This window comes from Arthrobacter sp. P1_B11, from assembly GCF_056406715.1.
On record NZ_JBFTZQ010000005.1, the window covers coordinates 57,672 to 172,215 of the forward strand.

General features: G+C 65.6%; 108 protein-coding genes and 3 pseudogenes (1 of these 111 running past the window's edge). 80 read left to right on the forward strand and 31 right to left on the reverse strand.

Features of this window, described 5'->3' with window-relative positions; all coding sequences use genetic code 11:
* Positions 1–161: 161 nt before the first annotated feature.
* Positions 162–338, forward strand: coding sequence for a CsbD family protein (locus AC1D14_RS05750; RefSeq protein WP_230118053.1), 177 nt, complete (start codon positions 162–164; stop codon positions 336–338).
* Here the strand turns inward: AC1D14_RS05750 and AC1D14_RS05755 are convergent.
* Positions 325–831 carry a metallophosphoesterase family protein gene (locus AC1D14_RS05755; RefSeq protein ID WP_230118052.1) on the reverse strand — a complete coding sequence of 169 codons (507 nt, stop codon included), beginning with the start codon at positions 829–831 and terminating at the stop codon, positions 325–327. The genes AC1D14_RS05750 and AC1D14_RS05755 overlap by 14 nt on opposite strands.
* Positions 832–845: 14 nt before the next feature.
* Between AC1D14_RS05755 and AC1D14_RS05760 the strand changes: the two genes are divergently transcribed.
* The 4 genes from AC1D14_RS05760 (at position 846) to AC1D14_RS05775 (ending at position 2,579) form a co-directional block, all read left to right on the forward strand.
* Entirely contained in the window at positions 846–1,388 is a 543-nt protein-coding gene (locus tag AC1D14_RS05760) for an NUDIX domain-containing protein (protein WP_476968192.1), read from the forward strand.
* Between the two features lie 11 nt (positions 1,389–1,399).
* Positions 1,400–1,753 (forward strand): TraR/DksA family transcriptional regulator, encoded by a 354-nt coding sequence (locus AC1D14_RS05765; protein WP_230118050.1) that lies wholly within the window; start codon positions 1,400–1,402, stop codon positions 1,751–1,753.
* An 84-nt stretch (positions 1,754–1,837) separates the two neighbouring features.
* Positions 1,838–2,026: a DUF1918 domain-containing protein gene (locus AC1D14_RS05770; protein ID WP_230118049.1), complete on the forward strand. Its 189-nt coding sequence runs from the start codon at positions 1,838–1,840 to the stop codon at positions 2,024–2,026.
* A gap of 46 nt (positions 2,027–2,072) precedes the next feature.
* Complete coding sequence (locus tag AC1D14_RS05775) at positions 2,073–2,579, forward strand: hypothetical protein (protein ID WP_230118048.1); 507 nt, start codon at positions 2,073–2,075, stop codon at positions 2,577–2,579.
* On the opposite strand, the gene AC1D14_RS05780 is transcribed toward AC1D14_RS05775, so the two are convergent.
* A complete protein-coding gene (locus AC1D14_RS05780; protein WP_230118047.1) occupies positions 2,550–3,254 on the reverse strand; it encodes an endonuclease/exonuclease/phosphatase family protein in 705 nt (234 codons plus the stop codon). The genes AC1D14_RS05775 and AC1D14_RS05780 overlap by 30 nt on opposite strands.
* A gap of 292 nt (positions 3,255–3,546) precedes the next feature.
* On the opposite strand from AC1D14_RS05780, the gene AC1D14_RS05785 reads away from it, so the two are divergent.
* On the forward strand, positions 3,547–4,350 hold the full coding sequence (locus AC1D14_RS05785; protein WP_230118046.1) for a thioesterase family protein: 804 nt from the start codon (positions 3,547–3,549) through the stop codon (positions 4,348–4,350).
* Positions 4,351–4,378: 28 nt separating this feature from the next.
* Here AC1D14_RS05785 and AC1D14_RS05790 read toward each other — a convergent pair whose 3' ends face one another.
* Positions 4,379–4,762, reverse strand: a complete 384-nt coding sequence (locus AC1D14_RS05790) for a DUF2177 family protein (RefSeq protein ID WP_476881379.1) — start codon at positions 4,760–4,762, stop codon at positions 4,379–4,381.
* 16 nt (positions 4,763–4,778) lie between these two features.
* Here AC1D14_RS05790 and AC1D14_RS05795 point away from each other — a divergent pair, with 16 nt between their 5' ends.
* Both AC1D14_RS05795 and AC1D14_RS05800 read left to right on the forward strand, forming a co-directional pair.
* On the forward strand, positions 4,779–5,528 hold the full coding sequence (locus AC1D14_RS05795) for a lipoate--protein ligase family protein (RefSeq protein WP_476881378.1): 750 nt from the start codon (positions 4,779–4,781) through the stop codon (positions 5,526–5,528).
* Positions 5,529–5,609: 81 nt separating this feature from the next.
* Complete coding sequence (locus AC1D14_RS05800; RefSeq protein ID WP_476881377.1) at positions 5,610–6,665, forward strand: LysM peptidoglycan-binding domain-containing protein; 1,056 nt, start codon at positions 5,610–5,612, stop codon at positions 6,663–6,665.
* 10 nt (positions 6,666–6,675) lie between these two features.
* On the opposite strand, the gene AC1D14_RS05805 is transcribed toward AC1D14_RS05800, so the two are convergent.
* Positions 6,676–7,296: a LysE/ArgO family amino acid transporter gene (locus AC1D14_RS05805; RefSeq protein WP_476881376.1), complete on the reverse strand. Its 621-nt coding sequence runs from the start codon at positions 7,294–7,296 to the stop codon at positions 6,676–6,678.
* 72 nt (positions 7,297–7,368) lie between these two features.
* On the opposite strand from AC1D14_RS05805, the gene AC1D14_RS05810 reads away from it, so the two are divergent.
* Entirely contained in the window at positions 7,369–8,250 is an 882-nt protein-coding gene (locus AC1D14_RS05810; RefSeq protein WP_230118041.1) for a LysR family transcriptional regulator ArgP, read from the forward strand.
* A 46-nt stretch (positions 8,251–8,296) separates the two neighbouring features.
* Here the strand turns inward: AC1D14_RS05810 and AC1D14_RS05815 are convergent, their stop codons facing one another.
* Positions 8,297–8,554 carry a mycoredoxin gene (locus AC1D14_RS05815; protein ID WP_078028863.1) on the reverse strand — a complete coding sequence of 86 codons (258 nt, stop codon included), beginning with the start codon at positions 8,552–8,554 and terminating at the stop codon, positions 8,297–8,299.
* Between the two features lie 106 nt (positions 8,555–8,660).
* Between AC1D14_RS05815 and AC1D14_RS05820 the strand changes: the two genes are divergently transcribed.
* Entirely contained in the window at positions 8,661–9,410 is a 750-nt protein-coding gene (locus AC1D14_RS05820) for an SOS response-associated peptidase (protein WP_290369730.1), read from the forward strand.
* A 24-nt stretch (positions 9,411–9,434) separates the two neighbouring features.
* Here the strand turns inward: AC1D14_RS05820 and AC1D14_RS05825 are convergent, their stop codons facing one another.
* Entirely contained in the window at positions 9,435–9,869 is a 435-nt protein-coding gene (locus AC1D14_RS05825; RefSeq protein WP_476968193.1) for a VOC family protein, read from the reverse strand.
* Between the two features lie 14 nt (positions 9,870–9,883).
* On the opposite strand from AC1D14_RS05825, the gene AC1D14_RS05830 reads away from it, so the two are divergent.
* Positions 9,884–10,210, forward strand: a complete 327-nt coding sequence (locus AC1D14_RS05830; RefSeq protein ID WP_476881374.1) for a chorismate mutase — start codon at positions 9,884–9,886, stop codon at positions 10,208–10,210.
* Between the two features lie 15 nt (positions 10,211–10,225).
* On the opposite strand, the gene AC1D14_RS05835 is transcribed toward AC1D14_RS05830, so the two are convergent.
* Positions 10,226–10,612 (reverse strand): hypothetical protein, encoded by a 387-nt coding sequence (locus AC1D14_RS05835; RefSeq protein WP_230118038.1) that lies wholly within the window; start codon positions 10,610–10,612, stop codon positions 10,226–10,228.
* Positions 10,613–10,755: 143 nt separating this feature from the next.
* Between AC1D14_RS05835 and AC1D14_RS05840 the strand changes: the two genes are divergently transcribed.
* The 6 genes and pseudogenes from AC1D14_RS05840 to pdxS form a co-directional block, all read left to right on the forward strand.
* Positions 10,756–11,100 carry a DUF6504 family protein gene (locus AC1D14_RS05840; protein WP_230118037.1) on the forward strand — a complete coding sequence of 115 codons (345 nt, stop codon included), beginning with the start codon at positions 10,756–10,758 and terminating at the stop codon, positions 11,098–11,100.
* Entirely contained in the window at positions 11,097–14,654 is a 3,558-nt protein-coding gene (locus AC1D14_RS05845; protein WP_476881373.1) for a DNA polymerase III subunit alpha, read from the forward strand. The genes AC1D14_RS05840 and AC1D14_RS05845 overlap by 4 nt, the downstream gene beginning before the upstream one ends.
* A 175-nt stretch (positions 14,655–14,829) precedes the next feature.
* On the forward strand, positions 14,830–16,794 hold the full coding sequence (gene thrS / locus AC1D14_RS05850; RefSeq protein ID WP_476881420.1) for a threonine--tRNA ligase: 1,965 nt from the start codon (positions 14,830–14,832) through the stop codon (positions 16,792–16,794).
* A gap of 21 nt (positions 16,795–16,815) precedes the next feature.
* Entirely contained in the window at positions 16,816–17,403 is a 588-nt protein-coding gene (locus AC1D14_RS05855; RefSeq protein WP_230118034.1) for an HIT family protein, read from the forward strand.
* Complete coding sequence (gene pgsA / locus AC1D14_RS05860; protein ID WP_476881372.1) at positions 17,393–18,013, forward strand: phosphatidylinositol phosphate synthase; 621 nt, start codon at positions 17,393–17,395, stop codon at positions 18,011–18,013. The genes AC1D14_RS05855 and pgsA overlap by 11 nt, the downstream gene beginning before the upstream one ends.
* A 139-nt stretch (positions 18,014–18,152) precedes the next feature.
* Positions 18,153–18,950 (forward strand): annotated as a pseudogene (pdxS, locus tag AC1D14_RS05865) (pyridoxal 5'-phosphate synthase lyase subunit PdxS); the annotation flags it as partial.
* A gap of 75 nt (positions 18,951–19,025) precedes the next feature.
* Here the strand turns inward: pdxS and AC1D14_RS05870 are convergent.
* On the reverse strand, positions 19,026–21,038 hold the full coding sequence (locus AC1D14_RS05870) for a M3 family metallopeptidase (protein ID WP_476968194.1): 2,013 nt from the start codon (positions 21,036–21,038) through the stop codon (positions 19,026–19,028).
* 94 nt (positions 21,039–21,132) lie between these two features.
* Between AC1D14_RS05870 and AC1D14_RS05875 the strand changes: the two genes are divergently transcribed.
* A complete protein-coding gene (locus AC1D14_RS05875) occupies positions 21,133–22,401 on the forward strand; it encodes a CapA family protein (protein WP_476881371.1) in 1,269 nt (422 codons plus the stop codon).
* A gap of 22 nt (positions 22,402–22,423) precedes the next feature.
* Here AC1D14_RS05875 and AC1D14_RS05880 read toward each other — a convergent pair whose 3' ends face one another.
* Both AC1D14_RS05880 and AC1D14_RS05885 read right to left on the reverse strand, forming a co-directional pair.
* A complete protein-coding gene (locus AC1D14_RS05880; protein ID WP_290369729.1) occupies positions 22,424–23,194 on the reverse strand; it encodes a type 1 glutamine amidotransferase in 771 nt (256 codons plus the stop codon).
* Entirely contained in the window at positions 23,191–24,483 is a 1,293-nt protein-coding gene (locus AC1D14_RS05885; RefSeq protein WP_230118030.1) for a Mur ligase family protein, read from the reverse strand. The genes AC1D14_RS05880 and AC1D14_RS05885 overlap by 4 nt, the downstream gene beginning before the upstream one ends.
* A 91-nt stretch (positions 24,484–24,574) precedes the next feature.
* Here AC1D14_RS05885 and pdxT point away from each other — a divergent pair, with 91 nt between their 5' ends.
* The 9 genes from pdxT to AC1D14_RS05930 all read left to right on the forward strand — a co-directional run bounded on the left by pdxT (position 24,575) and on the right by AC1D14_RS05930 (position 34,491).
* Entirely contained in the window at positions 24,575–25,297 is a 723-nt protein-coding gene (pdxT, locus tag AC1D14_RS05890) for a pyridoxal 5'-phosphate synthase glutaminase subunit PdxT (protein ID WP_230118029.1), read from the forward strand.
* 3 nt (positions 25,298–25,300) lie between these two features.
* Positions 25,301–26,056 carry a YebC/PmpR family DNA-binding transcriptional regulator gene (locus AC1D14_RS05895; protein WP_230118028.1) on the forward strand — a complete coding sequence of 252 codons (756 nt, stop codon included), beginning with the start codon at positions 25,301–25,303 and terminating at the stop codon, positions 26,054–26,056.
* Positions 26,053–26,631 (forward strand): crossover junction endodeoxyribonuclease RuvC, encoded by a 579-nt coding sequence (gene ruvC / locus AC1D14_RS05900; protein WP_230118027.1) that lies wholly within the window; start codon positions 26,053–26,055, stop codon positions 26,629–26,631. Before AC1D14_RS05895 ends, ruvC begins: the two co-directional genes overlap by 4 nt.
* Before the next feature lie 81 nt (positions 26,632–26,712).
* A complete protein-coding gene (gene ruvA / locus AC1D14_RS05905; RefSeq protein WP_230118026.1) occupies positions 26,713–27,357 on the forward strand; it encodes a Holliday junction branch migration protein RuvA in 645 nt (214 codons plus the stop codon).
* The gene (gene ruvB, locus AC1D14_RS05910; protein WP_230118025.1) at positions 27,350–28,438 is read left to right on the forward strand and encodes a Holliday junction branch migration DNA helicase RuvB; all 1,089 of its coding nucleotides are present in this window, start codon (positions 27,350–27,352) and stop codon (positions 28,436–28,438) included. Before ruvA ends, ruvB begins: the two co-directional genes overlap by 8 nt.
* Before the next feature lie 245 nt (positions 28,439–28,683).
* Positions 28,684–29,067, forward strand: coding sequence for a preprotein translocase subunit YajC (gene yajC, locus AC1D14_RS05915; protein WP_230118081.1), 384 nt, complete (start codon positions 28,684–28,686; stop codon positions 29,065–29,067).
* Positions 29,068–29,178: 111 nt separating this feature from the next.
* Positions 29,179–30,936, forward strand: a complete 1,758-nt coding sequence (gene secD, locus AC1D14_RS05920; protein ID WP_230118024.1) for a protein translocase subunit SecD — start codon at positions 29,179–29,181, stop codon at positions 30,934–30,936.
* Positions 30,936–31,949: a protein translocase subunit SecF gene (secF, locus tag AC1D14_RS05925; protein WP_230118023.1), complete on the forward strand. Its 1,014-nt coding sequence runs from the start codon at positions 30,936–30,938 to the stop codon at positions 31,947–31,949. The genes secD and secF overlap by 1 nt, the downstream gene beginning before the upstream one ends.
* A gap of 148 nt (positions 31,950–32,097) precedes the next feature.
* Positions 32,098–34,491 (forward strand): RelA/SpoT family protein, encoded by a 2,394-nt coding sequence (locus AC1D14_RS05930; protein WP_230118022.1) that lies wholly within the window; start codon positions 32,098–32,100, stop codon positions 34,489–34,491.
* On the opposite strand, the gene AC1D14_RS05935 is transcribed toward AC1D14_RS05930, so the two are convergent.
* The 3 genes from AC1D14_RS05935 to AC1D14_RS05945 all read right to left on the reverse strand — a co-directional run bounded on the left by AC1D14_RS05935 (position 34,372) and on the right by AC1D14_RS05945 (position 37,696).
* Positions 34,372–35,088: a hypothetical protein gene (locus tag AC1D14_RS05935; protein WP_476968195.1), complete on the reverse strand. Its 717-nt coding sequence runs from the start codon at positions 35,086–35,088 to the stop codon at positions 34,372–34,374. The genes AC1D14_RS05930 and AC1D14_RS05935 overlap by 120 nt on opposite strands.
* An 87-nt stretch (positions 35,089–35,175) precedes the next feature.
* Complete coding sequence (locus AC1D14_RS05940; protein ID WP_230118020.1) at positions 35,176–36,825, reverse strand: DUF349 domain-containing protein; 1,650 nt, start codon at positions 36,823–36,825, stop codon at positions 35,176–35,178.
* Positions 36,826–36,895: 70 nt separating this feature from the next.
* Positions 36,896–37,696 (reverse strand): peptidylprolyl isomerase, encoded by an 801-nt coding sequence (locus AC1D14_RS05945; RefSeq protein WP_230118019.1) that lies wholly within the window; start codon positions 37,694–37,696, stop codon positions 36,896–36,898.
* Between the two features lie 258 nt (positions 37,697–37,954).
* On the opposite strand from AC1D14_RS05945, the gene hisS reads away from it, so the two are divergent.
* Positions 37,955–39,307, forward strand: a complete 1,353-nt coding sequence (hisS, locus tag AC1D14_RS05950; protein WP_230118018.1) for a histidine--tRNA ligase — start codon at positions 37,955–37,957, stop codon at positions 39,305–39,307.
* 20 nt (positions 39,308–39,327) lie between these two features.
* Here the strand turns inward: hisS and AC1D14_RS05955 are convergent.
* Positions 39,328–40,584 (reverse strand): annotated as a pseudogene (locus tag AC1D14_RS05955) (APC family permease); the annotation flags it as partial.
* Between the two features lie 100 nt (positions 40,585–40,684).
* Here AC1D14_RS05955 and aspS point away from each other — a divergent pair.
* From aspS to AC1D14_RS05980, 5 genes are all read left to right on the forward strand, one after another.
* Positions 40,685–42,478, forward strand: a complete 1,794-nt coding sequence (gene aspS, locus AC1D14_RS05960) for an aspartate--tRNA ligase (RefSeq protein WP_476968196.1) — start codon at positions 40,685–40,687, stop codon at positions 42,476–42,478.
* Between the two features lie 542 nt (positions 42,479–43,020).
* On the forward strand, positions 43,021–43,791 hold the full coding sequence (locus tag AC1D14_RS05965) for an IclR family transcriptional regulator (RefSeq protein ID WP_230118015.1): 771 nt from the start codon (positions 43,021–43,023) through the stop codon (positions 43,789–43,791).
* Positions 43,792–44,012: 221 nt separating this feature from the next.
* Complete coding sequence (locus AC1D14_RS05970; RefSeq protein WP_230118014.1) at positions 44,013–45,272, forward strand: cytochrome P450; 1,260 nt, start codon at positions 44,013–44,015, stop codon at positions 45,270–45,272.
* Positions 45,265–46,554, forward strand: coding sequence for an NAD(P)/FAD-dependent oxidoreductase (locus AC1D14_RS05975; protein WP_230118013.1), 1,290 nt, complete (start codon positions 45,265–45,267; stop codon positions 46,552–46,554). Before AC1D14_RS05970 ends, AC1D14_RS05975 begins: the two co-directional genes overlap by 8 nt.
* A 9-nt stretch (positions 46,555–46,563) precedes the next feature.
* Positions 46,564–46,887: a 2Fe-2S iron-sulfur cluster-binding protein gene (locus tag AC1D14_RS05980; RefSeq protein ID WP_230118012.1), complete on the forward strand. Its 324-nt coding sequence runs from the start codon at positions 46,564–46,566 to the stop codon at positions 46,885–46,887.
* A gap of 25 nt (positions 46,888–46,912) precedes the next feature.
* On the opposite strand, the gene AC1D14_RS05985 is transcribed toward AC1D14_RS05980, so the two are convergent.
* Positions 46,913–47,587 carry an acVLRF1 family peptidyl-tRNA hydrolase gene (locus AC1D14_RS05985; protein ID WP_230118011.1) on the reverse strand — a complete coding sequence of 225 codons (675 nt, stop codon included), beginning with the start codon at positions 47,585–47,587 and terminating at the stop codon, positions 46,913–46,915.
* Positions 47,588–47,649: 62 nt separating this feature from the next.
* Here AC1D14_RS05985 and AC1D14_RS05990 point away from each other — a divergent pair, with 62 nt between their 5' ends.
* The 14 genes and pseudogenes from AC1D14_RS05990 (at position 47,650) to nusB (ending at position 61,361) form a co-directional block, all read left to right on the forward strand.
* Positions 47,650–49,152 carry a replication-associated recombination protein A gene (locus AC1D14_RS05990; RefSeq protein WP_230118010.1) on the forward strand — a complete coding sequence of 501 codons (1,503 nt, stop codon included), beginning with the start codon at positions 47,650–47,652 and terminating at the stop codon, positions 49,150–49,152.
* A gap of 171 nt (positions 49,153–49,323) precedes the next feature.
* Positions 49,324–49,950, forward strand: a complete 627-nt coding sequence (gene rpsD, locus AC1D14_RS05995) for a 30S ribosomal protein S4 (RefSeq protein ID WP_230118009.1) — start codon at positions 49,324–49,326, stop codon at positions 49,948–49,950.
* A gap of 144 nt (positions 49,951–50,094) precedes the next feature.
* Positions 50,095–50,469 carry a DUF948 domain-containing protein gene (locus tag AC1D14_RS06000; RefSeq protein WP_230118008.1) on the forward strand — a complete coding sequence of 125 codons (375 nt, stop codon included), beginning with the start codon at positions 50,095–50,097 and terminating at the stop codon, positions 50,467–50,469.
* A gap of 18 nt (positions 50,470–50,487) precedes the next feature.
* On the forward strand, positions 50,488–50,718 hold the full coding sequence (locus tag AC1D14_RS06005) for a DUF6167 family protein (RefSeq protein ID WP_230118007.1): 231 nt from the start codon (positions 50,488–50,490) through the stop codon (positions 50,716–50,718).
* A gap of 115 nt (positions 50,719–50,833) precedes the next feature.
* On the forward strand, positions 50,834–53,512 hold the full coding sequence (alaS, locus tag AC1D14_RS06010; RefSeq protein ID WP_230118006.1) for an alanine--tRNA ligase: 2,679 nt from the start codon (positions 50,834–50,836) through the stop codon (positions 53,510–53,512).
* A 7-nt stretch (positions 53,513–53,519) separates the two neighbouring features.
* Positions 53,520–54,119, forward strand: a complete 600-nt coding sequence (gene ruvX / locus AC1D14_RS06015; RefSeq protein WP_230118005.1) for a Holliday junction resolvase RuvX — start codon at positions 53,520–53,522, stop codon at positions 54,117–54,119.
* The gene (gene mltG, locus AC1D14_RS06020) at positions 54,116–55,876 is read left to right on the forward strand and encodes an endolytic transglycosylase MltG (protein WP_230118004.1); all 1,761 of its coding nucleotides are present in this window, start codon (positions 54,116–54,118) and stop codon (positions 55,874–55,876) included. The genes ruvX and mltG overlap by 4 nt, the downstream gene beginning before the upstream one ends.
* The gene (locus AC1D14_RS06025) at positions 55,873–56,733 is read left to right on the forward strand and encodes a shikimate dehydrogenase (RefSeq protein WP_230118003.1); all 861 of its coding nucleotides are present in this window, start codon (positions 55,873–55,875) and stop codon (positions 56,731–56,733) included. The genes mltG and AC1D14_RS06025 overlap by 4 nt, the downstream gene beginning before the upstream one ends.
* Positions 56,734–56,759: 26 nt before the next feature.
* Positions 56,760–57,959 (forward strand): chorismate synthase, encoded by a 1,200-nt coding sequence (aroC, locus tag AC1D14_RS06030; RefSeq protein WP_230118002.1) that lies wholly within the window; start codon positions 56,760–56,762, stop codon positions 57,957–57,959.
* Positions 57,960–58,018: 59 nt separating this feature from the next.
* Positions 58,019–58,513, forward strand: a pseudogene (locus AC1D14_RS06035) (shikimate kinase); the annotation flags it as partial.
* A gap of 110 nt (positions 58,514–58,623) precedes the next feature.
* Positions 58,624–59,712 (forward strand): 3-dehydroquinate synthase, encoded by a 1,089-nt coding sequence (gene aroB / locus AC1D14_RS06040; RefSeq protein ID WP_476875510.1) that lies wholly within the window; start codon positions 58,624–58,626, stop codon positions 59,710–59,712.
* Entirely contained in the window at positions 59,712–60,230 is a 519-nt protein-coding gene (locus AC1D14_RS06045; RefSeq protein WP_230118000.1) for a tetratricopeptide repeat protein, read from the forward strand. Before aroB ends, AC1D14_RS06045 begins: the two co-directional genes overlap by 1 nt.
* Before the next feature lie 157 nt (positions 60,231–60,387).
* A complete protein-coding gene (gene efp / locus AC1D14_RS06050; protein ID WP_230117999.1) occupies positions 60,388–60,951 on the forward strand; it encodes an elongation factor P in 564 nt (187 codons plus the stop codon).
* Entirely contained in the window at positions 60,951–61,361 is a 411-nt protein-coding gene (gene nusB / locus AC1D14_RS06055; RefSeq protein ID WP_056635239.1) for a transcription antitermination factor NusB, read from the forward strand. Before efp ends, nusB begins: the two co-directional genes overlap by 1 nt.
* A 96-nt stretch (positions 61,362–61,457) precedes the next feature.
* Here nusB and AC1D14_RS06060 read toward each other — a convergent pair whose 3' ends face one another.
* Positions 61,458–62,726, reverse strand: coding sequence for a PrsW family intramembrane metalloprotease (locus tag AC1D14_RS06060; protein WP_230117998.1), 1,269 nt, complete (start codon positions 62,724–62,726; stop codon positions 61,458–61,460).
* A gap of 168 nt (positions 62,727–62,894) precedes the next feature.
* Between AC1D14_RS06060 and pyrR the strand changes: the two genes are divergently transcribed.
* From pyrR to AC1D14_RS06125, 13 genes are all read left to right on the forward strand, one after another.
* On the forward strand, positions 62,895–63,479 hold the full coding sequence (pyrR, locus tag AC1D14_RS06065) for a bifunctional pyr operon transcriptional regulator/uracil phosphoribosyltransferase PyrR (protein ID WP_230117997.1): 585 nt from the start codon (positions 62,895–62,897) through the stop codon (positions 63,477–63,479).
* Complete coding sequence (locus AC1D14_RS06070) at positions 63,476–64,471, forward strand: aspartate carbamoyltransferase catalytic subunit (RefSeq protein WP_476875509.1); 996 nt, start codon at positions 63,476–63,478, stop codon at positions 64,469–64,471. The genes pyrR and AC1D14_RS06070 overlap by 4 nt, the downstream gene beginning before the upstream one ends.
* Positions 64,471–65,874, forward strand: a complete 1,404-nt coding sequence (locus AC1D14_RS06075) for a dihydroorotase (RefSeq protein ID WP_230119687.1) — start codon at positions 64,471–64,473, stop codon at positions 65,872–65,874. Before AC1D14_RS06070 ends, AC1D14_RS06075 begins: the two co-directional genes overlap by 1 nt.
* Positions 65,874–66,395: a PH-like domain-containing protein gene (locus AC1D14_RS06080; RefSeq protein WP_230119686.1), complete on the forward strand. Its 522-nt coding sequence runs from the start codon at positions 65,874–65,876 to the stop codon at positions 66,393–66,395. The genes AC1D14_RS06075 and AC1D14_RS06080 overlap by 1 nt, the downstream gene beginning before the upstream one ends.
* Positions 66,376–67,695: a glutamine-hydrolyzing carbamoyl-phosphate synthase small subunit gene (gene carA, locus AC1D14_RS06085; protein ID WP_230119685.1), complete on the forward strand. Its 1,320-nt coding sequence runs from the start codon at positions 66,376–66,378 to the stop codon at positions 67,693–67,695. Before AC1D14_RS06080 ends, carA begins: the two co-directional genes overlap by 20 nt.
* Positions 67,695–71,009 (forward strand): carbamoyl-phosphate synthase large subunit, encoded by a 3,315-nt coding sequence (gene carB / locus AC1D14_RS06090; protein WP_230119684.1) that lies wholly within the window; start codon positions 67,695–67,697, stop codon positions 71,007–71,009. The genes carA and carB overlap by 1 nt, the downstream gene beginning before the upstream one ends.
* Complete coding sequence (gene pyrF / locus AC1D14_RS06095; protein WP_230119683.1) at positions 71,002–71,868, forward strand: orotidine-5'-phosphate decarboxylase; 867 nt, start codon at positions 71,002–71,004, stop codon at positions 71,866–71,868. The genes carB and pyrF overlap by 8 nt, the downstream gene beginning before the upstream one ends.
* A 92-nt stretch (positions 71,869–71,960) precedes the next feature.
* Positions 71,961–72,278 (forward strand): integration host factor, actinobacterial type, encoded by a 318-nt coding sequence (gene mihF / locus AC1D14_RS06100; protein ID WP_230119682.1) that lies wholly within the window; start codon positions 71,961–71,963, stop codon positions 72,276–72,278.
* Positions 72,279–72,322: 44 nt separating this feature from the next.
* Positions 72,323–72,895 carry a guanylate kinase gene (gmk, locus tag AC1D14_RS06105; RefSeq protein WP_230119681.1) on the forward strand — a complete coding sequence of 191 codons (573 nt, stop codon included), beginning with the start codon at positions 72,323–72,325 and terminating at the stop codon, positions 72,893–72,895.
* Positions 72,896–72,934: 39 nt separating this feature from the next.
* On the forward strand, positions 72,935–73,195 hold the full coding sequence (gene rpoZ, locus AC1D14_RS06110; RefSeq protein ID WP_090581074.1) for a DNA-directed RNA polymerase subunit omega: 261 nt from the start codon (positions 72,935–72,937) through the stop codon (positions 73,193–73,195).
* 41 nt (positions 73,196–73,236) lie between these two features.
* Positions 73,237–74,499, forward strand: coding sequence for a bifunctional phosphopantothenoylcysteine decarboxylase/phosphopantothenate--cysteine ligase CoaBC (gene coaBC / locus AC1D14_RS06115; protein ID WP_230119680.1), 1,263 nt, complete (start codon positions 73,237–73,239; stop codon positions 74,497–74,499).
* A 76-nt stretch (positions 74,500–74,575) separates the two neighbouring features.
* Entirely contained in the window at positions 74,576–75,811 is a 1,236-nt protein-coding gene (metK, locus tag AC1D14_RS06120) for a methionine adenosyltransferase (RefSeq protein WP_230119679.1), read from the forward strand.
* 114 nt (positions 75,812–75,925) lie between these two features.
* Positions 75,926–78,073, forward strand: a complete 2,148-nt coding sequence (locus tag AC1D14_RS06125) for a primosomal protein N' (protein ID WP_476881419.1) — start codon at positions 75,926–75,928, stop codon at positions 78,071–78,073.
* On the opposite strand, the gene AC1D14_RS06130 is transcribed toward AC1D14_RS06125, so the two are convergent.
* Genes AC1D14_RS06130 through AC1D14_RS06140 form a run of 3 tightly spaced genes read right to left on the reverse strand, consistent with a single transcriptional unit; the run spans position 78,070 to position 80,965 of the window.
* Positions 78,070–79,155, reverse strand: a complete 1,086-nt coding sequence (locus tag AC1D14_RS06130; RefSeq protein WP_230119678.1) for a glycosyltransferase family 4 protein — start codon at positions 79,153–79,155, stop codon at positions 78,070–78,072. The two genes, AC1D14_RS06125 and AC1D14_RS06130, sit on opposite strands and share 4 nt — an antisense overlap.
* Positions 79,152–80,081: an alpha/beta fold hydrolase gene (locus AC1D14_RS06135; RefSeq protein WP_230119677.1), complete on the reverse strand. Its 930-nt coding sequence runs from the start codon at positions 80,079–80,081 to the stop codon at positions 79,152–79,154. Before AC1D14_RS06135 ends, AC1D14_RS06130 begins: the two co-directional genes overlap by 4 nt.
* 14 nt (positions 80,082–80,095) lie before the next feature.
* The gene (locus tag AC1D14_RS06140; protein WP_230119676.1) at positions 80,096–80,965 is read right to left on the reverse strand and encodes an aldo/keto reductase; all 870 of its coding nucleotides are present in this window, start codon (positions 80,963–80,965) and stop codon (positions 80,096–80,098) included.
* A gap of 132 nt (positions 80,966–81,097) precedes the next feature.
* Between AC1D14_RS06140 and AC1D14_RS06145 the strand changes: the two genes are divergently transcribed.
* A complete protein-coding gene (locus AC1D14_RS06145; RefSeq protein ID WP_230119675.1) occupies positions 81,098–81,622 on the forward strand; it encodes a DUF6176 family protein in 525 nt (174 codons plus the stop codon).
* Here AC1D14_RS06145 and AC1D14_RS06150 read toward each other — a convergent pair.
* On the reverse strand, positions 81,584–82,546 hold the full coding sequence (locus tag AC1D14_RS06150; protein WP_230119674.1) for a sugar-binding transcriptional regulator: 963 nt from the start codon (positions 82,544–82,546) through the stop codon (positions 81,584–81,586). The two genes, AC1D14_RS06145 and AC1D14_RS06150, sit on opposite strands and share 39 nt — an antisense overlap.
* Positions 82,547–82,683: 137 nt before the next feature.
* Here AC1D14_RS06150 and AC1D14_RS06155 point away from each other — a divergent pair, with 137 nt between their 5' ends.
* The 5 genes from AC1D14_RS06155 (at position 82,684) to AC1D14_RS06175 (ending at position 90,974) form a co-directional block, all read left to right on the forward strand.
* Complete coding sequence (locus AC1D14_RS06155) at positions 82,684–84,474, forward strand: glycerol-3-phosphate dehydrogenase/oxidase (protein ID WP_476875505.1); 1,791 nt, start codon at positions 82,684–82,686, stop codon at positions 84,472–84,474.
* Between the two features lie 154 nt (positions 84,475–84,628).
* Positions 84,629–85,375 carry an MIP/aquaporin family protein gene (locus tag AC1D14_RS06160; RefSeq protein ID WP_230119673.1) on the forward strand — a complete coding sequence of 249 codons (747 nt, stop codon included), beginning with the start codon at positions 84,629–84,631 and terminating at the stop codon, positions 85,373–85,375.
* A gap of 62 nt (positions 85,376–85,437) precedes the next feature.
* Positions 85,438–86,952: a glycerol kinase GlpK gene (gene glpK / locus AC1D14_RS06165; RefSeq protein ID WP_230119672.1), complete on the forward strand. Its 1,515-nt coding sequence runs from the start codon at positions 85,438–85,440 to the stop codon at positions 86,950–86,952.
* 333 nt (positions 86,953–87,285) lie between these two features.
* Entirely contained in the window at positions 87,286–89,811 is a 2,526-nt protein-coding gene (gene leuS, locus AC1D14_RS06170) for a leucine--tRNA ligase (RefSeq protein WP_230119688.1), read from the forward strand.
* A 56-nt stretch (positions 89,812–89,867) separates the two neighbouring features.
* Positions 89,868–90,974, forward strand: coding sequence for a DegV family protein (locus AC1D14_RS06175; protein WP_230119671.1), 1,107 nt, complete (start codon positions 89,868–89,870; stop codon positions 90,972–90,974).
* 24 nt (positions 90,975–90,998) lie between these two features.
* Here the strand turns inward: AC1D14_RS06175 and AC1D14_RS06180 are convergent, their stop codons facing one another.
* Positions 90,999–91,484, reverse strand: coding sequence for a hypothetical protein (locus tag AC1D14_RS06180; protein ID WP_230119670.1), 486 nt, complete (start codon positions 91,482–91,484; stop codon positions 90,999–91,001).
* A 205-nt stretch (positions 91,485–91,689) separates the two neighbouring features.
* Between AC1D14_RS06180 and AC1D14_RS06185 the strand changes: the two genes are divergently transcribed.
* The 3 genes from AC1D14_RS06185 to holA all read left to right on the forward strand — a co-directional run bounded on the left by AC1D14_RS06185 (position 91,690) and on the right by holA (position 95,706).
* Complete coding sequence (locus AC1D14_RS06185; RefSeq protein WP_230119669.1) at positions 91,690–92,721, forward strand: ComEA family DNA-binding protein; 1,032 nt, start codon at positions 91,690–91,692, stop codon at positions 92,719–92,721.
* A gap of 157 nt (positions 92,722–92,878) precedes the next feature.
* Positions 92,879–94,756: a ComEC/Rec2 family competence protein gene (locus AC1D14_RS06190; RefSeq protein WP_230119668.1), complete on the forward strand. Its 1,878-nt coding sequence runs from the start codon at positions 92,879–92,881 to the stop codon at positions 94,754–94,756.
* Entirely contained in the window at positions 94,690–95,706 is a 1,017-nt protein-coding gene (holA, locus tag AC1D14_RS06195) for a DNA polymerase III subunit delta (RefSeq protein ID WP_230119667.1), read from the forward strand. Before AC1D14_RS06190 ends, holA begins: the two co-directional genes overlap by 67 nt.
* Positions 95,707–95,818: 112 nt before the next feature.
* On the opposite strand, the gene rpsT is transcribed toward holA, so the two are convergent.
* Positions 95,819–96,079: a 30S ribosomal protein S20 gene (rpsT, locus tag AC1D14_RS06200; protein ID WP_230119666.1), complete on the reverse strand. Its 261-nt coding sequence runs from the start codon at positions 96,077–96,079 to the stop codon at positions 95,819–95,821.
* Between the two features lie 201 nt (positions 96,080–96,280).
* On the reverse strand, positions 96,281–96,844 hold the full coding sequence (locus AC1D14_RS06205) for a type II toxin-antitoxin system PemK/MazF family toxin (RefSeq protein ID WP_230119665.1): 564 nt from the start codon (positions 96,842–96,844) through the stop codon (positions 96,281–96,283).
* A 180-nt stretch (positions 96,845–97,024) separates the two neighbouring features.
* Between AC1D14_RS06205 and lepA the strand changes: the two genes are divergently transcribed.
* Both lepA and hemW read left to right on the forward strand, forming a co-directional pair.
* A complete protein-coding gene (gene lepA, locus AC1D14_RS06210; RefSeq protein WP_230119664.1) occupies positions 97,025–98,878 on the forward strand; it encodes a translation elongation factor 4 in 1,854 nt (617 codons plus the stop codon).
* A gap of 36 nt (positions 98,879–98,914) precedes the next feature.
* The gene (gene hemW, locus AC1D14_RS06215; RefSeq protein ID WP_476875502.1) at positions 98,915–100,144 is read left to right on the forward strand and encodes a radical SAM family heme chaperone HemW; all 1,230 of its coding nucleotides are present in this window, start codon (positions 98,915–98,917) and stop codon (positions 100,142–100,144) included.
* A 96-nt stretch (positions 100,145–100,240) separates the two neighbouring features.
* On the opposite strand, the gene AC1D14_RS06220 is transcribed toward hemW, so the two are convergent.
* The gene (locus AC1D14_RS06220) at positions 100,241–100,660 is read right to left on the reverse strand and encodes a DUF4870 domain-containing protein (protein ID WP_230119662.1); all 420 of its coding nucleotides are present in this window, start codon (positions 100,658–100,660) and stop codon (positions 100,241–100,243) included.
* Positions 100,661–100,837: 177 nt separating this feature from the next.
* A complete protein-coding gene (locus AC1D14_RS06225) occupies positions 100,838–101,347 on the reverse strand; it encodes a mycothiol transferase (protein ID WP_230119661.1) in 510 nt (169 codons plus the stop codon).
* Between the two features lie 211 nt (positions 101,348–101,558).
* Here AC1D14_RS06225 and AC1D14_RS06230 point away from each other — a divergent pair, with 211 nt between their 5' ends.
* The gene (locus AC1D14_RS06230; protein ID WP_230119660.1) at positions 101,559–102,056 is read left to right on the forward strand and encodes a DUF2975 domain-containing protein; all 498 of its coding nucleotides are present in this window, start codon (positions 101,559–101,561) and stop codon (positions 102,054–102,056) included.
* Positions 102,056–102,331: a helix-turn-helix domain-containing protein gene (locus AC1D14_RS06235; protein ID WP_230119659.1), complete on the forward strand. Its 276-nt coding sequence runs from the start codon at positions 102,056–102,058 to the stop codon at positions 102,329–102,331. The genes AC1D14_RS06230 and AC1D14_RS06235 overlap by 1 nt, the downstream gene beginning before the upstream one ends.
* A gap of 202 nt (positions 102,332–102,533) precedes the next feature.
* Here AC1D14_RS06235 and AC1D14_RS06240 read toward each other — a convergent pair whose 3' ends face one another.
* The 4 genes from AC1D14_RS06240 to AC1D14_RS06255 form a co-directional block, all read right to left on the reverse strand.
* Complete coding sequence (locus AC1D14_RS06240) at positions 102,534–102,935, reverse strand: VOC family protein (RefSeq protein ID WP_230119658.1); 402 nt, start codon at positions 102,933–102,935, stop codon at positions 102,534–102,536.
* 10 nt (positions 102,936–102,945) lie between these two features.
* Positions 102,946–103,383: a helix-turn-helix transcriptional regulator gene (locus AC1D14_RS06245; protein ID WP_230119657.1), complete on the reverse strand. Its 438-nt coding sequence runs from the start codon at positions 103,381–103,383 to the stop codon at positions 102,946–102,948.
* A gap of 335 nt (positions 103,384–103,718) precedes the next feature.
* Positions 103,719–104,180: a hypothetical protein gene (locus tag AC1D14_RS06250; protein ID WP_476968197.1), complete on the reverse strand. Its 462-nt coding sequence runs from the start codon at positions 104,178–104,180 to the stop codon at positions 103,719–103,721.
* Positions 104,181–104,322: 142 nt separating this feature from the next.
* Complete coding sequence (locus AC1D14_RS06255) at positions 104,323–105,147, reverse strand: SDR family NAD(P)-dependent oxidoreductase (RefSeq protein ID WP_230119655.1); 825 nt, start codon at positions 105,145–105,147, stop codon at positions 104,323–104,325.
* 137 nt (positions 105,148–105,284) lie between these two features.
* Here AC1D14_RS06255 and AC1D14_RS06260 point away from each other — a divergent pair, with 137 nt between their 5' ends.
* Positions 105,285–106,229, forward strand: coding sequence for an alpha/beta fold hydrolase (locus AC1D14_RS06260; protein ID WP_230119654.1), 945 nt, complete (start codon positions 105,285–105,287; stop codon positions 106,227–106,229).
* A 53-nt stretch (positions 106,230–106,282) separates the two neighbouring features.
* Here AC1D14_RS06260 and AC1D14_RS06265 read toward each other — a convergent pair whose 3' ends face one another.
* The gene (locus AC1D14_RS06265) at positions 106,283–107,137 is read right to left on the reverse strand and encodes a DUF3097 domain-containing protein (protein WP_230119653.1); all 855 of its coding nucleotides are present in this window, start codon (positions 107,135–107,137) and stop codon (positions 106,283–106,285) included.
* A 212-nt stretch (positions 107,138–107,349) separates the two neighbouring features.
* Here AC1D14_RS06265 and hrcA point away from each other — a divergent pair, with 212 nt between their 5' ends.
* The 3 genes from hrcA to AC1D14_RS06280 are packed head-to-tail and all read left to right on the forward strand — an operon-like array spanning position 107,350 to position 110,322.
* The gene (gene hrcA / locus AC1D14_RS06270) at positions 107,350–108,363 is read left to right on the forward strand and encodes a heat-inducible transcriptional repressor HrcA (RefSeq protein WP_476875495.1); all 1,014 of its coding nucleotides are present in this window, start codon (positions 107,350–107,352) and stop codon (positions 108,361–108,363) included.
* Between the two features lie 58 nt (positions 108,364–108,421).
* A complete protein-coding gene (gene dnaJ, locus AC1D14_RS06275; protein WP_230119651.1) occupies positions 108,422–109,549 on the forward strand; it encodes a molecular chaperone DnaJ in 1,128 nt (375 codons plus the stop codon).
* A 2-nt stretch (positions 109,550–109,551) separates the two neighbouring features.
* Positions 109,552–110,322 (forward strand): 16S rRNA (uracil(1498)-N(3))-methyltransferase, encoded by a 771-nt coding sequence (locus AC1D14_RS06280; protein ID WP_230119650.1) that lies wholly within the window; start codon positions 109,552–109,554, stop codon positions 110,320–110,322.
* Between the two features lie 54 nt (positions 110,323–110,376).
* On the opposite strand, the gene AC1D14_RS06285 is transcribed toward AC1D14_RS06280, so the two are convergent.
* On the reverse strand, positions 110,377–111,291 hold the full coding sequence (locus tag AC1D14_RS06285) for a GerMN domain-containing protein (protein WP_230119649.1): 915 nt from the start codon (positions 111,289–111,291) through the stop codon (positions 110,377–110,379).
* Positions 111,292–111,678: 387 nt separating this feature from the next.
* Here AC1D14_RS06285 and AC1D14_RS06290 point away from each other — a divergent pair, with 387 nt between their 5' ends.
* The 3 genes in view from AC1D14_RS06290 to AC1D14_RS06300 are tightly spaced (each overlapping or abutting the next) and all read left to right on the forward strand, a layout consistent with a single transcriptional unit that may run on beyond the window.
* Positions 111,679–112,767 (forward strand): PhoH family protein, encoded by a 1,089-nt coding sequence (locus AC1D14_RS06290; RefSeq protein WP_230119648.1) that lies wholly within the window; start codon positions 111,679–111,681, stop codon positions 112,765–112,767.
* Complete coding sequence (ybeY, locus tag AC1D14_RS06295) at positions 112,764–113,237, forward strand: rRNA maturation RNase YbeY (RefSeq protein ID WP_230119647.1); 474 nt, start codon at positions 112,764–112,766, stop codon at positions 113,235–113,237. Before AC1D14_RS06290 ends, ybeY begins: the two co-directional genes overlap by 4 nt.
* Positions 113,234–114,544, forward strand: partial view of a hemolysin family protein gene (locus AC1D14_RS06300; RefSeq protein WP_230119646.1) — the 5' portion only. 33 nt of this gene lie beyond the right edge of the window; 1,311 of the gene's 1,344 nt are visible here — the first part of the coding sequence; it begins with the start codon at positions 113,234–113,236; the stop codon falls past the right edge of the window. The genes ybeY and AC1D14_RS06300 overlap by 4 nt, the downstream gene beginning before the upstream one ends.

A 114,544-nucleotide genomic window follows, 5' to 3' on the forward strand; every position in this document is an offset into this window, starting at 1 on the left:
GCTTCAGACCCGATCTGGTGGTCCGTCCCGCACCCCCCAAATGGGGGGGCAGCCCATGTTCTGCAGCCATCCGCCCGACTCCTTCTCCGGTCGGGTCGCCGGTCCTACACTGGAAACACGAGCCGGTCCGCAGCCAGCGGGGGCACGACGGAAGGACAGTCATGGGTCTGGGCGACAAGATTGATAACGCAGCAGAAAAGCTTGGCGGCAAGGCCAAAGAAGGCGCTGGCAAGGCCAGAGACGATGAAGGCCTCGAAGCGGAAGGCAAGGCCGACCAGGCCAAAGCCGACATCAAGCAGGCTGGCGAAAAGGTCAAGGACGCCTTCAAGCACGACTGACCTCGACCAGTTCCACGTCCAGCAGGCGGCCGTCGCCGACGGCGGCCGTCATGTACGTGCACACGGGCTGGCGCCGGCGGTCGGTGGGTGAGCCGGGGTTGAGCAGGCGCAGGCCACAGCCCGACGTCGTGTCCCAGGGAATGTGCGAGTGGCCGAAGACCACGACGTCTGCGTCCGGGAAGAGCGCTTCGCAGCGATCTTCCCGCCCTTTCGCCGGCCCGGTCTCGTGGATCATGCTGAAGCGCACGCCGTCCAACGTGACGCTGGCCGTCTCGGGCAGCCGCTGCCGCACGTCGCCGCCGTCGTTGTTGCCCCATACACCGATCAGCCTGCGGCTGCGCCGCTCGAACTCGTCCAGTAGTTCCGCCGTCACCCAGTCCCCGGCGTGGAACACCACGTCCGCTTCGGCGACGGCGGCCCACACCTGTTCAGGCAGCGTCCTGGCCCGCTTGGGGACGTGGGTGTCGGAAACAAGAAGCAGCCGCAGGCTCATCAAAGCATCTTCCCATGGGGCACACTGGAACGATGGAGAATATGGTTTCGCCGCCGCCCGGAGATCCCCGCCGCCCGTTCGGCCCGCGTGATCCCGGCGACGCCTGGGTGGAAGGGGAGCGCGGGCGATTCTGGGGCCGGTTCGGTTCAGCAGGGCTCCTGGCCCATGATGCGGAGAAGGGCATCCTGCTGCAGCACCGCGCCACGTGGAGCGACCACGGCGGTACGTGGGGCCTTCCCGGCGGCGCGCTCCATCAGGGAGAGGACCCTGTCACCGGTGCACTCCGGGAAGCCTTCGAAGAGGCCGCTGTCCCGGAGGAGAACGTCAGGGTCCTGTTCACCTCTGTGTTCGACGTCGGCTACTGGTCCTACACGACTGTCGCGGTCGTCGTCCTGGAGCCGTTCGAAGCCGCCATCACCGACCCCGAAAGCATTGAACTGAAGTGGATCCCCGTCGACGATGTGGCCGGGCTCAACCTTCACCCCGCCTTCGCTGCGTCTTGGCCAGCACTCAGCGAGAAACTGCTCGAGCACGAACGGCCGGTGCTTCATGACTGACCCGCTGCTGCATGATTGATGTCGAGCGGTTCCGGATGCTTCTTGAAGCGGAACGAGCCCGCAAACTCGCCCTGCTGCCCGCGCTCCGCGCCGACATTGCCTCGGCCAACGCCGCCCGCCAGAACTCCAATGTCGACGACGAGCACGATCCTGAAGGCGCCACTATCGCCTTCGAACTGTCCCAGGCCTCGGCACTGCTGGACCAAAGCAGGTCCGGCCTGACACAGGTCGAGGCCGCCCTGGAGCGGATCTCCGCAGGCACTTACGGTTCATGCTCCATCTGCGGGGAGCAAATCGGGGAGGGGCGGCTTGAGGCGCGGCCGTGGACGCCATTTTGCATCCGTCACGCGCGGGGCAAAGCCTGACGAAACACGGCCCGTCATCCTGTCCTGACGGCCTGTTCCGAAGATGGGGCCAGCACCGTACGCTAGGGCTGGGAGGTGATTGCCATGGAGGCAACCCAGGGAGACCGCATCATCATACACGGTAGGACGGTTGAATCGTCGGACCGGCATGGTGAGATTCTGGAAGTCCGCGGGCCCAACGGAACCCCGCCGTACCACGTCCGCTTTGACGACGGCCACGAGACGATTATGTATCCCGGCGGCGACTTCACTGTCGAGCACCGCCCCACATAGTCCCCTCCAGTGAGCGCATCCACGAGGCGGCCCGACAGGATCCTGATTGTCATTCTTTTCATCATCGCCGGCCTCGAACGGGTCGGGCCCTTTCGGGAACCCGGAGTACGAGACCGAGGATGTGTTTGATCTCGTCAAGGTCAACGGAAGATGGCTCGTGCAAACCGCCCCGTGGCGACTCGCCATCTGTCTGGTCTGGGCCGCTGTGTGGGGGTGGCAACGGTGGATGTGGCTGCATCCTGCCAAAGGGCCCGGCCGGCTCGCAGAGGTGCCCACCGTGGCGGGCTCGGTGTTCGGACTGCTGATCGGCGCCGGCGGGGCGGTCAGCGCTTTGGGGGCGCTGCTCGATTCCGGCCTTCAGGGATTCACTGGCACTCATTCGATCGGGGCGCCATGGTGGGCCGAGGGCGAGTATGTGCTGGTGGTCGTTGGCCGGAATGCCCTGATCGACGTCATTCCGCTGGCGGGCGATTCCCTGAAGGGAATGCCCCTGAAAGGAATGCCCCTGCCAGGAACTGCCGGGTCAGGAAACGGGCTGCTGTTTGATCGGTGAGCGGTCCTGACCGTATTCCGCGGTGACCAGGATAGGCAGGTGGTCGGACTTGCCGCGGGGCAGCGTCTCAACGCTTTCAATGTCCAGCCCCAGGGACGTCGCGAAGTCGAAGTGGCCTTTGAAGACCTTGTAGCGCGTATAGGTCCTGCGGTTACTGAGCGACAGGGCGTAACCCGAGTCCTTCATGTTGGCGTGCAGACTCTTGGTGAAGAAGGGGTAGTTGAAGTCCCCGACCATCAGCGTCATGAGCCCGCTGCCCATGCTCAGCAGCTCCGCGTGCGCGGCATGGATCTGCTTGCGGCGGAGCGAATTCGAGGCGGTCAGCGGCGCCGCGTGGAAGGAGCCGATGACCAATTCGTGGTCCGTCTCGTTGTCCACCATTCGGGTGCCGATCAGACGCTCGTGGGCGGGCGCCATCACACGGTCGTGCATGGACTTCTTCAGGGCAAAGGTCTTGGTTTCCAGCGCCGTGAACCGTTCGGTGCGGTAGTAGATTGCCAAGCCGAGCCGGTTGCCCTTGGTGAAGTCGGCCAAGTGCAGGGGGCCGAGGGTGTCGGGCAGGTCGGCTGAATCGCACTCCTGCAGGCAAAGGGCATCGACCCCGAAGTTGCGGGCCAGATTGACCAGCTCGCCGCTCGCCTTGTGCTTGCGGAGGTTGTAGCTAATTACTCGCATCAGTGGAACACCTCTTCTGAGGGCTGCTAGAAGGACCAGTCTCCGAGTCTACCCAGAACATCATATGGAGAACGGGAGCTTTAAGCGCGCGCGTCCGGCGGCGCCGCGACCAGGCGGGACCAGCACCCAGCCGCGGCCGTCGTCGGTGTCGTTGTCCGATGTGGAGCCGTCCCCGCCCCCGAGTGTCCGGAGGATCCGGTGCCCCCGAAGCAGGGGGCCTGGGACATCTGCCCGGGGCGCGAAGCGATAGGGTGATTCGGGATGATCAATCAGAGCTTCGAAGGGGTCGACGTTGACTGCTGCACTGCCGGAACTCGCCGAGGGCGACTTCTATTACAAGGACTTGGGTGGGGGACGCTTCTGCTCAACCATCCATGCCCAGGGGGCCTGGAACGTGCACGAACAGCACATGGCGCCGGCCTCGGGATTGCTCGCCGACCGGCTGGAACGGCACGAGCCGCGCGCTGACATGCGCATGGCGCGCATCAGCTACGAGATCCTGGGCCTGATTCCCGGCGGCGGCTTCGACATCGTCACCACAACGCTCCGCCCCGGCCGGACCATCGAACTCCTGCAGGCAGAATTGGTGTCGGCCGGACGGGTGGCCATCCGGGCCACCGCGTGGCGGATGGTCACTTCCGATACCGCCGCCGTCGCCGCCTTCGAGGACACGGCTATCCCGTCCCCTGGCGACTGCAAGCCATACGACGGCGCCAGCGTCTGGCCCGGCGGGTACATCCGGTCGCTCGAGATGAGGGTAGCGGACGGTCACCGGCCAGGCTCGGGCAAGGTCTGGTTGCGCACCGACCACTCGCTGACGAACGCGGCGGACAGCACTGACATGGCACGGCTGATGGGCCTCGTGGACACGGCTAACGGCATTGCCGCCAGGGTGCCCCCTGGTAAGGACAGCTATGCGTTCCCCAACCTGGACCTGCAGATCCACATGTACCGCCGGCCGGAGGGCGAATGGCTGGGTCTGGACAACGCCGTGTCTTTTGGCACCGACGGGATCGGGCTCACGTCCACGGTGCTGCATGACCTGGCCGGGCCGTTCGGCCGCGCAGAGCAGATCCTGACGCTGCGGAAGAGCTAGGAGCCGCCGCCGGATCCGGTGAACCGGCCTAGTGGAACACCAGCCAGCCGGCCAGCGTGGCGAGCGCGGTCAGCACGGCGCCCCAGGCCAGGTCAACGAGAATCAGCTGGATAGGCCACTTTTTGAGCGTCGCGGCGTTCGTCAGGTCATACGTCGCGTATGCGAACGCACCCAGCGCCGCCCCATAGCCGACGGCGGCCAGCCAGCCGCCGCCGTCGAGCGCTGGCCGCAGCGCGAAAAAGACGATCCCGGCGATGTAAATCAGGTAGAAAGCGACGGCGTACCCTAGATTGGGCCGATCGGCCAGCAGGTCGCCGATGTGGCTGCGGTAGAACGGGTTCATGAGCTTGAGCCATACGGCGTCGATCACGGCGAACGCACTTGCTACGACCAGAAATTGCACTATGACCATAAGGGAGCTTAGCAATATGCAGCAGGCTGGGGCCGGACCGCGGGCGCTGACCGTCGTTCGCCAGCACCACTCGCTGGGGGCAGCCAGGGACCTTGACTTCGGGATCGAGCTGCTGGGCCTGGCCAAGGCGGGCCGGATCGGGCCCACGCTCAGGCTCTACCGCCCCGCGCCGACGGTGGCCTTCGGGCAGCGCGACACCCATCTCGCCGGCTTCGGAGCCGCCGCGCAGGCGTGCCGCGAGCAGGGCTTCGAGCCGCTGATCCGCAAAGCCGGCGGACGGGCCGCCGCGTACCACGAGGGCACCCTGATCGTTGACCATGTGGAACCCCACACTGATGCGATCGCCGGAGCCAAGGGCAGGTTCGCGTTCTTCGGCGAGATGCTGGCGCAGGCGCTCCGCAGCACCGGTGTGGATGCTGCCGTAGGCGAGATTCCGGGGGAGTACTGCCCGGGCGAATTCAGCGTCCACGGCACCGATCCGGAGGTTCCCTCGCATCAGGTCAAGCTCGTAGGAACCGCGCAGCGCGTCGTGTCCGGCGGGTGGCTGTTCAGCTCGGTCATCGTGGTGGAGAATTCGGCGCCGATCCGCAGCGTCCTTACAGCGAGCTATGCCGCCCTTGGTCTGGACTGGGATCCGGCGACGGCAGGCGCGGCGGACGACCTCGTGCCGCACCTGGACGTTCAGGCCATCGAGGACGCCGTGATCAGCACTTATGGCGGCTACGCAGCCCTCGCGCACGCGGACTTCAGCAGCCTGCAGGGTTAACGGCAGCCAGCCGGTGTATCGCCTATGCTCGATGGCGTGCTTTACGCGGGTTTCCCGCGTTGCCGGATTGGGGGGACTGAAATGGTTGAAACAGGGAAAAGAAGCTCAGATGTACCGGCCAAAAGGCTGGCGCTCGCCGTCGTGCTTGCCGTCGTGCTTGCCGGCGGACTGACGGGGTGCGGCGCTCAGGCGGTGCGGGCGACGGACCCGGCGACGCCTGAGACGCAGGCGTCCGCGGCTGTCGTGAAGTCGGGTGCTCCCACTCCGAGGTCACTGAAGGGGCCCAAAGTGGCCGATTCGTTCGGAAACGTCGATTTCTACACGACGGCGGCGGGTGACACCCACGCGGCCCTGGCTGCCGCGTTTGGGATCTCGGAGGCCAAGATCGCCGCTTTTAACGGGCTCACTCCCGGGGCGCCGCTGGTACCCGGAACGAAACTGCGGCTGATTCCTCCTGCCGGCCCGATGGCCGCAGCCACCGGTACCGCGAGTGTCGATGCCGCCGGCATCCCCAGGACGTACATCGTGTCGGCCGACGACACGCTGGACGGCATCACGTACCGCTTCGGCATCACTGAGGAACAGCTGGCGGAGGCAAACAAGGTCCCGTTCGTCCACGAGCAGGGGAACGTATACTTCCTTCACCCGGGTCAGCAGATCGAGCTGCAGAAGAAGCCGGTGGACAGCCGATCCGGCACCGGAAAGACCGTCAACAACTCATTCGGCCGGGCCGACTTCTACACCACTGTGGACGGGGACTCCCTTGACAGCCTCGGCTACCGGTTCCGCTCCACCACCCGGCAGCTGCTGCTGTACAACCCCGGATTGAAGGCAGACCGGCCGATCCCCGCCGGAACCCGGGTGAGGCTAATGCCGGGAGACTTGAAGATCGAGGGCGCGCAGGGCACCGCTACTGCCAGCGCCGACGGCGTGCCTGTCACCTACACGATGGCGGCCGGGGACGTCGAGCGCCAGGTCGCGTTCCGCTTCAATCTGCGCCTCGATGAACTCGAATCCGCCAATCGGCCGCTGACGCCGGGAACGCGGACCTGGATTGAATTCACTGACCTGCCGTCCGGCGAGCTTAAACCCGGCCAGACCATCAGCCTCACCCTGGACCAGCCCATCACTAAGTGAGCGGGCAACCCTACGGAACGGCCAGGAACGCGGCCAGGATCACCATCAGGACGGCGATGGCGCCGTCGAGAACCCGCCAGGCTCCGGGGCGGGCAAAAACCGGGGCCAGGAACTTCGCACTGAAGCCCAGGAGGCTGAACCAGAGCGTGCTTCCCGCGATCGCTCCCCAGGCAAACGGCCAGCGGCCATCGGGGCCCCGGTCGGAAGCCAGGGAGCCCAGGAGCACCACGGTGTCCAGATACACGTGCGGGTTCAACCATGTCAGGGCGACGGCGGTACTCACCGTTGCTGCCAGCGTGCTGCGTGCGGATGGGGCGGCGGCCGTCATGGCGCCAGGCTTCAGGGCGCGCCTGGCCGCGAAAAAAGCATAGGCGAGAAGAAAGGCGGCTCCGGCCCAGCGGACAACGGCCAGTGCCAGCGGTGCGGCCTGGATCAGCGCGCCCACGCCGGCCACGCCCGCAGCAATCAGGACCGCGTCGCTTGCGATGCAGACAGCCACGATGGGGACCATGTGCTCGCGGCGCAGTCCCTGGCGCAGGACGAAGGCGTTTTGCGCGCCAATGGCGACGATGAGGGACAGGCCGGCTCCAAAGCCGGTGGCAAGGGCAGCGAGAGTGTCAGGGATTTCCACCTGCCTGACTCTAGGTGCCACGGAATCATGAGTACAGCTAAACTTTCTTAACTCTATTAAGGAAAATTCAGGATGGATGCGACAACCGAACAGCTCAGAACGCTCGCGGCGGTGATCGACCACGGCACCTTCGACCGTGCCGCCGCGGCGCTGCATGTGACGTCGTCTGCCGTCAGCCAGAGGATCAAGGCACTGGAGCAGCAGACCGGACGCGTCCTGCTGCTCCGCACCAAGCCGGTCCGGCCCACGAAGTCCGGAAGCGTTGTGGTTCGGCTGGCCCGCCAGGTGGCTCTCCTCGAAAGTGAGGCCATGGATGAACTGGGGCTGGAGGGTGCCGGGGCGCGCCCGCGCATTCCGCTGGTCATCAACGCCGATTCGCTGGCTACGTGGGTTCTCCCGGCCCTGGCGCGAGTTGAACGGGCAAGTTTTGAGATCACCATCGACGATCAGGACCACTCCATCGACCGCCTCCGCGAAGGAACCTCGATGGCGGCCATCACTTCCAATCCGGAGCCGGTGCAGGGATGCACTGCCCGCCCGCTGGGCGTCATGCGCTACCGCCCTGTGGCCAGCGTCCCGTTTGCGGAACAGTGGCTGCCCGAGGGGTTTACCGACGAGGCCCTGTCCTCGGCGCCGGTGGTGGTTTTCGACCGCAAGGATGCCCTCCAGGACCGCTACCTTGAGCGCAGGCTGGGCTCAGGTGCCAAGTTCCCGCCCCGCCACTTCGTCCCCGCGTCCTCGGACTTCGTGCACGCGATTGAACTCGGGCTCGGCTGGGGCATGCTGCCCGACCTTCAGGCCATGCCACTTCTTGACGCCGGCACCCTCACCGTGTTGGATGCAAACGGGTATCTGGACGTACCGCTCTACTGGCAGCAGTGGTCCATCGAATCAACCACGCTCACCCGGATCGCCACGTCACTCGCAAAAGAGGCGGCCGCGCAACTGCGCTGACCGCCTCCCTCCCGTGCGCCAGGTTGAACCTGTGCGGCTGTTGACCTTATGCCGCGAGACGGCTCTTGACCTCGGCGGCCGACGGGTTCGTGGCGGCGGTGCCGTCCGGGAAAAGGACGGTGGGAACCGTGCGGTTGCCGCCGTTGATCTGCTCGACGAGTTCGGCCGTGCCGTCGACTTCTTCGATGTTGATCTCGGTATAGCCGATTCCCTGGGCATCGAGCTGCTTCTTGAGCCTGTTGCAGTAGCCGCACCAGGTGGTGGAAAACATGGTGATGGTGCCGTCTTCGGGAGTGAAGTCCACGGAGCTCTCCTCGTGTTTAGGTTTTATGCCGGTCAGTTTCGTTCCCGTCAACCGTAACCCGTGCGTCGGTATTCCCCCGCTTGTATTGCGATGGCATGCTGGTGCCATGTGTGGACGCTACGTGATGGCCAGGGCCGTCGGGGACCTGCTGGCAGAATTCGACGCCGAACTCGAAAATGAAATAGCCATCCCGCCATCCTGGAACGTTGCCCCCACGGACGATGCCCCCATCGTCCTGGAACGCCTGATCGATGGCGGCACCACCCGCCAGCTGCACATCGCCCGCTGGGGCCTCGTGCCGTCCTGGGCGAAGGACCCGCGCATCGGGCCGAAGATGATCAACGCCCGGAGTGAAACCGTGCTGGAAAAGCCGGCGTTCCGCAAGGCCGTGCAGTCGCGGCGCTGCGCTGTGCCGGCGGACGGCTACTACGAATGGAAGCAGGGCGAGGGCCGCAGCAAGCAGCCCTACTACGTCCACCCCACCGAGGGCACCGGCATTGTCTTTGCCGGGCTGTACGAGTGGTGGAAGGATCCGTCCACGCCGCCGGGCGACCCGGCACGGTGGATGCTTTCGATGTCCATCATGACGGCGGATTCCCCGCCGGAGGGCGCTGAAGCCACGGTGTTCGGTGAACTCACGGCGCTCCACGACCGTGTCCCGCTGCCCATGAGCAGGGAAACGATGGCCGCCTGGCTCGACCCGCAGGTTGATGATGCCGCCGGGCTGGTGGACCTGGTCCGCTCCGGGGTGAAGGATGTCGCGTCCGGCTGGCGCGTGGATTCGGTGGGGAAAGCCGTGGGCAACGTCCGCAATAATTCGCCGGAACTCATCGAGCCAGTGGAGGCCCTCTTCTGACGCCGCATACTCCGCCGGCAGCCATCAGACGGTGACACGTCCGCCGTCGTCAACTGTCCAGGTGGGGTTGAAAGCAATCTCCCACCGGAAGCCGTCCGGATCGGCGACGTACCCCGTGTAGCCGCCCCACGGCTGGGTCTTGGGGCTGGCCACCACAGTGGCTCCGGCGGCTTGCGCCTGTGCCACCACCTGGTCGACTTCGTCTGCGCTTGCCACGTTGTGGCTGAGCGTAATGCAGGGGACGGCGGCCGGGGCGTCGACGGCCGGGGCGTCGACGGCCGCCTCGGCCTGCATCTGCCCGGCGTCCCAGAGCGAGAGAATGAGGCCGTGGTTGACCTGGATGAACACCACCTCTGGAAACTCGCGGTGGACGGGCCAGCCAAGGCCGTCCACATAGAAGCGGCGGGAGGCGGCGACGCTTCGCACTCCCAGTGAAATAAAATCGACTCGGGGCTGCATGGTTCGATACTGTCATGGACATGCTCACAAATCACGGAGACGATAAGAACGCCAAGGCTGACAGGGAACAGCTCGCAGCTGTCCGGATCGCCGTGGACGAGGTTGATGACCAGATCGTCACGCTGATTGCGCGCCGCGAACGACTGATCAGGATCGCGGGAACGCTCAAGGGCGACGACGCGGAAGTCCGGGCCCCCGGACGGGTGGAGCGCGTGATCGAACATGTCCGTGCCGCGGCCGAGAAAAAGGAAATTGACCCGGATATCGTGGAAAGCACCTACCGGGCCATGATCTCGAAGTTCATCGAGCTTGAGCTGCAAATCCACAAGGACAACAGCTAGAACTTTGCGAAGCGCCTAGAGCGCTTCGTCCACCGGCACTCCTGACTGGAATTCCCGGCCGTCGGCCTCGCTGAAGGCCGACATGAGGTGGCCTTTGCCCAGCCCGAGCACAGTGCTCATGGGGAAACTGCCGGTAATGGTGCTGCCGGAATGTTCGACGCTGTTGACGTCGAAGTTCTCCTCCGTGCCGTCATGGCTGAACGAGTAAATCGACACCGCCTCGCCGTTCATGAACTCAATTCCAAGCCTCCGTTGATGTGAGTAATCCGGAGTTGCAGCCACGAGCCCCACTACGAAGGCGCCCGATCCTGGAATGTTGCCGTCAATATCGAATTTGGCCACCAGGGTGGTGTCTTTGGCGGCGATGCTTACGTGCTTCAGGAGTGCGTCATTGGAACTCATGGCTCCATCCTGCCCCCTGAGCCGCCGTCCGTCCACACCTCATCTAGGTTTTGTCGGAGCCCCGGCGTAGACTGGTGTTATTCGAATACATATTCTAATAACCCTTATTTACCGCACATTCAGTTTGGCTTCCGGAGGCACCTATGGGCATGTTCAGCGAGTCCGTAGACGTCGTTTGTGGGGCGGAAGGCCAGCCGGTGGAGCTTCAATGGGGCGGCAGGACGTACACGGTAGGCGCTGAACCGGTGCGTTGGTATGAACGCCGCCAATGGTGGGCTGAGGAGCAGCGGGCCCCGCTGGGCAGCGGCCCGGGGCTCGTGGATCACGAGATCTGGCGCGTCCAGGTGGTCTCTGCGAAAACGCCTGCCAAAGCCACTCAGACACCGCCGGCTGATGAGCACCTGACACTTGATCTGGTAAGGCATACCGGCAGCGGACGGTGGAGGCTTCTCCGGATCCACGATGCACTCCGGCATAAAACAGCATGAGCTTCACCCACCTGCACGTTTCCACCGCCTTCAGCGCCCATTACGGGGTTTCGTGGCCTGATGACCTTGCCCAGTCGGCAGCAGCCGAAGGGGCAACAGCCCTTGCCTGCACTGACAGGGACGGACTGTACGGCACCATCAAGCACCTCAAGGCGTGCATGGGTGCCGGACTCGACCCCGTCGTCGGGGTGGACCTCGCCGTTTTCGACGACGACGGCGACCTCCGCACCCAGCTTGCCGGCCGCGTCGTGGTGCTTGCGCACGGCAATAACAACGGAGCAGGATACAAGGCGCTCTGCCGGCTGATTTCGGATGCGCACGCCCGCACCACTGGTAAAGCGGGGGGAGTCGTCCCAGTTGCCGTAACCCGGGCGGAACTGGCATCAAGGATCCTTGACCCGGAAACCCTGAAGCCGGTCCTCACCGTGCTGATTGGTCCGGATTCCGACGTCGGACGTGCCATGGGAGGACGGCGGTACCTCCGGCCGCGCACCCTGTTCAAGGGCTGGCTGGACACGATGCCAGCCGGAAGCCTCGCTGCCGAAGTTGTTTCCCATCTCAGCACCCCCGGCGAGCCGCTGAGTACTGCCCACGCAGTACGGATGCTCAGACTTGCCGAGGAGCACAGTGTTCCGGCTGTACTCACCAATGCTGTCCGCTATTGTGCCGAGGACGGGGCAGCTACGGCCGACGTTCTTGACTCCGCCCGGACTTTGAAGTCGCTGCCGGAACTTTCCGCCGCCCCTCTCCTGCAGCCAAACGGACAGGGCTGGCTGAAATCGCCGGCGCAGATGCTGCAGCTGGGTCGGGAAATTATTCACGCCGCCGGGTATGGGGCAGCGGATCTTCAAGTGCTGCTCGCTCAAACGGAGGCGCTCGCCGACCGCTGCAGGATAGATCCCGTTTCAGACATGGGCTGGAAGCAGCCGGTGGTTCCGGAAGCGTCAGTGATCGGCATAGAGGGTGATCCCCTCGCGGAGCTGGCGCTGAGGTGTGAGGCAGGTGTGGCACGCAGGTTCCCCGGGATTTCCGGCAAAGCGGAGGCTGCGATGCGCGCCCGCCTGGGTCATGAGCTGAAGATCATCTCCAATTTGGGCTTTGCCTCATATTTTCTGACCGTGGCTGAAGTGTCGCGGATGATCATTGATATGGGGGTGAGGGCCGCTGCCAGGGGGTCGGGAGCGTCCAGTCTGGTCAATTACCTGATCGATGTCAGCCAGGTGGATCCGCTGCAGCATGACCTCATCTTCGAACGCTTTCTGTCAGGAGACAGGTCCACCCTGCCGGACATCGACATCGACGTCGAAAGCGCCGAGAGGCACAATGTTTACCGGAAGATCTTTGACCGCTTCGGCGCTCAACGCGTCACCCTTATGAGCATGCAGAACGGGTACCGTGCGCGGGGTGCCGTCCGCGATGCCGGGATGGCCTTGGGAATGGATGATGGCGATGTCGGGGAGATCGCCAAGCAGCTGTGGCGCTTCTCTGCCCGGAAGTTCAGGGAAGCGCTTGAGGAAAAACCTGAGCTTCGTGAATTTGCTGGCCGGGTGGAGCAGCGGGACTTTTCCGGAAACCAGCAGCTGGACCTGCTCGTGGACCTGACCGAACGTCTGGACAGGCTTCCCCGTCACATCTCCATGCACCCCTGCGGGGTAATCCTTGGCGATGCGGGCCTGATGGACCGGACCCCTGTGCAGCCCAGCGGACTGGGGCTTCCAATGAGCCAGTTCGATAAGCACGACATGGACCCCATGGGCATGCTCAAACTGGATGTGCTGGGAGTCCGGATGCAAAGCGCCATGGCTTTCGCCGTCCGGGAGATCATCCGGATCCATCCTTCAAAGGGTGAAGTGGTGGCTGCCGGCGCCCATCCCGTGGGACCTGACGGCAACGGGCCCGACTACATCAGTGAGGACGGCCGCATTGAGCTCAACGCTGTGCCGCTGGATGATGAGCCCACATACGAACTAATCCGGAGCACCCATACTCTTGGCTGTTTCCAGATCGAATCGCCGGGCCAACGCGAACTCGTGGGTAAATTGGCCCCCCGGGAATTCAACGATCTCATCATCGATATCTCGCTGTTCCGTCCCGGGCCCATGAAATCGGACATGGTGCGGCCTTTTTTGGAACACCGGCATGGGTTCGCGCCGGAGGTCTACCCGCATCCGGACCTGAAACCTGTGCTGCAGGAAACCCACGGGGTGACCGTATTCCACGAGCAGATCCTCAAGACATTTGACGTCATGACGGGCTGCGGGCTTGCCAGGGCCGACGAATTCCGCCGCGCCCTCGGCAACGGGGAGCTTGAGCCGAAGGTTGAGGAGTTCTTCCGCCGGAAAGCGCGGGAAAACCATTACACCCCGGAAGTGGTGGACAAGGTTTGGGGAACCCTCAAGGCCTTCGGCAGCTTCGGGTTCTGCAAGGCCCACGGTGCGGCCTTTGCCGTGCCCACCTACCAGTCAGCCTGGCTGAAAGCCCATCATCCTGAGGCGTTCCTTGCCGGTCTCTGGGAGCACGACCCCGGCATGTACCCCAAGCGCCTGCTTGTCGCCGAGGCCCGCCGTCTGGGGATTCCAATTCTTCCGCTGGACATCAACCGCAGCCTGGCTGAGTACCGTGTGGAGCGGATCGAAGAGGGGCCGGACCGCGGGAAACTTGGCATCCGGCTGAGCCTGAACGGTATCTTCGGCCTCTCAGGAGCGGAGCTGAAACGAATCGTTGCCGGGCAGCCCTATGACTCCCTGGCTGATCTCAGGGCACGGTCAAGGCTGAGTAAACCGAGTATCAAGAGACTGGCACAGCTGGGTGCCTTCGATTCGCTGCACCGTGAATCCGGCGGTGCCGCCAACCGGGCTGACCTTGTCCAGCATCTTCAGAACCTGCAGAACCGGCAGCCCAGGAAAGGAATCGACGTTATTGATGGCCAACTGGCCCTGCCCCTTGGAGACGTTGAACTGAGGAATATCAAGGCTGAACTCCCACCTCCCACCATGATCGAAAACGTCAGGGCTGAGTTGGACCTGATGGCTGTTGATGTCAGCGAGCACCTGATGTCGAGCCACCGGCCTCTTCTGGACAGGCTGGGCGTCACCACCGCGGACAAACTCCTCGGGTTGAGGAACGGCACGGAGGTTCTGGTGGCCGGGGTAAGGATCGCCACCCAGACCCCGCCGATGCGCGGGGGCCGGCGGGTGGTGTTCATCAGTATCGATGACGGCACAGGGTGTGTGGACTCTGTGTTCTTCCACGAGGCCCAGGAGCAGGCGGGATCTCTGCTTTTCGGAACCCGGCTTCTGCTGGTCCGCGGAACAACACGCAGAACCGGCCCGCGGGGGATCAGCCTCAGTGCCAGCATGGCTTGGGATCTCAGCCGGATTGACACCCTGCCCTTCCCTGAGAATGCGCCCTTTCCTGGGGAGAAATCCCACCACCTGCATAAGCCGGACAGCGGGGAGCCTCATCCCGGCACCGTCATTCCGGACGAATTCCGGCTCCCCGGGCCACTCAGCGGAATCAGCAGGAACCTTGCCATCACCGGGCTGGGCAGCTGACCTGCCCGGTCCCGCCCCTTCCGTGCGCCGCTTTGGCTGGCCTCTGTCCTTGCAGATACCATGGACGAGGCTGGCTGTGGTCCCCGTATGCCACAAGCTACGAAGCCTTAACTTTGAATAGGAGACACCCGTGTCAGATGCCCAGCAGATCACCCTCATCGTCGATGGCGAAGAGATGAAGGTGACTACCGGGACCACCGGCGCGGAACTCTTCTTTGAGCGCCGTGACGTCGTTGTAGCCCGCGTTGATGGCGAGCTGAGGGACCTGGACCAGCCGCTTCCCGAAGGTGCCGAGATTGAAGGCGTCACCATCGATTCCCCGGACGGCCTCAACGTGCTGCGCCACTCCACCGCCCACGTCATGGCCCAGGCCGTGCAGCAGCTGCGTCCCGACGCCAAGCTCGGAATCGGCCCTTACATCACCGACGGTTTCTACTTCGACTTCGACGTCGCCGAGCCGTTCACCCCGGAAGACCTGAAGACTCTGGAAAAGATGATGCTCAAGATCGTCAACCAAAACCAGAAGTTCGTCCGGCGCGTCGTGTCCGAAGATGAAGCACGCGAAGCCATGAAGGATGAGCCCTACAAGCTCGAGCTGCTGGGCAAGAAAAACAACGCCGCCGAAGCCGGAGAGGGCGTCAATGTTGAGGTCGGCGCCGGCGATATCACCATTTACGACAACGTGGACCGCAAGAGCGGCGACAGCGTCTGGTGCGATCTGTGCCGCGGCCCGCATCTGCCCAACACCAAGCTGATCTCCAACGCCTTTGCCCTGACCCGTTCGTCGGCCGCCTATTGGCTGGGCAACCAGAACAACCAGCAGCTCCAGCGCATCTACGGCACCGCCTGGCCCACCAAGGACGCCCTCAAGGCCTACCAGGAGCGCATCGCCGAGGCCGAGCGCCGCGACCACCGCAAGCTTGGCGCCGAACTGGACCTGTTCTCTTTCCCCGATGAGTTGGGTTCCGGCCTGCCGGTCTTCCACCCCAAGGGAGGAATTATCCGCAAGGCCATGGAGGACTACTCCCGCCAGCGCCACGTGGACGCCGGCTACGACTTCGTGTACACCCCGCATATCACCAAGGGGCACCTTTACGAGGTCTCAGGCCACCTCGACTGGTACAAGGAAGGCATGTTCCCCGCGATGCACATCGATGCGGAACTGAACGAGGACGGCACCGTGCGCAAGCCCGGCCAGGACTACTACCTCAAGCCGATGAACTGCCCCATGCACAACCTCATCTTCCGTTCCCGCGGACGGTCCTACCGCGAACTGCCGCTGCGCCTCTTCGAATTCGGTTCTGTCTACCGCTACGAGAAGTCCGGCGTGGTCCACGGCCTGACCCGCGTGCGGGGCATGACACAGGATGACGCCCACATCTACTGCACCCGTGAGCAGATGAAGGACGAGCTCACCACCACGCTGAACTTTGTCCTCGGTCTGCTCAAGGACTATGGCCTGGACGACTTCTACCTGGAACTCTCCACCAAGAACGAAGACAAGTTCGTCGGCGAGGACGCCGCGTGGGAAGAGGCCACCCGCACCCTGGCTGAAGTCGCCGAAGCCTCGGGCCTGGACCTGGTTCCGGACCCGGGCGGAGCCGCGTTCTACGGTCCCAAGATTTCCGTTCAGGCGAAGGACGCGCTTGGCCGAACCTGGCAGATGTCCACCATCCAGCTGGACTTCAACCTTCCGGAACGCTTCGAGCTTGAGTTCCAGGCCGCCGACGGCACCCGGCAGCGCCCAGTCATGATCCACCGTGCCCTCTTCGGCTCGGTGGAGCGATTCATGGGTGTACTCACCGAGCACTACGCGGGAGCCTTCCCGGCCTGGCTTGCACCGGTCCAGGTGGTGGGCATTCCCGTCGCCGAGACCTTCAACGACTACATGTTCGACGTCGTGGACCAGCTGAAAGCCGCCGGCATCCGAGCCGAGGTCGATATCTCCTCCGACCGCTTCCCCAAGAAGATCCGTACAGCCAGCAAGGACAAGATCCCGTTTGTCCTGATCGCCGGCGGCGAGGACGCCGACGCAGGCGCTGTGTCCTTCCGTTTCCGTGATGGCAGCCAGGACAACGGCGTGCCGGTGGCCGAGGCTGTCCAGCGGATCGTGGACGCCGTCCGCAACCGGACCAGCTAGCCCGCGGCGGAAAGGCACACAGTGCAGGAGAACACAGGCGCAGGCTATCCGGGCGACGCCGAGGTGACGGACGACTTTGGCCTCGCCGGCGTTCCGGATGCCTTCCAGCGCCTGTGGACTCCGCACCGCATGGCGTACATCAAGGGTGGCCAGCACCAGTTCAAGAACCAGGACGACTGCCCCTTTTGTGTGGCCCCGGCACGCACCGATGAGGAATCCCTGATCGTGTACCGCGGCCGCACCAGCTACGTGGTGCTGAACCTCTTCCCGTACAACCCGGGCCACCTGCTGGTCTGCCCCTTCCGCCACGTTCCGGATTACACGGACCTGACCGTTGAGGAGACCGCCGAATTCGCCGACCTCACCCAGACCGCCATGCGCGTGCTGCGGAAGGTGGCGAACCCCGGCGGCTTCAACCTGGGCATGAACCAGGGGGTAGTGGGCGGCGCAGGCATCGCCGGGCACCTGCACCAGCACATCGTTCCGCGCTGGGGCGGGGACGGGAACTTCTTCCCGATCATTGCCCAGACCAAGGCCATCACCCAGACGCTCGATGAAGTCCGCCAGCAGGTTGCCGAGGCCTGGCCAGGGGAGACGCATGCTGAATAGGCATGCCCGCGGTTTCTTCACCGCGCTGTTCTCCCCGCTTGCCCGCTGGCTGCTCAAAATTGGCGTTTCGCCGGACGCCATCACCATCGTGGGAACGGCCGGTGTGGTGGTGGGCGCTCTAGTGTTTTACCCGCTGGGGCAGCTCTGGTGGGGGACGATCTTCATCACGGCCTTCATCTTCTCCGATGTCATCGACGGCATCATGGCGCGGCTGCAGGACCGGGGTGGCCCTTGGGGGAATTTCCTCGACTCGACGCTGGACCGCGTGGCCGACGGGGCGCTCTTTGCCGGCCTCACCATATGGTTTTTCACCGGCGGCGGGGAGACGGCGATAGCCGTGGCCGCCGTCGTCTGCCTTGTCCTGGGCATGGTGGTGTCCTACGTCAGGGCCAAGGCGGAATCTCTCGGGTTCCAGGCGAACGTGGGCATCGCCGAACGAGCCGAGCGGCTGGTCTCCGTGCTTGTCGTCACCGGATTCACCGGCCTGGGGCTGCCGAGCATCGTGCTGTTCGTGACCCTCGTTCTGCTGGGCGTGGCGAGCCTCGCCACGGTGGTCCAACGTGTGCTGGCAGTCCGGCGCCAGGCCTGCGAAGACACCCGGCCATCCTGATTAAGCCGGGCTGCCGCGGTGGGACTAGTATTAGGACTGCCTGGTCAATGGATCCGGTAATCCGGTGTGTGCGAATTACGGCATTGCCGTGCCACCTGCACTCCCGGCGAAGGTCATCTATCTACCCATAGGGGTTTTTGTGTCTACACCTGATGTAAGCAGCGAAGCCGGCTCGTCCGCCAACAGCGTCACGGGCAGCAACCGCGTCAAGCGCGGCATGGCAGAGATGCTCAAGGGCGGCGTCATCATGGACGTCGTCAACGTCGAACAGGCCCGCATCGCCGAAGACGCCGGTGCCGTTGCTGTCATGGCGCTTGAGCGCGTTCCGGCCGACATCCGCGCCCAGGGCGGCGTGTCCCGCATGTCCGATCCGGACATGATCGACAAGATCATCGACGCCGTCTCCGTCCCGGTCATGGCCAAGGCCCGCATCGGCCACTTCGTCGAGGCGCAGATCCTGCAGTCGCTCGGCGTGGACTACATCGACGAGTCCGAGGTCCTGACCCCGGCCGATTACACCAACCACATCGACAAGTGGAACTTCACCGTTCCCTTCGTCTGCGGCGCCACCAACCTCGGTGAGGCCCTGCGCCGCATCAACGAGGGCGCGGCCATGATCCGCTCCAAGGGCGAGGCCGGCACCGGAGATGTCTCCAACGCCACCACGCACATGCGCCAGATCCGCGCCGAGATCCTCAAGCTCGCCGCCCTCCCCGAGGACGAGCTGTACGTCGCGGCCAAGGAACTGCAGGCCCCGTACGAACTGGTCAAGGAAATCGCCACCACCGGCAAGCTCCCCGTGGTGCTGTTCACCGCTGGCGGCATTGCCACCCCGGCTGACGCCGCCATGATGATGCAGCTCGGCGCCGACGGCGTGTTCGTCGGATCCGGCATCTTCAAGTCCGGCAACCCCGCCCAGCGTGCGGCCGCCGTCGTACTGCTTTGCCCGTCGATTGCTCCGTAACTGCCCTTTAGAGCGTCGAAAAGGGCAGTTGCGGAGCAATCGATGTTCTTATTCCAGGCCGCGGCGCTTCAGGAGCGGCTCCAGGGCAGCGTCGCGGCCGCGGAGCGTGCGGAAGGACGCCAGCGGGTCCCTGCTGTTCCCGCGGGACAGGAGATCATTGCGGAAACGCTCGCCGTTGGCACGGGTGAGGCCACCATTTTCACTGAACCAGTCCACCGTTTCGGCGTCGAGCACCTCACTCCAGATGTACGAGTAGTAGCCGGCCGCGTAGCCGTCCCCAGCGAAGATGTGCTGGAAGTAGCCGGTCCGGTACCGGGGCGGAATGAGGGCGTGCGCGACTCCGGCTGCGGCCAGGGCCTTCGCCTCGAACTCCTGCGCGTCCTGCGGAACGCTGCCGGGATCCAGCACGTGCCAGGCCAGATCAAGCAGGGCGGCGCCGAGGTATTCCGTGGTGGCAAAGCCCTCGCCCCACAGCCGGGACTCATTCAGCCTGTCGATAATGTTCTGGGGAAGTGGATCTCCGGTGGCGTGATGGCGGGCGTAATTGGCCAGGACCTCGGGCCACATGATCCACATTTCGTTCACCTGGGACGGGTATTCCACGAAGTCACGGGGCACGTTGGTCCCTGAGAATCGCGGATAGGTGACACGGGAGAACAGCCCGTGCAGGGCGTGCCCGAATTCGTGGAAGGTGGTGCGGACTTCATCCAGCGTCAGCAGCGTGGGTTCCCCGGCAGGCGGTTTGGAGATGTTCAGGTTATTGATCACCACAGGTTTGGCGCCAAGGAGATCAGACTGCTCAACCAGTGAATTCATCCAGGCTCCGCCGCGCTTGGATTCCCTCGTGTAATAGTCGCCCAGGAAGAGTCCCAGTTCGGTGCCGTCCTCGTTGCGCACCTCCCAGACGCGGACGTCCGGGTGGTAGCTGGCGAGGTCTTTGCGTTCCTGGAAGGAGATGCCGTAAAGCGACGTCGCGGCAAAAAATACGCCGTCCACCAGGACCCGGTCCAGTTCGAAGTAGGGCCGGATGGCTTGCTCGTCCACGGAGTAGCGTTCCAGGCGCACCTTGGCGGAGTAATACGACCAGTCCCAGGCCTCCAGCGGGTGCCCGGCGCTCTCGGCCAGGGCGGCGGCTTCGGCGTCAGCGTTCCGGACGGCCGGCGGGGCCAGCCGGTTGAGCATGGTCCGCACCGCCTCGAAGTCCGGCGCGGTCTGCCGGTCCACCACGAGTTCGGCGTAGTTGGCGAAACCCAAAAGCTCAGCCTTCTCGGCACGCAGCTGCACCATGGACTTTACGAGGTCGAGGACGTCAAGGCTGCCTCCGCTGCTTCCCCGGGCTACGGAGGCCTCGTGCAGGCGGCGGCGGACCTCGCGGTTCTCCAGAGCTGCCAGGGCGGGCTGGTTGCTCGGCTGGATGAGGGTCAGGAGGAATTTGCCCTCGTGGCCCGCCACGCGGGCTGCTTCGGCGGCGCTGGCGACCTCATCCGCCGGCAGGCCGGCCAGGTCCCCGGCATCGTCCAGAAGCAGGGCTGCCGACTTCATCCCTTCCTTGACGCGCTGCCCGAATTCCGTGCCCAGCCGGGAAAGTTCCGCATTCAGTGACTTGAGCTTCTCCTGGCCGGCGTCGTCCAGCTGGATCCCGGACTGGCGGAATTCCTTGAGGTATTCCTCCACGAGCCGCGCCGACTCCGCGTCGAGGCCCTCCGTATCGATGTCGGCGAAGCGCTCATAGAGTCCGCGGTTGAGGTAGACGGCATCCTGGTGGGCGGCAAAGCGGGGAGAGAGCTCGGTTTCGAGGTCGCGGATGGCGTCCGAGGCGTCTGCCGATACCAGTGTGAAGAAGGACGCGGCAGCACGCTGGAGCAGGCCTCCCGACCGTTCCATGGCCACGGCGGTGTTTTCAAAGGTGGCCGGCGCGGCGTTGTCCACAATGGCCTGGATCTCAGCCAGGTGTTCGGCCAGACCGGCATCGACAGCTTCGGCGTAGTGGGCGTCTGTTATGTCCGCAAACGGCGGCAGCCCGAACGGCAGTTCACTCGGGCTCAGCAGTGGATTAGTCATGAAGCAACACTTTCATGCAGGAGACGCGTTCTCAATGGTGTCCACCGTGTTTTGAGTGCAGGTTCCGTCAGGGGCCCGCCGTAGGATTGCGGCCATGGGGAAAACAGGGAGCGTACTCTTCCGCCGGACGGCCCGTGCTGCCGCCGCGGCAGCACTTGTTGCATCACTGGCGTCCTGCGGCGTGATTGCCGGACAAGGCAGGCCTCAGGACACCAGGCAGGCCAGCCCCCCGGACACCGCCAGCGCGGCGCCGGGCAGTTCGGCCGCGTCCGCCGCCGCCCCTACGCCCAAACCGACCCCGACGCCGGGCGCCGGCCCGGCGTGCACCGCGATCCGCTGTACGTCCGTCCTGGTCACCGGCGACATGCTGGTCCATGCCCAGTTGTGGGAGCAGGCACGGCAGGACGCACTGGCAGCCGGCGCCAAGGGTCTTGACTTCGGTCCGCTGCTGGAGGGGCAGCGGCGGTATATCGACAAGAGCGATCTCGCCATCTGCCACCAGGAAACGCCTGTGGCGCTTCCGCAGGGACCGTTCTCCGCCTATCCCTCCTTCAACGTGCCGCCACAGATCATCGCCGCGTCTAAGGCGGTGGGCTACCGCGCGTGCACCACGGCCAGCAACCATACGATTGACCAGGGCACGGAGGGACTCGTGCGGACGCTGGACGTCCTCGACGCGTCGGGGCTCGAGCACACGGGGTCGTACCGGACGGCCGTGGAGTCCCAGGGCGTCCTCATCCTGCAGACGCCGGCCGCAAAGGTTGCCGTCATTGAGGCCGCCTATGGCCTGAACGGTCAGATCCCGGAGCAGGCCTGGCAGGTGGACATGCTCGACGCCCCGGCCATGATCGCGAAGGCGAAGAAGGCCAGAAAACTCGGCGCCGATATTGTGCTGGGCGTCATGCACGCTGGTGACGAGTATGCCAGCGCACCGAATGCGCAGCAGCAGGAGGTGGCGCACGCCCTGGTGGACAGCGGCCAGTTCACCATGGTCTACGGCCACCACACGCACTCGGTGTTGCCCATTGAGAAATACAAGGGCACCTGGATTGTATACGGCCTGGGCAACGGAGTGACGGAACTTTCGCCCACCTACGTGGTCAACAACGAGGGGCTGCTCGTGCGCGCCCAGTTCAGCCAGGACGCCACGGGAAAATGGACAGCCTCTGACCTGGGCTGGGCGCCGTCCGTCATTGTCAATGCTCCCTACCGCTGGTGTTCAGTGGCTTCGGACGCGCCGCAGGGCGTCTGTGCCAGCCCGGCGGCGGACGCCGAGACGCGGCAGCGGACCAAATCGGTGGTGGAGTCGATGGGTGCCGCCGCGGCGGGGGCCCACGAACTGCTCATCAGCAAGGGGCGCTGACCCGCTTGGACGGGCGCCCCGCCTAACGCGGACGGCGGATTGCGTGCTCGCGGGCAAGAACCGCATAGCGGTCATCCGGTCCGCCGGGCGTGAAGCTCCCATACTTGCGTTCGACGGCGGTCCGGATCAGGTAGTCAGCGATGGCCGGGTTCTTGGGGAGCAGCGATCCGTGAAGGTAGCTCGCCACGATGTTGCGGTAGCGGGCGCCCTCCTGCCCGTCTTTGCTGTTGTTGCCGGTTCCCTTGGGTACGGTGCCAAGCGGCGCCACGCCCGGGCCGAGAGTGGTCTGGCCGCTGTGGTTCTCATAGCCGAGAACCTCGCCGAACTCCGTCGTTGTGACCTTGACATTGCCGATCAGCCGTTCATCCGTGCCGTGCGTTTCCACGTCAAGGACACCGATGCCGGGAATGACCGACCCGGAACGTGTCTTGAAGAAGCGCCCGAACAGCTGGTACGTCCCGCAGATCAGCAGCATGGGCGTGTCGTCCTCCGCGAGGCCCCTGAGGGTTTCCGCGCGCGACTGCAGGTCGTCTTGAATGACCAACTGCCCGCTGTCCTGCCCGCCGCCGCCGACAATGAGGTCCACATCGTCAGGGAATTCGTCCCCCACGTTGTACTCAAGCAGTTCCGGAGTGTAGCCGTGCCATTTCAGCCGCTGTTGCAGGACCAGGGCATTGCCCCAGTCGCCGTAGATGTTCATGTCGCGGGGATACAGCTGCAGGACCCGGATGGTGCCTTTGCTGGCGTCCGCGGACGGGGTTGTCGGGGGAGCGTGTCCCGAATCGGCGGTCAAGAGACTACCTCCACTGTGGTGATTTTGGACAGTTCGCGGCGGATGGCGAGCATGGCAGTGTAGGTGCAGAAGACGCGCTTCGGCTTGCCTTGGGCGTTCCGGATGAAGTCGGCCAGCGCGGGGGCGATGTCCGTCTGCACTGCTCTGATGCTGACCTCGTCATACTGCAGCCGCAGTGCCATGTCGTAAGCGCGGGAGCCAGTCAGCTGGTCCACACCGTCCTCCCGCAGCGACTCAAAATCCACGTCCCACAGCCACGACATATCGCGGCCGTCCGCGTAGTTGTCGTTGATCGCGATCATGGTGGCGTAGCCGCCCGCCGGGAAGGACTGGAGGCCCAGCCGGAAACCGCTCGGGTTCTTGACCAGCACGAGGTCCAAGGGGAGGCCGTCCACGACGAGGCTCTCACCGCGGCCGAAGGCCGGCGCCACCTGGGACAGGGCCGTCAGCAGTGCGGCGTGGTCCGGCGCCGCCGAGCCCCCGCCGCAGATGCTGCGTGCCAGGGTCAGGGCCGCGGCCGCGTTGAAGATGTTGTAAACACCGCGGAGCTTCATCCCGGTGGTGACCGTGGCGCCGTCGTACTCAAAATCGGCGTTGTCCGCCCCCACCCGTCGAAGGACGACGTCGGCAGGTGGCTTTTGCGGCAGGGCCGCCGGTGCGGGGCTGCCGGGACCGGCGCGGAGTTCGTCGTCGTTGGGGAAGGTGCTGAGGAGGGAGTCGTCCAGTCCGAAGTAACGGACCTCGGGGCCGTCCAGGGTCGCGGCGATCCTGGCTACACGCGGATCCTCACGGTTCAGGACCACAGTCCCCGTGGTCTTGGAGGCGATGTGCTGAAGCAGTTGGGCGGTCTTATCGATTTCCCCGAAGCGGTCCAGCTGGTCGCGCAGCACGTTCAGCAGGAGGCTGAACCGCGGCGGAACCCGGTTGACGAAGTGCACGGCGTGGGCCTCGTCGAGCTCAAGCACGGCGATGTCCGCCTCGAGGCGGCCGCGCCAGTCCACCTCGCCCAGCAGTGCGGCGGCCACGCCTCTGGTGAAGTTGCTGCCGGTGCGGTTGGTGAAGACCCTCAGCCCCTGGCTTTCCAGCAGCTCCACCACCATTTTGGTGGTTGTTGTCTTGCCGTTGGTTCCGCTCACCACCGCCACGCCATGAGGGAGCGTGGACAGTGTCCGCTGCATGAAGCCTGGATCGATTTTTTCGACCACAAGCCCGGGAAGAGCGGAGCCTCCGCCCCTGAGCCGGGAAACCCGGCGGACGAGCTTGCCGAGCGGAACGCTGAAGGAAAACATGCTCTGTAATATATCCCAGCAGCGGCATGCAATGAGGCCAGGCAGGGCGGGCGGGGGCGTCGCCCGGCATCCGGGACACTATGATATTTGGATGACCAATCCCCTTTCTGCCGCGGTTCCCCGCGTTCCCCCGGGTGCCGGTTCTGGCTTGCGCATCGGCGTCCTGGCGCTCCAGGGCGATTTCCGCGAGCACCTTCGTGCCGTCGAAGCGGCCGGTGCCACCGGCGTCGGAGTCCGCCGGCCCGCGGAGCTTGACGGACTGGACGGGCTCATTATTCCCGGCGGCGAATCCACCGCCATCGACAAGCTTGCGCGGGCCTTCGAACTCGCCGAACCGCTCCGCAAGCACATTGCGGATGGCCTTCCGGTCTACGGGTCCTGTGCCGGAATGATCCTGCTCGCCGATGACATTGCCGACCCCGCCACCGATCTCGCCGGAAATCCCCAGCAGACCTTCGGCGGACTCGACATCACTGTGCGGCGCAACGCGTTCGGCCGCCAGCGCGAATCGTTCGAGACCGATCTGGATTTCAAGGGCCTGGACTTCAGCGCCACCGAAAATGGCGTGGCGCCCGTGCACGCAGTGTTCATCCGGGGACCGTGGGTGGAGCGCGTAGGACCCGGCGTCGACGTGCTGGCCCAGGTGGAGCCGGCGGATCCTGCCCACGCCTCTCACACAGCCGATCTGCAAGGGACAGCTAGAATTGTTGCAGTGCGTTCCGGCCATCTGCTGGCCACCTCCTTCCACCCGGAAGTGACGGGGGAGAAGCGCGTACATGAACTTTTTATCCGCATGATCAGAGGAGAAGCGTAAAGCATGTCAGGCCACTCCAAATGGGCAACGACCAAGCACAAGAAGGCCATCCTTGATAGCCGCCGGGCAAAGTCGTTCGCCAAGCTGATCAAGAACATCGAAGTCGCGGCACGCATGGGCGGCCCGGACCTGGCCGGCAACCCCAGCCTGGAACTGGCAGTAACGAAGGCGAAGAAGACCTCGGTCCCCGCCGACAATATCGACCGTGCCATCAAGCGCGGCGCAGGCCTCACCGGCGAAGTCGTGGACTACACGGAGATCATGTACGAGTGCCGAGGCCCGCAGGGTTCTGCGCTGCTGATCGAATGCCTCACGGACAACAAGAACCGTGCCGCGTCCGAGGTCCGGCTCGCCATTTCCCGCAACGGCGGCACCATCGCCGATCCCGGTTCTGTCAGTTACCTCTTTTCCCGCAAGGGCGTGGTGACCCTGCCCAAGAACGGCCTCGGCGAGGACGACGTTCTGATGGCCGTGCTGGACGCCGGTGCCGAGGAAGTCAAGGACAACGGTGAGACCTTTGAGATCCACTCGGAGCCGACAGACCTGCAGGCCATCCGTGACGCCCTCAAGGAAGCCGGCATCGAATACGACACCGATGAGGCAGAATTCGTTCCGTCCATGGAGGTGCCCCTCGACCTGGATGCGGCCAAGAAGTTCATGAAGCTGGTTGACGCCCTGGAAGAGCTTGACGACGTCCAGAACGTTTACAGCAACGCCGACCTCAGCGACGAAGTGCAGGCCGCACTGGAAGCCGAGTGACCCTTCGCGTCCTCGGCGTCGATCCGGGCCTCACACGGTGCGGCATCGGGGTGGTGGACGTCGAAAAGAACCGCCGCGCCACCATGGTGGCGGTGGGCGTGGTGGGGACGTCCCCAGAGGAGACGCTGGACCAGCGCCTCCTTGTCATCGCCCTCGCCATCGATGACTGGCTCGACCGGTACGAACCCCACGTGCTGGCGGTGGAGCGGGTCTTCTCCCAGCTCAACGTCAGCACGGTCATGGGCGTGGCCCAGGCCTCCGGCGTCGTGATTGCCGCGGCCGCCCGGAGGGGCATCCCGGTGGCGCTCCACACGCCGTCGGAAGTCAAAGCGGCGGTGACGGGCAGCGGAACGTCTAATAAGGATGCCGTCACCAAACTGGTGACCAAGATTCTGCGGCTGGACTCCCCGCCGCGTCCCGCCGACGCCGCCGATGCGCTTGCCCTCGCCATCACGCATGCGTGGCGGGCCGGCAGCGGGGCCACGGTTGCCACCACCGGCCCGGGCAGCCAGTCGCTGACTCCGGCCCAGCGCGCCTGGGCCGAGGCGGAGGCCAAGGCGCGCCGTGCGCGCTGATTGTCCGGGGCCCTTGCTAGGGTATTCGTAGATATGTTCGGATAGTCGGTCTTGGGCCGGCGGTAGTTCAGGAGCTCGGCCTTGATAAGTTTTCTCCGCGGAACCGTAGCGCACGTTGGCCTGTCCACCGCCGTGATCGATCTCAACGGCGCCGGCATGAGTGTCCACGCCACGCCGCAGACCCTCAGCAGGCTCCGCACGGGCGAGGAAGGGAAGCTCTTCACATCCCTGATCGTGCGGGAGGATTCCCTGACCCTGTTCGGCTTCGCCAGCGACGACGAACGCGAGGTCTTCGACGTCCTGCTCAGCGTCAGCGGCGTGGGTCCGCGCCTTGCCCTGGCGGTCCTTGCCGTCCATGACCCGGAAGCGATCCGGGTGGCTGCACACACCGGTGACAGCAAGACATTCACCAAGGTTCCAGGCATCGGCCCGAAGGTTGCCGGCCGCATCGTGCTGGAACTGGCCGGAAAGCTCGTGCCCCACGGCACGGCGCCGAGTTCGGCCCCGTCGCCGTCCGGCGAGTCGGTCTGGAAGCCGCAGGTGGTCGCTGCCATGACCAGCCTCGGCTGGTCCGAAAAGGACGCCACTGGCAGCATCGACAAGGCGCTGGCCGATGCACCTGACCTGGCAGACCAGGGCAACGTGGCCGAGATCCTGCGGACCACCCTGCGCTGGCTTGGCCAGGACGGCGCCCGCGCCGGCAACAGGGTAGGCAGCCGTGGCTGAACCGTCCCTCGTGGCCGGGGGAGAGGAACCCGAGGAAAGAGTTATCGAGGCCGCCCTGCGGCCCAAGAACCTGCACGACTTCGTGGGCCAGCACCGGGTCCGCAAGCAGCTCTCCCTCGTGCTGCAGGCGTCCCGCATGCGGGGCCGCAGCGCCGACCACGTGCTTTTCTCCGGTCCGCCGGGTCTGGGCAAAACCACCCTGGCCATGATTGTCGCCGCGGAAATGAATGCCCCTCTGCGGATCAGCAGCGGCCCCGCCATCCAGCACGCCGGCGACCTTGCTGCCATCCTTTCTTCCCTCTCCGAGGGCGAGGTCCTCTTCCTGGATGAAATCCACCGGATGTCCCGGCCTGCGGAGGAAATGCTCTACATGGCCATGGAGGACTTCCGCGTAGACATTGTGGTGGGCAAGGGGGCCGGTGCGACGGCCATCCCGCTGGAGCTGCCGGCCTTCACCCTGGTCGGTGCCACCACCCGCGCCGGGCTGCTGCCGGGGCCGCTGCGCGACAGGTTCGGGTTCACGGGGCACCTGGAGTTCTATTCCGTCGAAGAGCTCGAGCTCGTGCTGCGCAGATCGGCCGGACTCCTCGACCTCAAGGTGAACTCCGCGGGCTTCAGCGAAATCGCGGGCAGATCACGGGGTACTCCGCGCATAGCCAACCGGCTGCTGCGCCGTGTCAGGGACTGGGCACTCGTCCACGGGATCGAACAGATTGACGCCCGGTCGGCGTCCGCCGCCCTGGACATGTACGAGGTGGACAAACGCGGGCTGGACCGCCTGGACCGGGCGGTCCTGGAGGCGCTCATCACCAAGTTCGGCGGCGGGCCCGTCGGCCTGTCGACTCTGGCCATCGCCGTGGGGGAAGAACCGGAGACTGTCGAGACTGTGGCGGAACCGTATCTGGTCCGCGAGGGACTGCTGGGGCGCACGCCCCGGGGCCGTATTGCCATGGCCCCGGCTTGGACCCATCTGGGCTTCGCCGTTCCCGCCGGCGTGTTCGGGCAGGAGACCCTGGACCTGTTCGACGACGGTGCGGCTGATGAACAAACAGCGTCCGAACGGGTTTCCAGCACGCAATAGCAGCGTCCTTCCAGCTTTCCCTCTAGACTGGAATGACGCTCGGCACGTCCGTGTCTTTGTTTTCGTGTCTTGTTTACGTGGTTGGCCCCAACAGGCCGCCGCTGCCGGCCATTGAGTTGGCCCGAGAACGCGGTGCGGGACGGACGCTGCCGTCAACCAGCTATGCAAGTACAGAACGGAACTACCCTGTGTTCGGACATATTTCTGCCCAGACCCAGCCGCAGGCAGGCGGCGGCATCGACATCATGACCATCCTGCTGTTCGTCATGCTCGGCCTCTTCATCTTCATGATGTTCCGCCGCAACAAGAAGACACAGCAGCAGCAGGCCACGCTCCAGTCGCAGTTTGCGCCGGGCATCGAGGTCATGACGAGTTTCGGCCTCTACGGCCGCATCGTGTCGATCGACGACGAAAACAACAAGGTTCTTCTCGAACTGTCACCGGGCAACGTGGCCACTGTCCACCGCCAGTCCGTCACCAAGATCGTCGAGCCCGCTGCCGAGACGCAGGCAGTTCCCGACGACGCGTCGTCCCTCACCGCCGATGATGACGGAAGCGCTGCGGCCGTCAACGAAACCCCGGACGAGACCCTGAAGCGCCTCAACGATGAGGGTAAAAAGGACATTTAGTCCGCCGCCGCGTTCTGTCCCGCTAAGTACCAAATCTACGGCTGCGGGCGGCCGCCGGAGCGTGTCTGACCCGCACCGTCGGCTCCTCCGTAATTAATAGAAAGATCGACAATGGCACGAACTGGCCGCAAGAAACCATCCCTCCGGGTGCTGGTCTGGCTTGGCGTAATCCTGGCTGTCCTGACGGCCGTCCTTGCGGGCGGCACCATGGCCGGAAAGGCAAGCTGGGCACCCAAGCTCGCGCTAGACCTTGAAGGCGGTACCCAGATGATCCTGGCGCCCAAGGTCGAGGGCGGTTCAGACATCAACGAGGAGCAGCTCAACCAGGCCGTGGCGATCATCCGTCAGCGCGTGGACGGCTCGGGCGTGGCGGAAGCTGAAATCAGCACCCAGTCCGGCCGCAACGTGGTGGTCAGCCTCCCGGGAACCCCTTCCGCAGAGACCCGTGCCCTGATTCAGGCTTCCGCGGACATGAACTTCCGCCCCGTTCTGGTAACGGGCCCCGGCGCGGCGGTTCCCGCAGCGCAGCGCACCCCGGCGGCAAAACTGCCAAAGCCCACAGCGAAGCCGCAGAACGGCAGTGACTCCAACTGGATTACGGCCGACGTCCAGAAGCAGTTCGAGGCACTCGACTGTGCCAAGCCGGAGCAGGACAAGCAGCAGCGCTCCGATCCCGCCAAGCCGCTGGTGACCTGCGAGCCTGCCACCGATCAGACCCCCGCGATCAAATACATCCTGGGCCCCGTGGAGGTCAAGGGCGTGGAGATCCAGGGGTCCACTTTCCAGCTCCAGCAGGGCGCGCAGGGTGCCGTCACCAATGAGTGGGCCGTTAATATCCAGTTCAACGGCGAGGGCACGGCCAAGTTCAAGAAGGTCACCGAGCGCCTGAACCAGTTCTATGTGACGGCCGGCGGGGAAACCGGCTCGGACCCGAAATCGCAGTTCGCCATCGTCCTGGACGACCAGGTCATCTCCGCGCCGCGGTCGCAGGCGGTCATCACCGACGGCCGTCCGCAGATTACCGGCGGATTCACCGAGAAGTCAGCCAAGGCGCTGTCCGACCAGCTGCGCTTCGGTGCCCTGCCGATCAGCTTCGACATCCAGAGCGAGCAGCAGATCTCGGCGACTCTCGGCGGCGAGCAGCTACGCATGGGTCTGCTGGCCGGCCTGATCGGGCTCCTGCTCGTGGTCGTCTACTCCCTGTTCCAGTACCGCGCCCTCGGATTTGTCACCATCGCCTCCCTTGTGGTGGCAGGTGCCCTGACATACCTGGCCATTGCCATCCTCGGCTGGACCGAAAACTACCGGCTGTCCCTCGCCGGTGTGGCCGGCATCATCGTGTCCATCGGCCAGACCGCGGACTCGTTCATTGTCTACTTCGAGCGCATCCGCGATGAGCTGCGTGAAGGCCGCGGCCTCGTTTCCGCCGTGGAAAACGGCTGGAAGCGGGCCAAGCGCACAGTCCTTGCCTCCAAGGCTGTCAACCTCCTGGCGGCGCTCGTGCTGTACTTCGTGGCCGTGGGCAACGTCCGGGGCTTTGCGTTCACCCTTGGCCTGACAGCCATCGCTGACCTCATCGTCGTGTTCATGTTCACGCACCCGACGCTGCAGCAGCTGGCTCGCACGCGGTTCTTCGGCGAAGGCCACAAGTTCTCCGGCCTTGACCCTGAGCGTCTCGGCGCGGTTCCGCTGTACCGGGGCGCCGGCAGGATCCGGACGCCGGACGACAAGCCGTCTGTGGTACGGGCTAAGAACACGGGCGCAGCCGCTGAGGCGGAACGCCGGATGACCATCGCTGAACGCCGCCGCGCTGAGCAGCAGGACCAGCTTGCGGGTTCCTCCAAGGGCCCGGCCAAGGAAGGCAAGTAATGTCCAGTTTCGCCAAATTCGGTAATGAGCTCTACACGGGCAAGCGTTCCTACAACTTTGTCGGTTCCAAGAAGATCTGGTTCCTGATTGCCGCCGCCGCCGTTGCACTGTCCATTCTGATCCCGGTCGCCAAGGGCGGGTTCAACCTGGGTATTGAATTCCGCGGCGGCTCGGAATTCACCGTGTCCAACGTCAAGACCACTGATGCGACGCTGGGCGAAAAAGCGGTGCACGATGTTGTGGCGGGAAGCGTCCCCAGGGTGGCGAACGTCGCCGGCAACACGATGCGGATCCAGACGGACAAGCTCACCGACGATGAAACCATCAAGATCAAGCAGGGCTTGACCTCGGCGTACGGCGTCACGGACAACGAGGTGACGTCCACGTTCGTGGGTCCCACATGGGGTGCTGACGTCACAAAGCAGGCCCTGATTGGCCTCGTGGTGTTCGTGGCCCTCGCCACCATCCTGATGGCCCTGTACTTCAGGACCTGGAAGATGTCGCTCTCGGCAATCTCGGGCATGCTCGTGACCATGTTCATCACGGCCGGCGTCTATGCCCTGAGTGACTTCGAGGTCACACCCTCGGCAATCATCGGCTTCTTGACGGTGCTCAGCTACTCGCTCTACGACACTGTGGTGGTGTTCGACAAGATCCGCGAGAACACGGCGGACCTCGAGTCTTCCACCCGACGGACGTTTGCCGAAGAGGTTAACCTGGCGGTCAACCAGACCCTGGTGCGGTCCATCAACACCATGATGGTGGCCATCCTGCCCGTGGGTGCGATCCTGTTCATCGGTGCCGGACTGCTCGGTGCCGGAACTCTCCGTGACCTGTCGCTGGCACTGTTCGTCGGGATCCTCATCGGCACGGCCGCAACGATCTTCATCGCCGCGCCGATGTATGCCTTGCTGCGCCAGAAAGAACCTTTGCTCGTCAAGCAGGCCCAACGGGTGGAGCACCGGCGCGCAGACAGTGCCGCCAAGGTCACCGCCGAGCCAGCCAAGGCGTAGCAGCGATAGCTGAAGGCCGGATGCCGYCATGATGACGGCGTCCGGCCTTTTTGCGTCGGGTCCCGGCCCTGGGAAGCGTCCCGGTTATTGAGGAGGCCCGCGGCGGGAATAGACTGGAATAATTAAATGGGTCGTGAGGGGTGCTTCATTGGAAGAACGTTCGACGTCGGCGCCAGAGGCTGCCGGGGATAACGGTCCGGGCCAGGGCCCGCCGACTGGTCTGGTGGCTGCCGGACGTCCCGGTCCGGGTGTTCCGGTGGACAACTCGGGCGTGCGCCCCACATTTCCTGGCCGCCGTGAACGTACCCGGTCCCGGCTCGCGAGGCTGACTGGCCGGAGCACTGCGACGTATTCGCCCATCCTGGAGCCCCTGCTCCGGACAGTCCGGGCGAACAACCCCAAAGAGGACTTTGACCTCATCCAGCGCGCCTTCGTGGTCGCGGAGCAGAGCCACCGGGGACAGAAGCGCAAGAGCGGCGATCCCTACATCACGCACCCGGTAGCCGTGGCCACCATCCTCGCGGAACTCGGGCTCAGCGGCACCACGCTGGCGGCTGCACTGCTCCACGACACCGTGGAAGACACGCCTTACACCCTCGCCGACCTGAAGGCAGACTTCGGCCCAGAAGTGGCCATGCTGGTGGACGGCGTGACCAAGCTGGACAAGGTCAGCTTCGGCGAGGCCGCGCAGTCGGAGACGGTCCGCAAGATGGTCGTGGCGATGGCCAAGGACATCCGGGTCCTCATGATCAAGCTTGCGGACAGGCTGCACAACGCGCGGACGTGGCGCTTCGTCTCCGCGGAATCCTCGGCGCGCAAGGCCCGCGAAACACTGGAAATCTTCGCGCCGCTGGCGCATCGCCTCGGCATGAACACCATCAAGTGGGAACTCGAGGACCTATCCTTCGCCGCGCTGTACCCCAAGGTGTACGAGGAAATCGTGCGCATGGTGGGTGACCGGACGCCTGAGCGCGAGAAGAGCCTCAGCGTCATTCGGAACCAGATTGCCGACGATCTTCGCACGGCCAAGATCAAGGCGACCATTACCGGCCGGCCCAAACACTACTACTCGATTTACCAAAAGATGATTGTCCGCGACAAGGACTTCGACGACATCAACGACCTCATGGGTGTCCGCGTGCTGGTGGACTCCGTCCGGGACTGCTACGCGGCGCTGGGGACCCTGCATTCGCGGTGGAACCCGCTGCCCGGGCGGTTCAAGGACTACATCGCCATGCCCAAGTTCAACATGTACCAGTCGCTGCACACGACAGTGATCGGCCCGGGCGGCAAGCCTGTCGAGATTCAGATCCGCACGCACGAGATGCACCGGCGCGCCGAGTACGGTGTGGCGGCGCACTGGAAGTACAAGGACCAGCCGAACCGCACCGCCACCGGGCCAGGGAGTCCCCGCGACGGCGACATGGGCTGGCTCCGTTCACTGGTGGACTGGCAGCAGGAAACGTCCGACCCCGGTGAATTCCTGGATTCGCTCCGCTTCGAAATCAACGCCCGGGAAGTCTTCGTGTTCACGCCCAAGGGCGAGGTCATGGCGCTCCCGGCAGGATCCACGCCCGTGGACTTTGCCTATGCGGTGCACACCGAGGTGGGCCACCGGACCATCGGGGCCAGAGTCAACGGAAAACTGGTGCCGCTCAACAGCGAGCTCAACCACGGCGACTGGGTGGAGATCTTCACCTCGAAGGCCGAAGGGGCGGGGCCCAGCCAGGACTGGCAGCATTTCGTCAAAAGCGCCCGCGCACGGAACAAGATCCGCCAGTGGTTCAGCAAGGAGCGTCGCGAGGAGGCCATTGACCGCGGCAAGGAACTGCTGACACGCGCCATGCGGAAGCAAAACCTGCCGCTGCAGCGCCTCATGACCCATGATGCCCTCGCGGCTGTGGCCGAGGATTTCAAATATGTGGACATCTCCGGGCTGTACGCGGGCGTGGGAGACGGGCACACCTCGGCGCAGTCCGTCATGGAAAAGCTCATCGAGAGCCTCGGCGGGAACGAAACCCCGGACGACGACCTCACCGAGGTCAGCATTCCCACGCAGGTCAGCAAGGCCCGCTTCTCGGACTCCGGTGTGGTGGTTCGCGGTGTGGGGGACGTGTGGGTCAAGCTGGCCCGCTGTTGCACCCCCGTGCCGCCGGACCCCATCCTCGGGTTCGTCACTCGCGGTTCGGGTGTTTCCGTGCACCGGACGGACTGTACCAACATCTCCGACCTCAAGGACCAGCCCGACAGGATTGTGGACGTTGACTGGGCTCCGACCCAGTCGAGCGTTTTCCTCGTGGAAATCCAGGTGGAGGCGCTAGACCGGAAGTCGCTCCTGTCCGACGTCACCCGCATTCTGTCCGAGAATCACGTGAACATCCTCGCCGCGAGCGTCCACACGTCAACCGACCGTGTGGCCATCTCAAAGTTTGCCTTCGAGATGGGCGACCCCAAGTACCTGAGCCACGTCCTGAGCGCCGTCCGGAGGATCGACGGCGTCTTCGATGTCTATCGGACCACGGGCAACCGCCGGCGAAGCTAGGGCGAGCTTTTCCAGCGCTGCCTTCTTGTGGGGCAATCTGGGCGTCGCCTCCACGGCCAGGCAGAGGAGCCGGAGCCGGACATCGAGCTCGGGCCGCTCCAGCAGCTGGCGCAGCGCGGGGACCGCGCGCTCGGCGTCGACATGCAATGCGACGTCCAGCGCGGTGCGCAGCGGGCTTGAAACCATCAGGCCACCCAGGCTGACCACGTCGAAGGGGCCGAGCCGGACCTCGTGGAGAGTGCAGCCGCGGGTGGACCGCAGGCTGGAGATCCGACGTTTGGCATCCACCAGGAGGGCCAAGCGGTCCGGTTCACGGGCGCAGCCGTAGATCCAGGCGGCTGTCATCCGTCCTGCGACCACACGCTGCCGGAAGGCTGGCGGCACGGCCAACGCAGCGGCTCGCGCGCGCAGCTGCGGCGAAGAGGGTGCTCCCGGCAGCGTATAGCCATGATGGTACAGGTGGGTCAGTACGCCGTCGGCGGCCATGGACTGCAACTCGGGCCAGGAAAACAGCTGTCCCGGCGCATAGAGGTCCAGCAGGTGTGCGGGGGAGTGCTGGCCGGGCCCCGCGACGGGCCGACGCGATATCGGGGTCATCCAGCAATCCTGCCGGAATGGCCCGGAACGAGGACAGGCCCCGACCCGGCTATGTGGATAACCGGGGCGGGGCCTGCAAAAAACTGACTAGGAAAGCTCGCTGGCCGACCGCTGGATCTGGTCGAGCCAGGCCTGGCGGGCGTCGAGGGCTTCCTGGGCGGCTTTGATCTTGCGCTGGTCGCCTACCTTCTCTGCCTTCACCAGGTCGTCCTTGAGTCCGGCGATTGCCGACTCTAGCTGGCTCAGCGCGCTGTTCGTGCGGGCCTTGGTTTCGGGGTTAGACCGCTGCCAGTTTTCGTCCTCGGCCTGGCGGACGGCATCCTCAATCCGGCGCAGACCGGCTTCGATGCGTCCCATGTCCGCGCGGGGCACCTTTCCGGCATCCTCCCAGCGGTCGCGGATGGACTGGAGAGCCTTCTTGGCGGCGCCCAGGTCCTTGACGGGAAGAATAGTGTTGGCCTCCTCGAGGAGGGCTTCCTTCACCTTCAGGTTTGCGGCGTATTCCTGGTCAATCTCATCGTTAGCAGCCTGGCGGTTGGTAAAGAAAACGTCCTGGGCGGCGCGGAAGCGGGCCCAGAGAGCGTCGTCGTCCTTGCGGCTGGCGCGTGGTGATGCCTTCCACTCGTCCATGAGGCGGCGGTATTCGCCGGCGGCGAATCCCCAGTCGGTGGACGAGGACAGCGCTTCCGCCTCGGTGATTAGCTTTTCCTTGGCGGACTTGGCGGCCGAGTTGTTGCTGTCCAGCTGGGAGAAGTAGGCACGGCGGTGACGGTCAAAAACCGTCCGGGCAGCCCGGAACCGCTTCCAGAGTGCGTCCTCATTGCTCCGGCCCAGCCTGATGCCGCTCTTCTGCGCTGTCTTCCAGCTTTCGAACAGCTCGTTCATCCTGGCGCTGGAAGTCTTCCACTGGATCTGCGCCGGATCGGTTCCCGAAATGGCTTCGGCCTCGGCGACGATGGCCTCCCGGGCGGCAAGCTCGGCTGCCCGGACGGCGTCATGCTGGGCTTTTTCGGTCTTTTCGAGTTCGGTGATCTGCGTGGACAGCGTGTCCAGACGGCCTTCGGCGGCGCGGATGTCTCCCACCATGTTCCGCTCAGCGAGCTGCTCGCGCAGGTGCGTAACGGTCTTCTGCATGTCCGTAGTGGGCGCCTTGGAGGCAACCCGCTGTTCCAGCAGGACAATCTGGGCCACGATGTCGTCATACTTGCGGGCGAAGTAGGCGAGGGCCTCGTCGTTGCTGACATCGGGGTACTGACCAACAGGGTGTTCCTCGCCGTCGATGGTCAGGAAGACGTGACCGTCCCCTTCCACCCGGCCCCAGCGGGCTGCTTCCGCGAGCGATGTGGCGGAAGGCGCGGCAACAGGCACCACGTTGGCTGCGGGGCCTGCCTTGGGGCGTGCAGCGAATGCTGCAGGTGACGGCGCCGGACGGGGAGCCGGCACGGGATGCGGAGCAGGAGCGCTTGCCTCAGTTTCGACGGGCTGCTCAGCTTCTGGCTGCTCAGACGGGGTTTCCTCCGCTGCGGGCTGCTCAGTTGCGGTTTCCTCGGCCGCCTCAGCAGCCGCCTCTTCAGCAGGTGCTTCCTCGGCCGGAGCCCCCTCCGTCTCTGCGCTCTCCGGCTGTGCTTCTTCTGCCTGGGTACCTTCGGCAGCTGCCTCCGCGGGCTCGGCCGGAGGGGCCGGAACCTCGATCAGGTCTGCTGCTGCTGTTTCGTCGGATTTCTGACTGTCTGTCACCGCTAAAAGTCTTTCGCTTGGAGGAAAATACTCTCGTAATACACCGTTGGCCGCCTGGGACGCGGGCTTCTTACTTCAGAGAGAACGAGTCTATCGTGACTGGTTCCGCAGGCGCGCCGTCGGTGGCGTTTTCGCCCTTCTTAAGACCCGCGGCCGCAATCTTCGTGACTACATCCAGCCCCGAGGTCACTTTGCCCACCACCGTATAACCGCCGGCGGCGTCGGCTGGAATTACCGTGTCCTTGTACACGATGAAGAACTGGGTGCCGTTGCCGTAGGCATTTCCGGCGGTGCGGGCCACCGCGATGGTGCCGGCCGGGTATTTGTTGTCCGCCGGAGTGTTTTCCAGCGGACCCCAGGTATAGGCCGGGTCACCCTGCCCGTTTCCGGTCTTGGAGCCGCACTGCAGGACGCCAAAGTTGTCCGCGATGGTGAGGCGGTGGCAGCTGACGCCCTGGTAGTAGCCCGAGCCGGCAAGGGACTTGAAGACGGCGGCGGCCTGCGGCGCCTTGGTACCGTCCAGCTGGACGCCCAGGCTTCCGCGGCTGAGTTTCAGCGCGCCAGTGAACACCTTGCCCGCGGCCGATTCCGGCTTGGGGATGTTGGGGGCGTTGGTGGCCGCGGCGGACGTCGAAGCTGAGGGGGAGTTCAGCCCTGCTTCCGCGGCCGCGAACTCTTCTTCGGTCGGGTTTGCGGAAAAAACCGCCATTTGAAGCACGACGGCGAGTATCACCGCCGCCGCTCCGGCGCCGCCCGCAATCAGGTTGTCCCGCCTTCGCCGCTTCTCCTGGTCCCGTCGAAGCTCGCGCTTGGCTTCCATCTGCTGGATGCGCCGCTTGGCTTCACGCGTTTCGCGTGGACTGGCCGCCACAGGTCCTCCTCGTTGATCGGGCTGCCGGCCAGGGCCGCCCGATTAAGGCATCCCCGGCTGCAACTGCACAGCGGCAGAGCATACGGTCCGGCGGCCGCATTAGAGATGCCGGCGCCGAAAGCATAAACTGACTGCCGCACATAGTTTATGCATGACAGCTTGGACTCCCGCCCTTGCCGCCGCTTTTTGATCCAAATGGCGACGTGGAATACTGCGCAGCGGACTCCGGTCGTCGGTTACCTGAGGAGAAACTCCACCATGGCACGCACAGCCTCCCTGTCCGGATTCCCCGAGTGGCTTCCCGAGGAACGGCTGGTGGAGCAGCATGTCCTGGACACCCTGCGGCGTACCTTTGAACTCCATGGCTTTTCCTCCATTGAGACGCGCGCGGTTGAAACCGTGGGCCAGTTGCTGCGCAAAGGCGACATCGACAAAGAGGTATACGGGCTCAGCCGGCTTCAGGACGACGAAGGCGAAGAAGGCAAAGGCAAGCACGATCCCCACGCACTTGCCCTGCACTTTGACCTGACGGTTCCGTTTGCGCGCTACGTCGTGGAGAACGCCGGCTATCTCGCGTTCCCGTTCCGGCGCTACCAGATCCAGAAGGTATGGCGTGGTGAGCGCCCGCAGGAGGGCCGCGCGCGCGAATTCACCCAGGCAGACATCGACGTGGTGGGGGACGGCGACCTGCCCTTCCGTTATGACGTCGAAATCGCGCTGGTCATCGCCGAGGCGCTGGGCGCCCTCCCCATTCCGGACTTCCGCCTCCGCATTAACAACAGGAAACTTGCCGAAGGTTTCTACCGCGGCGTCGGCCTGGCGGACACGGCCGGCGTGCTCCGCAGCATCGACAAGCTGGAAAAGATCGGCCCGGACAAAGTGGCCGAACTCCTCAAGACCGAGCTGGGCGCCACGGATGACCAGGTTCAGGCGGCATTGAAGCTTGCCGGCATCCGGACCGAGGACACGTCCTTTGTGGCGCAGGTCCGTTCCTTGGGCGTGAGCAATGAGCTCCTCGAGGAGGGCCTGGATGAGCTTGAGCAGGTCATCGAGGCGGCGGTGAAGCGCGCTCCGGGCAAGGTTGTCGCCGATCTGAGCATCGCCCGAGGGCTGGACTATTACACCGGCACGGTGGTGGAAACCGTGCTCGTGGGCCACGAGCAGCTCGGGTCCATCTGCTCCGGCGGCCGGTATGACGCCCTCGCAAGCAAAGGCAACAGGAAGTTCCCCGGCGTCGGGCTCTCCATCGGGGTCACACGGCTGGTTTCGCGCATCCTCAGCCAGGACCTCGCGAAGGCCTCCCGCTCCGTGCCCACGGCGGTGCTGGTCGCGCTGAACGCCGACGACACCTGGGGGGAGGCCCAGGACGTCGCCACGCAGCTGCGCAGCCGGGGCATCGCCACGGAAGTCGCCGCCAAGGCCGAGAAGTTCGGAAAGCAGATCAAGTTTGCTGACCGCCGCGGCATCCCGTTTGTCTGGTTCACCGACGACGACGGCAAACACCAGGTCAAGGACATCCGCTCCGGTGTGCAGGTCGACGCCGATCCGGCGACGTGGACGCCGTCGGACGAGGACCTGCACGTCCAGGTCACCGGCGTGTCGCCTGAATAGCCGCAGCGCTTGCTGGCTAGCCTCCGGCGCAGCCGCAGCGCCACCGCACGGGCGGCGACCCCCGCCGCCAACACGCCGGCCATGGCCAGGACCGATGACGGCGGCAGCGTGAAGGCCAGGACAAGGCAGCCCACGAGTCCGGCAGCATTGAGCCATTTCGGTGCGTGCCCGGGACGCTCCCGGAGCGTGTAGGCCGCTGCATTGGCCACGGCGTAGTACACGAGTACGCCGAAGCTGGAGAAACCCACCACCGTCAGCACGCTGCTGGTCAGCAACAGCAAAACCACGACGGCGGCCACGGCCAGTTCGGCGGCGAAGGGCACCGTGTGGCGTCCGCCGATCCGGGCAAGCGGACCCGGCAGGTCACGTTCCCGGGCCATGGCCATCGCCGTGCGCCCTACCCCGGTAATGAGCGCCAGCAGTGCTCCGAGGGACCCGGCGGCAGCTCCGCCCTGCACGAAGGGGGCGCCGGCAGCCAGCCGCGAGTGGGTCACGGCTTCGAGAAGCGGGGCCGCCGATGAGGCCAGTTGTGCCAACGGGAGGTGGGCCAGAAGCAGCACTGCCAGACCCAGGTAGATGGCAAACGCCACGGCGAGGGCGCCCAGGATGGCCCGAGGGATCACCCTCGCCGGATCCTTCACCTCTTCGCCGAGGGTGGCAATCCGTGCATACCCGGCAAACGCGAAGAACACCAGGCCGGCGGCGGGAAGGATGCCCCAGGCGCTGCCGACATCCGCCGCGGACACAGCACCGGCAGGATATGGACCAGCAGGATGTGGACCGATGATGGCCGCCGCGGCAACAAAGGCCAGGGTGGCCAGCACAAGGCCCAGCAGGATGCGCGTCAGCAATGCCGTCCGGGTGATGCCCAGCAGATTGATGCCGGTCAGCACCGTCACCGCGGCGACGGCTACAGGCGTGGCGTAGCCCGGCGCGACATACTGCCCGAACGTGAGGGCCATGGCGGCGCAGGAGGCTGTCTTGCCGGTCACAAAAGCCCATCCCGCGAGGAACCCCGGCCATTCGCCCAGCTGCCGGCGGCCATAAATGTACGTGCCGCCGCTTTGCGGGTACTTGGCCGCGAGCTGGGCGGACGCCACAGCGTTGCAATAGGCGACCGCCCCGGCGATGACGATGGAAACAACGAGCAGTTTTCCGGCCAGGCCGGCAGCGGGGGCAAAAACCACGAAGACACCGGCCCCAAGCATGGATCCGAGTCCGATCGATGTCGCGTCGAACACACCCAGCCTGCGCTGCAGCTGCTCATGCCTGGTCATGGCGGGGCAGGGACCTTTCCAACGGGTAAACTCGGACGGGATCGTTCCCGCAACGATCCTAATTCAACTTCGTTTCTGTCTTCCTTCTGAAAGGAATGCTGTGCTGCGCACACATGACCTCGGATCCCTTCGCTCCGAGCACATTGGACAAACCGTAACCCTGGCTGGCTGGGTCGGCCGCCGTCGTGATCACGGTGGTGTCGCATTCGTCGATCTGCGTGACGCCTCGGGCGTCGCGCAGGTTGTGGTCCGCGAAGAAGAGGTTTTCCACGGCCTGCGCAACGAGTACGTGCTGCAGGTGACCGGCACGGTGTCCAAGCGCCCCGAGGGCAACGAGAACCCGGCGCTGGCCACCGGCGAGATCGAGGTCATGGCGGACAAGGTGGTTATCCTCAACACCGCGGACCCGCTGCCCTTCCAGATCGATGAGCACGTGGAAGTGGGGGAGGAAGCACGCCTGAAGCACCGATACCTTGACCTCCGCCGCCCGGGCCCCAGCCGCAACCTCCGCCTGCGCTCCGAGGCCAACCGCGTGGCCCGAGAACTCCTTCACAAGGAGGGTTTCGTTGAAATCGAAACCCCCACACTGACGCGTTCGACGCCGGAAGGCGCCCGCGACTTCGTGGTCCCCGCCCGCCTGGCCCCGGGATCCTGGTACGCGCTGCCGCAGTCGCCGCAGCTTTTCAAGCAGCTGCTGCAGGTGGGCGGCTTCGAGAAGTACTACCAGATTGCCCGCTGCTACCGCGACGAAGACTTCCGCGCGGACCGCCAGCCGGAGTTCACGCAGCTGGACATCGAGGCCAGCTTCGTCGACCAGGACGACATCATCTCCCTGGGCGAAAACATCGTGAAGGCGCTGTGGAAGCTGATCGACGTCGAAATCCCGACGCCGATTCAGCGCATCACCTACGCGGACGCCATGGCCCGCTACGGCTCTGACAAGCCGGACCTGCGGTTCGGCCAGGAGCTGACCGAGCTGACCGAGTTCTTCAAGGAGACCAACTTCGGCGTCTTCAAGGCGCCCTACGTCGGTGCCGTGGTCATGCCCGGCGGCGCCTCCCAGCCGCGCCGTACCCTGGACGGCTGGCAGGAATTCGCTAAGCAGCGCGGTGCAAAGGGACTGGCATATGTCCTGTTTAAGGAAGACGGCGAGCTCGCCGGTCCGGTGGCCAAGAACCTCACGGAGACCGAACGCGCCGGCCTGGCCGACGCCGTAGGCGCCAAGCCCGGTGACTGCATCTTCTTCGCCGCCGGCGAGAAGACCCCGTCCCGCGCACTGCTCGGTGCGGCACGCGTCGAAATCGGCCACCGCACCGGCCTGATCGACCCCACTGACTGGGCGTTCTGCTGGGTGGTGGACGCACCGATGTTCGAACCGGCCGCCGCAGCGGTGGCCTCCGGCGACGTGGCCGTGGGTGCCGGCAAGTGGACGGCCGTCCATCACGCCTTCACCTCCCCCAGGCCCGAATTCCTCGACACGTTTGACAAGGACCCGGAGTCGGCCCTGTCTTACGCGTACGACATCGTCTGCAACGGCAACGAAATCGGCGGCGGCTCCATCCGTATCCACGAGCGCGACGTCCAGGAACGGGTCTTCGAGCTGATGGGCCTGGACCGTGCGGATGCGCAGACTAAGTTTGGCTTCCTGCTGGAAGGCTTCAAGTTCGGTGCACCTCCGCACGGCGGCATTGCCTTCGGCTGGGACCGCGTGGTCGCCCTGATGGCGGGAGTGGAGTCCATCCGCGACGTTATCGCCTTCCCGAAGACCGGCAACGGCTACGACCCGCTGACCCAGGCTCCCGCGCCGATCACGCCGCAGCAGCGCAAGGAAGCCGGCGTCGACTTCAAGGCTGAGGCCAAGAAGGCCGAGGCCGCCAAACCCGAACAGAAGTAGGCGGCCGGCACCGCCGGCGCCCGCGCCAACGGCTCCCTGGAATTCCAGGGAGCCGTTGGCGTCTCTCGACAGTTGGTGTCTCTCTGCAAAAGGAAACCGTGGCGTATCCGATCCCCTTGCCCACGCTGAAAATGCTGATGGACGCGGCGTGGCCTGCCCCGGTGCGCCACGACACGGGTGAGTGTATCGGCGGGCCCCTCTCAGGAGGGCCGGTTCCGGCTGCTAGGCCGTCTCACTCGGGCAGTGGAGACCGAACCAAGGCCAGGCGGCCAGTTCGTGATGGTTGGGGGACTGCACCGGCATTTCTCCGGCAGCTGCGTCAAATTCTGGCCACGTTTGCACGGGCGGCGTTTGAGGGCCAGTAAGTGCGGACACTGGCATCTCCTTCCTGACTGCGCTCAGCGCAGGCATTTTTACGGGCGCCGCCTGTATTGGCGGCCGCGCTCCAGCCAGAGTGCCAGTGTGATGTGACGGGAACCACAGTATTGCCGATGAACGGATGCGACACGGGCGTGACTCTGCGCGGGTAGGAGAATTTACCTATGGCAAACTCCCCAACAGGTGAATCCGTCATCAGCCGTGTCGTGCGGCTCATGAGCGCATTCGACCGGGATCTTCCGACCATGACGCTTTCCGGCCTCGCCCGCCGGGCGGATCTGCCGCTGACCACAACGCGCCGCCTGCTGGAAGATCTCGTCGAGCACGGACTGATCGAGCGGCTCGGCGACGGAAGCCTCCGGCCTGGGATGCGGATGTGGGAACTTGCGGCACGTGGCTCGCGGGCGCTGAACCTTCAGGAGCTGGCGTTGCCGTTCATGGACGATGTCCTGGCGACCGTACACCAGCACACGACGCTCGCGGTGCTGGACCACGGCAGCGTGCTGTACGTCGAGCGGCTCTCGTCGCCGGATTCCCGGCTGAATGCGGCGCACATCGCGCAGCGGATGCCGGTGCATGCCGCATCGTCAGGCCTAGTGCTCCTCGCGTTCTCGCCCCTTGCCGTCCAGGAGGAGGTTCTCGCCGCACCTTTGGCGAAAGTTACCCCCGAGACAATCACCGATCCGGCGCTGATCCGGAAGCACCTGGCGGAGATCCGGCAGCGAGGCTATGTGGCCATCCCGGGGATCGGCGTCACGGAGTGGACCGGAATCGCCGTGCCGGTCTTCGGTTCCGGCAACGAGATTGCTGCAGCCCTGAACGCGATCGTTCCGCGCGACGAAGCCGACGTTCCCTTCACCGTCCCGGCACTCCTGACGGCCGCCCACGGCATTTCCCGCGCGCTGAAGTCGATGAGCCCTGTACCGCGTCGGTAGAAGCGCTTTGAACGATCCGAGCCGATGAACGGAAGTCCTCTGGGACGCGCAGGGACACCGCAGGCATTCTTGGTGAGACGTGGATCACGAATCCGCACTTTCGGCGGGGATTACGCCTCCTGGCGGCCCGCGGATCATCCTGCTTCACCATTATCCAACCGCTATCGAACCTGCCGGTCTGCAGTGCTATCGATCGGAACGGCCCGGAAAGAAGGACAACGATGTCTGCTGCAACGACAGAACAAAGCGCCACCACGGCGGAGCTTCCCCCGTACTCCCATGACCTGGACTGGCCCGCGGGTATGGCCCCGTTCAAGGTCGTCGACGACGGAACCCAGGGTGATCCCTACGCGCACTACGCATGGATGAGGGACAACGCCCCGGTGCTCCGCGCTGCCTCGCCGGTTTCAGACGTCTGGTTCATCTCCCGGTACGACGACGTCCGTAAGGCCATGCGGGCCCCTAAAGTCTTCTCCTCGCAGGTTGTGGACCCGGTTCCGCTGACGTTCCTGACCTTGTTCGATGCTCCCAACCACACCCGTCTGCGCCAGGTGGTGGCTCAGGCCTTCACGCCAAAGGCAATCGCCGCCTTCGAGGGCCGCGTCCGGGAAAACGCCGAAAAATACCTGGACCCGATGATCGCTGCCGGGGGCGGCGATGCCGTAGACGAGTACGCGATCCCCCTGAGCATGTCCACCATCAGTGCCCTGCTCGACGTCCCCGCCGCGGACTTCGAGAAGATGAAGTTCTGGTCCGACGAGACGTTCAGCTACTTCGGCCGGCTCGCCCGCAACGCCGAAGGGACGGGCACCGACGAACACAGCACCTTCGAATTCTTCGCTTACCTGAAGGACACCATGGAGCGGCTCTACCGCGAGGAAAACGACTCCGTTGGCGGCCACATCGCCAGAATGTGGAAGGAGGGCCTGCTCAGCGAGAAGGAAGCCAAGGAACTCTGTGCCTTTGTCTTCGTCGCCGGACATGACACCACCACCATTTTGCTGGCCAATGCGTTCCGAGTCTTCAGCGAACAACCGGAACTGCTGGGCCGGATCCGGCAGGATCCGGCGGACGCCAGCATGTTCGTCGAAGAACTTGCCCGTTACCGCGGCACGGTGCAACGGGCCAGCCGGATCACCACCGAGGAGGTCGAGGTAGCCGGGGTGACAATACCCGCCGGGGCGATTGTCCGGCTGCTGCCCGCCGCCGCGAACCGGGACAGCAGCAAGTACCCCGACGGCGAGACCTTCGACATCGACCGCACCACCGACGGCCACCTTGGTTTCGGCCATGGAGTGCACAGCTGCCTTGGCGCACCGCTGGCCCGGCTGGAAACAAAGGTGACGGTGGAGATCCTCGCCGCGAAGCTGGGCTCCCTGACGCTGAATACGACCAGGCCGATCGAATACGTCCGCGGAAACAACCTGACCAACTCGGGGCCGGAGCACCTTCACGTGGAACTGGAGTCGTTCAGTGCCTGATCTGCAGCCTGGAATCAACAACGGGCAGCCCGTCATCATCGTCGGCGCCGGCCATTCCGGGGTCGCGGTCGCTGCGGGATTGCGCACGCGCGGCTGGGTCGGGGGCATTCTCCTGCTCGACGGCGAAAAGGAGACGCCCTACGAGCGTCCGCCCTTGTCCAAGGAACTCCTGAAGTCCGGCGCCCCGGACGAGTCCACAGTGCTGCGCAAGGAGAAGTTTTACCAGGACAAGCGCATTGAACGGCTGGCGGGGATCACTGCCGAAGCCATCGACCGGCAAAGCCGGACCGTGGTGCTCTCCGACGGCAGCCGCCGCGGTTACGACCGCCTGGTCGTCGCGACCGGCTCCCGCGCCCGCCCCCTCACCGTTCCCGGCTCCGGACTCCCGGGCGTCCACGCCCTGCGGACCCGTGAAGACGCTCTCGACCTCAAACGCGCTCTCGTCGCCGGCACGCGGGTCGCCATCATCGGCGCTGGTTACATAGGGCTCGAAGTTGCCGCCGCCGCTGCTGCGAGGGGATGCAAGGTCACGGTGCTGGAGCTCCAGGACCGCGTGATGAGCCGGGTGACGTCGGAACCGGTCTCCCGCTTCTTCGAGCAGCTCCACGAACAGAACGGTATTCGGTTCGTTTTTGGTGCCGCGGTTACGGCGATTGAAGGTCAGCGCCGGGCCGAGCGCGTGGTCACGGCCGACGGCACCGTCCACCCGGCCGACGTCGTGCTGGCAGGTATCGGCGTGCTTCCCAACCAGGAGGTGGCCACGGAGGCCGGACTGGAGTGCCGGGATGGCATCCTCGTGGACGGGGAAGGCCGGACGTCGGACTCCGCCATTTACGCCACCGGCGACGTCACCCGTTTCGCCAGCCCTGTCGACGGCACCAGCCAGCGCCTCGAATGCATCCAGAACGCGCAGGCCCAGGCCGACCGGGTGGCCGCGCACATCACCGGCCAGCAGCCGGCGGAGCCGGAAATCCCGTGGTTCTGGACCGTTCAGCACGGCGTACGGCTGCAGACCGCCGGCGTTCGCCACCCGGACGACGACGTCATCGTCAGAGGCACGCCCGCAGTCGGCAAGTTCGCAGTCATCTATCTCCGTGACGGACGCCTCGCCGCCGTCGACACTGTTGCTGGGCTTGCCGACTTCCGGCCGGCCAAAAAACTGATCGCCGCTGGAGCCCTGATCGACCCGGCGCTGGCAGCGGACCCCCGCATCCCCCTCACGGACACCATTCCCAATGACCCCAGTCTTACCGACGCTGACCTGGTATCAGCCCGAATCTAAGGAACCGCCATGAGCAACAACAAACTGACCGTCGTCGACCGCGAAGGCAAGTCCCGCGACCTCGAATGGGAGCCGGACCAGACCCTGATGGAGGCCTTGAGGGACAATGACCTGCCCGTCTTGGCTTCCTGCGGTGGGACCGCCTCCTGCGCAACGTGCCACGTATTCCTCGCGGACGAGGTCTTCGACACCCTGGGGGAGCGCAGTGAGGATGAGATTGAACTGCTGGTCGAAGCCGAGGGTTATCGGGAGTGCGGCTCGCGGCTCTCCTGCCAGCTGGACTTCACCAAGGACCTCGACGGCGTCACCGTCACGCTGGCCCCCGAAGAGTAGCGCCGTCGCAGTCGCGGCAGCCTGGCTATGCCGGCGGGTCCGTCACCGTGACGCGTACGGAGCAGGCATCCGCGGCGGCCTTCTTCAGGACGGCAGCACGGGGATCGGCAACATCGAGGTAAGCCAGCCGCGGCAGCCGGGCGTAGGCCTTCAGCGCAGGCTCATCGAGCACGAGATCGGCCAGTGACCTGTCGCCCCCCGGAACCACGTACTCGAAGACCTGGCCGCTGAAGACCTGCCGGGCCTGTTCCGCGACCGCCTCCACCATCGCATCCGCCTGGTTGGAACGGCGCCGCGCGAACCGTTGCTGGGACTGGCCTCCTGCGGCCGTCCGGGACTGAACGTATTTGGACCCGGTTTTGGAGGTACGGATCAGGCCTTCGCTGGTGACCGCGACACCATAGCCTCCACGCCGGACCAGAAGGAGGCCGATGCTGCGCGGCTGGGACGCCAGCGACGCCAGCCGGGCCACCAGATCGGGGCCGCGCCCCGGCCGGCCGTCGTCCGGCCACGGCGCCTGCAGCAGTGCGCTGGCGCCGTCGGCCGCGAGCAGCCGCACGCCGTCGTCGTGGTCTTCAATCCGGAGCGGGCCGTGGCTGGCGCCGAAGCGGTGCACCCAGCCGGCCAGCCGAGGTCCGGACACGAACGCGGTCCGCGATGCCGGTGCCGGACGTCCGCCCGGTGAACCGCTCTGTGGCATTGCCGAATCCTTGCTGTACGTGACCGGACATTGCCCGATGAATCTATGAGTAGCCTATCTATGTGGATGATCTCTTTGGCCCGGGGCAGGGCAACGACGACGACGGCGACGACTCGCCCACGGCTGGCGGCGCTGGCAGCCGCCCGGCCGCAGGGGCGCAGGGTCCGTCCCGGACTGCCTCGCCACGCGGGCCCTTGGCCGTCCGGATGCGGCCCCGCACGCTGGACGACGTGGTGGGGCAGCAGCACCTGCTGGGACAGGGGTCGCCGCTTCGCCAGCTGGCTGCCGGTGCCGACGCCACCGGGCCCGCGGGCCCCAGCTCTCTCATCCTCTGGGGTCCGCCCGGCACCGGAAAGACAACCCTCGCGCACGTGATCGCCAGGGGACCCGGGCGGAAGTTCGTGGAACTCTCGGCCATCACGGCCGGGGTCAAGGACGTACGCCGGGTCATGGACGATGCGCTGACGGCCCGCGATCTCTACAAAACCACCACTGTCCTGTTCCTCGACGAGATCCACCGCTTCAACAAGGCCCAGCAGGATGCGCTGCTGCCCGGCGTCGAGAACCGCTGGGTGGTGCTGGTGGCGGCAACCACCGAGAACCCGTCCTTCTCGGTCGTCTCGCCGCTGCTGTCCCGTTCACTTTTGCTGACTCTCAGGCCGCTGACCGACACCGACATTGAAGGCCTGCTCCTGCGCGCCGTTGAGGATGTCCGCGGGCTCGGCGGCAAAGTCAGGCTCAGCGCCGAGGCGCTGGCACACCTCGTGCGGCTGTCCGGAGGGGACGCGCGGCGGGCTTTGACAGCTCTCGAAGCGGCCGCCGGGGTCGCCTTCGGTGACGCCGACGACGTCGACACCTCCGAGAGTTCCGACGGCGCCGATGATTCCGCGGACGGCGCCGGTGCCAGCCCGCCGGTCACAGTCGAGCCCGTTGCGGTGGAACTGCGGCACACCGAACGCGCCCTTGACGTGGCCGCAGTGCGCTACGACCGCGCGGGCGACCAGCACTACGACGTCACCAGCGCGTTCATCAAGTCCATCCGGGGCTCCGACGTGGACGCGGCCCTGCACTACCTGGCCCGGATGCTGGAGGCGGGGGAGGACCCGCGCTTCGTGGCACGGCGCATTGTGATTTCCGCAGCGGAGGACGTCGGCATGGCAGATCCCACGGCCCTGCAGACCGCCGTGGCCGCCGCGCAGGCCGTCCAGCTCATCGGCATGCCGGAAGGCAGGATTGTCCTGGCCGAAGCGGTGGTCCACCTGGCCACGGCGCCCAAGTCCAATGCCGCGTACATGGGCCTGAACAAGGCCATTGCGGACGTCCGGGCGGGACTGGGCAACGGGATCCCCGCTCACCTTCGCGATGCGCACTACCCGGGATCGAAGCAACTGGGACACGGTCTGGGCTACAAGTACGCCCACGACGCCCCGCACTCCGTGGCCAGCCAGCAGTACCCTCCGGACGATCTCGTGGGCCGCGACTACTACGAGCCCACCGGCAACGGCGCAGAGCGTGACATCGCTGTGCGGCTTGAGCGACTGCGGAAGATCATCCGGGGCAAGTGAGCTTTCTGGTAGGATTGATCGTTGTCTGGCAAGGCACGGACGCACAATCCACCAAAGTTTCTATTTGATGAGGTTATGCCTGTGCCCAGTAGCAAAAGGCAGCGGTTGGCCGATGCTCTCCATCGTGGAGGCCAGTAACACTGACACACCGCAGATATTGGAAGGACACAAGTGGCTAACAACACTCGTGCTCGCCGTACAGCACGCCTCTCGCGTGCACTCGGCATCGCTCTGACCCCCAAGGCCGCCAAGTACATGGAGCGCCGCCCGTACGGCCCCGGTGAGCATGGCCGTGCCCGCAAGAAGCAGGACTCCGACTACGCCGTACGTCTGCGCGAAAAGCAGCGCCTGCGCGCCCAGTACGGCATCCGCGAAGCCCAGATGACCCGTGCCTTCGAAGAAGCACGCCGCACCAAGGGCCTGACCGGTGAAAACCTGATCGAACTGCTCGAAATGCGTCTCGACGCCCTCGTGCTGCGTGCCGGCTTCGCCCGCACCATCGCCCAGGCCCGCCAGCTGGTTGTACACCGCCACATCTTGGTTGACGGCATCCGCGTTGACCGCCCGTCTTTCCGCGTCAGCGAGGGCCAGCTGGTCCACGTTCACAGCCGCAGCGAGCCCATGCCTCCGTTCCAGGTTGCAGCAGCCGGCGCACACCGCGACGTCCTGCCCCAGGTTCCCGCCTACCTGGACGTCAAGCTTGACGCCCTGCAGGCACGCCTGGTCCGTCGCCCGAAGCGCTCCGAGGTCCCCGTGACCTGCGAAGAGCAGCTCGTCGTCGAATTCTACGCACGCTAAATTTCGGCAGCGTACCCAAAGAAGCCCGTGGCAAGCGCCGCGGGCTTCTTTGTATGTAAGGTACTTGGGGGACATCCGCGGCTGCAGCACGCTGCCGCCACGCACCATGTCCCGTTCCACGGAGATTCAAGGAGATGAACGTCTATGTCTGGTGGCGATATTGCCGGCCTGATCGCGGCCGGGGTATTTGCGCTCCTGGTCCTGTTGCTTGCTGTCCCTATCCTCAAACTGGGCCGGGTATTCGATGAAGTGCGGACCTCGATCCGTTCCATCAGCGACGGCGCTACGCCCCTCATGGACGAAGTCACGGCTACCGTCTCCACCACCAACCAGCAGCTGAAGAAAGTGGACGGCATCGCCTCGAACGTTTCGGACGCTTCGGCGAACCTTTCGGCGCTGTCCTCGCTGGTTGCAGCCACCGTTGGCTCCCCGCTGATCAAGGTGGCCGCCTTCAGTTACGGCGTGCGCTCCGCCTTAGCCGCCCGCAAGAAACCCGCCGCCGGCCGCCGCAGCCGCTAAGCCACCCGGAGAACTGAAATGAAGAGACTTGTCTGGATGGGCATCGGCGTTGCAATCGGTGTCATAGCTTTCCGCAAAGTGACCGAGGCGCAGGCGAACCTGGGGCCGGAAGGCCTGAACCGGGCTGTGGGCCGGCTGGCCGACGGTGTCTACGACTTCGCGGACGCAGTACGCGCCGGCATGCGCGAGCGGGAGACCGATCTGCGCACCGCGCTCGGCGTCGAGTCCCAGGATGTTGTCCGCCGCTAGGCACAGCCGCGAGAGAATTATAACGGCAGCGTCCGGCGTTAGCGCCGGAACTGCTATCTGAATCAAACTGTCACGCGTCAGAACGCGTGAACCAAGAAGGGTATGTAATCAGCTCATGAAGTCGCAGGAGATCACAAAGCGCTGGGTGGACTTTTTTGTCAGCAAAGGCCACACCGCGGTTCCCTCCGCGTCGCTGGTCTCCAGCGACCCCTCCCTGCTGTTCACGGTTGCGGGCATGGTCCCGTTCATCCCTTACCTGACCGCCCGTGAAGAAGCACCCTACTCCCGCGCCACCAGCGTGCAGAAGTGCATCCGCACCGGCGACATCGAGGAAGTGGGCAAGACTGCCCGCCACGGCACGTTCTTTCAGATGTGCGGCAACTTCTCCTTCGGCGACTACTTCAAGGAAGACGCCATCAAGTTCGCCTGGGAACTGCTCACCACCAGCGTTGACGACGGCGGCTACGGACTTGCGCCGGAACTCCTGTGGGTCACCGTTTACGAAGAGGACGACGAAGCCAAGGACCTGTGGCTGAAGAACACCGGCATCCCGGCCAGCCGCATCCAGCGCATGGGCAAGGCTGACAACTACTGGCACACCGGCCAGCCCGGTCCTGCCGGTCCCTGCTCGGAGATCTACTACGACCGCGGCCCGGCCTACGGCGTGGACGGCGGGCCCATCGCCGACGAAAACCGCTACGTCGAGATCTGGAACCTCGTGTTCATGCAGTACCAGATCGACAACGTCCGCTCGAAGGACGACTTCGACATCGTGGGCGAACTGCCCAAGAAGAACATCGACACCGGCCTCGGCATGGAACGCCTCGCGATGATCCTGCAGGGCGTCGAGAACATGTACGAGACGGACCAGGTCCGTCCGGTCATCGACAAGGCCGCCGAACTCTCCGGCAAGGAGTACACCTCCGCCGAAACCGTCGAGGATCCCCACCACACTGATGACGTCCGGATGCGCGTTGTCGGCGACCACATCCGCTCGGCGCTCATGCTCATTGCCGACGGCGTGACGCCGTCCAACGAGGGCCGCGGCTACGTGCTGCGCCGCCTGATCCGCCGCGCCGTGCGCTCGATGCGCCTGCTCGGCGTCGAAAAAGCCTGCCTGCCGGACCTCCTGCCCGCCTCGCGTGACGCCATGAAGGGCGTCTACCCGATCGTGGCGACCGACTTCGACCGCATCAGCCGCATCGCGTACGCGGAAGAAAAAGCCTTCCTGCGGACCATCGCGTCGGGCACCGCCCGGCTCGAGGATGCCGTCAACGAGTCGAAGGCTGCCGGCCGTCCGCTGTCCGGCGCCGACGCGTTCGCGCTTCACGACACGTACGGGTTCCCGATCGACCTCACGCTTGAAATGGCGGAGGAAGCCGGCCTCAGGGTCGACGAGCCCGAGTTCCGCAAGCTCATGCTCGAACAGCGCAAGCGCGCCCAGGCGGACGCCAAGGGCAAGAAGGGGGCCCACGCGGACCTCAGCGCCTTCCAGGAACTGCTCTCCGAGGGCGAGACAGTCTTCACCGGCTACGCCGAACTCGACGGAGAATCGCGGGTCCGCGGGATCCTCAGCGCCGGCCGCAAGGTCTCGCAGGCTGCCACCGGCGACGAGATCGAACTGGTCCTCGCCGAGACGCCGTTCTACGCCGAAGCCGGCGGCCAGGCTGCGGACACGGGCCTGATCACCGGTGACGGATTCGTCGTCGAGGTCCTCGACGTCCAGCGGCCGGTGAAGGGCCTGAGCGTCCACAAGGCGATCGTGCGTGAGGGCGAAATCGCCTCCGACGCGCTGGTCAGGGCAGCGGTGGACCGCGAGCGGCGGCACGCCGCCGAGCAGGCACACACCGGCACCCACATCGTGCACGCCGCACTGCACCAGATCCTGGGCCCGGAAGCCACCCAGCGTGGTTCCTACAACAAGGCCGGGTACCTGCGCTTCGACTTCGCCTGGGGCGAAGGCCTCAGCACAGCCACCCGCTCCGAGATCGAGGAAGTGTCCAACCTGGCCATCCGGAACAACTTCCGGGTGGACACCAAGGTGATGCCCCTCGCTGAAGCAAAGGCCCTCGGCGCCATGGCGCTGTTCGGCGAGAATTACGGCAGCGAAGTCCGCGTCGTGGAGATCGACGGCGCGTGGTCCCGTGAGCTCTGCGGCGGAACCCACGTTTCAAACACGTCGCTAATCGGCAGCCTGTCGCTGCTCGGCGAACAGTCCGTGGGGTCAGGAAACCGCCGCGTGGAGGCCTTCGTGGGCATGGATGCCTTCCGGCACCTTGCCGCCGAACGCGCCCTCGTCACCGAGCTGACCGAAATGCTCAAGGTGCCCTCCGGCCAGCTTGCCGACCGGATTGCCACTACCCTGACCAAGCTCAAGACCGCGGAAAAAGAGCTCGAGCGGCTCCGCAAGGAGCAGCTCGCCGCCGCAGCCGCGCAGCTCGTCGGTACCGCCCGGGACGCCGCCGGCGTGCGCGTCATTGCGCACGACGCCGGGCAGATCGGCGGAGCTGACGACCTCCGGGGCCTGGCCCTCGACCTGCGGAACCGTCTCGGAGCAGCTGCTTCCACTGTGGCCGTGGCCGGCGTCAGCAACGACCGCCCGGTGATCCTCATTGCCACCAACGAGGCCGCACGCGAAACGGGCGTCAAGGCTGGTGCGCTGGTACGGCTCGCGGCCGGCATCCTGGGCGGCGGCGGAGGCGGCAAAGACGACGTTGCCCAGGGCGGGGGCACCGACGCATCCAAGGTCGGCGCCGCGCTGTCGGCCGTCGTAGACGCCGTAACCGGGCGCTAGCGAATCCGTGACCTCATCTGCAGCGTCCGGCGTCTACCCCCGGGGAATCAAACTGGGGGTAGACGTTGGCACCGTCCGAGTCGGCGTCGCCATCTGTGACAGTGATGCCATCCTGGCCACTCCGTTGAAAACCCTTGACCGCAACCCCAAAAAGAATTCGGACGTGCGCGTCATTGCCGGCCTTGCCGCGGAGCGGGAGGCGGTGCAGATTTTTGTGGGCCTGCCCAGGACCATGAAGGGTGAAGAACATGCTTCCGCCCGCATGGCCACAGAGTATGCCGAGCTGCTGGCAGAGGAGCTTATTCGCGCCGGACTGGACGTGCCCGTGCACCTCGTCGACGAACGCCTGAGCACCGTAACCGCACACCGCCACCTTCACGAAGCTGGCATGAGCAGCAAAAATCACCGTAAAGTGGTGGATCAGGTTGCTGCTGCGGGAATTCTGCAGCACGCCATCGACATGCAAAAAGCCAGGGGAACGGATGTGGGAAGCCGCGTACGCGCGCTTTCTCAGCCGGGGCTTTCCGGAGACGCCGCAGCGGTTAATGCTGTGCAGGCCGTCCCGGAGAAAGACACGCAATCTTCAGAAGATGGAAGGCTACAGTGAGCCCGGTCAATAGCGACGACTCCTCCGGCAGGAACCTCAGGGACGCCGGACGGCCGCTGACGCGCAAGGAAATCCGTGCCCGGGAGAAGTCCCTCACGGCGGATTCCGGGGACCTCGTGCCCGAACAGGCCTACGAGTCAGTGAACGATACGACGCCGGACGTTCCGGAGCGCGGTCAGGAGCGCCCTCAGGCCGCATCTCCCGCACCGGCTCCGGCCCCGTCCGCAGTTTCGGCCCAGGAGCGGGTTCAGCCTCCCGCGACTGCGCCGGAGGGTGTGGCCCCGGATCTGATGGCGCCGACTGTTGGGGTTCCCATGGTTCCGCCAGCTCCGCCCACCATCCGGCCGCCTGCGGGAGGAGCTGGCCCGGCTCCGGCCAGCCACGACGATGGCGGCGTCGCGGAAGCGGACGTCCACGCTGACGGCGTTGCGCACCATGCCGGTCCTGCAGGCGAGGATTACGCGGCGTCACACCACGACGCGCACCACCACACGCACGGCGACCACGACGCGCACCACGGCGTGCACGATGACCACGACCACGACGCGCACCACCACACGCACGGCGACCACGACGCGCACCACGAGACGTACGTGCACCACGAGACCTACGAGGACCACGAGCCGTATGAACACGAGGCCGTCGGGCACCAGCTTCTCGGCAGCCCCGAAAGCGTGACAGCAGTGCCGCGTGCGTCCAAGAAGGTCCGTCGCCGACGCCGCCTTGTGGCGCTTCTGCTGTCGCTCGCACTCTTCGTCACCGCCACGGTCGTCGGCGCCCAGTTCCTCAAGCCGCTGCTCGGCACGGACAAGCCCGCCGACTATCCGGGCCCGGGCACGGGCCAGGTCAAGGTCGCAGTCCTGGCCGGTGAAGGACCCGTCTCGGTCGCCGCCAAGCTGGAGGACGCGAAGGTGGTCGCCAACGCGGAAACGTTCGTATCTGAACTGGCCGCTGCGGGCGGCACCCTGGCTCCCGGCGAGTATGACTTCAAGCAGGAAATGAAGAATTCCGACGCCGTGGCCGTCCTGCTCAACGTGGGGCAGTCGAAGGTCATGTACTTCGCACTAAGCGCCGGGCTCAGGGTCAATGAATCGCTGGACGCCATTGCGGAGGGCTCAGGCCTTCCCGTGTCCCAGCTCAAGGCGCTCAGTGATTCGCCCAAGCAGTTCGGCCTCCCGGCCAAGGCGAAAAACCTGGAGGGGTTCCTGTTCCCGGGCGAGTACAGGTTCCCGGTCGGGAGCACTGCCAAAGACATCCTCCAAGCGCTGGTCAAGAGCACGCAAGACGAGTTGAAAGCGCAAGGCGTCACGGACCCGGCCAAGCAGTACGACACCGTCACGGTCGCGAGCATCGTGCAGGCGGAGGGCGGCCAGGCTGAGTACAAGGACGTGGCCGGTGCAATCTACAACAGGCTCAAGCCGACCAACACGGAAACCAACGGCCTGATCCAGTCCGACGCCACGGTTACCTACGGCCTGGGCAAGAAGACCTTCCAGCTCGATGAGTCCGAGAAGGCCGACAAATCCAACCCGTACAACACCTACGCCAACAAGGGCCTTCCGGTGGGTCCCATAGGCTCGCCGGGCAAGACTGCCATCGACGCAGCGGCCAAGCCGAAGGACAACGACTACCTGTACTGGGTGACCATCAACCTGGACACCAACGAGACGAAGTTCTCCAAGACCCTGGCGGAGCACAGCAAGTATGTTGACCAGTACAACGCCTGGTGTGCGGAGCATGCCGGCCGTTGCGTATGAGCCGTCGGGCGGCCGTCCTCGGGCATCCGATCGGCCATTCCAAATCGCCTGCTCTCCACCTGGCCGCATATGCGAAGCTAGGTGAGGAAATCGGCTACAGCGCCATCGACGTGACCGAGGATTCCCTGCCGGCATTCATGGCCTCTGTGGGTGCCGAAAAGGGTTGGCGTGGGCTTTCCGTCACCATGCCGCTCAAGAAGGCCATGGTCGGAGAGGTAGATGAAATCCGCGGCGTGGCACGCGTGCTCGGCGTCATTAACACCGTTGTGTTCGAAGGCGAAGGCCCCTCCGGCCGGCGGATCGGCTACAACACGGACGTGGCGGGGATCATCAACGCCCTCCGCAACGCCGGTGCGGCCGAAGCGCCTGCCGCCGTAGTTCTTGGCGGCGGCGGAACCGCAGCCGCCGCTGTGGCCGCCCTCCAGGAACTCGGCGCAAAGTCCGTTGATGTCTACGTCAGGGACACGGCGAGGGCGGCGGAAGCGAGGGCCGCGGCCAGCGGGCTGGCCCTGGACATCGCGGTGCGTCCCATGGCCGACGCCGTTGCCGCAATGGCGCGCGCCGACGTCGTAATTTCCACCCTGCCGCCACGGGCGGCGGACGGAATGGCTGCGGAGCTAGAGCAGCTCGGCCTGACAACGGGCGGCGTGCTGCTCGACGTCGCCTACGACCCCTGGCCCAGCCGCATCGCCGCCGCCTGGCAAAAAGGCGGGGGAGCGGTGGTGCCTGGACTGGAGATGCTGCTCTACCAGGCCGTTGAGCAGGTCCGCTATTTCACGGGCCGCGAGGATGCGTCCAGCGCCGAAGTCATAGATGTGATGTGTGACGCAGTCGGGGCACCCCGACGCGTGTTCTGACCGCCATACATGGCAGGATGGATTCTATGTTGCGTTGGTTGACTGCCGGTGAATCCCATGGTCCGGCCCTGGTCGGAATTATTGAAGGCGTCCCCGCAGGTGTTGAACTCACCAGCGGGCACATCGCCGATGCCTTGGCGCGACGCCGCCTCGGGTACGGACGCGGTGCCCGGATGAAGTTCGAGCAGGATGTGGTCACCATCCTTGGCGGCGTCCGTCACGGCATTACACAGGGGGGCCCCGTCGCTGTCCAGGTCGGCAACACTGAATGGCCCAAGTGGGAGCAGATCATGTCTGCCGATCCCGTGGACGCCGAGACACTCGCAGACCAGGCGCGCAATGCTCCGTTGACGCGGCCGCGTCCGGGCCATGCAGACTTCACCGGGATGCAGAAATACGGATTCGACGAGGCCCGGCCGGTGCTTGAGCGTGCCAGCGCCCGCGAGACGGCGACGCGCGTCGCCATGGGAACCGTTGCTGCGCAGTTCCTGAAGCAGCTGGGTATCGAACTCGTGAGCCACACTGTGTCCATCGCCAGCGTCACGGTGCCCGAGGGCAGGCCCCTGCCCCTTCCCGGAAACGTGATTGCGCTCGACGCCGATCCTCTCCGCTGCTTCGACCGCGAGACCTCCGACGCCATGGTCGCAGAGGTGGATGCCGCGCACAAGGAAGGCGAAACCCTCGGCGGAGTGGTGGAGGTGCTCGCCTACGGTCTTCCGCCGGGCCTCGGCAGCTACGTGCACTGGGACCGCAGGCTTGATTCGCGCCTAGCCGCTGCTCTCATGGGCATCCAAGCCATCAAGGGCGTGGAAGTGGGGGACGGATTCCTGACCGCTGCCCGCCGAGGATCGGCGGCCCACGACGAAATCGTCAAGGACGCCGACGGCCGGATCATCCGCACCAGCAACCGCGCCGGCGGCATTGAAGGCGGCATGAGCATCGGCGACGTCCTGCGCGTGCGGGCGGCCATGAAGCCGATCGCTACGGTGCCCCGCGCCCTGAAAACCATTGACGTCAGCACCGGCGAGGCCGCCAAGGCCCACCACCAGCGCTCGGACGTCTGTGCCGTCCCTGCCGCCGGCGTCGTGGCCGAGGCCATGGTTGCCCTGGTTTTGGCCGAAGCCGTCACCGAAAAGTTCGGCGGCGATTCCGTGGCCGAGACCGCCCGCAACATCAGGGGCTACCTCGAGAACATTCCGGCGTCGCTGGACTCGATCGGACGCTAGTGCCCGTCAGCAATACACCCTGTGCCGCGGGGGAGCGGCCAATTGTGCTCATTGGACCCATGGCGGTTGGCAAGTCGGCGATCGGGCAGCAGCTGGCACAGCAGCTTGGCGCCCCCTTTGTGGACACGGACGCCGTCATCGTTGAGAACCATGGTTCCATCGCTGACATCTTCGCGGGCCGCGGCGAGCGGGCGTTCCGGGAAATTGAGGCGCGGACGGTTGCCCGCGTGGTCGAGGAAGCGGCCGGCACAGCCACGGTGATTTCACTTGGCGGCGGCTCGGTGCTGGACTCCGGAACCCAGCAGCTGCTGGGGCGGTGCACGGTGGTCTACCTCGAATGCGACGCCGAGACCGTGGCCGCGAGGATCGCCAGAAACTCTGTCCGCCCACTTCTCGCCGGCGACGGAATCCACCGCTGGAAGGTGCTGTTTGCCACCAGGAAGCCCGTCTATGAGCGCCTTGCAAACATTGTCCTGGACGTCCGGCGCGGTTCAGTGCCTGAGCTGGGACGCCGGCTGGAAGCGGCCTTGCGTGCCTTCGCCGAAGGGGCCCAAACAGAAGATCCGGCTGCGGAAAACCCCGCCCCGGAGAACATAACCGCGGCGGACGCAGCCGCGACGACGGCGGCCGGCGACACCGCGGCCGCGAAACAGGAAGTTGAAAAGTGAGCGAATCAACGGTCATCAAGGTCACCGGCGAATCGGCCGGGGACAACTACGACGTCGTAGTCGGCCGCGGCCTGCTCGGCACCCTTCCGGAACTGCTCGGTGAGCGGGTACGGCGGGTCCTGGTCATCCACCCCCGGGCCCTGCGGCTCACGGGAGACACCGTCCGCGACGAGCTGGCGGCAGCGGGATTCACGGCCCTGACAGCTGAAATCCCCGATGCCGAGGAAGGCAAGCACATCCAGGTGGCCGCGTTCTGCTGGCAGGTGCTGGGACAGAACGACTTCACCCGCTCGGACGCCGTTGTATCGGTGGGCGGAGGGGCGGTTACCGACGTCGCAGGCTTCGTTGCCGCGACGTGGCTCCGGGGCGTCAAGGTCATCCACATGCCCACCAGCCTGCTGGGCATGGTTGACGCCTCCGTGGGCGGCAAGACCGGCATCAACACGGCCGAAGGAAAGAATCTTGTGGGTGCTTTCCACCCGCCGGCAGCCGTCCTTGCCGATCTGGACACCCTGAACACGCTGCCGAAGAACGAGATCATTTCCGGCATGGCGGAGGTCATCAAATGCGGCTTCATCGCTGATCCGGCCATCCTGGACCTCGTGGAGCAGCACCCCGAAGCCGTCACGGACCCACAGTCGGACACGCTGCGAGAACTCATTGAACGCGCCATCACCGTCAAGGCCCGTGTCGTGTCCGAGGACCTGAAGGAATCCGGGCTGCGCGAAATCCTGAACTACGGCCATACCCTGGGCCACGCCATCGAACTCGTGGAGCGGTATTCCTGGCGCCACGGCGCCGCGGTGTCGGTGGGCATGATGTTCGCCGCTGAGCTGTCCCGCAGCGTGGGAAGGCTGAGCGATGCCGACGCCGACCGGCACCGGACCATCCTCGAGTCCCTCGGGCTGCCCGTGACGTACCGCCGGGACCGCTGGCAGGGCCTGCTGGACGGCATGCGCCGCGACAAAAAGTCACGCGGCGACCTGCTCCGCTTCGTGGTGCTCGACGGCGTCGGAAAGCCCGGCATCCTCGACGTCCCGGACACGTCCCTGCTCTTTGCCGCCTACCAGGAGATTGCGTCCTGATGGGCGACATCAGCGGCGGAACCATTGAATGGCCGGACGGGGGCTTCCCTGGAATCAGGATCAACCCGGAATCCCTCATTCCGGAGATCACCAGCCCCGAGGCGTGCGCGGCAGCGCTTGAGGCGTCCACCGATCCCGCAGACCGTGTCTTCGTCCTGCTTGTGGAGGGCCATGCCGCCGACGCCGCCGAGCTGCTGGCCGAGGCGCGGTACAAGGACCCCGAATCGTTCCGGCTCCGGGCCTTCGAGGCTGAAGTATTACGCGTCTCGCACCGTCATGACCGGGCCGTTGAGCTGTTCAAACAGCTTCTGGCGGAAGTGCACGGAACGCCCAACGAGGCACTCGTGCACCAGTACCTCGGCAGGACCCACTTCGTCTCCGGCCATGTCGGGGCGGCCGTGGAGTCATTCGCCCGGGCACTGGACCTGCGGGTCGCGGAGTCGGCCGACGCGGCGCTCATCTATTCGTCGACTGTGGCGCTGCAGAGGGCGCGGGACGTCCTTGAACTGGCCTCCTGACGGACGCCCGAAGACCGGACCGAACGAGCCCGCCCGCAATTCCGCTAGAATGGTTCTTGGATTTTTGATAAATACACGCTGGCGGGCCGTTCGGCATGCCTGCTTGGCATAACCGGCTGGCAGCAAGAAGCAGTCACATAGAAACCAGAGGAAACCAGTGGCAACCACAAACGACATCAAGAACGGAACCGTCCTGAAGCTTGAGGGCCAGCTCTGGAACATCATCGAGTTCCAGCACGTCAAGCCGGGCAAGGGCGGGGCGTTCGTGCGCACCAAGATGCGGAACGTCATGTCCGGCAAGGTGGTCGACAAGACCTTCAACGCGGGCCTCAAGATCGAAACCGCCACGGTGGACCGCCGCGACTACCAGTACCTGTACCAGGACGGTGCGGACTTCGTCTTCATGGACACCCAGGACTACGACCAGATCACAGTCTCCGGCGCGACGGTGGGCGACGCCACCAACTTCATGCTGGAAAACCAGATGGTCAACATCGCCATCCACGAAGGCAACCCGCTCTACATCGAACTGCCGCCGAGCGTTGTCCTCGAAATCACCTACACCGAGCCGGGCCTGCAGGGCGACCGCTCCTCCGCCGGAACCAAGCCGGCCACCCTCGAAACCGGCTACGAGATCCAGGTGCCGCTGTTCGTCGAGAACAACACCAAGGTCAAGGTCGACACCCGTGACGGCAGCTACCTGGGCAGGGTCAGCGAGTAGTGAGCGCACGCGGTAAAGCCCGTAACAGGGCCCTTGATGTCCTCTTCGAGGCGGAACAGCGATCCGTCTCCGCCTTCGACGTGCTTCGCGCGCGGCGCGAGAGGACCGACCAGATCGTCAACCCCTACACGCTTGAAATCGTCGAAGGCGTGGTTTCGCTTCAGCCTGCCATCGATGAATTCCTCGAAACGTACTCGCAGGGCTGGACCCTGGAGCGCATGCCGTCCGTGGACCGCATCATCCTGCGGATCGGCACCTGGGAGCTGCTGTACAACGACGACGTCCCCGACGGCGTAGCCGTCAGCGAAGCGGTCGCACTGGCCAAAACGCTCTCAACGGACGAGTCGCCGTCGTTCATCAACGGCCTTCTCGGACGCCTCCAGCAGCTGAAGCCCTCGCTGCTGGCCTGACCCGACGCGCGGTCCGCAGACAGCAAGAGCCCCGGCCATTTGGCCGGGGCTTTTTTGCTCCCCGTCGCGGTGCGGTCTTATTGCCGGGCCGTTTTCTTACTGCCCGACGGCGGCGCGCAACGCGACCAGTTCGCGCAGCTGCTGCAGTTCGTCCTGCTGGTGGGCCAGGACATCCCTGCCGCTGAGGATCCGCTGGCGGGTGAAGGCGAGCCGTGTTGCGGCTTTAACGAAGTCCTTCATCTGGGGACCGCGGTTGTATGAGCCGGCCCAACGCACCGCCTGGCGCCTGCCTCCGGCGGTGGCCAGCATCCCCACTTCGGCCGGGGTGAACCAGCCTGCGGCGGAATACTCGAGCAGGCGCTGCCGGGTGAGGCGCGTCTCGGCGACCCGCAGCATCACGATGCACGCCACCGCCAGCAGGAAGATCGGGACCTGCACCAGCACATATTGGGCCAGGAAGTCCTGCCCCATGCTGTTCCAGCGGTTGTGCAGCACCATGGCCGGAATCAGGCCCACCACGAAGGCGGCTACGGAGACGCCAGGATGCCAGCGGCGGGCGGCGAAGCCCATGATCAGGCCGGTGGTGCCAGTAAAGATGGCGTGGGCGAAGGGCGACATGACGCCGCGAAGGAAGAAGATCTGGGCGAGGTCCGTCCCGGGCGTACTGGATTCGGCAATGGCCCGGCCGAAGTAGAGGATGTTCTCGGTGAAGGCGAAGCCCCCGGCGATGGTGAAGGCGAAAACCACGCCGTCCACGGGACCGTCGAAGTTCTTGCGTGCCAGCAGGAGCAGGAGCAGCAGGCCAAGGGATTTGGCGAATTCCTCCACAATCGGCGCCTGGACGGTGGTCATGAAGTCGCGGAAGGATGCTTCATCGGAGTACGGGGCCGCAAGCGCGAAGACCGGCTGGATCAGCAGTGTGACTGCGATGGACACGGCGGCGCCCCACGTAAACGCAAAAAGGAGCAGCCGCTTAGGTTCCGGTTCCCAGCGGTCGATGAGGTACACGGAAAACAGCACTGCGCCGAGCGGAATCAGTGAAGCGACGAACCCGGTCACGAAGCCGGTGACTCCCGTGTTGGCCAGCAGGAAAGGTACAACCAGGAAAAGGCTGACGAAGGCGAGGACCCCTCCGCCCAGGACCAGGGCGAGAACCCCTGACGACGGGCGGGCGGCGACGGTGGATGCCGCCTCCGGGATGACCTGGACCACTGACCCGCCGCTGTGCCCGGGCGCGGGCCTGTAGTTCTGCTGGTGCACGTGCCCCATCCAGCTGGGGTTGGTCTGCTCGTGGAACTGCCACTCCGGGTCGCCGGGGCGGGCACCTGACGGTCCGGGAGCAGGCTGCTGCGGGTTCATCGACATAGTCATGAGCCTAAATGGCGGCGCCCGCCTCGCCAAAGGCCCCTGCGCCGGATGTGACCGAAGACGCCCTCTGCCCGGGCAATGCTGGAACGCCCGTGTGGTAATTTTGGAAGGCAAATGTTCCTTTTTTAATTCCGTCCCGTGAGGCGGGGAAAGGGGAGACGAGCGTTGACTCCTGTCACACAGGCACCGGTACCGGCCAGGGTTGTACTCAACCAGGCGGACATTGACCGTGCACTCACTCGTATCGCCCATGAGATCCTCGAGGCCAACAAAGGTTCGCAGGACCTGGTGCTGCTGGGCATCCCGCGCCGCGGCTATCCGCTGGCAGTCCGGCTCGCCGAAAAGATCGCCGCCGCGGATCCGGCTGTGGACGCTTCCGCGATCGTCGGACAGCTCGACGTCACCATGTTCCGCGACGACCTCTCCCACCAGCCCACCAGGCCGCCGCACCATACGCAACTGCCGCGGACCGGCATCGACAACAAGGTCGTAGTCCTGATCGATGACGTTCTGTACTCGGGCCGCACCATCCGCGCCGCCCTGGACGCCCTGGTTGACCTGGGCCGGCCCCGCATTGTGCGCCTGGCCGTGCTGATCGACCGAGGGCACCGGGAGCTTCCCATCCGGGCTGACCACGTGGGAAAGAACCTGCCCACCTCCTCCGCCGAAAAAGTCCGGGTCCGCCTCGAGGAAACCGACGTCATTGACGGCCAGGCTGTCAATGAAGTGGTCATCGAGGCCGGCGCATGAAGCACCTGCTGTCCACCGAGGACCTGAGCCTCTCCAACGCCGTCCGCATCCTCGACACCGCCGAGGAGATGGCGGCCGTCGGCGACCGCGAGGTCAAGAAACTTCCTGCCCTGCGTGGCCGCACCGTGGTCAACCTCTTCTTCGAGGACTCCACGCGCACCCGCATTTCGTTTGAGGCAGCCGCCAAACGGCTTTCCGCGGACGTCATCAACTTCGCCGCCAAGGGATCGTCGGTGTCCAAGGGGGAGTCCCTCAAGGACACCGCCCAGACGCTGTCCGCGATGGGCGCTGACGCCGTCGTAATCCGCCACTGGGCCTCAGGCGCGCCGCACCGGCTCGCTGCAACCGACTGGATCGACGCTGCCGTCATCAACGCCGGTGACGGCACGCATGAACACCCCACGCAGGCGCTGCTGGACGCCTTCACCATGCGCCGGCACTGGGCAAAACTCGCCGGGCTGCCGTCCGCCGGCGCGGACCTCAAGGGCATGCGCGTGGCCATCGCAGGAGACGTCCTGCACTCCCGTGTCGCGCGCTCCAACGTCTGGCTGCTGCGCACGCTCGGCGCCGAGGTGACGCTCGTTGCCCCGCCCACCCTGCTGCCCATCGGCGTCGACAAGTGGCCGTGCAAGGTCAGCTACAACCTGGACGAAACGCTCGAAAAGGGCGTTGACGCCGTGATGATGCTCCGGGTCCAGGGCGAACGGATGAATGCGTCGTTCTTCCCCTCCACCCGCGAGTACTCGCGCCGCTGGGGCTTTGACGACAACCGGCTCCGCGCGCTGGACAGCCTGGGCCTCAAGGACACCATCATCATGCACCCCGGTCCCATGAACCGCGGGCTGGAAATTTCCGCCGCCGCCGCCGACTCGCCACGTTCCACCGTCCTCGCCCAGGTCCGGAACGGCGTGTCCATCCGCATGGCCGCCCTGTATCTGCTGCTCTCCGGGGACACCCGCGAACCAGCCGCCACCCTGAAAGAGAGCAAGTAATGGCTGAACAATCTGCCGACAACGGCGCCAACAGCAACGCCACCGCCGGAAGCAGCGAAACCTACCTCATCCGCGGAGCGGCCATCCTCGGAGCCGGAGCCGAGGACCTGCTCATCCGCGACGGCGTCATCACCGCGCGCGGCACGGACCTGTCGGAGACAGACACTGCCGACGGCGCCACCGTCATCGATGCCGACGGCCTCATCGCGCTGCCGGGCATGGTCGACGTCCACACTCACCTCCGCGAACCCGGCCGCGAAGACGCCGAAACCGTCGAGACCGGAACCCGGGCGGCGGCACTGGGCGGTTTCACCGCCGTACATGCCATGGCCAACAGCACCCCCGTTGCCGACACGGCCGGAGTGGTGGAGCAGGTCCACAGCCTGGGCCGCGCCGCCGGCTGGGTGGACGTCCGTCCGGTCGGCGCCGTCACAGTTGGCCTTGCCGGGGAGCAGCTGGCCGAACTCGGCGCCATGGCGGACTCCCGCGCCCAGGTCCGCATGTTCTCCGACGACGGCATCTGCGTCCATGATCCCGTCCTGATGCGCCGCGCCCTGGAATACGTCAAGGCGTTCGACGGCGTGGTGGCCCAGCACGCGCAGGAACCCCGCCTCACCGCCGGCGCCCAGATGAACGAAGGCGAAGTCTCCGCCGTCCTCGGGCTGACGGGCTGGCCGGCGGTCGCCGAGGAAAGCATCATCGCCCGAGACGTCCTGCTCGCCCAGCACGTGGGCTCCCGCCTCCACGTCTGCCACGTGTCCACCGCTGGGTCCGTGGAGATCATCCGCTGGGCCAAGGGCCGGGGCATCAACGTCACCGCCGAAGTGACCCCGCACCACCTCCTGCTCACCGACGAGCTGGTCCGCAGCTACGACCCCGTGTACAAGGTCAACCCGCCGCTGCGGACCGACGCCGACGTCCAGGCCCTGCGCGCCGCCCTCGCCGACGGGACCATCGACGTGGTGGGCACCGACCATGCTCCGCACCCGAGCGAACACAAGGAATGCGAGTGGGCGCAGGCGGCAATGGGCATGACCGGGCTGGAGACCGCCCTGTCCGTCGTCCAGCACGCCATGATCGAGACCGGCCTCATGACCTGGGCTGATTTCGCCAGGGCGACCTCCATTGCGCCGGCCGGGATCGGCCGCCTGGCGGACCAGGGCCGCCCCCTGGAGGAAGGCGAGCCCGCCAACATCATCCTGGTGGACCCGGCCGCGCGCTGGACCGTGGACCCGTCCGCCATGGCCACCATGGGACGCAACTCGCCGTTCCGCGGCATGGAGCTCCCGGGCAAGGTCGTGGCCACGTTCTTCAAGGGCCACCCCACCGTCCTGGACGGCAAGCTCAACACCCCCTACCGCTACCCGGCCGACGCCGCCACAGCGCCGGTGGGCGCGTACTGATGGACAATAAGACCCTGACGCTGGTCACCACGCTGCCGCTCATCGCCCTTGTGCTGGTCCTGATCGGCATCGGGTGGCGGAACCGTTTGCGGCGCCAGTCCGACGTCGAACAGCTGCCCCCCGTTCCGGCCGACCTGAGCATGCCGCTTGCAGCCGCGGACGGCCAGTACGTCGCGTCCACCACGGCCGGCGACTGGCTGGACCGGATCGCCGTGCACGGACTCGGCATCCGCACGAACGCGGAACTCACCGTCCACCCGGAGGGTGTGCTCTTTGAGCGGTCCGGAGCCGGGCCGCTGTTCATCCCCGCGGCCAGTCTGTCAGGCGTCCGCCAGGACAGCGGCATGGCCGGCAAGTTCGTCGAGAAAGACGGGCTGCTGGTGCTGAGCTGGACGCTCGGACAGCACGAACTGGACACCGGCTTCCGCACCCGGAGGGCCGCGGACAAACCGGCCCTCCTCCAAACACTTCAGGAATTGATCTCCGCAGGCCCTCAGGCAGATGCCCATAGTGGAAAGTAATACAGTGACGGACACCAACAAAGTGACAGCAAACGCAGGTACTGCGCCTCAAGCAGCAAGTTCCACCCCGGCCGCCCTGGTCCTCGAAGACGGCCGCATCTTCCGCGGCACGAGCTACGGCGCCCAGGGCACCGCCCTCGGCGAGGCGGTGTTTGCCACCGGCATGACCGGCTACCAGGAGACCATCACGGACCCGTCCTACGCCCGGCAGCTGGTGGTGCAGACGGCGCCGCACATCGGCAACACCGGTGTGAACAGCGAAGACGCCGAGTCGCGCCGGATCTGGGTGGCCGGCTACATCGTCCGCGACGCCGCGCGACGCCCGTCCAACTGGCGCTCTGAGCGCAGCCTGGACGATGAACTCGTGGAGCAGGGCATCGTCGGCATCCAGGGTGTGGACACCCGCGCCATCACCCGCCACCTGCGCGAACACAAGACCATGCGCGCCGGCATCTTCTCTGGCGGCGCAGCGCAGGCCACCGACAAGGAACTGGTCGACGCCGTGCTCGCCAGCGCGCCGATGGAAGGCGCCCGGCTGGCCGAAGAGGTCAGCATCGACGAGGCCTACGTCGTCGAGCCCAAGGACCACGGCTGGGACGGCGACCCCCGGTTCAGCATCGCGGCGATCGACCTCGGCATCAAAGCCATGACGCCGATCCGCTTCGCCGAGCGCGGCGTCCGCGTCCATGTCCTGCCCGCCACCGCCACCATGGAGGACGTCAAAGCCGTCAACCCGGACGGCTTCTTCATGTCCAACGGCCCGGGCGACCCCGCGACGGCAGACAACCAGGTGAAGCTGCTCCGCTCGGTGCTGGACGAGAAGCTGCCCTACTTCGGCATCTGCTTCGGCAACCAGATCCTGGGGCGGGCCCTTGGCTTCGGCACGTACAAACTCCGCTACGGCCACCGCGGCATCAACCAGCCGGTCATGGACCGCCGCACCGGAAAAGTGGAAATCACCTCGCAGAACCACGGCTTCGCCGTCGACGCGCCGCTCGACGGTCCCACCGCGGCGCCCGAAGAGCGCTACGGCCGGGTCGAGGTCAGCCACATCAGCCTGAACGACGACGTCGTGGAAGGGCTCGCGTGCCTCGACATCCCGGCGTTCTCGGTCCAGTACCACCCGGAGGCAGCAGCCGGCCCGCACGACGCCGCCTACCTGTTCGACCGCTTCATTGACCTGATGGAAGGCACACGGGACGGCAAGACCGCCGGACTCTCCGGTGAACCCGTGGACGCCGCGCACCCCGCCCAGGGACAGCACAACCCGATCGACAACAACACTGAGGACAAGAAGTAATGCCTAAGAGAACTGACCTTAAGAGCGTCCTGGTCATCGGTTCCGGCCCGATCGTCATCGGCCAGGCCGCCGAATTCGACTACTCCGGCACCCAGGCCCTTCGCGTCCTCAAGGAGGAGGGCCTGCGCGTCATCCTCGTCAACTCCAACCCGGCCACCATCATGACGGACCCCGAGTTCGCCGACGCCACGTACATTGAGCCGATCACCCCCGAGGTGGTCGAGAAGATCATCGCCAAGGAGCGGCCCGACGCCGTGCTGCCCACCCTGGGCGGCCAGACGGCCCTCAACACGGCCATTGCGCTCGACAAGAACGGCGTTCTCGAGAAGTACAACGTGGAACTGATCGGTGCGAACATCGCGGCGATCGAACTCGGCGAGGACCGCGAGAAGTTCAAGGGCGTGGTGGAGCGCTGCGGCGCCGAGTCCGCCCGCAGCCACATCATCCACTCCATGGACGAGGCACTGAAGGCAGCCGAAGACCTGGGCTACCCGATGGTGGTCCGCCCGTCCTTTACCATGGGCGGCTTGGGATCCGGCCTCGCCTACAACGAAGACGACCTGCGCCGGATCGTCGGCCAGGGCCTGCAGTACAGCCCTACCAGCGAGGTGCTGCTCGAGGAGAGCATCCTCGGCTGGAAGGAATACGAACTCGAAATGATGCGGGACAAGAACGACAACGTGGTTGTCGTCTGCTCCATCGAGAACTTCGATCCCGTAGGCGTCCACACCGGCGACTCCATCACCGTGGCCCCCGCACTGACCCTCACGGACCGTGAATACCAGCGGCTGCGCGACATCTCCATCGCCGTCATCCGCGAAGTGGGCGTAGACACCGGCGGCTGCAACATCCAGTTCGCCATCGAACCGGACACCGGCCGCGTGGTGGTCATCGAGATGAACCCGCGCGTGTCCCGCTCCTCGGCCCTGGCCTCCAAGGCCACCGGCTTCGCCATCGCCAAGATCGCCACCAAGCTGTCCCTCGGCTACACGCTGGATGAGATCCCCAACGACATCACGCAGAAGACGCCCGCGTCCTTCGAACCCACCCTGGACTACGTGGTGGTCAAGGTTCCGCGGTTCGCCTTCGAGAAGTTCCCGGCCGCCGACAACACGCTGACCACCACCATGAAATCCGTGGGCGAGGCCATGGCCATGGGCCGCAACTTCACCGAGGCCCTCCAGAAGGCGCTGCGGTCGCTGGAGCAGAAGGGCTCGCAGCTTGACTTCAGCTCCGTCCCGGAATGGGAAATCCCGGAGCTCATCGAAAAGGCCAAGCGCCCCACCACGGACCGCCTGCACCAGGTCCAGCGCGCCATGCTCGGCGGGGCCAGCGTCGAGGAACTCTACGAGGCCACCAAGATCGATCCCTGGTTCCTGGACCAGCTCCAGCTGCTGAACGAGATCTCCCGCGAGATCCGCCAGTCCGGTGCCCTGACCGTGGAGATGCTCCAGCGGGCCAAGCGCCACGGCTTCTCGGACGAGCAGATCGGCGCCCTCACGCACAACTCCGAAGCCGTGGTCCGCGGAGTCCGCCAGGCCCTGGGCATCCGCCCGGTCTACAAGACCGTGGACACCTGCGCCGCCGAGTTCGCCGCCTACACCCCGTACCACTATTCGTCCTACGACGAGGAGGACGAGGTTGCGCTGCACGCCAAGCCGTCCATCCTGATCCTCGGCTCCGGCCCCAACCGCATCGGCCAGGGCATCGAGTTCGACTACTCCTGCGTCCACGCCTCGATGGCGCTGCGCAAAGCCGGCTACGAGACCGTCATGGTCAACTGCAACCCGGAAACCGTCTCCACCGACTACGACGTCTCCACCCGCCTGTACTTCGAGCCGCTGACCCTGGAAGACGTCCTTGAGGTCATCGCCGCAGAGGAGCGCACCGGCGGCGTGATGGGCGTGTTCGTGCAGCTCGGCGGACAGACCCCGCTGAAGCTGGCCCAGCAGCTGGCGGACGCGGGCGTGCCCATCCTTGGCACTTCGCCGGAAGCGATCGACCTTGCCGAGCACCGCGGCGCCTTCGCCCGGGTACTGGACGAAGCCGGGCTCATTTCCCCGAAGAACGGCACGGCCGTGTCCTTCGAGGACGCCAAGAAGATCGCAGACGAAATCGGCTACCCCGTGCTGGTCCGTCCGTCGTACGTCCTGGGCGGCCGCGGCATGGAGATCGTCTATGACGAGCCCAACCTGTCCCGGTACATCGCCAACGCCACGGAGATCACCCCGGACCACCCGGTGCTGATCGACAGGTTCCTGGAAGACGCCGTTGAAATCGACGTCGACGCCTTGTTCGACGGCAAGGACATGTACCTTGGCGGCATCATGGAGCATATCGAGGAGGCCGGCATCCACTCCGGCGACTCAGCCTGCGTCCTGCCGCCGATTACCCTCGGCAACAACGTGCTGGAACGCGTCCGCACGGCCACCCGCGCCATCGCTGAAGGCGTCGGCGTCCGCGGCCTCATCAACATCCAGTTCGCGCTGGCGTCGGACGTCCTGTACGTGCTGGAAGCCAACCCGCGCGCCTCGCGGACCGTGCCGTTCGTGTCCAAGGCCACCGGCGTGCAGATGGCCAAGGCCGCAGCCCTCATCGGCACCGGCGTCACCATTAACCAGCTCCGCAGTGCCTACAAGATGCTGCCGGAAACCGGTGACGGCTCCACCCTGCCGCTGGACGCGCCCGTCTCGGTCAAGGAGGCAGTCCTGCCGTTCAGCCGCTTCCGCACCCCCGAAGGCAAGGTCGTGGACTCCCTGCTCGGCCCGGAAATGCGCTCCACTGGCGAAGTCATGGGCATCGACAAGCACTTCGACACCGCCTTCGCCAAAAGCCAGGCAGCCGCGAACAACGCGTTGCCCACGGAAGGCAAGATCTTCGTCTCCGTGGCCAACCGGGACAAGCGTTCGGTGATAATGGGCGTCAAGCGCCTGTCCGACCTCGGCTTCGAGATCGTCTCCACCGGCGGAACGGCCGACGTGCTGCGCCGCAACGGCATCCAGGCCACCCCGGTGCGCAAGGTTGCCGAGGGCAGCAGCGCCGAGGGCGAAGGCACCATCGCCGACCTCGTCATCGCCGGCGAAATCGACATGGTGTTCAACACCCCGTCCGGCGGCGAAGCCCGCAGCGACGGCTACGAACTCCGTGCCGCGGCCACGTCCATCGGCATCCCGTGCATCACCACGGTGGCCGAATTCAACGCGGCCGTCCAGGCCATCGAGGCGCTGCGCACCTACGAATGGTCCGTAACCAGCCTGCAGGAGCACGCCGCCGCCCTGGTGGCTTCACAGAACGCGGCAGCGCAGAATGCCTGAGCCAGAGGCAGCAGCCACGCCCGGCCGGGAGTCCTTCGGCTCCCGGCTGGGCCAGGCCATGGCCGACCGCGGGCCCCTGTGCGTCGGCATCGATCCGCACCCGGCGCTGTTGCAGGCCTGGGGACTGAACGACGACGCCGCGGGCCTGGAGCGCTTTTCACTGACAGTCCTGGAGGCCGTGGGTTCCCTCGCTGCCGCGGTGAAGCCGCAGGTGGCGCTCTACGAGCGACACGGCTCCGCCGGGATGGCCGCCCTGGAGCGGACGCTGGAGGCAGCGGCGGGGGCCGACGTGCTGAGCATCGCTGATGCCAAGCGCGGCGATATCGGCTCCACCATGGCCGCATACGCCGACGCCTGGCTTCGGGACGGCTCGTCCCTCGCCGCGGACTCCGTGACRTTGAGTCCGTACCTCGGGTTCGAGTCACTCCGCCCCGCCCTGGACCTCGCGGCGGAGTACGGCCGCGGCGTGTTTGTCCTGGCCCTGACCTCCAACCCGGAGGGGGCCTCGGTCCAGCACGTGGGCGGCAGCGACTCCGTCGCCCGCAGGATCGTGCAGGCAGCCGCCGCCGAAAATACGCGGTATGGGGCAACGCTTGGTTCCGTCGGCCTCGTAGTGGGCGCCACGGTGGGATCGGCCCTCACGGACCTCGGTCTTGACCTCGGAGCAGTCCGTGGACCCATTCTGGCCCCGGGCCTGGGTGCCCAGGGTGCCACGCCTGCAGATCTCCGGAAGACCTTCGGCACCGCCTATCCGCAGGTGTTGGGGACGTCCAGCCGGGACATCCTCAAGGCGGGTCCCGGTGTCCGGGATCTGGCTGATGCTGCCGCCCGCACGCTGGACGGTCTCCGCGCCGCATAGTCCATTGATTTCTGCAGCCGCCGAGGAGTAGGTTCAAGGACAAGTCCAACGGCCTCGGCCGTGGATCCATTGGCTACCCCCGGGGGATCACCGTGACCTTGCGACCCTTGTCAGCCCAGGAACGCGCTGATGCGCTGAAAAAAGCCGCCGCAGCGAGGGCCGCCCGGGCCGCTGCCAAGGAGAGGCTGAAAACCGGTGACCTGTCCATCGCAGAGGTGCTGGACTCGGGAGGCAGCGAGGAGGCCATTGCCCGGATGCGTGTCTCCGAGCTGCTCGAGGCCCTGCCCGGGATCGGAAAGGTCCGGGCAGCGGCGATCATGGAGGCCGTAGGCATCGCGGCTTCGAGGCGGGTGCGGGGACTGGGCGTGCACCAGCGCCGGGCGCTGGTAGATTTTATGAACGAGAAATAGATCCATCCGAACAGAGTCATCTGAAGACCGCCCAAAAGGAATACGTGAGCAAGAAACCCGGACTGACAGTCCTCGCAGGTCCTACGGCTGTTGGCAAAGGCACCGTGTCCACCTATATCCGCGACAACTACCCCGGGGTCTGGCTGTCCGTTTCAGCCACCACCCGCGCTCCGCGGCCCGGAGAGGTCGATGGGGTGCACTACTTCTTCAAGTCGAAGGAGGAGTTCGAGTCCCTGGTGGCCGCCGGCGAATTCCTGGAATGGGCAGTCGTGCATGGACAGAATACCTATGGCACGCTGAAGAGCACGGTAGACCAGGCAATCGCCGAAGGACGTTCAGTCCTGCTCGAAATCGACCTGCAGGGCGCACGCCAGGTCAAGGAAGCCGTTCCGGACGCACAGTTCGTCTTCCTGGCACCCCCCACGTGGGACGAAATGGTGCGCCGCCTGGTGGGCCGCGGCACCGAAAGCGCCGAGGAACAGCAGCGCAGGCTGGAAACCGCTAAACTAGAACTTGCCGCTGAGCCGGAGTTCGATCACACGGTCATCAATGATGACGTTCGACGGGCAGCGGACGAGCTTGTTTCACTCATGGGGCTGACCCCGAACCAGCGCTAGGCGCCGGATCGTGCCAGCCCGTTAGAATTTGGAGAATTCGTGTCCACGAACCTTGAAGGCATCATCAACCCGCCGATCGACGAGCTGCTGAAGGCTGCCGATTCCAAGTACGGTCTGGTGATCTTCGGTGCCAAGCGTGCACGTCAGATCAACGCTTACTACGCCCAGCTGCACGAGGGCCTGTTTGAGTACGTCGGCCCCCTCGTTGACACCAAGCTGAACGAGAAGTCGCTGTCCATCGCGCTGCGCGAGATCAACGAAGGCAAGCTGGTCTCCACACCGATCGAAGCTGCCGAGTAACTTCCGCAGAGTAAAACAGACTGCCTGTTGACGGAGGTCACGTGCGCATAGTCCTCGGAGTCGGGGGAGGGATTGCCGCCTACAAGGTGGCATCGCTCCTCCGGCTTTTTACTGAAGCCGGCCATGACGTCACCGTCATCCCCACCGAGTCGGCCACCCGTTTTGTCGGTGTGGCCACCTGGGAGGCGCTCTCCGGAAATCCGGTCAGCAACAGCGTCTTTGACGACGTCCATCTGGTGAACCATGTCAGGCTCGGCCATGAGGCGGACATGATCGTCGTAGCCCCGGCCACCGCCGACCTTCTGGCCCGCGCCGCAACCGGACAGGCCAACGACCTCCTCACCAACACGCTGCTGATGGCTGGCGGGCCCGTGCTCTTCGCCCCGGCCATGCACACGGAAATGTGGCAGCACGCCGCCACGCAGGCCAACGTGGAAACCCTGCGCAGCAGAGGCGTCACCGTCCTGGAGCCGGCCAGCGGCAGGCTGACAGGTTCCGACTCAGGCCCCGGCCGCCTGCCGGAACCGGAGGCAATCTTCGAAGCGGCCATGGCCTTGGCGCACGGACTGCACGAAGCCCCCCACGGCACTGGCGTGGCTGACGCTCCGCTCTTCCCCCTCGCCGGGCGGACAGTGACCATCAGCGCCGGCGGCACCCGTGAACCCCTGGACCCCGTGCGGTTCCTGGGCAACCGTTCCTCCGGAAAGCAGGGCGTCGCGCTGGCCGCTGCAGCCCGGGACGCCGGAGCCGCCGTGCGGCTGATAGCCGCCCACATGGAAGTGCCTGCTCCGGCGGGCGTGGAACTGGTGGAGGTCGAAACGGCCCTTCAACTCCGGGAAGCCGTGCTGTCGGCGGCGGTCGATTCCGACGTCGTCATCATGGCCGCGGCGGTAGCGGACTTCCGCCCCGCGGACATTTCCGGAACCAAAATCAAGAAACGGGACGATCAGGCAGACCCCGTCATCACACTGGTCCGGAACCCCGACATCCTCCACGAACTCGTCGCGGTCCGCGACGCCGGCGGAAGCAGCCAGCTCGTCGTGGGGTTCGCCGCCGAAACCGGGGATGCCCACGGCGACGTCCTCGAATACGCGGAGGCGAAGCTCAAGCGCAAGGGGTGCGACCTCCTGGTGGTCAACCATGTGGGTTCGGACAAGGTTTTCGGCCAGGACCACAACTCAGTAGTCATCCTGTCCCGGACCGGCTCCGAACCCCAGTCGGCGTCCGGCTCCAAGCAGGACGTCGCCGCCGTCGTCATTGACCGCGTCAGCGCCGAGCTGAGCAAGGTCTTCCCGCGAACCTGACAGGCGTAAGCAACGTCTCCTTAGCATGGGGACACACGCTGCCGCAGGCCCGTTTGCCAACAAGTAAGGTAGTTGAGTGACTTTACCGCTGCACATTCCTGAATCCCACGGGTCCGTACCCGCCCCGCTCCGGCTCTTCACGTCCGAGTCGGTGACTGAAGGCCACCCGGACAAGATCTGTGACCAGATCAGCGATGCGATCCTTGACGCCCTGCTGGCCAAGGATCCGGAGTCCCGTGTCGCCGTGGAAACCATGGCCACCACAGGCCTGGTCCACGTTGCCGGTGAGGTGACCACGGACGCCTATGTTGAAATTCCACAGATCGTCCGGGAAACCATCCTGGGGATCGGCTACGACTCATCCGCCAACGGATTCGACGGCGCCCGCTGCGGCGTGTCCGTGTCCATCGGCCAGCAGTCAAACGACATCGCCGGCGGAGTTTTCAATTCGCTGGAAGCCCGGGAAGGCCGTCAGGAAGACGACTACGACCTCCAGGGCGCCGGGGACCAGGGCCTCATGTTCGGCTACGCCAGCGACGAGACGCCGTCCTACATGCCCACGCCGATCTGGATCGCCCACCGGCTGTCCGAACGGCTTACCGAAGTCCGCAAGAGCGGCGAGCTCTCGTACCTCCGGCCCGACGGCAAGACCCAGGCAACGATCGGCTACGACGGCGACCGCCCGGTTTCTGTTGAGACCATCGTGATCTCCAGCCAGCACGCCGATGGATTCAGCCTCGACCAGCTCCGGGCCGACCTCGCGTCGCACGTGATTGATCCGGTGCTGGCCCTTGCGGACCTGGACATCTCCCGCACGGTCAACATTCTCAACCCTGCCGGCGCCTTCGTTATCGGCGGCCCCGTCGGCGATGCRGGCCTCACGGGCCGGAAGATCATCGTCGACACCTACGGCGGCATGGCTCGCCACGGCGGTGGCGCCTTCTCGGGCAAGGATCCGTCCAAGGTTGACCGCTCGGCCGCTTACGCCATGCGCTGGGTGGCGAAGAACGTCGTGGCCGCAGGGCTGGCCAAGCGCGCAGAGATCCAGATCGCCTACGCGATCGGCCAGGCCCGGCCGGTGGGCACTTACGTGGAGACGTTTGGAACCGAAACCGTTGATCCGGCCAAGATCAGCGCAGCGATCGCGGAGATTTTCGATCTCCGTCCCCGCGCCATCATCGACGCCCTCGACCTCAAGCGCCCCATCTATGCCAAGACGGCCGCGCACGGTCACTTCGGCCGCGACGATCCGGACTTCACGTGGGAGCGCCTGGACCGCGTGGACGACCTCAAGGCGTACTTCAACGCCTGAGCCGTTGGCCCGAAGCCGCCGGTGGCCTGAAATGTCGCACCCACGTGCTTGGCTGGTGGTTGATACAGGACGGAGGTAGGCGCCATGGCTTCGAAAGCAGCGGCTTCCAACAGCATGTCGTTCAACGCCGTCCAACCCGCGGCGGACGAGCCGCAGCAGCTGTCCCTGCTGCAGGGATTTCCGGCCAGTTCCAGAACTGCCACCGGACCGCCACTGGCGGCCAGCCTTCCGGTGGCCCGCGTCCTCATTGAATCGTCGCTGCCCCATCTGGACCGGCCCTTCGACTACAGCGTCCCCGCGGAACTGGATGATGCAGCCACGCCAGGCGTGCGGGTCAAGGTGAAGTTCAGCGGCCAGGAACTCAGCGGCTATATTCTCGAGCGGACCGCGGACTCCGACGCCGGCCATGATCTGGTACCGCTGCACAAGGTGGTGTCATCCGTTGCCGTGCTGACGCCCGGCCTGCAGGAACTCGCCGGCCGGGTCGCGGCACGGTATGCGGGGACGGTCAGCGACGTCCTGCGGGTAGCCATACCGCCCCGCGTGGTCAAAGTGGAGAAGGAGATTGCCGCCGGAGAGCCCCCTGCGCCGCAATCCGCTCCCGGGCCAGAAACCGGGTCACTGCCGCCATCACCCGCCCCCGGTCGGGGGTGGGTGGACTACCGGAACGGCAGTGCGTTCCTCCGCCACCTGAACGCCGGCGGCTCGCCGCGAGCGGCGCTCAGCGCCCTGCAGGGCTTCGGACCCCACGGCTGGCCGCGGCTCATCGCCGAGGCCGTGGCGGCTGTCCGGCAATCCGGACGCGGCGCGGTGGTTGTGCTTCCCGATTACCGGGACCTCGACAGGGTCCAGGCCGCCCTGGAGGAGCTCCTTCCTGCCGGTGACATCGCGCGGCTGACGGCGGACGACGGCCAGACGCCCCGCTACCGCAGCTACCTGCGCGTCCTCAACGGAACCGCCGGGGTCGCGGTGGGCACGCGCTCGGCGGCCTACGCGCCCGTCCGGAACCTGGGCCTCGTCGTGTGCTGGGACGATGGAGACGACCTCCACATCGAGCAGCGTTCTCCGTATGCCCACACCCGGGAAGTGCTCCTGCTCCGGGCGGAGCAGGACGCCGCCGCTTGCCTGCTGGCAGGGCACACGCGCAGCACCGAGGCGCAGCGCCTCGTGGAAGCAGGCTGGGCCATGCCCGTGGAAGCCGAACGCTCTGTGGTCCGACGCACTGTTCCGCGTGTCCTCAATACTGCCGACAGCTTTGAGCAGGAGCGCGACCCCCTGGCCCGGATCGCACGGCTGCCCGGAGCGGCGTGGCGGACGGCCAAGGAAGGCCTGGAACGCGGGCCCGTCCTGGTCCAGGTCGCCCGCTCCGGCTACGCGCCGTCCCTTGTGTGCGACACCTGCCGTGAGCCGGCCCGCTGCCAGTCCTGCCAGGGACCTCTGGCGATTGCCGGAGCCTCCGGCAGTTCCGCCGTGCCGCAGTGCCGGTGGTGTTCGACTCCGGCACCAGCCTGGCGCTGCAGCCATTGCAACAACACGAGGCTGCGCCGCGGTGCCACCGGAGTTCTCCGCACGGCGGAGGAGCTGGGCAGGGCTTTCCCCGGCAAAGCCGTCGTGACGTCGTCGGGTGACCACGTCAAAGCGACCGTTCCCGATACCGGGTCACTCGTGGTGGCCACCGTGGGCGCCGAGCCGGTTGCGGCCGGAGGCTACGCCGCCGCCCTGCTGCTCGACGGCGACTCCCTCCTCAGGCGCGAAAACCTCCGGGCCGGGGAAGACGCCGTCAGGCGCTGGTTCAACGCCGCGGCCCTGGTGCGCCCTGCGACGGAGGGCGGCATCGTGGTCATCACCGCCGACGACACCGCAGCTGTGGGGGCGCTGCTGCGGTGGGACGCCTCCGGCTATGCGCAGCGGGAACTGGCGCTGCGCACCGAACTTCTGCTTCCCCCGGCGGTCAGGGTCGCTTCCGTGACAGGCGGGCGCACCGCCGTCGGGCATTTCACGTCTTCAGTCACCGCGCTTCTGGCGGCGGAAGGGGTGGTGTTGCGCGTTGCCGGTCCTGCGCCGCTGCTGCCTGGACAGCAGCCGGCAGCGGGGAAGACCGCGGCGAATGCCGCCAGCGAGGACGTCCGCAATCTCCTCTTCATTCCCTACAGTCAGGCCGGCATTGTCACCCGCCTCCTCAGATCAGTAAAAGCCGCCAGCGCGGCAAAGCGCACTGACGATCCCGTGCAGCTGCGGCTCGACGGCGTGGACGTCCTCTAACGGGTACGCCTGCCGCGAAGAGCCACGACCTCCGCGGCCACGTCCACGAGCTGCCGCGCGGAGGCGTCCCAGCTGAAATCGTTGGCCCGTTCCACCGAGCGCCGTGACACCTCCTGCCAGTGCCGGTCGTCGTCGAGGCCGCGGGCCGCGGCGGCAAATGCAGCAGCCGAATCCGGATCCACATAAGTGGCAACGTCGGCACCCACCTCGCGGAAGATCGGAATGTCGCTGGCAATGACCGGCGTGCCCAGTGACATGGCCTCAACCAGCGGCAGGCCGTACCCCTCCGCCTTCGAGAGGCTGACGAGGGCGGTGGTCCGTTTGAGCAGTCCGGTGTATTCGTCGTCGGTCACGCCGTTGTGAAAGACCACCTTCGCACCCGCCGGGATGAGGGCCTCCAGCTCGGCCCGGCGCTGCGGAGTGACCCGGCTCAGCAAGTGCAGCGTGTACTCAGGAAGTTCGGCCATGCCGGCCAGCATGGTCTCAACGTTCTTGTACGGCATGAACGAGCCCATGTAGAGCAGCGTCTTCTCAGCCCCCGCCGTCGGGTCGCGGGGCTCTTGGGCCGGCTGCGGCGCGTTGCTGACAATCCGCACCGGGCGGCTGGTCAGCCGGTACTTGGCCACGAGGGCTTCTGTGGTGCGGCTGATGGTGGCCACCACGTCCGCCCGGTTGAGCAGGAGCCGCTGGGGCCAAAATGCCTTGTGGTAGAGCCGCCACAGGATCCGGACCGGAGCGGGCAGGAAGCCCGGCGGCGCCGGGTGCTCGTAATAGATCATGTCGTGCAACGTGAGCACCAGCCCGTACTTGCGGCCCCACGTGCCCATGGTCTGCATGGGGCAGACCACCACGTCGGCGCCCAGCTCGTTGACCTTGCTGGCCACAAAGAGTTCAGCGGGGGAAAGCGGGCTGTTGATCAGGGTGTACGGCACGTCCGGCAGCAGGGCCAGCTGCTTGGGATCGCTGATGAGCATGGAAACGTCCGCGATTTTCGAGGCAGCGGCGATGAGGCTGGCGCCGTAGCGGCTGATGCCGTCATGGTGGTCCGTCCGCGTGAAGCGGGCGTCGATGACAATTTTCACGCGGCGTGGTCCTTAAGGAAACGGCGGATGAATCCTGCGGCGGGTTCCGGGGTTTCGTAGTGGATCAGATGCCCGACGCCGGGGATCACCTCCAGCGTTCCGTCCGGAAGGAGAGCGGCGAGTTTGTGCTGGTCACGGAGCAGGGCGATTTCGTCCTTTTCTCCGGCCACGAGAAGTACGGGCAGCGTCAGCTTTGCGGCCACCTCTGAAACGTTGCTGCTGACGGACGCCGTGAAGGATTCCAGCAGACTCTCGCGGTTGGCGAACGCGCTGAAGTAGGCATGGTGCTGGCCGTGGATGAAGCGCAGGAGTTCCTTGTCCTTGGTTTTCGCCATGGCCACGCTCATGACCCTGACGATGAGCCGGCTGCGCAGCAGGAGCAGCCCCAGGGTGTGGGGGAGCCGGGCAGAGACACGGTAATACAGCACCGCCAGCCGGGTCATGAGGCCCTTGGGCCCCTCCAGGGCTGGTGCTGCAATGGGATTGACCAGTATCAGCGGGCGGACCGCCTGCGGGTGATCGGCTACAAAGTGGGCTGCGATGATGGAACCGAATGAGTGCCCCAGCAGGACGGTGTCCGGCCCCAGGCCGAGAGCTTCCATGAAATCGCCGATGAACTGTCCGTAGCGGCGGACACTGTGTTCGCCGTCGACAAATGCCTCAGAGCTGCCGAACCCGGGAAGGTCCGGCATGATCAGGCGCATGTCGGGCAGCTGGTCCGCCACGCGCAGCAGCCCGTGGTGATCGCCGCGGAAGCCGTGGATGACGAGGATGGTGCGTGTTTCCGGTGTTGTCCGCACCGGCTCGTAGGTCCAGTACGCCACAGTGCCGCCGCGGAGACCGACGTCCGATGCCCTGGTCCGGGCAGCAAGGCTACTGCTGAAGAAGGACGGCGTGGTTGACGGCTCGGAGTCTGCTGTTCTCATGTGCTGGGGTGATCCTAGTTGACGTTGTCGGGGTGGGAGCCGGTGCGGTGGCCGCGGTCCAGGCCGGCGATGTCCGCCATGTCCAGGGCGGACAGTTCGAACCTGTAGATATCGAGGTTCTCCCTTATCCGGTCCCAGGAGCTTGCCTTGGGGATGGCGATGTTGCCCAGCTGCAGGTGCCACCGCAGAATGATCTGGGCCGCCGTCACCTCGTGTTCGGCTGCGAGCGCCAGGATGTCGGGATCCTCCAGGACCTGACCGCGGCCCAGCGGGCTCCATGCTTCCGTAAGAATGCCCAGCTCGCGGTGCTTTTCCCTCAGTTCTCCCTGCTGAAGCCATGGATGAAGCTCAATCTGGTTGACTGCGGGCACCACCTCTGCTGTCTCCAGCAGCCGGTCCAGATGCTGCGGCTGGAAGTTGGAAACGCCGATCGCGCGCACCTTGCCCTCGCGGTAGAGCGTTTCCAGCGCTCGGTACGTTTCCTGGAACAGTCCCCGCTTGGGGCAGGGCCAGTGGATGAGGTACATGTCCACGTATTCAAGGCCCAGGTTGATCATTGAGGTGTCGAAGGCCCGCAGCGTGGCATCGTAGCCCTGATCATCGTTCCAGACCTTCGTGGTGATAAACAGGTCTTCCCTGGAGGTTGGCGGAGCGGATTCGCCTGATCCGCCCGGGGCAGCCTCCACCCCGCACAGCGAAACGATTCCGCGTGCCACACCGGATTCATTGCCGTACATCGCCGCCGTGTCGAAATGCCGGTATCCCGCTTCGAGGGCCGTGGCCACCAGCCTCGGAGTGTCCTCCCGCGGGACCTTGTAGAGCCCGTAGCCCAACTGGTCGATCAGCACGCCGTTGTTCAGGCTGAGCCGGGGTGAGGTATTCATGGCTATGACTCTACCGATATGGCTCCGGATGACAGCAGAGGAGGCGAAATTAAAGCGTGCCACGGGCGGGAATATGCCCCGGAAACAGGACATTTCGGGATCCGGCCAGGACCCGTATGTGACGATGAAGGCATGACCGAGCCAGTACCGCATATCCCGTTCACGCCAGTGCCCCGGTTTGGATTCGAGGGTCACCGAATGCCGTCCTCGGTTCCGCAAGGATTGCGCCTCGAGCTCAGCCGGGCCCCGGTCATTCCGGGCAAGGAGGACGAGTTTGAGCAGTGGATGCAGATGCTCAACGATCGCTATGACGAGAACCTGCCTGCGCTGCCGGCCGAACGTGCGGTCTTCGAAGCGACGTTTCGCCATACCGAGGCGGACGGCTCAGTCTGGATTTATCACCTGAGCCTCATGGGGGCCGGCGGCGGCGGTTTCGATGAGTCGATTCCCATTGATGCCGAGCATGCGGCGTACAGCCGACGGGTAAAGCAGCGCGGCTGGGAAGAACTGACGCCCAAATTTATGCTCACCCCCAACCATCTGCGAGAAGCGATGACGGAATGGGGACGGACCGGTACAACGGAGTCAGCTGGCCAGGGCTCCTGTGCCCAGTGCGGGTCAGTTTCCGCTGTCGAAACTGACAAGCCGGCGGGCTGACGCCTCGTCGAGGATCAGGTCGGTGGCGAGGCCGGCGGCCAGGGCGCCGCGGAGCCCGTTGATTTTGGATGCGCCGGACACCACACAGATCCGCCGGCGCACCTGGCGCAGCTGGTCGAGCGAGGGCCCGGTGGACCGTTCGTTCAGCGTGATGCCGTCCGAGGAACCGTCGGCCCGGAAGAAGACGGTGGCAACGTCGCCCACCACGTCGGAGCTGGCGAGGACGTTCAGGTCGTCCTCGTCGAGGTAGCCTCCGGCGTAAACATGGCTGGGATAGTCCGCGTCCACGGATCCGACACCGAAAATGGCGATGCTCATGCGTGCCTGCAGGTCAAGGATGCGCTGCACGCTCCGTTCATTCCACATGGCCGTCTTGGTGGCTGCGTGGTCGAAAAAAGCCGGTACCGGAAACTGTTCCACCCGGGCGCCGTAGGCACTGCCGAAGCGGCGCATGATGTCGCTGGCATAAGTGATGCCTGTGGTTTGCATGTTGCCGGCCCCGTTCAGCTGCACGACGACGGTGTCGTGCGTGATCTTTCGGGTCAGGTGCCTGCTCACGGCGCTCAGCGTGCTGCCCCAGGCGACGCCAATGATCGCATTTGAATCCACGAGTGGACCGATGGTCCGGGCGGCCTGCATGGCCACGCGGTCCAGTGTTTCCGCCTCATTCAGTGTGTCCAGCACGGGCACCACGTGCACATCCACCCTGTACTGGGACCGGATCAGCCGCTCCAATTCCGGCCCGGTGTCCAGCGGGCTGCGGATCTGGATCTGGACCAGTCCCGTGTCGCGGGCTGTTGAAAGGAGCCTCGACACCGTGGACCGGGACGTCCGAAGTTCCCGCGCGATGGCGTCCATGGTGAGGTCCTGGAGGTAATAGAGCTGGGCAGCCCGGAGGGCTTCGGAATGGCGGGGACGCGGCATGTCACTTTCCGTTCTGCACGTTTGTGCATAGTGCTTGACTCCATTTTCCATTACTTCGAAGAATAGTGGTGAAAGGCGGCGCGCCCTTACGGCGTGCCGCTTAGATCAGCCCAAGGACCAAACCCAAAGGAGCAGTTTTGGGACTCAAGGATTCACCCGGCCATCCGTTCAAATCCAGCGGAGGGGGCACTGAAGCACGTGCCTCTGTGGCAAGCCTCCGGCAGCGGCCCAACGCCCGCGTTCTGATCGTCGGCGGCGGCATCAACGGCGTTGGCACCTTCCGCGATCTCGCCCTTCAGGGTGTGGACGTGGCGCTGGTGGAACGCGGCGACTACTGCCAGGGCGCCAGTGGCGCATCCTCGCACATGATCCACGGCGGCATTCGCTACCTCGAAAACGGCGAGTTCCGTCTCGTGAAGGAATCCGTGGTGGAGCGCAACCGCCTTCTGCGGATCGCGCCCCACTACGTCAAGCCGCTGCAGACCACCATTCCGATATTCAGCACCTTCTCCGGAGTTCTCGCCGCACCCCTGCGCTTCCTCACCCACAAGCAGCAGGGCAAACCGAAGGAGCGCGGTGCTTTCCTCATCAAGCTTGGGCTCAGCCTGTACGACTCCTTTTCCCGCGACGGAGGCAGCGTCCCCCGCCACCAGTTCCGCGGGCGCAAGAAAGCGCTGGCCGAACTTCCCCTGCTGCACCCCGGCGTCAAATACACGGCCACCTACTTCGACGCCTCCGTCCACAACCCCGAACGCCTCACTCTCGACGTCCTCCAGGACGGCGAGAAAGCTGGCGCAGCGGAGGCGGCGGGCAGCGCCCGTGCCAGCAACTACCTCTCCCTGGCATCGGTCAAGGGCAACGCCCCCGGGTCCAGCACGGTGGAGCTGCGCGACGAGCTGACCGGGGAAGTCTTCGACTTCACCGCGGACGTCATCATCAACACCACGGGGGCCTGGGTCGACCTCACCAACCAGGCGATGGGCGCCGCGTCATCCTTCATGGGCGGCACCAAGGGATCACATATCGTCCTTGACCACCCGGGCCTGCTGGCGGCATGCAACGGCCGCGAAATCTTCTTTGAACACACGGACGGCCGGATTGTGCTGATCTACCCCATGGGAGACCGCGTCCTGGTGGGCACTACCGACGTCGACGCCGACATGTCCGAGGATGCCGTCTGCACTGAAGCCGAGATTGACTACTTCTTCGACCTCATAGGCCATGTCTTCCCGGACATCGCGGTGAACCGGGACCAGATCGTCTACACCTTCTCGGGGGTCCGCCCCCTGCCGAAGCACGACGCCACCCAGCCCGGCTTCGTTTCCCGCGATTACCGCATCGAACGGCGGACGCCGGAAGCCGGCGGCAGCGGCGCCGTCGTACTCAGTCTTGTGGGCGGCAAATGGACCACGTTCCGGGCGCTGGCCGAGCACCTGAGCAACGATGTCCTCGCCGAACTGGGCATGGAACGGAAGGTCTCGACGGCGAAACTCGCCATCGGAGGCGGCGCCGGCTTCCCGGACACGGACGCGGGAATCCAGCAGTGGATCAAGGCCCATATGAACGGCTCACGCGACGCCGACAGGGTGTCCGGACTCCTCACCAGGTACGGCACGCGTGCCGGGGAAGTCATCCGCCACCTCGACGCCGGCCCGGACAGCCTGCTGCATTCCACCCGCGAGCTCAGCGTCCGCGAACTGGAATTCATGGCAGCCAACGAGCAGATTGGCCACCTCGTGGATGTCTTGATCCGGCGGACCTCCCTCGCGTTCCGCGGACTGGTCACCGGTGAGCTTTTGAACGAGGTCGCAGACCTGCTGGCCGAGCCGCTCGGCTGGGATGCGGCGGACCGCGCCGCGGAGATCCACCACGCGCAGGAGGTGCTCAAGCGAAACCACGGCGTCGAGGTCCACAGCCTGGTCGCCTAAGACCTGGTGTCCGGGCAGGGCAGCCCGGGCGCAAGGGCAGGGACGGGTCCCGTGGCGGACCTGTCCCGGCCGCCGCCGTCAAGGCCAAAGCATTGGCGGCACAACCGTCCTTCAAACTCGCGAAGGACTGACAACAGAAAACAAGGAGTCAAAGATGTCTCTTGGATTGGTTTTTCTTTCCGAAGTCTTCGGAACCGGCATGCTGACCCTCCTGGGTTGCGGCGTCGTGGCCAACGTCGCACTCAAGGGCACAAAGGGCAACAATGGCGGGTTCCTCATGGTCACGTGGGGATGGGGCATCGCCGTTTTCTGCGGCGTGTACGTCGCCGCCCACTCCGGCGCCCACCTGAACCCGGCCGTCACCCTGGGCCAGCTCGTTCACCGCAACGCCGAATACGCCCCCGGCGTCCCGGTAGACGCTGCCTCCACCTTCACCTACTTCGGCGGGGAGCTCCTCGGGGCCTTCCTGGGCGCCGTGGTCACCTGGCTGGCGCACAAGCAGCACTTCGACGTCGAACCTGAGCCAGCCAGCAAGCTCGCGGTATTTTCCACCGGCCCGGCCATCCGCTCGACGCTCTGGAACCTGATCACCGAAATCATCGGCACCTTCGTGCTGGTCTTCGTGATCCTCACCTTCGGCGGGACCCCCTCGGGGCTTGGCCCGCTGGCTGTAGCCCTTCTGGTGGTCGGCATCGGCGTGTCCCTCGGCGGCCCCACGGGTTATGCGATCAACCCGGCCCGTGACCTCGGACCGCGCATCGCCCACGCCATCCTGCCCATCAAGGGCAAGGGCTCCAGCGACTGGAGCTACTCCTGGATTCCGGTGGTCGGCCCCCTGATCGGCGGAACGCTGGCAGGCCTGGCCGGTCTGCTCCCGATTGTGTTCAACGCCGCCACCTGATCCGAATGACAGCAGCCCCCTGATTCACAGCACTTTTCCTTCACAACGACAAGGACGTCATCATGAGCCAATACGTAATCGCCATCGACCAGGGCACCACCAGCACCCGCGCCATCGTGTTTGACCACAGCGGCAACATCGTGTCTTCGGGCCAGATGGAGCATGAGCAGATTTTCCCGCAGGCGGGCTGGGTGGAGCACGATCCCGCCGAGATCTGGAACAACACCCGCGAGGTGATTGGATCCGCGCTCTCCAAGGCGAACCTGACCCGGCACGACATCGCCGCAGTCGGCATCACCAACCAGCGTGAAACCGCAGTGGTCTGGGACAAGACCACCGGCGAGGCCGTCTACAACGCCATCGTTTGGCAGGACACGCGGACCCAGCCGATCGTGGATGAACTCGCGAAGGAAGGCGGAGCCGAGCGCTTCAAGCAAAAGGTGGGCCTGCCGCTGGCAACCTACTTCTCGGGCACGAAGATCAAGTGGATCCTGGACAACGTCGAAGGCGCCCGGGAAAAGGCCGAGGCCGGAAACCTGGTCTTTGGAAACACGGACTGCTGGGTGCTGTGGAACCTGACCGGCGGCGTGGACGGCGGCGTGCACGTCACCGATGTCACGAACGCTTCCCGGACGCTGTTCATGGACCTGGAATCGCTGCAGTGGGACGAAGAGATCCTGCGCATCTTCGGTGTTCCGGCGTCCATGATGCCGGCCATCAAGTCCTCCTCCGAGGTCTACGGCACCGTCCACACCTCGCAGCTGCTGCGGGAAGTTCCCGTGGCGGGCATCCTGGGCGACCAGCAGGCTGCCACGTTCGGTCAGGCCGCGTTCCAGACTGGTGAGGCCAAGAACACGTACGGCACCGGCTGCTTCCTCATCTTCAACACCGGCGAGGAGATCGTCCACTCCAAGAACGGACTGCTCACCACCGTGGGGTACAAACTGGGGGACGCAGCGCCGCACTACGCGCTGGAAGGGTCCATCGCCGTCACCGGCTCGCTCATTCAGTGGCTGCGCGACAACCTCGGCATGATCAGCACGGCGCCGGAGGTGGAGACCCTCGCTGCCTCGGTGAAGGACAACGGCGGCGTGTACATCGTTCCGGCCTTCTCGGGCCTGTTCGCGCCGTACTGGCGGTCAGACGCCCGTGGCGCCATTGTGGGTCTGACTCGGTTCGTCAACAAGAGCCACATCGCCAGGGCGGCCCTGGAGGCCACCGCCTTCCAGACCAGGGAGGTGCTGGATGCGGTCAACGCCGATTCCGGCGTTCCGCTCACCGAGCTGAAGGTCGACGGCGGCATGGTCGCCAACGATGCGCTCATGCAGTTCCAAGCGGACATCCTGGGCGTCCCCGTTATCCGTCCGAAGGTGGTGGAGACCACCGCACTCGGCGCGGCCTACGCGGCCGGCCTTGCCGTCGGGTTCTGGAAGGATCTCGACGAGCTGTCGGCTAACTGGTCCGAGGACAAGCGGTGGGAGCCGGCGCTGGAGCAGGCCGAGCAGGACCGCCAGATGCGGCTATGGAAGAAGGCCGTGACCAAGTCCATGGACTGGGTCGACGAGGACGTGAAGTAGGCCCAGGCAAGCCGTACCAGAACCAGGGGCCGGCCGTCTCTTTGGAGGCAGCCGGCCCCTGGTGCTGCGGGCGTCCGCGTCACATCACCGGCGGTGGTGGAGCGCAGAAATGGCGGCGTCGGTGCCGTCGCCCGTACCGTGCGCTAGAGTAGCTTTATGCGTGCGATCCTTCTGCTTAGCTAGCCGCCCGGTATCCCGGACATACGGACTACCGAGCGGCCGCCCCTCCATGTGGAGGGGCTTTTGTGTGTCCGGGACGCATTCCCGGCAGGCGGCGGGGGATCAGACCGTTGTGACAGGACAGACGTCATGACAGAACAGAAGAGGGCAGCAGTGAGCGTTCAGCCGGAGACCGAGACCGGAACAACAGCAGGTGCAGCGGAAAGCCCCGAGGAGGGCGCTTACAGCTTCGCGGCCATGGAGGCCCGGTGGCCACAGGTGTGGGAGGATCTCAAGGTCTTCACGCCTGCCGACGACGGTTCCCGGGAGCGCCGCTACGTCCTGGACATGTTCCCCTACCCTTCGGGCGACCTGCACATGGGCCACGCCGAGGCCTTCGCCATGGGCGACGTCGTGGCACGCTACTTGCGCCAGAAGGGCTACGACGTCTTGCACCCCATCGGCTGGGATTCCTTCGGCCTGCCGGCCGAGAACGCGGCGATCAAGCGCAACGCGCACCCGAGCGAGTGGACGTACGCCAACATCGACACGCAGGCCGCGTCGTTCAAGCGCTACGCCATCTCCGCTGACTGGTCCCGCCGCCTGCACACCTCCGATCCGGAGTACTACCGCTGGACCCAGTGGCTGTTCAAGCGCTTCTACGAGCGCGGCCTCGCTTACCGCAAGGACTCACCGGTCAACTGGTGTCCCAAGGACCTGACCGTGCTGGCCAACGAGCAGGTAGTCAACGGCGCCTGTGAGCGCTGCGGCACGGCCGTGACCAAGAAGTCGCTGAACCAGTGGTATTTCAAGATCACGGACTACGCGGACCGGCTGCTGGACGACATGTCCGAGCTGCAGGGGCACTGGCCCGAGCGAGTACTGGCGATGCAGCGAAACTGGATCGGCCGCTCGGAAGGCGCGCATGTCCGCTTCGTGATCGAGGCGTCTGACGGACGAGCCGAGCGTGACGTCACCGTCTTCACCACGCGTCCGGACACCCTGTACGGGGCCACGTTCTTTGTGGTGGCCGCTGACGCGCACCTGGCCCTGGACCTGGTTACCCCTGAACACCATGACGCACTTATGGCTTACCGCGAAAAGGTCAAGGCCCTTTCGGACATCGAACGCCAGTCCACCGAGCGGGATAAGACCGGTGTGTTCACCGGCCGCTACGCCATCAATCCTCTCAACGGTGAAAAGCTGCCCGTCTGGGCAGCGGACTACGTCCTGGCCGACTACGGCACGGGCGCCATCATGGCCGTCCCCGCGCACGACCAGCGCGACCTCGACTTCGCCAAGGAGTTCGGCCTGCCTGTGCGCGCGGTGCTGGACACCGGCGAGGAGGATCCGGCCGTTTCCGGCAAGGCAACGGCCGGGGAAGGCACGCTGATCAACTCCGGTCCTCTCGACGGCCTGCCCAAGGCAGAGGCCATTCCAGCCGCCATCGGTATCCTCGACAGGCAGGGCACCGGCGAGAAGTTCGTGAACTTCCGGCTGCGTGACTGGCTCCTGAGCCGCCAGCGGTTCTGGGGCACCCCGATCCCCATCATCCACTGCGCCGAATGCGGCGAAGTGCCGGTACCCGACGAGCAACTCCCGGTTAGGCTTCCCGAAGACCTGCGTGGCGAGGCACTGTCTCCGAGAGGCACCTCCCCGCTGGCCGCGGCGGCCGAATGGGTCAACGTCGACTGCCCGAACTGCGGACGTGCAGCCCAGCGGGACACGGACACCATGGACACCTTCGTGGACTCGTCCTGGTACTTCCTGCGCTTCGTCTCCCCGCACTACACCGACGGTCCGTTCGATCCTGCGAAGATCAACGAGTGGATGCCGGTCGGGCAGTATGTCGGCGGCGTCGAGCACGCCATCCTGCACCTGCTCTACGCCCGCTTCTTCACCAAGGTCATTCATGACATGGGCCTGCTGGCCGCCGACGAGCCCTTCAGCGCGCTGCTGAACCAGGGCCAGGTGCTCAACGGAGGCAAAGCAATGAGCAAGTCGCTGGGCAACGGAGTGGACCTGGGCGAACAGCTGGATAAGTTCGGCGTGGACGCCGTGCGTCTCACGATGATCTTTGCGTCACCGCCCGAGGACGACGTGGACTGGGCCGATGTCTCGCCCTCGGGCTCGGCCAAGTTCCTGGCGCGTGCCTGGCGCCTCGGCCAGGACGTCACGAGTGCCCCCGGTGCGGACGCCAGCACGGGCGACCGTGCGCTCCGCACCGTCACGCACCGGACCATCGCCGACGCCGCGGAACTGCTGGACAACAACAAGTTCAACGTGGTGGTGGCCAAGCTCATGGAGCTGGTCAACGCCACCCGCAAGACCATCGATTCCGGTGCCGGCGGCGCTGACCCTGCGGTCCGCGAGGCCGTCGAGGCGGTGGCTGTCATCCTCAGCCTCTTTGCTCCCTACACGGCCGAAGACCTGTGGAACGTCCTGGGCCACCCCGCCTCCGTGGCCAACGCGGGCTGGCCCGCGCACGATGACGCCCTGCTCGTGCAGGACACCATCACCGCCGTGGTCCAGGTCCAGGGCAAGGTCAGGGACCGGCTCGAGGTGTCGCCCGGCATCTCGGAGGATGAGCTGCGTGAACTGGCGCTGGCCTCGGAGAACGTCCAGCGTGCCCTCGACGGCCGTGGGATCCGCACGGTCATCGTGCGGGCACCTAAACTGGTCAACATCGTCCCGGCCTAGGCGGGGTTCCGGCCGCCGGTACTTCCGGCGGCCGGCCTAATTGCAGGAGGTGTGCCGTGATTGACCGCGAGCCGGCAGCCTGGCTGTGGTTGAAAGACCACCTGGCCCGCCTCCGCCAAGCCACCGTCCCGGGACCGGTGCCGCCTGCGGCGGAACCCGCCGTCGTCGTGCGTACCGCCGTCGTGACGGACTCTGCCGCGGCGCTTCCAGCTGACTGGGTGCGCGGTTTTTCCCTTGACGGCCGGCTGGCGGTGGTCCCGATGCCCGTCATGGTGGGTGCGGAAATCTACGGCGAGGGTGAGGACGATATCGCCGACACCATCGCGGTGGCACTCGCCGCGGCTACGCCGGTGAAGACCTCCCGGCCATCGCCCGGGCAGTTTGAGCAGGCGTACCTGGCGGCCGAACGGCGCGGCTATGAGGCTGTGGTGTCCATCCATATTTCCGGTGACCTCTCGGGCACGGCGGAGTCGGCGCGCCTGGCTGCCGCCCGTGTCGGGATCCCGGTGGAGGTGCTGGACACCCGGACGGTCGGCATGGCGCAGGGGCTGGCGGTGCAAGGCGCCGTGGTTGCCGCCGCTGACGGCCGCAGTGCCGCTGAAGTGCGGAAGTTCGCCGAGGAGCGCCTCGCGAAGACCAAGGTGTACTTCTATGTTCCGAGCCTGGAACAGCTGCGCCGCGGCGGACGGATCGGTGCCGCCGCGTCGCTTTTGGGCACCATGTTCTCGATCAAGCCGATTCTTGCAGTCGACGGCGGCAAAATCGTGCCGCTCGAGAAGATCCGATCCGCCGCGAGGGCCGTCGCCCGGCTGGAGGAAATCGTGGTGGCTGACGCCGCGGCCAGGCCGCAGGGGGAGGCCAGGCTGGCCATCCACCACTTCGGAAACCGGGCCGAGGCCGAGGTCCTTGCCTCCCGGCTCGCGGTGGCCCTGCCGGACACTCCGCCGGCGCAGATCAGCTCCCTCCCGGCCGTGCTCGCAGCCCACGCCGGACTCGGTGTCCTTGCCGTGATAGTCGGTGAAAGCACTACGTCGGCTGTGGCTGCACTCAGCCCGGTGCCGGCTTCCGGCCATGTTGCTGCGGCACCGGGACGCCTGGCGGATGGGGCGAGTCCAGCGCATCCGGAACGCACGGCTGATCCGGCCGCGGGAAAGAGCAGCTGAAAGCGCTTCTCACACCGGCGGAGTTCAGCCGTTTTTCGCGGGCTTCAAAACAACCGTCCAGCTGCCATCGGTTCGGGTAGAGGAGCACTCGAACGGTATGGGGCTGGAATTGCCGCCGTCGGTGTAGGAGCCGGCCGTGTCGAAGGTGCCGTCCGGCTTTTTGATCGTTGACTTCGTCCCGGGGCTGATGGTGGCGGTGGGGTACTTCTCAGTGAGCCGCATTTCGCAGACGGTGTTGGCCTCATCCACCAGCTCGGCGTCCTGCCCGGTGAGGGCATTCTGCGTGGGTGAGGCTTTCTGCGTGGGTGAGGTCACCTGGGTGCCGTCCGTGGCCTGGGTCGGCGCGGAAGGCTCAACGGACGCCCTGTCCTTTGCCCCTGCGTCCTCGCTTGCCCGGAATGCCTGGGTTGCCACGACGATGGCGATAACGGCAAGCAGGACAACGATTGCCGCGCCGATAGTCACGGTGCGCTTGCGGCTGGATTGGGCCCTCGGCGTCTCAGTGCTCATGGAAGAACCTCTCTCGAACCGGACCGGCTCATCACCGGTGAGGAGCAGGCGCGCCAATACTGCACCCGGCAGCGCACCTGCGTCGAATAATATCCGGTAGACCCTGCGATTTGGTTGGGACCACACGAACTGGCGGTTTGAGGCTATCCACATACGAGCGGCCCGCGCTGGTGGCACGGATGCCGGGTCGCCTACGGTGGAAGGCATGTCACGCCGGACCGCTGGACCTGCAGCCAGCGATCCGTCGCGCAGCCCGGCAGGCCTGCGTCCGCCCGAGGGGGCCGAGCCGGCGGCCCCTGCCTCGAGCCGGCAACCCGCCAGCCGCCTGGCGGCGAGGCTCGGTGCCCCGCAGGTCGGTGATCCCTTCACGGAGCGTGCCGGGCTGCTGGAAATGGGGGACGGCCGGGGATTCTCCTACCGTAGCGGAGACAGGGCAGCCCGTGACTTCCGGGATTCCCCCGCCTCCCACCCTTCCGGCACGGCCGAAGCCCGTGTCAGGTGGCGCCTGGGGGTCCGGGCCGCGGTGCTGCTGGGCATCATGTCATTGCTAGTAGGTGGTTGGTTCTGGTGGCGGGTTGCGGCCACGGAACCGGAAGTTGTCCCCTTGGGCGCCGTGACGACAGGGGTCGCGGCCACGCCTGATGCGGGTGCGGGCGGCGCGGAAGAGGACGTCAGCGACGACGCCGGCGGTCCGGCCGAATCCGGAGGCCCCGGATCTGGCCCGGCCTCGGACGCTCCTTCCGGAAGCGTGGTTGTACACGTTGCCGGCGCCGTGAAGAGAACCGGCGTGGTGAAGGTTCCGCGGGGCGGCCGGGTCCACGAGGCGATTGCGGCAGCCGGCGGCGGAACTGCGGACGCGGACCTTAACCGGCTCAACCTTGCTGCGGAACTGGAAGATGGCGAGAAGATCTACGTCCCACGCCGAGGGGAAGCAGCACCGCCCGAAGCAGTGCCGCAGGGGGCGCAGCCTGGCGGATCGGGATCGGGTTCTTCAGGGACCGGGTCCGGTGCGTCCGCAGCGGGAGGCAGGAGCGGCAGCACCGCGGCCAAAACCAACCTGAACAGTGCAAGCGCCGAGGAACTGGGAAGCCTGCCGCGGGTGGGTCCGGTGCTCGCCCAACGCATCGTTGACTGGCGCGCGGAGCACGGCCCGTTCAAGACAGTGGAGGAGCTTGACGCCGTGGACGGAGTAGGACCCAAAATGCTGGAAACGCTGCTCCCGCTGGTGACGGTCTGAGATGGACGGCAACCCTGCACGGAGGACCAGTAGATGGCACCGGTACGTGGAGGCGGCCGTCAGCCCGGCTTTCGGCGAACCGGCTGCCGGAGGCCCGCCCCGGCGCTCCGGCTTCCATCCGCCACCGTCCAATGGAGGGCCTCCGGCGGCTTCCGGAGTGGTTGGTTCCGGTGCGGTTGCTTCGGGACCGGTCCGGGCGACGGGTCCGCTTGGCCCAGCCCTCCTGCAGGGAATCCGGGACCAGCTGCGGGCACGGCTGTTGCCCGAGCAGCGAGCCACCGATTCGGCCGACGAGAGACGGCGACGGCTTGACCTCCGGCTGGTCCCGCCTGCCTTAGTCGTGTGGGCGGCTGCGGGAGCCGGCCTCTGGCTTAATCCGGCCTGGCTCCTTGGCCTGTGCTGTGCCCTGGCGGCGGGCGCCGGCGTCCTGCTCCTCCGTATTCTCCGGCGCCGCAAGGCGGGAGGGCGCCCTCACCGGAGCTTCCTGCTGACGATGATGGCGGCCCTGCTTTTGGCCGTGGCCGCCGCAGCCCACTCGGCTGTCTCCTCGGCGCAGAAGCATGACGGTCCGGTGGCAGGAGCCATTGCGGCACGCGCGTCCGTTGTGGCGGAAGTGGAAATAGCCGGCGCCCCGCACGCCCTCAGAAGGCCGGGGGCGTCCGGATTGTCCGAACGCTGGGCGGTCAATGCCACGGTCAAATCACTGACCGCCCGGGGCCAGCTGCTGCGGGCCGGCGCCGCGGTGGTCATCATGGGCGGGGAGGACTGGCAGCGTGTGGTCCCCGGCCAGCTGGTCCGTGCTGCCGGGAAGCTGCGCCCTCCCGATGCCGGAAAGGTGGAGGCCGGCATCCTTGCTGCGTCCTCGGCTCCCGTAACCATCAGGGCCGCGGACGTTTGGACGGCAGAACCTGCATCACTGGGCAGGCGATTCGCGGGGGCTGCCGCCTGGTTGGACGCCGATGCCAGAGGACTCCTGCCAGGCATGGTCACGGGTGACGCCAGCGGACTCGATGAACAGCTGAAAACAGCCATGAAGACTGTAGGACTGACCCACTTGACGGCCGTGAGCGGGGCGAACTGCAGCCTGATCCTGGGCGCCCTGCTCCTCGCGGCCCGCAGCCTCCGCCTCGCCAGGGTTCCGGCCGCGGCGCTTGCCCTGGCCGGCCTCGGACTGTTTGTGCTGATGGTGGGGCCGGATGCCAGCGTGCTGAGGGCCGCACTGATGGGGGCCATCGCCTTGGCTTCTCTTGCCGGCGGAAGAACCGGACGCGGCCTGAGCTTCCTGTGCCTGGCTGTCATCGGCCTCCTGCTCATAGACCCGGGACTCGGCACGAGCTTCGGATTCCTGCTGTCCGTACTGGCCACACTCGGCATCATCGTGCTGGGGCGGCAGATCGCGGACTGGATTCCGCGCGCCGTCCCGCGCTGGGTGGCCGCGGGCCTCGCCGTGCCTTTGTCGGCCCAACTGCTGTGTGGGCCTGTCGTCGTCCTGCTGCAGCCCCAGTTCGCCACCTACTCGCTGCCGGCCAATGTACTCGTGGCGCCGCTCGTTGCCCCGGTCACTATCCTGGGAACCGCTGCGGTGCCCCTGGTGCCGCTTGTTCCGTGGCTGGCCACGGCACTGATCGGCGTTGCCGGCTTCTTCGCGTCAGGCGTCGCCGGGGTGGCCAGGTTCGCCGCCGGTTTTCCCGGTGCGGCTCCGCCCTGGCCCGAGGGGGCGTTCGGGCTGCTCACCATGGTGCTGTTTTCTGCCTTGACCTTGATTGCCGTCTGGCAGGCTGCCCACCCGGCCCAAACACGAGGGCTCATTTTTGCCGCCCACCGCGCCACTGCAGCTTCGCTGGAGCAGGTGCTTCAACGAAGGACCCGACGGCGCGGCTCGGCCCGCTCCGCCCGGCGCGGCTTGGTGCAGCCGTTGCGCCGTGGCAGGCTTAGAGTCTGCAATCCGTATCCCGGGAGGAACCAACAGTGGCCGCTGCCCAGCCCCAACGATCCAAGACGTCGGCGACGAATTCGGCCACCTGGCGGGACGTGACGCCAGCGGGAGTGGTGCTGATCACGGGTCCGGAGGAATACCTGGGCATCCGTGCCATGGACCGGGTCCGCTCGCAGGTCCGGGCCGCCGCTCCGGACGTCGAGCTCTCCCGGCTCAACGCAGGAAATTATGAGCCCGGGTCGCTCGCCATGAACGTCAGTCCGTCCCTGTTCGGAGAGAGCAAGCTGATCGAGGTCGAAGGCCTGGAGTCGATGAACGACGCTTTTCTCGCTGACGGACTGACGTATCTGGCTCGCCCGGAACAGGACGCGGTTCTGGTCCTTCGGCACGGCGGGGGAGTCCGTGGCAAGAAGCTCTTGGACGCGGTCAAAGCAGGGGGATGGCCTGTTGTTGACTGCCAGCCGCTGAAGAAGGATGCGGAGAAGACCGCGTTCGTGGTGTCGGAGTTCAAGGCAGCATCCCGGCGCATCGAACCTGAAGCGGTGCAGTCCCTCGTGAACGCCGTTGGCGCCAGTCTGTCCGAACTCGCTGCGGCCTGCAGCCAGCTTATTTCCGACGCCTCGACGGCGGTGGACGCAGAAATGGTTGAGCGCTATTACGGCGGCCGGATCGAGGCCACCGCTTTCAAAGTGGCGGACGCAGCCATGGCCGGCAACGGGCCGGTGGCGCTGTCCACCCTGCGCCATGCTCTGGCCACGGGGGCTGACCCGGTTCCGCTGGTGGCGGCACTGGCCGCGAAGCTGCGGACCGTCGCCAAAGTAGCCGGCGCCCAAGGGTCCTCAGCGCAGATTGCCAAACACCTCGGCATGCAGCCGTGGCTCGTGGAACAGGCGCAGCGTGACGTCCGGAGATGGACGCCTGAAGGCCTGGCCCGTTCCATCCAGGTGACGGCAGAGGCCGACGCGCAGGTCAAGGGCCTCTCGCGTGACCCCGTCTACGCGGTGGAGCACGCTGTCACGGTGATCTCGACGGCTGCCCGCCGCCGCTAACCACCGCTCGCCGCCACCGTCACCGCCGCCGGAGGGGCTGGGCACGTTAAAGAGATGTGGCCGGCACCAATGGTGCCGGCCACAAGCATCAGTTCAGTTGAACTGGAAAACCTTAGAGTGCGTTGACCTTCTTGGAGATCGCCGACTTGCGGTTTGCAGCGTTGTTCTTGTGAAGAACACCCTTGCTGACAGCCTTGTCCAGCTTACGGCTGGCAGTAACGAGCGCAGTAGCAGCGGCATCCTTGTCGGTGGACTCAACGGCTGTGTTGACGGCGCGGATGGCCGTCTTCAGCTCGGACTTGACTGCGTTGTTGCGCAGGCGAGCCTTTTCGTTGGTCAGGATGCGCTTCTTCTGGGACTTGATATTTGCCACGTGTGAACTCTCTTTTTAATGCGGAAATGGTCTAGAGGGCTTTCAGGTTGGCCATTGACTGAGCGGCGTGGGGATACCTATGGCGACCAACCATGAGTGGCCGTCGACCTGCACGGACACACAGCTATGAATAGTAGCAGAATCCGTGCTGAAGACGCCATTTGTCCAGCTCCGGCGCGCCCAATCATCGATTCCGGGACATCACTTCCAGCCGTGGTGTTCCCTCAACGCATCGGCCACCAGGAAAAATTGGCTCCGGTCCAGAACTGCGCCCTCCCGCCTGATGTCCGAAGGGCGGATCTGGAGGACGCGGTTGAGTTTGGCCTCGCTGGGACGCCATTGCCGGTCCCACGGCCCTCTGCCGATGTCGACGTAGTCGCGGCTCCCGCGTGGATGGCCGTCGTGGTCCTTGCTGGTCAGCATCAGGCCGAGCAGATAGCGTCCGTGGTTTCCAACCAGCAGGACGGGGCGGTCCTTCCCGCGGGAATGGTCCTCTTCATAGGGGACCCAGGTCCACACCACCTCACCGGGATCGGGCCGGCCATCGGGGGAGGGGGAGTATCGCAGGGCCGCCGTGCCGCGGAAATCGCCCGGATATGGGGCCGACAAGCCCGCGGTTCCCGCCCGGGCACCCGCCTGCCCCGGTGCGTTGTTCCTCCCGGGCCGCGGTGTCCCCTTCGGGTCCGGCTTCCGGGCTGGGGAGCCGGCGAGGAAGCGAAGCGAAGCCCGGACGGCGTTGCCGAGGGTACGGAAGTTCAGAGCCATGCCGGCAACGATACCGCCGCCCTGTCAGTGCGCCCAGGACACCCACATCTGTGTGGCATGCGGAATGTACGGCGGGGGGCCCGAACGTGGGAGACTAGAGGTTCAGATATGCGGCAGCATCAGGATGGCCCGAGTACGGCCGGAATGACGCCGCGGAAATGCCAACAGTAAGGACCCTGCGTGTCTCCCATGGCCCGCACCGCCCCGGTGCCCGCCGCGACAGATCCGGCCATCATTCGGAACTTCTGCATCATTGCGCACATTGACCACGGTAAATCCACCCTGGCCGACCGCATGCTGCAGTACACCGGCGTCGTTCAGTCCCGCGACATGAAGGCCCAGTATCTGGACCGCATGGATATCGAACGTGAGCGCGGCATCACCATCAAGTCGCAGGCTGTCCGGATGCCGTGGGAAGTTGAGGGCACCAGCTACGCCCTGAACATGATTGACACGCCCGGCCACGTCGACTTCACCTACGAGGTCTCCCGATCGCTGGCCGCCTGCGAAGGCGCAGTCCTGCTCGTGGACGCGGCTCAGGGCATCGAGGCCCAGACCCTCGCCAACCTGTACCTGGCGATGGAGAACAACCTCACCATCATTCCGGTCCTCAACAAGATCGACCTCCCCGCGGCCCAGCCCGAGAAGTACGCGGCGGAACTCGCCAGCCTCATCGGCGGCGACCCGGACGATGTGCTCCGTGTCTCGGGCAAGACCGGCGCTGGCGTCGAGGTTCTGTTGGACAAGATCGTGCGAGATCTGCCCGCCCCCGTAGGCGATCCCAACGCCCCTGCCCGCGCCATGATTTTCGACTCTGTCTACGACACCTACCGCGGTGTCGTCACGTACGTCCGCGTGGTTGACGGCATGCTGCACCCGCGTGAGCGGATCCAGATGATGTCCACCCGCGCCACCCACGAACTCCTCGAGATCGGCGTGAGCGCCCCGGAGCCCACACCCTCCAAGGGCCTGGGCGTCGGCGAAGTGGGCTACCTGATCACCGGCGTGAAGGACGTCCGCCAGTCCAAGGTCGGCGACACCGTGACCAACCTGGCCAAGCCTGCCGCGGAGTCCCTCAGCGGCTATGCCGACGCCAAGCCCATGGTCTTCTCCGGCCTCTATCCGCTGGACGGCACCGACTACCCGGTGCTCCGCGATGCGTTGGAGAAGCTGATGCTCAACGACGCCGCGCTGATCTATGAGCCGGAAACCTCGGCCGCGCTGGGCTTCGGATTCCGTGTGGGCTTCCTGGGGCTGCTGCACCTGGAAATCACCCGTGAGCGCCTCGAACGCGAGTACAAGCTGGATCTGATCTCCACTGCCCCCAACGTGGAGTACGAAGTGACACTGGAGGACAAGAAGGTCGTCCATGTCACCAATCCCAGTGAATACCCCACCGGCAAGGTCGCTGAAGTCCGCGAGCCGATGGTGTCTGCCACCATTCTCGCCCCGAACGAGTTTGTCGGGGCCATCATGGAGCTGTGCCAGAGCCGCCGTGGCGTCATGGGCGGCATGGACTACCTCTCCGAGGACCGGGTGGAAATCCGGTACCGCCTGCCGTTGGCCGAAATCGTCTTTGACTTCTTCGACATCCTCAAGTCCAAGACGCGCGGCTACGGCTCGCTTGACTGGAAAGCCGACGGCGAGCAGGTGGCCGATCTGGTCAAGGTGGACATCATGCTCCAGGGCGAACAGGTGGATGCCTTCAGCGCCATCACCCACCGGGACAAGGCGTACGCCTACGGCGTGATGATGACCGGCAAGCTGCGCGAACTCATTCCCCGCCAGCAGTTCGAGGTGCCCATCCAGGCGGCCATCGGTTCCCGGATCATCGCCCGCGAAAGCATCCGCGCCATCCGCAAGGACGTCCTTGCCAAGTGCTACGGCGGTGACATCACCCGCAAGCGCAAACTGCTGGAAAAGCAGAAGGAAGGCAAGAAGCGCATGAAGATGGTGGGCCGTGTGGAAGTGCCGCAGGAAGCCTTCATCGCGGCTCTCACCACGGACGAATCCAAGGACAAGGCCAAGAAGTAGTGATGACCGTGGCCGGAACCTCCGGAGACTGCTCCAGTGCCTAGCGTTCTACCCCTCGGTGACCCCGCGCCGTCGGACGGCCTGCTCCCGCAGCAGGCTGCCGACGGCGCCGCCCGGCGGGGATTCGGGCTTTACGTCCATATCCCCTTCTGCGCCGTCCGTTGCGGCTACTGCGACTTCAATACCTACACGGCGACCGAGCTCGGCGGCGGGGCATCCCAGGATGCGTACGCGTCGACGGCCATTGCCGAGGTGGAGTTCGCCGCGCGGGCCCTGAAGGAGTCCGGTTTGCCGGAGCGCAAGCTCCGCACTGTCTTTTTTGGCGGGGGCACCCCCACGCTGCTGCCCGCGGAGGATTTGGCCAGAATTCTGGGCGCTGCCGTAAGCCAGTGGGGCATCGAACCCGGCGCCGAGGTGACCACGGAGGCCAATCCGGACTCCGTCACACCGGAATCACTCCAGCTCCTGGCCGACGCCGGCTTCACCCGGGTTTCGTTCGGAATGCAGTCGGCCGTGCCGCACGTCCTGAAGGTCCTCGACCGCACGCACACACCGAGCCGCGTGCCGCTGGTGGTGCAGTGGGCGCGGGACGCGGGACTCGCCGTCAGCCTCGACCTGATTTATGGCACGCCGGGTGAATCGCTGGAGGACTGGCGCTTTTCCGTGGAGACGGCGCTGTCCTACCGGCCCGATCACATCAGCGCCTACGCGCTGATCGTGGAGGACGGGACCAAGCTTGCGGCGCAGATCCGCCGGGGTGAAGTTCCCGGGATCGACGACGACGACCACGCCGCCAAGTATGAGCTCGCCGACCAGATGATCTCCGACGCCGGCCTCCACTGGTACGAGGTCAGCAACTGGTCCGCCACTCCCGGACAGGCGTGCCGGCACAACCTTGCCTACTGGCGCGGGGACGACTGGTGGGGGATCGGACCGGGCGCGCATTCCCACGTGGGCGGCGTGCGTTGGTGGAACGTCAAGCACCCCACCGCCTATGCGAACAGGCTGACCGCCGCAGTGTCGCCTGCTGCGGGACGCGAGACGCTCGACGCCGAAACGCGCGACGTGGAAAAAGTCATGCTGGAGGCCCGTCTCGCCTCGGGACTTGCGGTCAGCTCGCTGTCGGCCTCGGGAAAGCACGCTGTGGCCGGACTCATTGCCGACGGCCTCGTGGCACCCGCCGAAGCGTTCAAGGGCCGGCTGATCCTGACGCTCAAGGGCCGGCTCCTGGCTGATGCCGTCGTGCGCCGTATCCTGCCCGACTAAACCGCTGGAAGCCACACCCCCAGAAGGCGGAACCCGCTGAACAAAGCAGCGGCCCCTGACCCCGGACGGGGTCAGGGGCCGCTGCTGCCTGGGCGGCTACTTGATCCAGCGCAGGTTGTACTGGTAGCGGTGCGGCTGGCCCCGGTTGACGTGGATGCCGGCTGACACCGAGAAACAGGCAAGTGCAATCCAGATCAGCGTTGCGAGCACGGCGAACAGATTGCCCACCACAGGGAGCAGCACCAGGATGTTGGCCAGGAAGGCCGCGATGGTGGGAGGCAGCGTGAAGTTTAGGGCTTCCTTGGATTCCTGGGCGGTGAACGGCCCGCGGTCGCGGAAAATCAGGTAGATGAGCAGCGCCGGCACGCAGCCGAGGATGCCGCCGAAGTGGGCCAGTGTTGCCCACTGCCTGTCCTCGCTTGCGGTGAGCGGAAGCGCGTTGGCAGGAACGCCATGGTACTGGGGCAGGTCCGGGCCCGACTGGGGCTCCCTGCGGTCGCGAGCGTCTTCTGCCACGGTGTCTTCCTTAAACTTGCGTTGGTGCGATATTGCCGGTGGTTCAGGTTTGTGGCCGGCCGGTGGCACCGGACGGCGGCAGCGCAAAGGCGCCTTTCCAAGAATACTGGGTCCGGCGCGGAATGGACGACCGCCCAGCAGGGCCGTCGCCAGGCCAAGCCAAGCGCGACTGTTCCTCTAGCCGTGAGCGGCGTTCAACCCTTTGGCGTAGGCGGCCTGCCCCACGTGCTGGAGGCAATCGGCAATCGTGCTGACCAGCCGCACACCAAGAGTGACGGGCGGGTCCCAGCGCCTGTCAACGATGCGGTCGAGATCCTCGTCGCCGAGACTTCTTAGGAACTCCGCGGTCTGCCGGTGAACGGCCTCGTGGTACTCGAGCAACAGCTCCGGCGTCGCCTGCACCGCATCGACCTGGCCGGTCGAATGGCCGTAGCCGGTGTCACGTTCGGGCAGCGGCAGGCCGAACCGGGCGGCAAACCCCTGCGAGGTCCAGACTTGTTCCAGGCCGGCTGGGGAGGAGACCTGCGCGTCCTCCACCCGGCTGAGGTGCCAGATCAACCACGCGATCGAGTTTCCGGCGCCTCCGGGCCGACGGACCAGGGACTCGTCGTCGACCCCTTCAAGAGTGGCGGCGACGGTGTCACGGATCCGGACGAAGGCGTCCAGCAACAGTTCGTTGGATTTCATCGAGTCCCCTCACTCTGCACTTTCAGTGCCCTCATGCTTGCATGGAAGCGACATCACCGGATAGGGCCCCGCTTCGCGGCTCCGTCACGAAGTTTCGCCAGAAGCAGTCGATTCGACCTGCAGCCGGACCCGGCTCGGGCGGGGGATTCACTTGCTTGACCTACCGTTTATCGAGAGAATCTCACTGTTGTTCGATGTAATAGGAGACATTGTGGGAAAGCTGACCATCCTTACGCTTCGCATGGTGCTAGCGATGGTGCTCGCCGGCCCGCTGTTCGTGCAGGTCGTAATGGTGCCGCTACTGGCCGTCGACCTGGAGGAACTCGGCCCGGAGGCAGCCGGTGTGCGCGTACCGCTCCTCGTCATAGCGGTTCTGGGTATCATGACCATCCAGGTCACACTGCTGTGCGTGTGGCGCTTGCTGACGATGGTGGGTCGGGGAACGGTGTTTTCCCATGCCGCGTTCCGGTACGTGGACGTCGTGTTCGGTGCAGTCGCGGCCGCCTCCCTGCTCATGTTCGGACTTGCCGTCATCCTCGCGCCGGGTGAAGCCGTTCCGCCCGGCGTCGTCCTCCTGATCTGCGGAGCGTCCGTGATGATCGCCGGGATGGCGTTGATCGTCCTCGTGCTTCGGGCGCTGCTCGACCAAGCGGTCACCCGCGAAGCCGAGGCGCATCACCTGCGGACAGAGCTGGACGAGGTGATCTGATGCCGATCGTCGTCGACATCGACGTGATGCTGGCCAAACGTAAGATGTCCGTGGGCACCCTCGCGGACCGCGTCGGAATCACGCCCGCCAACCTGGCGGTGCTCAAGAACGGTCGAGCCAAAGCGGTGCGCTTTACGACGCTCGCCGCACTGTGTGAGACGCTCGGCTGCCAGCCTGGAGACCTGCTGCGCTGGGAACCGGAGGATTCGGCGGACCTGACGTCAGCAGACGACGGCGGTGACCGGCCGCTCGCGCGTGGCAGCTCGGAATCGTGAGCTGCGCAGATTATTCATTGCCGGAGGTCCTCAAGAGCGGCATCATCATCCTGTCTTACAAGGTGCAGCACGACGGTAGGTGGTCATGGCGACGGAACGCCACCCTGGGCACCCGGCGAATTCAAGCCCACGGTGACGTCCCGTCGTCGTACTACTTCAGCGGCATTCAGAGCGGTGAGAGGGCGGGGCGCGCCCGCCCGATTCAGGCCTGGTTGAAGCGAATCATATTGCCGGAAGGGTCGCGGAAGGCACAGTCGCGCGGGCCCCATGGCTGGACGATGGGTTCCTGGAGGACCTCCGCGCCGGCGGCCCGGACCGCCTCGAACGTGGCGTCGAGATCGTCCGTGCGGAAGACGATGTTGGGCAGGACGCCCTTGGTGAGCAGCTGCTGGTACGCGTCGCCGTCGTCCCGGGAGCGGCCGGCGTGCGGGACGGACAGCACGAGCTCCAGATCGGGCTGGGCAGCGCTGCCGAGAGTGACCCAGCGGTGTCCGTCGGAGCCGACGTCGTTGCGCACGTCCAGGCCTAGAACGTCACGGTAGAACGCGAGCGATTCGTCGAGGTCGTTGACTGTGATGTGTGAGTACTGAAGTGAAATGTTCATATCTCACACGCTATTGCAGGGGTCGCGGGGACGCTTCTTCAATCCTGCTCGGCTTGCGATCGGGCCGTGTGTGCTGCCTGGCGATGCACGACGGCATAGCCTTCACTGCATGGTGTTCGCGGGCCCGGTATGCGCTGGGTGTCATGCCCACGATCTCGGTGAAGCGTGAGCTGAAGGAACCCAGCGAGGTGCAACCGACCTCCATGCAGGCATCGGTCACGCTCATCCCGGCGCGCAGCAGGGCCATGGCCCGCTCAATCCGCCGCGTCATGAGGTAGTTGTACGGGGTCTCGCTGTAGGCGGCCTTGAACTGGCGGGAGAAGTGCGCCGGCGACATGAGGGCGCCGGCGGCCATGGTGGGCACGTCAAGGGGCCGGGCGTACTCGCGATCGATCAGGTCGCGGGCCCGGCGCAGATGGGCCAGGTTAGCGAGTTCCTGCGGCGTCATGCCGCCAGTCTAGCTAATTGGTGGAGTAGGGTGTAGGCGACTTGGGGCACTCACGCCGCCGGCCCGTCTCGCTCCGGACGAACCTGCCCGGAAACCATCCTGACGCCGGCGGCCTGAGCCCGAAGGGCTTCAACATTGCTTCCGCCCTCTTAACAGTCAACGCCTCATGCGTCTGCAGGGCACGCGTAATCTCTACCTGACTTTCTGCCCCTGCGGCTACGCATTTGCGCAGGCGGGCAGAACCGGCCGGCCTCCATTCCCAGAGGGGTCGCTAAGATTGGCGGCACAGAAGTCCCGAAAGTTGATCAGCCCGACGATTGGCGACGATGGCTCAGTCAGCCAATGCGGCTTCTGAGTTGAATTGTCCGGGCCTGGTGGATAGCTGCCAGGGAAACGGCGCTGGCCGTGAGCCTGAGGGCGTGGACCCTGTACCACCGCCTCAACAACGGTTTGCGGCGCAGCTGGCTGAGCGGTTGTGGACTGAAGAACAGGTCGGGGTTGATGAACCGAAGCAGATACGCGGTAGCGGCCGCACCGGCCGTGGAGCTGGCGGCAGCCACTACCAGCCAGACCCTGCTGTTGGAATGATTCCACCCTGCAACGAGGGCAGCAATGGCCACAGGGGCGTTGATCGGGGCGATCGGCACGTAGTAGCGGCCGGGGCTTCCCGATCCAAAGGGCGACCGAGGGAGTTCACGGCTTGCTTCCGAGGCCGCGACCCGGTGCGGGACTTTAACGAGGGCCTCATAGAGATTGCCGAAGAACCAGTGCGCGTGGCTGAACTCCGCGACACCCAAGAGCCGATCAGCGAGTAAATCTCGACGGCCTGAAGCACGAGGTCCCATGCACACAATGTACCGCCGCGGCTCAGCGCCGGGCCATGTAGTTCATGCGGGCGGTCGCCGGGACTGCGGCGTTTGGAGCGTCGGGGCGTGGAAACTATTGAACGTCATGGAGGTCCGCAAGTGTCAGCGCAGGCGGTGAATTTCCGTCGATGTCCAATACGCCGAAATCCTTCGCAACCGCGGCGGCGACAAGCACCTGGCCGGTCCGCGCGATCAGCTTCGGGTCGTGGAACAGCGCATTGATCACGCGGCCGATGAACTCAGGACTTTCGCTGGTCGAGAGATCGAACGCACCACTTTCCGCCGCTGCCAGGACCGACTCGGTTCGAACCAAGCCGGGATAGAGCGAGATTACCGGAATAGCGAACGGTTTCAGCTCGACGGCCATGTCGGACGTCATCTTGTCCGTCGCTGCTTTTGCGATGCCGTAGATCGTGTTGCCGAGGTGACGCTGCGCAGACCAGAAGCTGATGTTGATGATCAAGCCGCGGTGCCGCGGCGTCATTAGGCGCGCCGCGTGCGACGAACATACAAATGCCGCGCGCACACCGGCGTCCATCATGCCGGTCCAGCGATGCGGCGGTTGATCCCAGAACGGCGCAGCCCACGTGAAGGCGCCCCCTTCGACCATGTTCTCGTAGCCGCCCCAGGCGCAGTTGACGAGGAGATCGAGGCATCCGCACTCGGACCGGATCGCTTCAAACACACGTGCAGTCTCGTCGTCGTTGAGATGATCGCATTGCAGGCGGCGTATCTCCAGCGGCAGGTCCGCCTGGTCGATCGAGCGGCCAGTGCCGTAAACGCGGAACCCTGCTGCCAGAAGGCCACGTGCGATGCCCCGGCCGACTCCCCGGCTTGCACCGGTCACGAGAGCAACGTTTCCCGCCGGCGCTTCGTTGCGTTCGTGATCGTTGGTCATGCTAACCGGCCCCGCTTACCTTCCGTTCCGCGACCCATGATACGCCGGAGCTGGCGCCTTGGGCCGGCATCGTTCAGGGTTCGCTGCGATGGCCTGCCGACCGTGACAAGCGCCAATGTTCCCATATCGTTGAGCGGGTGATCGATGAGGGCGCGGAGACAACTAACGGCTGGGTGGACGTACCCCACGCGAAGATCTACTGGGAAGGCACAGGGGATCCCAAAGGTGTGCCGGTCCTGTACCTGCACGGAGGCCCAGGCGGCTCCCTTGGCAAAGGGGGCTACCGGAAGCGACACGACCCGGCCCGGTTTTGGACCATAGGTTTGGACCAGCGCGGGTGCGGAAAAAGCCTTCCGACAGTCCAGGACGACCTCGGCCGCCTGTCCCAGAACACCACGCAGGCCCTGCTCGACGACATCGAAGCGGTGCGCGGGCACCTCGGAATCCAGAAGTGGATTGTCACCGGCGTCTCGTGGGGCAGCACGCTCGCTCTCGCCTACGCGCTCAGGCATCCTGATCGGGTACTTGGCATCGGATTGGTGGCGGTCACAGCGACAAGCCGCGACGAGGTGGGGTGGATCACCGACGGCGTCGGACGTATCTTCCCCGAAGCCTGGGAGGACTTCGCACATGCCGCCAAGGCAAACCCGGGCGAACGTGTAGTGGATGCCTACGCCCGCCGGCTGGCCGGTGTGGACCGCGACGATGCCCGGTCCGCCGCCTTGGCCTGGGAGCGCTGGGAGTCCACGCACATTTCCCTGGACCCGTACTGGCAGCCTGGCCCCATGTTCGACGACGAGCGCGAGCGCATGACGTTCGCGCTGCTGGTCACCCACTATTGGTCCAACGACGGATTCCTGGCTGAAGGGCAGGAAATCATGCGGCGGGTTCATGAGCTCGACGGAATTCCCGGCTACCTCATTCATGGTCGCCGGGACATCAGCGGCCCTGTCATCACCGCCTGGAAGCTTCACCAGCGCTGGAAAGGCAGCCATCTCGTCATCGTCGAGGGCGAGGGGCATGGTGGTCCTGAATCCATGAAGGCTCTAGCCCAGGCTGTCGAAGAGATCGCGGCCGGGTAATAAACGGTCTTTGGATGGGGCCGGGCGTCGAAATCGGCGGTCCCGGCAGGTCCCTAGGGCACCGTAAGGAAGTCGATGACCTCTTCCACCCGGCCCAGCAGGGCCGGTTCCAGATCGGCGTAGGTCCGGACCGCACCGAGGAGCTTTTGCCAGCCCAGGCCGATGTCTTCCTTCGTGGAGTGCGGCCAGCCGAAGGCCGTGAGGATCCCGGTCTTCCAGTCGGTGCCCCTGGGGACCACCGGCCACTGCGCGATGCCCAGGACGGACGGCCTGATGGCCTGCCAGACATCCACGTACGGGTGGCCCACAATGAGCACGTTCCCGGCCGCACCGGGCGAGGCCATGACGGCTTCTGCGATCCTGGACTCCTTGGAATCCGAGACGAGGTGGTCCACAAGGACCCCCAGCCTCCGCCCGGGACCTGGGCGGAACGCGGCAACCGCGCCGGCCAGGTCGTCGATGCCGTGCAGGGGCTCGACGACGATTCCCTCCACCCGGAGGTCGTCGCCCCAGACTTTTTCCACCAGTTCGGCGTCGTGCTTGCCTTCCACCCAGATGCGGCTGGCCTTGGCAACCTGGGCACGCTGGCCCTCCACCCGGACCGAACCCGAAGCCGTGCGGGCGGCCGTGGCGGAACCTGCGCGTTTGGCCGCCGGTGCCGGCGGCATTAGCCGGATGGGCCTGCCCTCCAGCAGGAACCCGAACCCGAGCCTGAAGGACCGTGACTTGCCGCGGCGGTCCTCGAGCGCCACGACGTGCATGCCGCCGGACTTCTCCACTCGCGTCACCGCCCCGACCCAGCCGGACTGGACGTCTTCCAGCACCATTCCGCGCTCGACCGGGACCTCCGGCAAATCGTTCTTGGCGGGCGCTGCAATGTCCTGCGGGCCCCAGGTCTGGTAATGCATAGTTCACACCGCTTTGCACTAGGAAGTTGCCGCCACGGGCCTGGAACCGGCCTCCGGCGGAATCTGCCCGGAATTTCGCCCGGAGCGGTACCAATGCTAACAACGGGCGGTCTCATATTAGACTTGTTAGCACTTAGGCATGTCGAGTGCTAACGATGGGTTTGTCGGGCGCCCCCTGCCCCTGCCCAGTAACGGTCGATCGGAGGTGGACTGTGAGCGAGCCACGCAAGCTCGAGGTGCTGCGCGCCATTGTCGAGGACTATGTCCATTCCCGGGAGCCCGTGGGATCGAAAGCCCTCGTCGAGCGCCACCATCTTGGGGTCTCAAGCGCCACCATCCGCAATGACATGGCGGCGCTCGAAGACGAGGGGCTCATCACCGCTCCGCACACCAGCGCCGGCAGGATTCCCACCGACAAGGGCTACCGGCTCTTCGTGGACCAGATTTCGGCCGTCAAACCTCTGTCTCAGGCCGAGCGCCGGGCCATCCAGTCACTGCTGGAGGGGGCCGACGACCTCGACGACGTCCTGGACCGGACGGTAAGGCTCCTCGCGCAACTGACCAACCAGGTCGCCGTCGTGCAGTACCCGCACCTGAGCCGCGCCGTGGTGCGGCACATTGAATTTGTGCAGCTCGCCCCCCGGAAGGTCCTCATCGTGCTGATCGCCGACTCCGGGAAGGTCGAGCAGCGGGTCATCGACGTCGGCCAGGAACTCGGCGACGACACGCTGACCGCGCTGCGGACCCGGTTCCTCACGGGCGTCGCAGGCACAGCACTGACCATGCTGCCGCACCACCTCGCCGCTGTCGTGGCGGGCTGCGCTCCGGCGGAGCGTCCGGCCGCCGTCGCCCTGAGCAAGGCCCTGGAAGGGCTCGCGCACAGCAGCAGGGAAGACCGGATGGTCATGGCCGGCACCGCGAACCTGGCCAGGTCCAACGTGGACTTCCCGCTCAGCATCGGACCCGTTCTCGAGGCCCTCGAGGAGCAGGTGGTCATGCTGCGCCTCCTCAGCGACATGGCGCAGGACCCCCGCGGAGTGGCCGTGAGCATCGGCAGGGAGAACCCTTACGACGGACTCGCGGAGGCGTCGGTGGTTGCCACCGGCTACGGACCGGACGCCACCGCGAAGATCGGCATCCTTGGGCCCACCCGGATGGACTATCCCACCACCATGGCCGCCGTCCGTGCGGTGGCCCGCTACCTTTCGAGGATTCTCGGACCGTGACCCCACGGCCCAGTGAACCCCGCACCCCAGGCAACACAACCAGGAAGAGATACGAACTTTGAGCAGCCACTACGACGTTCTTGGAGTCTCCCCGGAAGCCACCGGAGAAGAGATCAAAAAGGCCTACCGCAAGCTGGCCCGCACCCTGCACCCGGACGTCAACCCGGGGGAGGACGCCTCGGAACGGTTCAAGGCCGTCACCCACGCCTACGAAGTGCTGTCCGACCCGCAGAAGCGCAGGGTCTATGACACCACGGGCAACGAGAATGGCACGGACAACGGCTTCGGCGGCGGCAATTACGCCGGCCAGGGCTTCGCGTTCCAGGATATATTCGACACCTTCTTCGGAGCCGGCGGAACCTCGGGCCCGGCTTCCCGGGTGCGCAGGGGACAGGACGCCCTCATCAGCGTTCGGATCGACCTGCGTGACGCAGTCTTCGGCGCCAACAAGAAGCTGGAAGTCGACACTGCCGTCACCTGCCCCACCTGCGAGGGTTCCTGCTGCCGCGAAGGCACACACCCTGAACGCTGCGACATCTGCGGCGGCAGCGGCCAGGTCCAGCGCGCAGTGCGCTCCATCCTCGGCCAGGTCATGACGACGGCCCCCTGTGGTTCCTGCGAAGGCTTTGGCACCGTCATCAAGGACCCTTGCAACGAGTGCAACGGCCAGGGCCGCATCCGCAGCCGCCGGTCGCTGACCATCAAGGTTCCTGCGGGCGTCGCCACCGGCACGCGCATCCAGCTTTCCGGGCAGGGCGAAGCCGGCCCGGCCGGCGGTCCTTCCGGCGACCTCTACGTGGAAATCCGGGTCAACAACGACCCCACCTACGTCCGCGACGGCGACGACCTCCACGCCACGTTCAACATCCCCATGACGGCTGCGGCCCTGGGCACAGAGATGAGCCTGGACACCTTCGACGGAAAGCAGGAAATCGACGTCAAGGCGGGTACCCAGTCCGGCGAGATCATCACCCTCCGCGGCCTCGGGGTCACGCACCTCCGGGGCTACGGCCGCGGCGACCTCAAGGTGCACCTGCAGGTCGAGACGCCATCCAAGCTCGATCCGGCCCAGGAAGACCTGATGCGTCAGCTGGCCAAGCTCCGCGGCGAGCAGTTCTCCGAGGGCAAGCTCGCCGCCAGCGGCGGCGTCTTCGCGAAGCTGCGGGACCGCCTCGGTAACCTGTAGCGGTGAGCAACCCCGTATTTTTCACCGCCGCCGGAACGCTCGACGGCGCCCATCCCGGCTCGCTGTTCGTGCTGGACGGAGCGGAAGCGCGGCACGCCGTGACAGTCAAACGGCTGGCCGTGGGGGAGGCGGTCGACATCGCCGACGGTGCCGGCCGGCGCCTCACCGGGACAGTGGAGCGAGTAGCGCCGGGAGAACTGACCGTGGAGTGTTCTTCCGTCACGATTGAAGACCGGCCCGGCGTTCGCCTGGTGCTGGTCCAGGCCCTTGCCAAGGGCGACCGTGACGAACTGGCGATCGAGACGTCCACGGAGCTTGGCATCGACGCAGTCGTCCCGTGGCAGTCGGAACGTTCGATCGTGAGGTGGAAGGCCGAGCGGGCGGCCAAGGCCCACGCCAAGTGGCAGTCCGCCGTGTCCGCCGCCGCCAAGCAGGCACGGCGGGCCTGGATCCCGGAGGTGCGTGCCGCCGTCGACACCCAGGGACTGGCCGCGCATGTGGCCGAAGCCGCCCTTGCTGTGATCCTCCACGAAGATGCGGTGAAGCCACTGCGCGGGGTGCTGGAGGCCTGGCGTGCGGCCGGCCTGCCGGCGGATGGCCCTCAGGAGATACTCCTGATCGTAGGGCCCGAAGGGGGCATCAGCCCGCGCGAAGTCACCAAACTGTGCAGCGCCGGCGCCGTGACCGCTCTCCTGGGACCGCACGTGCTGCGGTCATCCACGGCCGGGCCGGCCGGCGTCGTCATCGCAAGTGATGTTTTGGGCCGCTGGTAGCGGCGGTCAGGTAGTACACGCGATCCGGCAGCAGGCGCTGTCCGGCAGCAGCTGTCAGCGGACCGCGAAGCCCCGGGTGTCCACGTTGAGTTCGTCGTCTGCCTGCCTGCGATCGATCTGCGAGACGCGGATCTCGTAGTTTCCCGGGGCCAGGTTGACCGTCAGGCCGAAGACTCCTGAAGCATCCGCCGCCGCGGCCGCGGTGGCCTCGCCGTTAAGGTACTTCTCCTTGTCGCCGTTCTCCTGCACCTTCAGGATCTGCCAGCGTAGCTTGCCACCGGGAACCGTGCTGCGGCCGTTGATCTTGACGCGGCCGTCGGCGACGTCCACCCCCTCCTGGGGGTCAATGATCCACACCGGGGCCACCATCCCGGCACTGCGTGCCATGGGGGCGCCAAGCTTGACGTGCTTGAACGCCAGGTAATCGGTGTGGCCATCCACAAGGATCACCACTTCAATCTGCTGGCCGGCGTCGATCAGGCCGGAGCTCGCCCCGGCAGCCGTCGCGGTGTACACGAGTTGCTGGATGGCCCGCTGCGCCATGTCGGCGTCGAGATTGCTGTTGAACGCGTCGGCGGAAACGTCCACGGTGATCACGTTCGTGCCGGAGATGGACGTGGCCAGGCTCTTGGGGTTTTGCCAGGGCGTAAAGAAGTCCGGATCAAGCGGAGTTTCGGACATCATGGCCCGGAGTGCCCGCGTGATGGGGTTTTCCTCGTCCGGCACATCCCGGAACTCCCGGTACAGGAAGGTGTTGGTGTTGCTCCGCCCAATCCAGTAGACCGGCGCCTTGTTGGAGGACTGCATCGTTTCCAACGGGGCGCTGGTGGTGGGAACGCCGTCCGTGCCCGCCGCCTTCAGCGACTGGGAGGGAACGTTCGATGATGTGACCGCGGGATCAGGGTCGGCGACGCACCCCGACAGGAGCAAAGCGGCAGGAAGCAGCCCAAGCGCCAGCGCGGAACGCATCCGCGCTGCTGCTTTCGGGCCGGTGGTTCCTGGCTCCCTGATGTCCCTGATCCCTTCGAATGGCCGGTAGGTTGCCCGACGAGTGCGGCCGGCAACGGGTGTCGCCGGCGGCTGCGGGCAGGCGGAACCAATGCCCGCCGTCTGTCATTCCAGCATTGCACAAGGCCCCCGGGCGCAGGGCGCCTTTGCCCGCCGGGGCCGGAACTGCAACGGGAACGATATGAGGCCGATGCAAAGTTGATACCTAAATGCGGGAACCCCCTTACCGAAAAGGCTGCCGCTGTCGCTGCACCGGACGGTGAGGGCACCCGCACGCTGGCGTAAGATGGAAGGACTCAGAAGGGTTATTTCGAACTGGAGGGAACCAGAGGCCTGCGGGCCAGCACCATGACTGAATCAGCAAACGGAAAGCGCCGCCTCAACACCGGGGACCGCACCACAGGTGACTTCCCGCATACCCTGCCCGGTGTCCGGACGGAGGTGGTCATCTTCGACAACTCTGATCAGATGGTTCAGTCCCTCGGCAGCCACGACGAGGCCCTCCGCTTCATCGAAGAGCAGTACCCGGCCGTGAGTTTCCACGTCCGGGGCAACGAGCTCTCCATCAGCGGGCCTGCCGCCGACGTTCCGCGCATCATGCGGCTGCTTCACGAAGTGCGCGGTCTTGTGGCCCGCAGCACGGTGATCACTCCTGCCGTGCTCCAGCAGCTCGTCCTCCTGCTGCGCAGCCAGTCGCTGCAGAACCCGGTGGACGTCTTGACCCACGACATTCTGTCCAGCCGCGGCAAAACCATCCGGCCCAAGACGCTGAACCAGAAGAACTACGTGGACGCCATCGACACCAACACGGTGATCTTCGGCATCGGCCCGGCCGGTACGGGAAAGACTTACCTGGCGATGGCCAAGGCCGTGCAGGCGCTGCAGCAAAAGGAAGTCAGCCGGATCATCCTCACGCGCCCGGCAGTGGAAGCCGGCGAGCGGCTAGGGTTCCTGCCAGGCACGCTCAGCGACAAGATCGATCCCTACCTCAGGCCGCTGTACGACGCCCTGCACGACATGATTGATCCCGAATCCATCCCGCGGCTCATGGCGGCGGGAACCATCGAGGTTGCCCCCCTTGCCTATATGAGGGGCCGTACGCTCAACGACGCCTTCATCATCCTGGATGAGGCCCAGAACACGACTCCCGAACAAATGAAGATGTTCCTCACCCGGCTTGGCTTCGGGTCGAAGATGGTGGTCACGGGTGACGTCACCCAGGTGGACCTGCCGTTCGGAACGCGCTCCGGACTGCGGATTGTCGAAGAGATCCTGCAGGGCATAGACGATGTCAACTTTACCGTTCTGGACGCGGCGGACGTGGTGCGCCACCGGCTGGTCGGCGACATCGTCAACGCCTACAGCATCTGGGATGAAGTGCAGCGAAACCGGGTCAAGCATTCCGTTCCCCGGGAGCGGCGGGGAGAACACGCATGAGCATCGAAGTAAACAACGAATCCGGCGTCCAGGTGGACGAGGCCCAGCTCGTGGCGCTGTCCCGGTTCATCTTCGAGCAGCTGTACATCCATCCCCAGGCCGAGCTCTCCATACTGCTCGTGGATGAGCCCGCCATGGAGAAACTCCACATCGAGCTCATGGACGAGCCCGGCTCCACGGACGTGCTCTCCGTCCCGATGGACGAACTGACGCCTGGCACGCCGGACAAGCCCACGCCCCAGGGGATGCTGGGCGACATCGCCATCTGTCCCCAGGTTGCAGAGGTCCAGGCACGCAACGCCGGCCACTCCACCCAGGACGAGATGCTGCTGCTCGCCACGCACGGGATCCTGCACCTGCTTGGCTATGACCACGCGGAACCGGAAGAAAAAGAAGAGATGTTCGGCTTGCAGCGTGAGCTGCTCGCGACGTTCACCGGCAAAGAAGCTCCGTCCGAGACCATCAAGTGATATCCCTGCTCCTTGTCTGCATGGCGCTGGTGTTCCTCGCTGCCGCAGCACTGCTGACGGCCGCCGAGGCGGCGTTCAGTTTCCTTCCGCGCCATGATGGCGAACAAGCACTTCTGAAGAGCCGCGGCACCGCGCTCCGCCGGATCCTGGACCAGCCCATGACGCACATGCGCGCACTCCGGTTCTGGCGCATCTGGTTCGAAACGGCCTCTGCTGTTGCGGTTGCGGTGCTGCTTTACAGCCTGCTGGACAACGTCTGGCTCGCCGGACTGGCCGCGACAGGCATCATGGCAGTTCTCGGCTTCGTGATCGTCGGCGTCTCTCCGCGGCAGCTGGGACGCACGCACTCGGCCGGAGTGGTGCTGTATTCAGCGCCGCTGATCAGGTTCCTCGCTTGGGTGCTCGGGCCCATTCCTGCCTGGCTCGTCAGGCTAGGCAGTGCTGTGGCCCCCGGCGCGCCCGGGGGAGACGAGGCGTTCTTCAGCGAAGAAGAGTTCCGTGAGCTCGTGGACCGGGCCACCGAGTCGGACATGATCGAGGACAACGAAGCCGAACTCATCCAGTCCGTCTTCGATTTCGGGGACACCCTGGTCCGCGCCGTCATGGTGCCGCGCACCGACATCCTGAGCATCGACGCCGGCTCCACCCTGCACCGGGCGATGTCGCTGTTCCTCCGTTCCGGATACTCTCGGATTCCCGTCATCGGAGAAAATACCGACCAGATCCTGGGCATCATCTATCTGAAGGACGTGGCAGCCGCCATCCACGCCCTGGCCCCGGAAGAGGAACCGCCACTGGTGGACGCGCTGGCCCGTGAGGTCCGGTACGTCCCCGACTCCAAGCCCGTGAGCGACCTCCTGCGGGAGCTGCAGAAGGAGTCCACGCACGTTGCCATCGTCATCGACGAGTACGGCGGAACGGCCGGCCTTGTCACGCTCGAAGACCTGATTGAAGAGCTTGTCGGCGAGATCGTGGACGAATACGACACCGAAAGCGCCGAAGTCGTGGACCTCGGCGACGGCACGTACCGGGTCAGCGCCCGGATGAGCATCGACGATCTCGGCGAGCTCTTCGACCTCGAACTCGACGACGACGAAGTGGACACCGTGGGCGGCCTGCTGGCCAAGGCCCTGGGCCGCGTCCCGATCGTCGGCAGCACCGTGGAAGTCGACGGCGTCTCGCTCCGGGCGGAGCGGCTGGAAGGCCGCCGAAACCGCGTCAGCCACATCATTGCGGCCGCCGTTCCAAAAGGCGCCGTTCCGAACGATACTGACCTTGAAGACCTTCTCGACAAGGCAGAACCATTG

What these genes read in the sequence shown, in the direction of transcription:
- AC1D14_RS05750 (WP_230118053.1), top strand. Translation starts at nt 162, where the DNA reads ATGGGTCTGGGCGACAAGATTGATAACGCAGCAGAAAAGCTTGGCGGC.
- AC1D14_RS05755 (WP_230118052.1), bottom strand. Translation starts at nt 831, where the DNA reads ATGAGCCTGCGGCTGCTTCTTGTTTCCGACACCCACGTCCCCAAGCGG.
- AC1D14_RS05760 (WP_476968192.1), top strand. Translation starts at nt 846, where the DNA reads ATGGGGCACACTGGAACGATGGAGAATATGGTTTCGCCGCCGCCCGGA.
- AC1D14_RS05765 (WP_230118050.1), top strand. Translation starts at nt 1,400, where the DNA reads ATGATTGATGTCGAGCGGTTCCGGATGCTTCTTGAAGCGGAACGAGCC.
- AC1D14_RS05770 (WP_230118049.1), top strand. Translation starts at nt 1,838, where the DNA reads ATGGAGGCAACCCAGGGAGACCGCATCATCATACACGGTAGGACGGTT.
- AC1D14_RS05780 (WP_230118047.1), bottom strand. Translation starts at nt 3,254, where the DNA reads ATGCGAGTAATTAGCTACAACCTCCGCAAGCACAAGGCGAGCGGCGAG.
- AC1D14_RS05790 (WP_476881379.1), bottom strand. Translation starts at nt 4,762, where the DNA reads ATGGTCATAGTGCAATTTCTGGTCGTAGCAAGTGCGTTCGCCGTGATC.
- AC1D14_RS05795 (WP_476881378.1), top strand. Translation starts at nt 4,779, where the DNA reads ATGCAGCAGGCTGGGGCCGGACCGCGGGCGCTGACCGTCGTTCGCCAG.
- AC1D14_RS05800 (WP_476881377.1), top strand. Translation starts at nt 5,610, where the DNA reads ATGGTTGAAACAGGGAAAAGAAGCTCAGATGTACCGGCCAAAAGGCTG.
- AC1D14_RS05810 (WP_230118041.1), top strand. Translation starts at nt 7,369, where the DNA reads ATGGATGCGACAACCGAACAGCTCAGAACGCTCGCGGCGGTGATCGAC.
- AC1D14_RS05820 (WP_290369730.1), top strand. Translation starts at nt 8,661, where the DNA reads ATGTGTGGACGCTACGTGATGGCCAGGGCCGTCGGGGACCTGCTGGCA.
- AC1D14_RS05825 (WP_476968193.1), bottom strand. Translation starts at nt 9,869, where the DNA reads ATGCAGCCCCGAGTCGATTTTATTTCACTGGGAGTGCGAAGCGTCGCC.
- AC1D14_RS05830 (WP_476881374.1), top strand. Translation starts at nt 9,884, where the DNA reads ATGGACATGCTCACAAATCACGGAGACGATAAGAACGCCAAGGCTGAC.
- AC1D14_RS05835 (WP_230118038.1), bottom strand. Translation starts at nt 10,612, where the DNA reads ATGAGTTCCAATGACGCACTCCTGAAGCACGTAAGCATCGCCGCCAAA.
- AC1D14_RS05840 (WP_230118037.1), top strand. Translation starts at nt 10,756, where the DNA reads ATGGGCATGTTCAGCGAGTCCGTAGACGTCGTTTGTGGGGCGGAAGGC.
- AC1D14_RS05845 (WP_476881373.1), top strand. Translation starts at nt 11,097, where the DNA reads ATGAGCTTCACCCACCTGCACGTTTCCACCGCCTTCAGCGCCCATTAC.
- thrS (WP_476881420.1), top strand. Translation starts at nt 14,830, where the DNA reads ATGAAGGTGACTACCGGGACCACCGGCGCGGAACTCTTCTTTGAGCGC.
- pgsA (WP_476881372.1), top strand. Translation starts at nt 17,393, where the DNA reads ATGCTGAATAGGCATGCCCGCGGTTTCTTCACCGCGCTGTTCTCCCCG.
- AC1D14_RS05870 (WP_476968194.1), bottom strand. Translation starts at nt 21,038, where the DNA reads ATGACTAATCCACTGCTGAGCCCGAGTGAACTGCCGTTCGGGCTGCCG.
- AC1D14_RS05875 (WP_476881371.1), top strand. Translation starts at nt 21,133, where the DNA reads ATGGGGAAAACAGGGAGCGTACTCTTCCGCCGGACGGCCCGTGCTGCC.
- AC1D14_RS05885 (WP_230118030.1), bottom strand. Translation starts at nt 24,483, where the DNA reads ATGTTTTCCTTCAGCGTTCCGCTCGGCAAGCTCGTCCGCCGGGTTTCC.
- pdxT (WP_230118029.1), top strand. Translation starts at nt 24,575, where the DNA reads ATGACCAATCCCCTTTCTGCCGCGGTTCCCCGCGTTCCCCCGGGTGCC.
- AC1D14_RS05895 (WP_230118028.1), top strand. Translation starts at nt 25,301, where the DNA reads ATGTCAGGCCACTCCAAATGGGCAACGACCAAGCACAAGAAGGCCATC.
- yajC (WP_230118081.1), top strand. Translation starts at nt 28,684, where the DNA reads ATGACCATCCTGCTGTTCGTCATGCTCGGCCTCTTCATCTTCATGATG.
- secD (WP_230118024.1), top strand. Translation starts at nt 29,179, where the DNA reads ATGGCACGAACTGGCCGCAAGAAACCATCCCTCCGGGTGCTGGTCTGG.
- secF (WP_230118023.1), top strand. Translation starts at nt 30,936, where the DNA reads ATGTCCAGTTTCGCCAAATTCGGTAATGAGCTCTACACGGGCAAGCGT.
- AC1D14_RS05935 (WP_476968195.1), bottom strand. Translation starts at nt 35,088, where the DNA reads ATGACCCCGATATCGCGTCGGCCCGTCGCGGGGCCCGGCCAGCACTCC.
- hisS (WP_230118018.1), top strand. Translation starts at nt 37,955, where the DNA reads ATGGCACGCACAGCCTCCCTGTCCGGATTCCCCGAGTGGCTTCCCGAG.
- AC1D14_RS05965 (WP_230118015.1), top strand. Translation starts at nt 43,021, where the DNA reads ATGGCAAACTCCCCAACAGGTGAATCCGTCATCAGCCGTGTCGTGCGG.
- AC1D14_RS05970 (WP_230118014.1), top strand. Translation starts at nt 44,013, where the DNA reads ATGTCTGCTGCAACGACAGAACAAAGCGCCACCACGGCGGAGCTTCCC.
- AC1D14_RS05980 (WP_230118012.1), top strand. Translation starts at nt 46,564, where the DNA reads ATGAGCAACAACAAACTGACCGTCGTCGACCGCGAAGGCAAGTCCCGC.
- AC1D14_RS05985 (WP_230118011.1), bottom strand. Translation starts at nt 47,587, where the DNA reads ATGCCACAGAGCGGTTCACCGGGCGGACGTCCGGCACCGGCATCGCGG.
- AC1D14_RS06000 (WP_230118008.1), top strand. Translation starts at nt 50,095, where the DNA reads ATGTCTGGTGGCGATATTGCCGGCCTGATCGCGGCCGGGGTATTTGCG.
- AC1D14_RS06005 (WP_230118007.1), top strand. Translation starts at nt 50,488, where the DNA reads ATGAAGAGACTTGTCTGGATGGGCATCGGCGTTGCAATCGGTGTCATA.
- alaS (WP_230118006.1), top strand. Translation starts at nt 50,834, where the DNA reads ATGAAGTCGCAGGAGATCACAAAGCGCTGGGTGGACTTTTTTGTCAGC.
- AC1D14_RS06025 (WP_230118003.1), top strand. Translation starts at nt 55,873, where the DNA reads ATGAGCCGTCGGGCGGCCGTCCTCGGGCATCCGATCGGCCATTCCAAA.
- aroC (WP_230118002.1), top strand. Translation starts at nt 56,760, where the DNA reads ATGTTGCGTTGGTTGACTGCCGGTGAATCCCATGGTCCGGCCCTGGTC.
- AC1D14_RS06045 (WP_230118000.1), top strand. Translation starts at nt 59,712, where the DNA reads ATGGGCGACATCAGCGGCGGAACCATTGAATGGCCGGACGGGGGCTTC.
- AC1D14_RS06060 (WP_230117998.1), bottom strand. Translation starts at nt 62,726, where the DNA reads ATGTCGATGAACCCGCAGCAGCCTGCTCCCGGACCGTCAGGTGCCCGC.
- AC1D14_RS06070 (WP_476875509.1), top strand. Translation starts at nt 63,476, where the DNA reads ATGAAGCACCTGCTGTCCACCGAGGACCTGAGCCTCTCCAACGCCGTC.
- AC1D14_RS06075 (WP_230119687.1), top strand. Translation starts at nt 64,471, where the DNA reads ATGGCTGAACAATCTGCCGACAACGGCGCCAACAGCAACGCCACCGCC.
- AC1D14_RS06080 (WP_230119686.1), top strand. Translation starts at nt 65,874, where the DNA reads ATGGACAATAAGACCCTGACGCTGGTCACCACGCTGCCGCTCATCGCC.
- carA (WP_230119685.1), top strand. Translation starts at nt 66,376, where the DNA reads ATGCCCATAGTGGAAAGTAATACAGTGACGGACACCAACAAAGTGACA.
- carB (WP_230119684.1), top strand. Translation starts at nt 67,695, where the DNA reads ATGCCTAAGAGAACTGACCTTAAGAGCGTCCTGGTCATCGGTTCCGGC.
- AC1D14_RS06125 (WP_476881419.1), top strand. Translation starts at nt 75,926, where the DNA reads ATGTCGTTCAACGCCGTCCAACCCGCGGCGGACGAGCCGCAGCAGCTG.
- AC1D14_RS06135 (WP_230119677.1), bottom strand. Translation starts at nt 80,081, where the DNA reads ATGAGAACAGCAGACTCCGAGCCGTCAACCACGCCGTCCTTCTTCAGC.
- AC1D14_RS06140 (WP_230119676.1), bottom strand. Translation starts at nt 80,965, where the DNA reads ATGAATACCTCACCCCGGCTCAGCCTGAACAACGGCGTGCTGATCGAC.
- AC1D14_RS06145 (WP_230119675.1), top strand. Translation starts at nt 81,098, where the DNA reads ATGACCGAGCCAGTACCGCATATCCCGTTCACGCCAGTGCCCCGGTTT.
- AC1D14_RS06150 (WP_230119674.1), bottom strand. Translation starts at nt 82,546, where the DNA reads ATGCCGCGTCCCCGCCATTCCGAAGCCCTCCGGGCTGCCCAGCTCTAT.
- AC1D14_RS06160 (WP_230119673.1), top strand. Translation starts at nt 84,629, where the DNA reads ATGTCTCTTGGATTGGTTTTTCTTTCCGAAGTCTTCGGAACCGGCATG.
- glpK (WP_230119672.1), top strand. Translation starts at nt 85,438, where the DNA reads ATGAGCCAATACGTAATCGCCATCGACCAGGGCACCACCAGCACCCGC.
- AC1D14_RS06180 (WP_230119670.1), bottom strand. Translation starts at nt 91,484, where the DNA reads ATGAGCACTGAGACGCCGAGGGCCCAATCCAGCCGCAAGCGCACCGTG.
- AC1D14_RS06185 (WP_230119669.1), top strand. Translation starts at nt 91,690, where the DNA reads ATGTCACGCCGGACCGCTGGACCTGCAGCCAGCGATCCGTCGCGCAGC.
- AC1D14_RS06205 (WP_230119665.1), bottom strand. Translation starts at nt 96,844, where the DNA reads ATGGCTCTGAACTTCCGTACCCTCGGCAACGCCGTCCGGGCTTCGCTT.
- AC1D14_RS06225 (WP_230119661.1), bottom strand. Translation starts at nt 101,347, where the DNA reads ATGAAATCCAACGAACTGTTGCTGGACGCCTTCGTCCGGATCCGTGAC.
- AC1D14_RS06235 (WP_230119659.1), top strand. Translation starts at nt 102,056, where the DNA reads ATGCCGATCGTCGTCGACATCGACGTGATGCTGGCCAAACGTAAGATG.
- AC1D14_RS06240 (WP_230119658.1), bottom strand. Translation starts at nt 102,935, where the DNA reads ATGAACATTTCACTTCAGTACTCACACATCACAGTCAACGACCTCGAC.
- AC1D14_RS06245 (WP_230119657.1), bottom strand. Translation starts at nt 103,383, where the DNA reads ATGACGCCGCAGGAACTCGCTAACCTGGCCCATCTGCGCCGGGCCCGC.
- AC1D14_RS06255 (WP_230119655.1), bottom strand. Translation starts at nt 105,147, where the DNA reads ATGACCAACGATCACGAACGCAACGAAGCGCCGGCGGGAAACGTTGCT.
- AC1D14_RS06265 (WP_230119653.1), bottom strand. Translation starts at nt 107,137, where the DNA reads ATGCATTACCAGACCTGGGGCCCGCAGGACATTGCAGCGCCCGCCAAG.
- AC1D14_RS06285 (WP_230119649.1), bottom strand. Translation starts at nt 111,291, where the DNA reads ATGCGTTCCGCGCTGGCGCTTGGGCTGCTTCCTGCCGCTTTGCTCCTG.
- AC1D14_RS06290 (WP_230119648.1), top strand. Translation starts at nt 111,679, where the DNA reads ATGACTGAATCAGCAAACGGAAAGCGCCGCCTCAACACCGGGGACCGC.
- ybeY (WP_230119647.1), top strand. Translation starts at nt 112,764, where the DNA reads ATGAGCATCGAAGTAAACAACGAATCCGGCGTCCAGGTGGACGAGGCC.